Origin of the sequence: Pseudomonas sp. Fl5BN2 (assembly GCF_009908205.1) — a bacterium.
GTDB lineage: Bacteria > Pseudomonadota > Gammaproteobacteria > Pseudomonadales > Pseudomonadaceae > Aquipseudomonas.
Genome location: NZ_JAAARL010000009.1, coordinates 1 through 113,112, shown reverse-complemented (window position 1 = coordinate 113,112; position 113,112 = coordinate 1). Strand labels below are relative to the sequence as shown.

General features: G+C 59.7%; 108 protein-coding genes, 1 other RNA gene, 2 pseudogenes and 1 riboswitch (1 of these 112 only partly in view). Of the genes and pseudogenes, 62 read left to right on the top strand and 49 right to left on the bottom strand.

The window, feature by feature from the left end:
- The 3 genes from GV819_RS14540 to GV819_RS14530 all read left to right on the top strand — a co-directional run.
- Positions 1 to 62, top strand: the 3' portion of a protein-coding gene (locus tag GV819_RS14540; RefSeq protein ID WP_161756742.1) for a cytochrome c1. It extends 718 nt beyond the left edge of the window; only the last 62 of its 780 coding nucleotides appear in the window; its start codon lies off the left edge, out of view; its stop codon occupies positions 60 to 62.
- A 152-nt stretch (positions 63 to 214) separates the two neighbouring features.
- Entirely contained in the window at positions 215 to 832 is a 618-nt protein-coding gene (locus GV819_RS14535; protein WP_161756741.1) for a glutathione S-transferase N-terminal domain-containing protein, read from the top strand.
- A gap of 16 nt (positions 833 to 848) precedes the next feature.
- Positions 849 to 1,265, top strand: coding sequence for a ClpXP protease specificity-enhancing factor (locus tag GV819_RS14530; protein WP_161756740.1), 417 nt, complete (start codon positions 849 to 851; stop codon positions 1,263 to 1,265).
- A gap of 51 nt (positions 1,266 to 1,316) precedes the next feature.
- Here the strand turns inward: GV819_RS14530 and GV819_RS14525 are convergent, their stop codons facing one another.
- From GV819_RS14525 to GV819_RS14510, 4 genes are all read right to left on the bottom strand, one after another.
- Positions 1,317 to 1,895, bottom strand: coding sequence for a BON domain-containing protein (locus GV819_RS14525; protein WP_161756739.1), 579 nt, complete (start codon positions 1,893 to 1,895; stop codon positions 1,317 to 1,319).
- The gene (locus GV819_RS14520; RefSeq protein WP_024073509.1) at positions 1,892 to 2,485 is read right to left on the bottom strand and encodes a phosphoheptose isomerase; all 594 of its coding nucleotides are present in this window, start codon (positions 2,483 to 2,485) and stop codon (positions 1,892 to 1,894) included. Before GV819_RS14520 ends, GV819_RS14525 begins: the two co-directional genes overlap by 4 nt.
- A gap of 104 nt (positions 2,486 to 2,589) precedes the next feature.
- Positions 2,590 to 2,961 (bottom strand): YraN family protein, encoded by a 372-nt coding sequence (locus GV819_RS14515; protein WP_161756738.1) that lies wholly within the window; start codon positions 2,959 to 2,961, stop codon positions 2,590 to 2,592.
- Entirely contained in the window at positions 2,961 to 4,772 is a 1,812-nt protein-coding gene (locus GV819_RS14510) for a penicillin-binding protein activator (protein WP_161756737.1), read from the bottom strand. The genes GV819_RS14515 and GV819_RS14510 overlap by 1 nt, the downstream gene beginning before the upstream one ends.
- Before the next feature lie 219 nt (positions 4,773 to 4,991).
- Here GV819_RS14510 and rsmI point away from each other — a divergent pair, with 219 nt between their 5' ends.
- The 18 genes from rsmI to lpxC all read left to right on the top strand — a co-directional run bounded on the left by rsmI (position 4,992) and on the right by lpxC (position 24,417).
- Positions 4,992 to 5,864: a 16S rRNA (cytidine(1402)-2'-O)-methyltransferase gene (rsmI, locus tag GV819_RS14505; protein WP_161756903.1), complete on the top strand. Its 873-nt coding sequence runs from the start codon at positions 4,992 to 4,994 to the stop codon at positions 5,862 to 5,864.
- A 72-nt stretch (positions 5,865 to 5,936) separates the two neighbouring features.
- Positions 5,937 to 6,290: RNase P RNA component class A (rnpB, locus tag GV819_RS14500), an RNA gene on the top strand.
- A gap of 308 nt (positions 6,291 to 6,598) precedes the next feature.
- Positions 6,599 to 7,054, top strand: a complete 456-nt coding sequence (gene mraZ / locus GV819_RS14495) for a division/cell wall cluster transcriptional repressor MraZ (RefSeq protein ID WP_011063319.1) — start codon at positions 6,599 to 6,601, stop codon at positions 7,052 to 7,054.
- Complete coding sequence (gene rsmH, locus GV819_RS14490; RefSeq protein ID WP_372242107.1) at positions 7,051 to 7,998, top strand: 16S rRNA (cytosine(1402)-N(4))-methyltransferase RsmH; 948 nt, start codon at positions 7,051 to 7,053, stop codon at positions 7,996 to 7,998. Before mraZ ends, rsmH begins: the two co-directional genes overlap by 4 nt.
- The gene (ftsL, locus tag GV819_RS14485) at positions 7,995 to 8,288 is read left to right on the top strand and encodes a cell division protein FtsL (protein WP_161756736.1); all 294 of its coding nucleotides are present in this window, start codon (positions 7,995 to 7,997) and stop codon (positions 8,286 to 8,288) included. Before rsmH ends, ftsL begins: the two co-directional genes overlap by 4 nt.
- Positions 8,285 to 10,024 carry a peptidoglycan D,D-transpeptidase FtsI family protein gene (locus GV819_RS14480; protein ID WP_161756735.1) on the top strand — a complete coding sequence of 580 codons (1,740 nt, stop codon included), beginning with the start codon at positions 8,285 to 8,287 and terminating at the stop codon, positions 10,022 to 10,024. The genes ftsL and GV819_RS14480 overlap by 4 nt, the downstream gene beginning before the upstream one ends.
- Positions 10,024 to 11,487, top strand: a complete 1,464-nt coding sequence (locus GV819_RS14475) for a UDP-N-acetylmuramoyl-L-alanyl-D-glutamate--2,6-diaminopimelate ligase (RefSeq protein WP_161756734.1) — start codon at positions 10,024 to 10,026, stop codon at positions 11,485 to 11,487. Before GV819_RS14480 ends, GV819_RS14475 begins: the two co-directional genes overlap by 1 nt.
- Positions 11,480 to 12,862 (top strand): UDP-N-acetylmuramoyl-tripeptide--D-alanyl-D-alanine ligase, encoded by a 1,383-nt coding sequence (locus GV819_RS14470; RefSeq protein ID WP_161756733.1) that lies wholly within the window; start codon positions 11,480 to 11,482, stop codon positions 12,860 to 12,862. Before GV819_RS14475 ends, GV819_RS14470 begins: the two co-directional genes overlap by 8 nt.
- Entirely contained in the window at positions 12,862 to 13,944 is a 1,083-nt protein-coding gene (mraY, locus tag GV819_RS14465) for a phospho-N-acetylmuramoyl-pentapeptide-transferase (RefSeq protein WP_161756732.1), read from the top strand. The genes GV819_RS14470 and mraY overlap by 1 nt, the downstream gene beginning before the upstream one ends.
- Positions 13,945 to 13,949: 5 nt before the next feature.
- Positions 13,950 to 15,296: a UDP-N-acetylmuramoyl-L-alanine--D-glutamate ligase gene (gene murD / locus GV819_RS14460; protein WP_161756731.1), complete on the top strand. Its 1,347-nt coding sequence runs from the start codon at positions 13,950 to 13,952 to the stop codon at positions 15,294 to 15,296.
- On the top strand, positions 15,293 to 16,510 hold the full coding sequence (gene ftsW / locus GV819_RS14455; RefSeq protein WP_161756730.1) for a putative lipid II flippase FtsW: 1,218 nt from the start codon (positions 15,293 to 15,295) through the stop codon (positions 16,508 to 16,510). The genes murD and ftsW overlap by 4 nt, the downstream gene beginning before the upstream one ends.
- Entirely contained in the window at positions 16,500 to 17,570 is a 1,071-nt protein-coding gene (murG, locus tag GV819_RS14450) for an undecaprenyldiphospho-muramoylpentapeptide beta-N-acetylglucosaminyltransferase (protein ID WP_161756729.1), read from the top strand. The genes ftsW and murG overlap by 11 nt, the downstream gene beginning before the upstream one ends.
- The gene (gene murC, locus GV819_RS14445) at positions 17,563 to 19,017 is read left to right on the top strand and encodes a UDP-N-acetylmuramate--L-alanine ligase (protein WP_161756728.1); all 1,455 of its coding nucleotides are present in this window, start codon (positions 17,563 to 17,565) and stop codon (positions 19,015 to 19,017) included. Before murG ends, murC begins: the two co-directional genes overlap by 8 nt.
- Positions 19,014 to 19,970: a D-alanine--D-alanine ligase gene (locus GV819_RS14440; protein ID WP_161756727.1), complete on the top strand. Its 957-nt coding sequence runs from the start codon at positions 19,014 to 19,016 to the stop codon at positions 19,968 to 19,970. The genes murC and GV819_RS14440 overlap by 4 nt, the downstream gene beginning before the upstream one ends.
- A gap of 4 nt (positions 19,971 to 19,974) precedes the next feature.
- The gene (locus tag GV819_RS14435) at positions 19,975 to 20,844 is read left to right on the top strand and encodes a cell division protein FtsQ/DivIB (RefSeq protein ID WP_161756726.1); all 870 of its coding nucleotides are present in this window, start codon (positions 19,975 to 19,977) and stop codon (positions 20,842 to 20,844) included.
- Between the two features lie 14 nt (positions 20,845 to 20,858).
- Positions 20,859 to 22,118 (top strand): cell division protein FtsA, encoded by a 1,260-nt coding sequence (gene ftsA / locus GV819_RS14430; RefSeq protein WP_161756725.1) that lies wholly within the window; start codon positions 20,859 to 20,861, stop codon positions 22,116 to 22,118.
- 81 nt (positions 22,119 to 22,199) lie between these two features.
- Positions 22,200 to 23,393, top strand: coding sequence for a cell division protein FtsZ (gene ftsZ, locus GV819_RS14425; RefSeq protein WP_161756724.1), 1,194 nt, complete (start codon positions 22,200 to 22,202; stop codon positions 23,391 to 23,393).
- 112 nt (positions 23,394 to 23,505) lie between these two features.
- A complete protein-coding gene (gene lpxC, locus GV819_RS14420) occupies positions 23,506 to 24,417 on the top strand; it encodes a UDP-3-O-acyl-N-acetylglucosamine deacetylase (protein ID WP_011063304.1) in 912 nt (303 codons plus the stop codon).
- A 68-nt stretch (positions 24,418 to 24,485) separates the two neighbouring features.
- On the opposite strand, the gene GV819_RS14415 is transcribed toward lpxC, so the two are convergent.
- The 7 genes from GV819_RS14415 to GV819_RS14385 form a co-directional block, all read right to left on the bottom strand.
- On the bottom strand, positions 24,486 to 26,009 hold the full coding sequence (locus GV819_RS14415) for a sensor domain-containing diguanylate cyclase (RefSeq protein ID WP_161756723.1): 1,524 nt from the start codon (positions 26,007 to 26,009) through the stop codon (positions 24,486 to 24,488).
- Positions 26,010 to 26,148: 139 nt separating this feature from the next.
- Positions 26,149 to 27,501 carry an OprD family porin gene (locus tag GV819_RS14410; protein WP_161756722.1) on the bottom strand — a complete coding sequence of 451 codons (1,353 nt, stop codon included), beginning with the start codon at positions 27,499 to 27,501 and terminating at the stop codon, positions 26,149 to 26,151.
- A 163-nt stretch (positions 27,502 to 27,664) separates the two neighbouring features.
- Entirely contained in the window at positions 27,665 to 27,889 is a 225-nt protein-coding gene (locus GV819_RS14405; protein WP_161756721.1) for a hypothetical protein, read from the bottom strand.
- A gap of 282 nt (positions 27,890 to 28,171) precedes the next feature.
- Entirely contained in the window at positions 28,172 to 29,536 is a 1,365-nt protein-coding gene (locus GV819_RS14400) for a heavy metal sensor histidine kinase (protein WP_161756720.1), read from the bottom strand.
- Positions 29,526 to 30,203, bottom strand: coding sequence for a heavy metal response regulator transcription factor (locus tag GV819_RS14395; protein ID WP_161756719.1), 678 nt, complete (start codon positions 30,201 to 30,203; stop codon positions 29,526 to 29,528). Before GV819_RS14395 ends, GV819_RS14400 begins: the two co-directional genes overlap by 11 nt.
- An 8-nt stretch (positions 30,204 to 30,211) precedes the next feature.
- On the bottom strand, positions 30,212 to 33,307 hold the full coding sequence (locus GV819_RS14390) for a multidrug efflux RND transporter permease subunit (RefSeq protein WP_161756718.1): 3,096 nt from the start codon (positions 33,305 to 33,307) through the stop codon (positions 30,212 to 30,214).
- Positions 33,304 to 34,464, bottom strand: a complete 1,161-nt coding sequence (locus tag GV819_RS14385) for an efflux RND transporter periplasmic adaptor subunit (protein WP_161756717.1) — start codon at positions 34,462 to 34,464, stop codon at positions 33,304 to 33,306. Before GV819_RS14385 ends, GV819_RS14390 begins: the two co-directional genes overlap by 4 nt.
- A gap of 222 nt (positions 34,465 to 34,686) precedes the next feature.
- Here GV819_RS14385 and GV819_RS14380 point away from each other — a divergent pair, with 222 nt between their 5' ends.
- The 3 genes and pseudogenes from GV819_RS14380 to GV819_RS14375 all read left to right on the top strand — a co-directional run bounded on the left by GV819_RS14380 (position 34,687) and on the right by GV819_RS14375 (position 36,673).
- Positions 34,687 to 34,932 (top strand): hypothetical protein, encoded by a 246-nt coding sequence (locus GV819_RS14380; RefSeq protein ID WP_161756716.1) that lies wholly within the window; start codon positions 34,687 to 34,689, stop codon positions 34,930 to 34,932.
- 157 nt (positions 34,933 to 35,089) lie between these two features.
- Positions 35,090 to 35,371: pseudogene (locus tag GV819_RS33745) on the top strand (PAS domain-containing protein); the annotation flags it as partial.
- A gap of 246 nt (positions 35,372 to 35,617) precedes the next feature.
- Complete coding sequence (locus GV819_RS14375) at positions 35,618 to 36,673, top strand: methyl-accepting chemotaxis protein (RefSeq protein WP_372242108.1); 1,056 nt, start codon at positions 35,618 to 35,620, stop codon at positions 36,671 to 36,673.
- Positions 36,674 to 36,712: 39 nt separating this feature from the next.
- On the opposite strand, the gene GV819_RS14370 is transcribed toward GV819_RS14375, so the two are convergent.
- The 5 genes from GV819_RS14370 to norR all read right to left on the bottom strand — a co-directional run bounded on the left by GV819_RS14370 (position 36,713) and on the right by norR (position 41,211).
- Positions 36,713 to 37,462 (bottom strand): YkgJ family cysteine cluster protein, encoded by a 750-nt coding sequence (locus GV819_RS14370; RefSeq protein WP_161756714.1) that lies wholly within the window; start codon positions 37,460 to 37,462, stop codon positions 36,713 to 36,715.
- Between the two features lie 92 nt (positions 37,463 to 37,554).
- Positions 37,555 to 37,881 (bottom strand): hypothetical protein, encoded by a 327-nt coding sequence (locus tag GV819_RS14365; protein WP_161756713.1) that lies wholly within the window; start codon positions 37,879 to 37,881, stop codon positions 37,555 to 37,557.
- Between the two features lie 98 nt (positions 37,882 to 37,979).
- A complete protein-coding gene (locus GV819_RS14360; RefSeq protein WP_161756712.1) occupies positions 37,980 to 38,459 on the bottom strand; it encodes a GNAT family N-acetyltransferase in 480 nt (159 codons plus the stop codon).
- A gap of 3 nt (positions 38,460 to 38,462) precedes the next feature.
- Positions 38,463 to 39,365, bottom strand: coding sequence for a chemotaxis protein CheV (locus GV819_RS14355; protein ID WP_161756711.1), 903 nt, complete (start codon positions 39,363 to 39,365; stop codon positions 38,463 to 38,465).
- 289 nt (positions 39,366 to 39,654) lie between these two features.
- Positions 39,655 to 41,211 carry a nitric oxide reductase transcriptional regulator NorR gene (norR, locus tag GV819_RS14350; RefSeq protein WP_161756710.1) on the bottom strand — a complete coding sequence of 519 codons (1,557 nt, stop codon included), beginning with the start codon at positions 41,209 to 41,211 and terminating at the stop codon, positions 39,655 to 39,657.
- A gap of 156 nt (positions 41,212 to 41,367) precedes the next feature.
- On the opposite strand from norR, the gene hmpA reads away from it, so the two are divergent.
- The 9 genes from hmpA (at position 41,368) to queC (ending at position 50,573) form a co-directional block, all read left to right on the top strand.
- Positions 41,368 to 42,549 carry an NO-inducible flavohemoprotein gene (hmpA, locus tag GV819_RS14345; protein ID WP_161756709.1) on the top strand — a complete coding sequence of 394 codons (1,182 nt, stop codon included), beginning with the start codon at positions 41,368 to 41,370 and terminating at the stop codon, positions 42,547 to 42,549.
- A 378-nt stretch (positions 42,550 to 42,927) separates the two neighbouring features.
- A complete protein-coding gene (locus GV819_RS14340; RefSeq protein ID WP_161756708.1) occupies positions 42,928 to 43,437 on the top strand; it encodes a disulfide bond formation protein B in 510 nt (169 codons plus the stop codon).
- 794 nt (positions 43,438 to 44,231) lie between these two features.
- Complete coding sequence (cyoA, locus tag GV819_RS14335; RefSeq protein WP_161756901.1) at positions 44,232 to 45,176, top strand: ubiquinol oxidase subunit II; 945 nt, start codon at positions 44,232 to 44,234, stop codon at positions 45,174 to 45,176.
- Positions 45,177 to 45,179: 3 nt separating this feature from the next.
- On the top strand, positions 45,180 to 47,198 hold the full coding sequence (gene cyoB / locus GV819_RS14330; RefSeq protein ID WP_161756707.1) for a cytochrome o ubiquinol oxidase subunit I: 2,019 nt from the start codon (positions 45,180 to 45,182) through the stop codon (positions 47,196 to 47,198).
- Positions 47,199 to 47,201: 3 nt separating this feature from the next.
- The gene (locus GV819_RS14325; RefSeq protein WP_161756706.1) at positions 47,202 to 47,828 is read left to right on the top strand and encodes a cytochrome o ubiquinol oxidase subunit III; all 627 of its coding nucleotides are present in this window, start codon (positions 47,202 to 47,204) and stop codon (positions 47,826 to 47,828) included.
- Positions 47,829 to 48,158 (top strand): cytochrome o ubiquinol oxidase subunit IV, encoded by a 330-nt coding sequence (cyoD, locus tag GV819_RS14320; RefSeq protein ID WP_161756705.1) that lies wholly within the window; start codon positions 47,829 to 47,831, stop codon positions 48,156 to 48,158. It abuts the gene before it with no gap.
- A gap of 10 nt (positions 48,159 to 48,168) precedes the next feature.
- Positions 48,169 to 49,056: a heme o synthase gene (cyoE, locus tag GV819_RS14315; RefSeq protein ID WP_161756704.1), complete on the top strand. Its 888-nt coding sequence runs from the start codon at positions 48,169 to 48,171 to the stop codon at positions 49,054 to 49,056.
- A gap of 155 nt (positions 49,057 to 49,211) precedes the next feature.
- Positions 49,212 to 49,766, top strand: a complete 555-nt coding sequence (locus GV819_RS14310; RefSeq protein WP_161756703.1) for a cytochrome b — start codon at positions 49,212 to 49,214, stop codon at positions 49,764 to 49,766.
- 108 nt (positions 49,767 to 49,874) lie between these two features.
- Positions 49,875 to 50,573, top strand: a complete 699-nt coding sequence (gene queC / locus GV819_RS14305) for a 7-cyano-7-deazaguanine synthase QueC (protein WP_161756900.1) — start codon at positions 49,875 to 49,877, stop codon at positions 50,571 to 50,573.
- Between the two features lie 64 nt (positions 50,574 to 50,637).
- Here the strand turns inward: queC and GV819_RS14300 are convergent, their stop codons facing one another.
- Positions 50,638 to 51,534, bottom strand: a complete 897-nt coding sequence (locus tag GV819_RS14300) for a queuosine precursor transporter (protein ID WP_161756702.1) — start codon at positions 51,532 to 51,534, stop codon at positions 50,638 to 50,640.
- Positions 51,521 to 52,123: a helix-turn-helix transcriptional regulator gene (locus GV819_RS14295; protein ID WP_161756701.1), complete on the bottom strand. Its 603-nt coding sequence runs from the start codon at positions 52,121 to 52,123 to the stop codon at positions 51,521 to 51,523. The genes GV819_RS14300 and GV819_RS14295 overlap by 14 nt, the downstream gene beginning before the upstream one ends.
- Positions 52,124 to 52,662: 539 nt before the next feature.
- Here GV819_RS14295 and glyA point away from each other — a divergent pair.
- The gene (gene glyA, locus GV819_RS14290) at positions 52,663 to 54,018 is read left to right on the top strand and encodes a serine hydroxymethyltransferase (RefSeq protein WP_161756700.1); all 1,356 of its coding nucleotides are present in this window, start codon (positions 52,663 to 52,665) and stop codon (positions 54,016 to 54,018) included.
- Positions 54,019 to 54,123: 105 nt separating this feature from the next.
- Here the strand turns inward: glyA and GV819_RS14285 are convergent, their stop codons facing one another.
- From GV819_RS14285 to GV819_RS14245, 9 genes are all read right to left on the bottom strand, one after another.
- A complete protein-coding gene (locus GV819_RS14285; RefSeq protein ID WP_161756699.1) occupies positions 54,124 to 54,825 on the bottom strand; it encodes a hypothetical protein in 702 nt (233 codons plus the stop codon).
- A gap of 189 nt (positions 54,826 to 55,014) precedes the next feature.
- Positions 55,015 to 55,512, bottom strand: a complete 498-nt coding sequence (locus GV819_RS14280; RefSeq protein WP_161756698.1) for a hypothetical protein — start codon at positions 55,510 to 55,512, stop codon at positions 55,015 to 55,017.
- A gap of 107 nt (positions 55,513 to 55,619) precedes the next feature.
- On the bottom strand, positions 55,620 to 56,546 hold the full coding sequence (locus GV819_RS14275; protein ID WP_161756697.1) for a CobW family GTP-binding protein: 927 nt from the start codon (positions 56,544 to 56,546) through the stop codon (positions 55,620 to 55,622).
- Complete coding sequence (locus GV819_RS14270; RefSeq protein ID WP_161756696.1) at positions 56,543 to 58,291, bottom strand: amidohydrolase; 1,749 nt, start codon at positions 58,289 to 58,291, stop codon at positions 56,543 to 56,545. The genes GV819_RS14275 and GV819_RS14270 overlap by 4 nt, the downstream gene beginning before the upstream one ends.
- A 112-nt stretch (positions 58,292 to 58,403) precedes the next feature.
- On the bottom strand, positions 58,404 to 59,585 hold the full coding sequence (locus GV819_RS14265) for a pyridoxal phosphate-dependent aminotransferase (RefSeq protein WP_161756695.1): 1,182 nt from the start codon (positions 59,583 to 59,585) through the stop codon (positions 58,404 to 58,406).
- A gap of 43 nt (positions 59,586 to 59,628) precedes the next feature.
- On the bottom strand, positions 59,629 to 60,333 hold the full coding sequence (locus GV819_RS14260) for an ABC transporter permease (protein ID WP_161756694.1): 705 nt from the start codon (positions 60,331 to 60,333) through the stop codon (positions 59,629 to 59,631).
- Between the two features lie 9 nt (positions 60,334 to 60,342).
- Entirely contained in the window at positions 60,343 to 61,056 is a 714-nt protein-coding gene (locus GV819_RS14255; protein ID WP_161756693.1) for an ABC transporter permease, read from the bottom strand.
- Positions 61,057 to 61,107: 51 nt separating this feature from the next.
- On the bottom strand, positions 61,108 to 61,881 hold the full coding sequence (locus tag GV819_RS14250) for a transporter substrate-binding domain-containing protein (protein WP_161756692.1): 774 nt from the start codon (positions 61,879 to 61,881) through the stop codon (positions 61,108 to 61,110).
- 49 nt (positions 61,882 to 61,930) lie between these two features.
- Positions 61,931 to 62,725, bottom strand: coding sequence for an ABC transporter ATP-binding protein (locus GV819_RS14245; RefSeq protein WP_161756691.1), 795 nt, complete (start codon positions 62,723 to 62,725; stop codon positions 61,931 to 61,933).
- Positions 62,726 to 62,950: 225 nt separating this feature from the next.
- Here GV819_RS14245 and GV819_RS14240 point away from each other — a divergent pair, with 225 nt between their 5' ends.
- The 4 genes from GV819_RS14240 to GV819_RS14225 all read left to right on the top strand — a co-directional run bounded on the left by GV819_RS14240 (position 62,951) and on the right by GV819_RS14225 (position 66,975).
- Positions 62,951 to 63,871, top strand: coding sequence for a LysR substrate-binding domain-containing protein (locus GV819_RS14240; protein ID WP_178125018.1), 921 nt, complete (start codon positions 62,951 to 62,953; stop codon positions 63,869 to 63,871).
- A gap of 124 nt (positions 63,872 to 63,995) precedes the next feature.
- A complete protein-coding gene (locus GV819_RS14235) occupies positions 63,996 to 65,603 on the top strand; it encodes a 5-guanidino-2-oxopentanoate decarboxylase (RefSeq protein WP_161756689.1) in 1,608 nt (535 codons plus the stop codon).
- A 96-nt stretch (positions 65,604 to 65,699) separates the two neighbouring features.
- On the top strand, positions 65,700 to 66,176 hold the full coding sequence (locus GV819_RS14230) for an HIT family protein (RefSeq protein WP_161756688.1): 477 nt from the start codon (positions 65,700 to 65,702) through the stop codon (positions 66,174 to 66,176).
- 1 nt (position 66,177) lies between these two features.
- Positions 66,178 to 66,975, top strand: a complete 798-nt coding sequence (locus tag GV819_RS14225; RefSeq protein ID WP_161756687.1) for a GNAT family N-acetyltransferase — start codon at positions 66,178 to 66,180, stop codon at positions 66,973 to 66,975.
- A gap of 8 nt (positions 66,976 to 66,983) precedes the next feature.
- Here the strand turns inward: GV819_RS14225 and GV819_RS14220 are convergent, their stop codons facing one another.
- The 3 genes from GV819_RS14220 to GV819_RS14210 form a co-directional block, all read right to left on the bottom strand.
- A complete protein-coding gene (locus tag GV819_RS14220) occupies positions 66,984 to 67,841 on the bottom strand; it encodes a DUF4087 domain-containing protein (protein ID WP_161756686.1) in 858 nt (285 codons plus the stop codon).
- 100 nt (positions 67,842 to 67,941) lie between these two features.
- The gene (locus tag GV819_RS14215; protein WP_161756685.1) at positions 67,942 to 69,444 is read right to left on the bottom strand and encodes a HAMP domain-containing sensor histidine kinase; all 1,503 of its coding nucleotides are present in this window, start codon (positions 69,442 to 69,444) and stop codon (positions 67,942 to 67,944) included.
- Entirely contained in the window at positions 69,441 to 70,154 is a 714-nt protein-coding gene (locus tag GV819_RS14210) for a response regulator transcription factor (RefSeq protein WP_161756899.1), read from the bottom strand. Before GV819_RS14210 ends, GV819_RS14215 begins: the two co-directional genes overlap by 4 nt.
- 152 nt (positions 70,155 to 70,306) lie before the next feature.
- On the opposite strand from GV819_RS14210, the gene msrB reads away from it, so the two are divergent.
- The 4 genes from msrB (at position 70,307) to GV819_RS14190 (ending at position 74,323) form a co-directional block, all read left to right on the top strand.
- Positions 70,307 to 70,825 (top strand): peptide-methionine (R)-S-oxide reductase MsrB, encoded by a 519-nt coding sequence (gene msrB / locus GV819_RS14205; RefSeq protein WP_161756684.1) that lies wholly within the window; start codon positions 70,307 to 70,309, stop codon positions 70,823 to 70,825.
- A 43-nt stretch (positions 70,826 to 70,868) separates the two neighbouring features.
- The gene (locus tag GV819_RS14200; protein ID WP_161756683.1) at positions 70,869 to 72,674 is read left to right on the top strand and encodes a cytochrome c biogenesis protein DipZ; all 1,806 of its coding nucleotides are present in this window, start codon (positions 70,869 to 70,871) and stop codon (positions 72,672 to 72,674) included.
- A gap of 116 nt (positions 72,675 to 72,790) precedes the next feature.
- Positions 72,791 to 73,489 carry a peptide-methionine (S)-S-oxide reductase MsrA gene (gene msrA, locus GV819_RS14195; protein WP_161756682.1) on the top strand — a complete coding sequence of 233 codons (699 nt, stop codon included), beginning with the start codon at positions 72,791 to 72,793 and terminating at the stop codon, positions 73,487 to 73,489.
- A 126-nt stretch (positions 73,490 to 73,615) separates the two neighbouring features.
- Complete coding sequence (locus tag GV819_RS14190) at positions 73,616 to 74,323, top strand: hypothetical protein (protein WP_161756681.1); 708 nt, start codon at positions 73,616 to 73,618, stop codon at positions 74,321 to 74,323.
- A 10-nt stretch (positions 74,324 to 74,333) separates the two neighbouring features.
- Here GV819_RS14190 and GV819_RS14185 read toward each other — a convergent pair whose 3' ends face one another.
- Positions 74,334 to 74,960: an SMI1/KNR4 family protein gene (locus tag GV819_RS14185; protein ID WP_161756680.1), complete on the bottom strand. Its 627-nt coding sequence runs from the start codon at positions 74,958 to 74,960 to the stop codon at positions 74,334 to 74,336.
- A gap of 377 nt (positions 74,961 to 75,337) precedes the next feature.
- Here GV819_RS14185 and GV819_RS14180 point away from each other — a divergent pair, with 377 nt between their 5' ends.
- Both GV819_RS14180 and GV819_RS14175 read left to right on the top strand, forming a co-directional pair.
- Positions 75,338 to 75,781 carry a DUF3592 domain-containing protein gene (locus tag GV819_RS14180; protein ID WP_161756679.1) on the top strand — a complete coding sequence of 148 codons (444 nt, stop codon included), beginning with the start codon at positions 75,338 to 75,340 and terminating at the stop codon, positions 75,779 to 75,781.
- Positions 75,782 to 75,785: 4 nt separating this feature from the next.
- On the top strand, positions 75,786 to 76,373 hold the full coding sequence (locus GV819_RS14175; RefSeq protein WP_161756678.1) for a hypothetical protein: 588 nt from the start codon (positions 75,786 to 75,788) through the stop codon (positions 76,371 to 76,373).
- Positions 76,374 to 76,397: 24 nt separating this feature from the next.
- Here the strand turns inward: GV819_RS14175 and GV819_RS14170 are convergent, their stop codons facing one another.
- The 4 genes from GV819_RS14170 to GV819_RS14155 all read right to left on the bottom strand — a co-directional run bounded on the left by GV819_RS14170 (position 76,398) and on the right by GV819_RS14155 (position 79,746).
- On the bottom strand, positions 76,398 to 77,645 hold the full coding sequence (locus GV819_RS14170; RefSeq protein WP_161756677.1) for a 2-aminoadipate transaminase: 1,248 nt from the start codon (positions 77,643 to 77,645) through the stop codon (positions 76,398 to 76,400).
- Between the two features lie 119 nt (positions 77,646 to 77,764).
- The gene (locus GV819_RS14165) at positions 77,765 to 78,355 is read right to left on the bottom strand and encodes a DedA family protein (RefSeq protein WP_161756676.1); all 591 of its coding nucleotides are present in this window, start codon (positions 78,353 to 78,355) and stop codon (positions 77,765 to 77,767) included.
- 312 nt (positions 78,356 to 78,667) lie between these two features.
- Positions 78,668 to 79,186, bottom strand: a complete 519-nt coding sequence (locus GV819_RS14160) for a hypothetical protein (RefSeq protein WP_161756675.1) — start codon at positions 79,184 to 79,186, stop codon at positions 78,668 to 78,670.
- Positions 79,187 to 79,236: 50 nt separating this feature from the next.
- Positions 79,237 to 79,746, bottom strand: a complete 510-nt coding sequence (locus tag GV819_RS14155) for a DUF2938 domain-containing protein (protein ID WP_161756674.1) — start codon at positions 79,744 to 79,746, stop codon at positions 79,237 to 79,239.
- A 108-nt stretch (positions 79,747 to 79,854) separates the two neighbouring features.
- Here GV819_RS14155 and GV819_RS14150 point away from each other — a divergent pair, with 108 nt between their 5' ends.
- Together GV819_RS14150 and GV819_RS14145 are read left to right on the top strand one after the other, a co-directional pair.
- The gene (locus GV819_RS14150; protein ID WP_161756673.1) at positions 79,855 to 80,520 is read left to right on the top strand and encodes an ArsR/SmtB family transcription factor; all 666 of its coding nucleotides are present in this window, start codon (positions 79,855 to 79,857) and stop codon (positions 80,518 to 80,520) included.
- Positions 80,521 to 80,735: 215 nt separating this feature from the next.
- Positions 80,736 to 82,784, top strand: a complete 2,049-nt coding sequence (locus GV819_RS14145; protein WP_161756672.1) for a c-type cytochrome — start codon at positions 80,736 to 80,738, stop codon at positions 82,782 to 82,784.
- A 44-nt stretch (positions 82,785 to 82,828) separates the two neighbouring features.
- Here the strand turns inward: GV819_RS14145 and GV819_RS14140 are convergent, their stop codons facing one another.
- Entirely contained in the window at positions 82,829 to 83,233 is a 405-nt protein-coding gene (locus GV819_RS14140; RefSeq protein ID WP_161756671.1) for a hypothetical protein, read from the bottom strand.
- 122 nt (positions 83,234 to 83,355) lie between these two features.
- On the opposite strand from GV819_RS14140, the gene GV819_RS14135 reads away from it, so the two are divergent.
- Positions 83,356 to 83,904 (top strand): hypothetical protein, encoded by a 549-nt coding sequence (locus tag GV819_RS14135; protein WP_161756670.1) that lies wholly within the window; start codon positions 83,356 to 83,358, stop codon positions 83,902 to 83,904.
- Here the strand turns inward: GV819_RS14135 and GV819_RS33195 are convergent.
- Complete coding sequence (locus GV819_RS33195) at positions 83,892 to 84,014, bottom strand: hypothetical protein (protein ID WP_256667497.1); 123 nt, start codon at positions 84,012 to 84,014, stop codon at positions 83,892 to 83,894. The genes GV819_RS14135 and GV819_RS33195 overlap by 13 nt on opposite strands.
- A gap of 126 nt (positions 84,015 to 84,140) precedes the next feature.
- Between GV819_RS33195 and GV819_RS14130 the strand changes: the two genes are divergently transcribed.
- Positions 84,141 to 84,725, top strand: coding sequence for a hypothetical protein (locus GV819_RS14130; protein ID WP_161756669.1), 585 nt, complete (start codon positions 84,141 to 84,143; stop codon positions 84,723 to 84,725).
- A gap of 5 nt (positions 84,726 to 84,730) precedes the next feature.
- Here GV819_RS14130 and GV819_RS14125 read toward each other — a convergent pair whose 3' ends face one another.
- From GV819_RS14125 to GV819_RS14100, 6 genes are all read right to left on the bottom strand, one after another.
- The gene (locus GV819_RS14125) at positions 84,731 to 85,093 is read right to left on the bottom strand and encodes a DUF7079 family protein (protein ID WP_178125999.1); all 363 of its coding nucleotides are present in this window, start codon (positions 85,091 to 85,093) and stop codon (positions 84,731 to 84,733) included.
- A gap of 91 nt (positions 85,094 to 85,184) precedes the next feature.
- Positions 85,185 to 86,189 (bottom strand): sodium:calcium antiporter, encoded by a 1,005-nt coding sequence (locus GV819_RS14120; RefSeq protein ID WP_178125017.1) that lies wholly within the window; start codon positions 86,187 to 86,189, stop codon positions 85,185 to 85,187.
- Positions 86,175 to 86,367, bottom strand: a riboswitch (yybP-ykoY riboswitch). Its footprint overlaps the gene before it by 15 nt.
- Positions 86,368 to 86,582: 215 nt before the next feature.
- Positions 86,583 to 88,502: an alkaline phosphatase D family protein gene (locus GV819_RS14115; protein ID WP_161756667.1), complete on the bottom strand. Its 1,920-nt coding sequence runs from the start codon at positions 88,500 to 88,502 to the stop codon at positions 86,583 to 86,585.
- Between the two features lie 244 nt (positions 88,503 to 88,746).
- The gene (locus GV819_RS14110; RefSeq protein ID WP_161756666.1) at positions 88,747 to 89,043 is read right to left on the bottom strand and encodes a hypothetical protein; all 297 of its coding nucleotides are present in this window, start codon (positions 89,041 to 89,043) and stop codon (positions 88,747 to 88,749) included.
- Between the two features lie 174 nt (positions 89,044 to 89,217).
- Positions 89,218 to 90,879, bottom strand: a complete 1,662-nt coding sequence (locus GV819_RS14105) for an FMN-binding glutamate synthase family protein (RefSeq protein WP_161756665.1) — start codon at positions 90,877 to 90,879, stop codon at positions 89,218 to 89,220.
- 70 nt (positions 90,880 to 90,949) lie between these two features.
- Positions 90,950 to 91,435: an acyl-CoA thioesterase gene (locus tag GV819_RS14100; protein WP_161756664.1), complete on the bottom strand. Its 486-nt coding sequence runs from the start codon at positions 91,433 to 91,435 to the stop codon at positions 90,950 to 90,952.
- Between the two features lie 391 nt (positions 91,436 to 91,826).
- Between GV819_RS14100 and GV819_RS14095 the strand changes: the two genes are divergently transcribed.
- The gene (locus GV819_RS14095) at positions 91,827 to 92,522 is read left to right on the top strand and encodes a MarC family NAAT transporter (protein WP_161756663.1); all 696 of its coding nucleotides are present in this window, start codon (positions 91,827 to 91,829) and stop codon (positions 92,520 to 92,522) included.
- A gap of 162 nt (positions 92,523 to 92,684) precedes the next feature.
- Here the strand turns inward: GV819_RS14095 and GV819_RS14090 are convergent, their stop codons facing one another.
- Complete coding sequence (locus GV819_RS14090; protein ID WP_161756662.1) at positions 92,685 to 92,963, bottom strand: hypothetical protein; 279 nt, start codon at positions 92,961 to 92,963, stop codon at positions 92,685 to 92,687.
- Complete coding sequence (locus GV819_RS14085) at positions 92,950 to 93,738, bottom strand: MlaA family lipoprotein (RefSeq protein ID WP_161756661.1); 789 nt, start codon at positions 93,736 to 93,738, stop codon at positions 92,950 to 92,952. The genes GV819_RS14090 and GV819_RS14085 overlap by 14 nt, the downstream gene beginning before the upstream one ends.
- 166 nt (positions 93,739 to 93,904) lie before the next feature.
- On the opposite strand from GV819_RS14085, the gene GV819_RS14080 reads away from it, so the two are divergent.
- From GV819_RS14080 to GV819_RS14070, 3 genes are all read left to right on the top strand, one after another.
- A complete protein-coding gene (locus GV819_RS14080) occupies positions 93,905 to 94,615 on the top strand; it encodes a response regulator (protein WP_161756660.1) in 711 nt (236 codons plus the stop codon).
- Entirely contained in the window at positions 94,612 to 95,952 is a 1,341-nt protein-coding gene (locus GV819_RS14075) for an ATP-binding protein (protein WP_161756659.1), read from the top strand. Before GV819_RS14080 ends, GV819_RS14075 begins: the two co-directional genes overlap by 4 nt.
- A 106-nt stretch (positions 95,953 to 96,058) precedes the next feature.
- The gene (locus GV819_RS14070) at positions 96,059 to 96,658 is read left to right on the top strand and encodes a hypothetical protein (RefSeq protein ID WP_161756658.1); all 600 of its coding nucleotides are present in this window, start codon (positions 96,059 to 96,061) and stop codon (positions 96,656 to 96,658) included.
- Positions 96,659 to 96,702: 44 nt separating this feature from the next.
- On the opposite strand, the gene GV819_RS14065 is transcribed toward GV819_RS14070, so the two are convergent.
- Entirely contained in the window at positions 96,703 to 97,440 is a 738-nt protein-coding gene (locus GV819_RS14065) for a hypothetical protein (protein WP_161756657.1), read from the bottom strand.
- Between the two features lie 50 nt (positions 97,441 to 97,490).
- Positions 97,491 to 98,336, bottom strand: a complete 846-nt coding sequence (locus tag GV819_RS14060) for a helix-turn-helix domain-containing protein (protein WP_161756656.1) — start codon at positions 98,334 to 98,336, stop codon at positions 97,491 to 97,493.
- A gap of 84 nt (positions 98,337 to 98,420) precedes the next feature.
- Here GV819_RS14060 and GV819_RS14055 point away from each other — a divergent pair, with 84 nt between their 5' ends.
- The 4 genes from GV819_RS14055 (at position 98,421) to GV819_RS14040 (ending at position 102,801) form a co-directional block, all read left to right on the top strand.
- Entirely contained in the window at positions 98,421 to 99,044 is a 624-nt protein-coding gene (locus GV819_RS14055; protein ID WP_161756655.1) for a glutathione S-transferase family protein, read from the top strand.
- A 127-nt stretch (positions 99,045 to 99,171) separates the two neighbouring features.
- Positions 99,172 to 100,515: a SidA/IucD/PvdA family monooxygenase gene (locus tag GV819_RS14050; protein ID WP_161756654.1), complete on the top strand. Its 1,344-nt coding sequence runs from the start codon at positions 99,172 to 99,174 to the stop codon at positions 100,513 to 100,515.
- Positions 100,516 to 100,583: 68 nt separating this feature from the next.
- A complete protein-coding gene (ectB, locus tag GV819_RS14045) occupies positions 100,584 to 101,906 on the top strand; it encodes a diaminobutyrate--2-oxoglutarate transaminase (RefSeq protein ID WP_161756897.1) in 1,323 nt (440 codons plus the stop codon).
- Positions 101,896 to 102,801, top strand: a complete 906-nt coding sequence (locus GV819_RS14040) for a DMT family transporter (protein ID WP_161756653.1) — start codon at positions 101,896 to 101,898, stop codon at positions 102,799 to 102,801. The genes ectB and GV819_RS14040 overlap by 11 nt, the downstream gene beginning before the upstream one ends.
- Positions 102,802 to 103,159: 358 nt before the next feature.
- Here GV819_RS14040 and GV819_RS14035 read toward each other — a convergent pair.
- Positions 103,160 to 104,142 (bottom strand): annotated as a pseudogene (locus tag GV819_RS14035) (IS5 family transposase).
- A gap of 981 nt (positions 104,143 to 105,123) precedes the next feature.
- On the opposite strand from GV819_RS14035, the gene GV819_RS14030 reads away from it, so the two are divergent.
- The 6 genes from GV819_RS14030 (at position 105,124) to GV819_RS14005 (ending at position 111,780) form a co-directional block, all read left to right on the top strand.
- A complete protein-coding gene (locus GV819_RS14030; RefSeq protein WP_256667495.1) occupies positions 105,124 to 106,101 on the top strand; it encodes a glycosyltransferase family 2 protein in 978 nt (325 codons plus the stop codon).
- Positions 106,102 to 106,354: 253 nt separating this feature from the next.
- Positions 106,355 to 107,176, top strand: coding sequence for an ABC transporter permease (locus tag GV819_RS14025; RefSeq protein WP_161756652.1), 822 nt, complete (start codon positions 106,355 to 106,357; stop codon positions 107,174 to 107,176).
- A complete protein-coding gene (locus tag GV819_RS14020) occupies positions 107,166 to 108,587 on the top strand; it encodes an ABC transporter ATP-binding protein (protein WP_161756651.1) in 1,422 nt (473 codons plus the stop codon). The genes GV819_RS14025 and GV819_RS14020 overlap by 11 nt, the downstream gene beginning before the upstream one ends.
- A 141-nt stretch (positions 108,588 to 108,728) precedes the next feature.
- Entirely contained in the window at positions 108,729 to 109,514 is a 786-nt protein-coding gene (locus GV819_RS14015) for a TylF/MycF family methyltransferase (RefSeq protein ID WP_161756650.1), read from the top strand.
- A gap of 97 nt (positions 109,515 to 109,611) precedes the next feature.
- Complete coding sequence (locus GV819_RS14010; RefSeq protein ID WP_161756649.1) at positions 109,612 to 110,454, top strand: class I SAM-dependent methyltransferase; 843 nt, start codon at positions 109,612 to 109,614, stop codon at positions 110,452 to 110,454.
- Positions 110,455 to 110,511: 57 nt separating this feature from the next.
- Entirely contained in the window at positions 110,512 to 111,780 is a 1,269-nt protein-coding gene (locus GV819_RS14005; RefSeq protein ID WP_161756648.1) for a glycosyltransferase WbsX family protein, read from the top strand.
- A gap of 299 nt (positions 111,781 to 112,079) precedes the next feature.
- Here GV819_RS14005 and ppk2 read toward each other — a convergent pair whose 3' ends face one another.
- A complete protein-coding gene (gene ppk2 / locus GV819_RS14000; protein WP_161756895.1) occupies positions 112,080 to 112,976 on the bottom strand; it encodes a polyphosphate kinase 2 in 897 nt (298 codons plus the stop codon).
- Positions 112,977 to 113,112: the final 136 nt, after the last annotated feature.

The following is a 113,112-nucleotide window of genomic DNA, read 5'->3' as shown; positions in this document are numbered from 1 at the left end:
TGGCCTTCTTCTTCGTGTTCGCCTATCTGCTGAAGCGCGAATACTGGAAAGATGTGCATTAATAACGTTTTAAGCATCAGTTGTTGAACGTGCGCGCCCAAGGGCGTCTCTGAAACTGTAACAACCCTGTATCATCCGGGTGTTACCAGAGGCGCCTTCAGGGCGCGCTCGTTTTTTCTGCTTCCGATAATTTCAACAAGCGAGGAGGACCGCCATGGGCGTGACCAATCGGTTGGCCTGTTACTCCGACCCCGCCGACCACTATTCCCACCGGGTGCGCATTGTGCTTGCGGAGAAAGGTGTCAGCGCCGAGATCATCAGTGTGGAGGCGGGTCGTCAACCGCCAAAGCTGATCGAAGTGAATCCATACGGGAGCTTGCCTACGCTGGTCGATCGTGACCTGGCGTTGTGGGAGTCGACAGTGGTGATGGAGTACCTGGATGAGCGTTATCCGCACCCACCATTGCTGCCGGTTTATCCTGTGGCGCGGGCTAATAGCCGTTTGCTGATACACCGGATTCAGCGTGACTGGTGTGGGCAGGTGGACTTGATTCTTGATGCTCGAACCAAGGAAGCCGCTCGGGTGCTGGCGCGTAAGGAATTGCGTGAAAGTTTGACCGGAGTTTCTCCGCTATTCGCAGACAAGCCATTTTTCCTCAGTGAGGAACAAAGCCTGGTGGACTGCTGCCTGCTGCCCATACTCTGGAGATTGCCGATTCTGGGTATTGAACTGCCGCGGCAGGCCAAGCCGTTGCTCGAATATATGGAGCGTCAATTTGCGCGTGAGGCTTTCCAGGCGAGTCTGTCTGGTGTCGAACGTGATATGCGCTGAGGCTTAAGGAGCCGCTATGAACTCCAGTCGACCTTATCTGGTCCGTGCGCTCTATGAGTGGATTGTGGACAACGATTGCACCCCGCACATGCTGGTGAATTCCGAGTACCCGGCGGTGCAGGTGCCCCAGGGCTTTGCCAGTGACGGACAGATCGTCCTGAACATTTCGCCCAGTGCTGTGCGCCATCTGCACATGGACAACGATGCCGTGACCTTTGAGGGACGCTTTGGTGGTGTGCCTCACAGCTTGCACGTGCCTATCGCTGCGATTCTCGGGATTTACGCGCGAGAGAATGGCCAGGGTATGGTCTTCGATCTCGAGTCGTCTCTTGATGAAGATGAAGAGGGCGTCGAGTCGGATGATGATATGCCGCCACCTGACAGTGAGCCGCCGCGTCCAAGTGGCCGGCCGAGCTTGAAGGTGGTCAAGTAAAAAAAGGCGATCCGAATGGATCGCCTTTTTTGTATCTGTCAGAGCTGCGTGTCAGTCGATGTATTCAAACAACTTGACGATTCTCTGTACGCCGGAAACGCCCTGGACCAGGTTGGTGGCTTGAGCGGCTTCCTGTTGGGTCAGCAGGCCCAGCAGGTAAACGATGCCGTTCTCGGTCACGACCTTGATGCGCGAGGCGGGTACGCTAGCGTCGGCGAGCATCTGGGTCTTGATCTTGGTGGTCAGCCAGCCATCGTTCTGGCGCGCCAGAAATCCGGAAGGCGGTAGTACCTGCAGCTCGTTATGGACCTTCTTGACCCGCTGTACCTCGCTGGCGGCCTGCTCGGCCATGGCCTTGAGGTCGGCGCGCGGTGTCTGGCCCGCCAGCAGAACGATGCCGTTGAAGCTGCTGACGACGATATGCGAGTTGTTTTCCAGGTCCGGGTTGGCTTTGGCAACGTTGACGCTGACTTTGGTCTCGATCAGTGAGTCGTCGATCTTGCTGCCGAAGGTGCGAGTACCGCGATCATCATCAATGGGCTTGTCGCGGGTGGCGGTGATCACCGAGCTGCAACCAGTGATGCTTAGACACAAGGTCAGGGCCAGAAGGCCAAGGCGATTAGGGGTCATTCTTCACTCCCGAACAATTGGCTGTCGATCAAGTCGCAAAGGCAGTGGATCGCCAGCAGGTGGACTTCTTGAATACGTGCGGTGACGGTGGCCGGGACGCGAATCTCGACATCTTCGGGCAGTAGCAGCGAAGCCATGCCGCCGCCGTCGCGGCCGGTCAATGCTACGACAATCATTTCTCGATCATGTGCGGCCTGGATGGCTTGAATAATGTTCGCCGAGTTGCCACTGGTGGAAATCGCCAGCAACACATCGCCGGGCTGGCCCAGGGCGCGGATCTGTTTGGAGAAGATTTCGTTGTAGCTGTAGTCGTTGGCAATCGAGGTAATGGTCGAGCTGTCGGTGGTCAGGGCAATCGCCGGCAGGCTGGGGCGTTCACGTTCAAAGCGGTTGAGCAGCTCGGAGGAGAAGTGCTGGGCGTCGCCGGCGGAGCCACCGTTGCCACAGGAGAGCATTTTGCCTTCGTTGAGCAGGGCGTTGACCATGACCTGGCTGGCTTGCTCGATGTGCGGTGCAAGTACGTCCATCGCCTGTTGCTTGGTATCGATACTGGCCTGAAAAAGCTGGCGAATTCGGGATTGCATGTCCATCTGTGTGACCTTAAGTGGCGCGGCTTGGTGGCACGTGAATGTGCAGCCCGCAAAGCAAAGAGCAAAAAAGTTGAGTGAAAATGGGTGCGGCCTGAGGGCGTCTTTCAGCTGTCAAAGGCATTGCGTAGCCAGTTCAAGTGGGCTTCTGCACCCGGGCTGCCGTCAATGGCGACCACGTCGAAACGGCAGGGGTGGTTGGACCAGCGTGATTCGCGTTGCAGGAAGCTCTGCGCAGCGAGGATCAGCTTTTGGCGCTTGCGCCCATCGATACTGCCCAGCGCGCCACCCCATTGAGTGTGTTGTCTGTAGCGGACTTCGACGAATACTACTGTATCGCCGTCAAGCATGACCAGATCAAGCTCGCCGCGCTTACACAGCCAGTTCTGCGCCAATAGGCGCAGTCCTTGCTGCTGCAGATGCCTGAGTGCTTGGCACTCGGCATCTCTTCCGCTTTGCTGGCGTGATCCTTGAGGCATTAGCGCGGCGTGTCGGGCAGGCGAGTGACCTGGCCCCCGACGAACTTGGCCCATGGCAACTGACGTTCGATGCGCTGGCCTGCGGCCATGCCCAGGCTGCCGGATTCACCTTCTATCCGGCTGTCTGGCAAAGCCTTGAGTTGGCCTAGGCGTGGCGCCAGGCGATAGGCGTCGGCCCCCATGGCGTAAAGACGGCCGAGGCTGCCTCCGGCTTGTGGCCATTGTGCGGTGACCTGACGGCGCAGAGTGCCGTTGGCATCCAGCAGCCAAGGCGTTTCGCAGAACATCACGCCATTCATGTCGTTGTACTGGTTCTGGTCTCCGCTGGCGCTGAACACGTTGGAGGTGGCGTACACCGGAACGTCGCCAGCGTACTGGAAGTTCAGGGTCGGCTTGATCTGTTGGGCCTGTTGCGGAGTGGCAGCGAGGAAAATGAACTCGATGTCCTGGCGGCGCGATGGTTGTGCGGCGACTTGAGTGCCTACGGTGCTCTGCAGGCTCTTGGCGCGGCCTTCGCTTTGGCGCAATTGGAACAGGTCGGCAATCTGCTGGGCCAAGGCGACAGGTTGGTCAACGCGTTCGATACCGATCACGCTACCGCCGTTTGCTTCCCAATCCTGGCGGAAGGCCTTCAGCACGCGGTCGCCCCACTCGCCTTTGGGGACCAGCGCAGCAGCACGATGCAAGCCATCGGCGCGGGCGCGGCGAGAAACTTCGCGAGCTTCGTCTTCTGCCGCCAGGCCAAACTGGAACAACTGCGCCGGGCCTTGTTCGCCCTCGCTGTAGTTCAGGGCAAGGGTAGTGATCGGCAGTTGTGGGCGCGCGGCGAGTTGCTTGACCAGTGGTTTTTCCAGCGGGCCAACCACCAGTTGCACGCCGGCAGCCTGGGCCTTGCGGTAGAAGTCATCCAGGGAGCTCAGGCGCGAGCTGTCGTAGAACTCGATGCTAGGTGGTTTTTGTCCGGCTTGCTGAGCCTGATAGTGAGCGGCCATGAAGCCTTCACGCAGCGCTTTGGAGACTGAAGCCAGAGGGCCGTCCTGTGGCAGCAGCAAAGCGATTTTCGAAATCGGCTGGCTGGCCAGTTCCTTGAGCTTGATCAGCGGTTGCGGCAGTTGAAGGGCGGCAGGGTGCTTCGGATTCTGCGCGCGCCAGTTATCGATGGCTGCCTGTTGCTGCTCCAGGGTGCCCGCAGTCTTGACTGCCAGGGCCAGGCTCAGCCAGCCGGCCAGGTCGTCGTTGCCTGCAGGCTGCAACTGATCGGTGGGCAGGGCGGCAATCAGGGCCCAGATGGCCTCATGGTTTTTCGCTGCGGCGTCATCTTTCAGTAGCGGTGCGATCAGGATTCGCTGCTTTGCAGCGGCCAATGTCTGGCCATCGGCTTCCAGGGCACGAGCGTAAACGCTGCCGGTACGGATCTGCTGAGCTGCTGGCAACTCGCCCAAGTGTTGCAGGCTGGGGTGGCTCAGCGCGGTCAGCGCAGCTTTTGGCTGATTGCGCACCATCGCCAGTTCTGCAGCCAGGGTGCTGGCAAAGATCTGCTGGGCGGGTTTGAGCTGGTCCAGCGGTACTTGCTGGAGGATCTGTCCGGCGCGTCCGGCATTGCCTTGACGATAGGCCAGGTCAGCAGCGCTCAGGCGCAAGAGGGCGGCCTTGTCCGGGCTTTTGCTGGCGGCGGCCTGTTCGAGCAGCTGCTCGATGCTGGCATCCGGTGTCCGTGGAAGTTCGCCAAGGCTGGAGGAGGGCGAGCTGGCGCAAGCCACCAGAAGGGTAGCCAGGCAGAGGGCAAGAAACAGCCGCAGGCAAGCGATCATGTAAGTGTTCCTGATACTCGATCAAATTAGCGTGGAATTGTACCCAAGCGCTGGCCGGGGCGCGATGTTAGAGGTGATAAACCGTCTATTTAGCTGATGCAAATGTTGCTGTGGTGCATAAAAGGTCGCAATGGGCTGGAGCGTTGCGCGATTGTGAGGCGTATTGAGAAGACTTCAACGCGCTACAATGACGCTTTTGTCGATCAAGAGGTGTGCGCTTTGACTGCTCCAGGTCCTTTGAATTCCATTGCTGGCTCGCTTTATGTGGTGGCGACGCCCATTGGCAACCTGGATGACATCAGTGCTCGGGCTCTGAAGTTATTGCGCGAGGTGTCATTGATCGCGGCCGAGGATACTCGGCATTCCCAGCGCTTGATGCAGCACTTCGGGATTTCCACTCCTTTGGCAGCCTGTCATGAGCATAACGAGCGTGATGAGGGTAGTCGTTTCATTACCCGTTTATTGGCGGGCGATAACGTTGCCTTGATCTCCGATGCTGGTACCCCGCTGATTTCCGATCCGGGTTATCACTTGGTGCGCCAGGCTCGGGCCGCAGGTATCAACGTGGTGCCGGTGCCAGGGGCTTGTGCGCTGATCGCAGCGCTGTCGGCAGCGGGCCTGCCGTCGGATCGGTTTATCTTCGAGGGATTTCTGCCGGCCAAGGCCGTTGGGCGTCGGGCGCGACTGGAGTTGGTCAAGGAAGAGCCGCGGACGCTGATTTTCTATGAGGCGCCGCATCGCATTCTCGAGTGTCTGCAGGACATGGAGTCGGTGTTCGGTGGTGAGCGGCCGGCGTTGCTGGCTCGTGAGCTGACCAAAACCTTCGAAACCCTCAAGGGCTTGCCGCTTTCCGAGTTGCGCCAGTTCGTCGAGTCCGACAGCAATCAGCAGCGTGGAGAGTGCGTGGTGTTGGTCGCGGGATGGACGGTGCCGGAAAGTGACGAAGCGATCAGCAGTGAGTCGATGCGTATTCTTGATTTGCTGCTCAAGGAGATGCCGCTCAAGAGGGCGGCTGCGTTGGCTGCTGAAATTACCGGTGAGCGCAAGAATGTGCTGTATCAGGTGGCCCTGGATAAACAGAAGGGGCAATAAATTACGTAGCAGGGTGGCCAAAGGCTTTTAGCGCTTGTTCTTAGGCCGCTCTGCCGTTAATCTGCGCGGCGGAGAGTCGATTGGACAGTCGCTGCCCTCTATGAAAATTAGAGGGGGGAGGAAAGTCCGGGCTCCATAGGGCGGAGTGCCAGGTAATGCCTGGGAGGCGCGAGCCTACGGAAAGTGCCACAGAAAATAACCGCCTAAGCACTTCGGTGCCGGTAAGGGTGAAAAGGTGCGGTAAGAGCGCACCGCACGTCTGGTAACAGTTCGTGGCTAGGTAAACCCCACTCGGAGCAAGACCAAATAGGGTTCCAAGGCGTGGCCCGCGCTGGAACCGGGTAGGTTGCTAAAGATGTCCAGTGATGGCCATCGTAGAGGAATGACTGTCCTCGACAGAACCCGGCTTACAGATCGACTCTCCACCTTTTCCCTCCCTGCTTGAATCAATAGCAGAAGCGTTCTTGTAATACCGAAAAAATCTTACTCTTAACAAATCACTTTAACTTCGTGCTGTAGCTCAATGAGCTGTCTGAAGTTAATGCTCTGGAACGCCCCCCTAATTCTCGTTACCTCTCCTTTTTGCGTCCTAAATCTCCGTTCTATAAGGCTTTTCCGTCGCTGCGCGCCTTGACGGTGGTATGGGCGCATTCCTATAGTGTGCGCAAGTGGCGGAAAGTGGCATGAAGTGGGTTTTTTGAGCGTAAAACGCTAAAAATTGGAGAAACGCTGACGTGTTTCGCGGAGCTAACGCTATCAGTCTCGATGCAAAAGGCCGTCTCGCCATGCCGAGCCGGTATCGTGACGAGCTCGTTTCGCGAAGTTCCGGGCAGTTAATCGTCACGATTGACGCTGTTGATCCTTGTTTGTGTGTTTATCCCCTCGATGAGTGGGAGCTTATAGAAACCAAACTGCGCGCACTGCCTTCGCTGCGTGAAGAAAACCGTCGTTTACAGCGTTTGCTGATTGGTAATGCCGTCGATCTTGAACTCGATGGCAGTGGTCGTTTCCTGGTGCCGCCGCGCCTGCGTGAATATGCCAAGTTGGATAAGCGCGCAATGCTGGTGGGCCAACTGAACAAGTTCCAATTGTGGGACGAGGATGCCTGGAATGCTGTCTCTGCAGCGGACCTGGCGGCTATTCAACAACCGGGCGCGATGCCTGATGAACTGCGTGATTTGATCCTGTGACTATTGATAGCGGCTTTAACCACATCACCGTGCTGCTTGACGAAGCCGTCGAGGCTCTCGCCGTACGCCCTGATGGCTGCTATTTAGATGGCACCTTCGGCCGTGGCGGGCATAGCCGGCTGATTCTCAGCAAGCTCGGGCCGGACGGCCGGCTCCTTGGATTTGACAAGGACCCACAAGCGATTGCCACCGGGCAAGCGCTAGCGGCCGAAGACGGCCGCTTTGTCGTTGTACAGCGCAGCTTTGCCGAGCTTGGTTCCGAGGTCGCTGATCGCGGCCTGGCAGGCAAGGTCAGTGGTGTGTTGCTGGACCTGGGGGTGTCGTCGCCACAGCTGGACGACCCTGAGCGTGGCTTCAGCTTTCTCAATGATGGCCCGCTGGATATGCGTATGGATCCAACGCGTGGCGTCAGTGCTGCGCAGTTCATTGCTACGGCGCCCGTGGAAGAAATCGCCCGGGTATTCAAGGAGTACGGTGAAGAGCGCTTCTCTGGTCGTATGGCGCGCGCAGTGGTTGAGCGTCGTGAGATCCAGCCTTTCGAGCGTACTGCTGATCTGGCCGAAGTATTGAAAGTCGCCAACCCGGCTTGGGAGAAGGGCAAGAACCCGGCTACCCGTGCTTTTCAGGGTTTGCGCATTCACGTGAATAACGAACTGGGCGATCTCGAGGCCGGCCTTGAAGCTGCGCTGGAGTCCCTGGAAATCGGTGGTCGCCTGGTGGTGATCAGCTTCCACTCCCTGGAAGATCGCATCGTCAAGCTGTTCATGCGGCGCCTGGTAAAAGGTGAGTCCGACAATCTGCCGCGCAACCTGCCGGTACGTTTTGAAGCTTTTGTGCCGAAAATCAAGGTTCATGGCAAAGCGCAGTTCGCCTCCGAGGCTGAACTCAAAGCCAACCCCCGCTCCCGTAGTGCTGTCATGCGTATCGCGGAGAAGCTTCGGTGAGCAAGCTTTTCGCCAAGCCACTTCCAGGCGGAAGCTTTTTCATGCTCCTGCTATTTGTTGGGGTTTTGGTTTCCGCGATTGCGGTGTCCTACAGCGCCCACTGGAACCGTCAGCTACTCAATACGCTGTTTGGCGAGTTGAGTGTGCGTGACAAGGCCCAGGCCGAATGGGGTCGGCTGATTCTTGAGCAAAGCACCTGGACTGCCCACAGCCGGATCGAAGTGCTGGCCACCGAACAACTGAAAATGCACATCCCCGGTGCTGCTGAAGTTCGCATGGTGACGCCATGAAACTTGAAGGCGCTCTCTATCCTTGGCGTTTTCGTCTGGTGTTGGGCTTGCTGGCAATCATGGTGTCGGCAATTGCCTGGCGCATTATCGACTTGCAAGTGGTCGACCGTGATTTCCTCAAGGGGCAAGGCGATGCGCGTAGCGTTCGCCATATTCCTATTCCTGCACACCGTGGCTTGATCACTGACCGTAACGGCGAGCCGTTGGCGGTGAGTACGCCGGTGACGACCTTGTGGGCCAATGCCAAGGAGATGCAATTGGCCAAGGACCGTTGGCCAGCGCTGGCTATGGCCCTGGGGCAGGATCCGAAAGTCTTGAGCGAGCGTCTTGAGGCCCAGGCCAACAAAGAATTCATCTACCTGGTTCGGGGTCTGACTCCGGAACAGGGCCAGGCTGTGCTCGATCTGAAGGTTCCAGGTGTCTATGGCATTGAGGAGTTCCGGCGGTTCTATCCGGCCGGTGAAGTGACCGCACACATGGTGGGTTTTACCGACATCGATGACCGTGGTCGTGAAGGGGTCGAACTGGCCTATGACGAATGGCTTGCGGGGGTTGCTGGTAAGCGTCAGGTGATCAAGGACCGGCGTGGCAGGTTGATCAAGGATGTTCAGGTCACCAAGAACGCCAAGGCCGGCAAGCCTTTGGCGTTGTCGATCGACCTGCGCCTGCAGTATCTGGCCAACCGCGAACTGCGCAACGCCATTGTCGAGAACGGCGCCAAGGCCGGCAGCCTGGTGATCATGGATGTGAAGACTGGCGAGATCCTCGCCATGGTCAACCAGCCGACTTACAACCCCAACAACCGCCGCAACCTGCAGCCAGCGATGATGCGTAACCGCGCGATGATCGACGTGTTCGAGCCAGGCTCGACCATGAAGGCGATCTCCATGAGTGCTGCGCTGGAAACCGGTCGCTGGAAGCCCAGCGATACCGTGGAGGTCTACCCGGGCACTCTGCAGTTGGGCAAGTACACCATCCGCGACGTCTCCAAGACCGAAGGGCCGGTGCTCGACCTGACCGGGATCCTGATCAACTCCAGTAACGTGGGCATGAGTAAGGTCGCCTTCGATATTGGTGGTGAAACCATTTTCCGTCTGGCGCAGAAGATCGGTCTGGGCCAGGACACGGGCCTTGGCTTCCCTGGCGAGCGGGTCGGTAACCTGCCGAACTATCGCGAGTGGCGCAAAGCCGAAACCGCGACCCTGTCTTATGGCTACGGCCTGTCGGTGACGGCGATCCAGTTGGTTCACGCATTCTCTGCATTGGCCAACAACGGGCGCATCGCTCCACTCACGCTGATCAAGTCCGACAAGGCTCCGCAAACCACGCAGGTGATTCCGGAAAACATCGCCAAGACCATGCAGGGCATGCTGCAGCAAGTGATTGAAGCACCTCGTGGCGTGTTCCGTGCCCAGGTGCCGGCCTATCACGTGGCGGGCAAGAGTGGTACGGCGCGTAAGACTTCGGTAGGTACCAAAGGGTATGCCGAGAATTCCTATCGCTCACTGTTTGCCGGCTTTGGCCCCATGAGCGATCCACGCTACGCCATCGTGGTGGTGATCGATGAGCCAAGCAAAGCCGGTTACTTCGGTGGCCTGGTATCCGCGCCGGTATTTAGCAAAGTAATGTCCGGAACCCTGCGTTTGATGAACATCACCCCGGATAACCTGCCGACTACGCAACAGGCCAACGCGGCACCCGGTACACCTGTACGAGCCAATGGAGGGCGCGGCTAATGTCTCTTAGCCTGAATAAGATTTTCGCCCACGCCGGTCGTGACCTGTTGATCCGCGAGTTGACCCTGGACAGCCGAAATGTTCGCGCTGGCGATCTGTTCCTGGCGGTACCCGGTGCCAAGTTCGATGGTCGTGCGCACATCGCCGACGCATTGCAACGCGGTGCGGCTGCGGTGGCCTATGAGGTCGAAGGGGCAACGGTATTGCCGCTGACCGATGCGCCGCTGATTCCCGTCAAGGGCCTGGCGGCGCAGCTCTCGGATATTGCCGGGCGCTTCTACGGCGATCCAAGTCGTCAGTTGAACCTGATAGGCGTGACCGGTACCAACGGTAAGACCAGCGTCACCCAGTTGGTGGCCCAGGCGCTGGATCTGCTCGGCCAGCGCTGCGGGCTGGTGGGCACCCTGGGCACGGGGTTCCATGGCGCACTGGAAAGTGGTTTGCACACCACGCCGAACCCGATTGCCGTGCAGGCAACCCTGGCTGACCTGAAGAATGCCGGCGCCAAAGCCGTAGCCATGGAGGTTTCCTCTCACGGCCTGGATCAGGGGCGCGTGGCAGCCCTGGCGTTCGATGTGGCAGTGCTGACCAATTTGTCCCGTGATCATCTGGATTATCACGGGACCATGGAAGCCTATGGTGCGGCCAAGGCCAAGCTCTTCAATTGGACCGACCTGCGTTGCCGGGTGATCAATCTCGACGACGGCTTTGGGCGGCAATTGGCGGCGGACAAGCACGAGTCGCGATTGATCACCTACAGCCTCGAAGACTCTGCTGCCTACCTGTTCTGCCGCGAAGCGAATTTTGACGACGACGGCGTGCGCGCGACTCTGGTGACCCCGCAAGGCGAACATCATCTGCGCAGCAGCCTGCTCGGGCGCTTCAACCTGAGCAATGTGCTGGCTGCCGTGGGAGCGTTGCTGGGCCTGGAGTATGCGCTGGATGAAATCCTTGCAGTCCTGCCCAAACTGGAAGGTCCTGCTGGACGCATGCAGCGCCTGGGCGGCGGTACCCAGCCGTTGGTAGTGGTCGATTACGCCCATACCCCGGACGCCCTGGAAAAGGTCCTGCAGGCCCTGCGTCCCCACGCCAAGGGTCGTTTGCTGTGCCTGTTCGGCTGCGGTGGCGATCGTGATCGCGGCAAGCGTCCATTGATGGCGGAAGTGGTCGAGCGTCTGGCCGACGGCGTGCTGGTCACCGATGACAATCCGCGCAGCGAAGACCCAGCACAAATTTTCGACGACATTCGCGCCGGCTTCAACACGGTGGACAAGGTCGACTTTGTCGCCGGTCGTGGTCTGGCGATCGCCCGCTTGATTGCTTCTGCATCGGCCGATGATGTGGTGGTTCTGGCGGGCAAGGGCCATGAGGACTACCAGGAAATCAATGGCCAGCGCCATGCCTTCTCTGACCTGGCCGAGGCGGATAAAGCTTTGACTGCGTGGGAGGTGGCCCGTGCTTAAAGTCTTGAGGCTCAGTGACGTATCAGCTCCGTTGGACGCCCGCCTGATCGCGGGCGATGTTCGTTTCAGCGGTGTCAGTATTGATAGTCGGGCAATCCAGGCCGGGCAGCTGTTTGTTGCCCTGACCGGCCCGCGTTTTGATGGCCACGACTACTTGAATGACGTGGCGAGTAAAGGTGCGGTGGCGGCGTTGGTGGAACGTGAAGTTGCCGATAGCACGCTGCCGCAACTGCTGGTCAAGGATACCCGTCTGGCGCTGGGGCAATTGGGCGCGCTCAACCGCGGAGCCTTTACCCGTCCGGTTGCTGCGGTGACCGGTTCCAGTGGCAAGACCACGGTCAAGGAAATGCTCGCCAGCATCTTGCGCACCCGTGGTCCGGTGCTGGCCACTCGTGGCAACTTGAATAATGATCTGGGCGCGCCGCTGACGCTGTTGGAGCTGGCCCCGGAACACACCGCTGCGGTGATTGAGCTCGGCGCGTCGCGCATCGGCGAGATTGCCTACACCGTGGCCATGACTCGACCTCATGTAGCAATCATCAGTAACGCCGGTACCGCTCACGTCGGTGAGTTTGGCGGTCCGGAGAAAATCGTCGAGGCCAAGGGTGAAATCCTTGAAGGGCTCGATACTGCCGGGATTGCCGTGCTCAACCTGGACGATAAGGCGTTCCCGATCTGGAAGGCTCGCGCAGGTGCTCGTCAGGTGCTGAGCTTCGCCCTGAGCAACAGTGCCGCCGACTTTCATGCCTCTGAGATGGGCCGTGACGCCCGCGGCTGCCCGTCCTTCAAGTTGCACAGCCCCAAGGGTGTGGAACGGGTCCAGTTGAACCTGCTGGGCACGCATAACGTCGCCAATGCCCTGGCCGCTGCAGCCGCGGCCCACGCCATGGGCGTGTCGCTATTTGGCATCGTCACCGGCCTGAATGCGGTGCAACCGGTCAAGGGACGCACCGTCGTGCAGCTGGCGAAAAATGGCATGCGGGTGATCGATGACACTTACAACGCAAACCCCACCTCAATGTGCGCTGCCGTTGATATACTCACCGGCTTTTCCGGCCGCACCGTCCTGGTGCTCGGAGACATCGGCGAGTTGGGCGAGTGGGCGGAGCAGGGGCACCGCGAAGTAGGTGCGTATGCCGCTGACAAGGTTTCGGCCCTCTACGCCGTAGGCCCGATGATGGCTCATGCCGTCGCCGCCTTTGGCGAGCACGCGCGCCACTTTGCCAGTCAGGCTGATCTGATTGCCGCCCTGGGCGTCGAGCAAGACCCAAACACCACAATTTTGATCAAGGGATCGCGCAGCGCGGTGATGGAAAACATCGTCGCGGCTTTGTGTGGTCCCCATCTTCAAGAAAAAAACGGAGAGAAACATTAATGCTGCTGCTGCTAGCGGAGTACCTGCAACAGTTCTACAAAGGCTTTGCGGTCTTTCAGTACCTGACCCTGCGCGGGATTCTCGGAGTACTGACGGCTCTGTCTTTGTCGCTGTGCCTGGGTCCGTGGATGATCCGTACTCTGCAGAACCGGCAGATTGGCCAGTCCGTGCGTAACGATGGCCCGCAGTCGCACCTGTCCAAGTCGGGCACCCCGACCATGGGCGGGGCACTGATTCTTTCTGCCATCGGTATCAGCACCCTGCTTTGGGCCGACCTGCGCAACCATTATGTGTGGGTGGTGTTGCTGGTGACCCTGGCGTTCGGTGCCATCGGCTGGGTCGATGACTATCGCAAAGTGATCGAGAAAAACTCCCGTGGGCTGCCCAGCCGCTGGAAGTACTTCTGGCAATCGGTGTTCGGCCTGGCTGCCGCGATCTTCCTTTATGTGACTGCGCAGAGCCCGGTGGAAACCACTCTGCTGATCCCGATGCTCAAGGACGTGAGCATTCCCCTGGGTATCGGCTTTGTGGTCCTGACCTACTTCGTCATCGTCGGCTCCAGCAACGCGGTCAACCTGACCGATGGCCTCGATGGCCTGGCGATCATGCCGACGGTAATGGTCGGCGGTGCGCTGGGGATCTTCTGCTACCTGTCGGGTAACGTGAAGTTCGCCGAATACCTGCTGATTCCTTATGTACCGGGAGCGGGGGAGCTGATTGTCTTCTGTGGCGCGTTGATCGGTGCCGGCCTGGGTTTCCTGTGGTTCAACACCTACCCGGCGCAAGTGTTCATGGGCGATGTCGGTGCGCTGGCGCTGGGCGCGGCCTTGGGCACTATTGCGGTGATCGTGCGTCAGGAAATCGTCCTGTTCATCATGGGCGGTGTGTTCGTGATGGAAACCCTGTCCGTAGTGATCCAGGTCGCCTCCTTTAAATTGACCGGTCGGCGAGTGTTCCGCATGGCGCCGATTCACCACCACTTTGAACTCAAGGGCTGGCCCGAGCCACGCGTGATCGTCCGTTTCTGGATTATTACCGTGATCCTCGTGTTGATCGGCCTTGCCACCCTGAAGCTGAGGTAGAACGAGTGTCTCTGATCGCTTCTGACCACTTCCGCATCGTTGTCGGCCTCGGCAAGAGCGGCATGTCCCTGGTTCGCTTCCTGGCGAGCCGGGGCGTTGCTTTTGCAGTGGCCGATACGCGGGACAATCCACCTGAACTGGCCACGTTGCGTCGTGACTATCCGCAGGTGGAAGTGCGTTGTGGCGACTTGGATGTCGAGTTCCTGTGCCGCGCCGACGAGCTGTACGTGAGCCCCGGCCTGGCCCTGGCGACCCCGGCGCTACAGGCCGCGGCCGCCCGTGGAGTGAAATTGTCCGGTGATATCGAACTGTTCGCGCGTAACGCGAAGGCGCCGATCGTCGCCATCAGCGGCTCCAACGCCAAGAGCACCGTGACCACCCTGGTGGGCGAAATGGCCGCCGCGGCGGGTAAGCGTGTAGCGGTAGGCGGCAACCTCGGTACTCCGGCTCTGGACCTGCTCAGCGACGACATCGAGTTGTATGTCATGGAGCTGTCCAGTTTCCAGCTGGAAACCACCGACCAATTGGGCGCTGAAGTGGCCACCGTGCTCAACGTCAGCGAAGACCATATGGACCGCTACAGCGGTCTGCCGGCGTATCACCTGGCCAAGCACCGGATCTTCCGTGGCGCCCGGCAGGTGGTGGTCAATCGCCAGGATGCCTTGTCTCGCCCGCTGATGAGCGAGGGCCTGCCGTGCTGGACCTTCGGCCTGAGCACGCCCGACTTCAAGGCCTTTGGCCTGCGCGAAGAGAATGGCGAAAAGTACCTGGCTTTCGAATTCCACAACCTGATGCCGGTGCGCGAGCTGAAGATCCGCGGTGCCCATAACCAGTCCAACGCCCTGGCAGCATTGGCCCTGGGGCATGCGGTTGGCTTGCCGTTCGAGGCCATGCTCTCGGCGCTGCGCACCTTCGCCGGCCTCGAGCACCGCTGTCAGTGGGTCCGCGACCTGGATGGTGTGGGCTATTACAACGACTCCAAAGCCACCAACGTCGGTGCTGCACTGGCTGCCATCGAAGGGCTGGGTGCTGACATCGACGGCAAGGTCGTGCTGATCGCCGGTGGCGATGGCAAGGGTGCCGAGTTCAAGGATCTACGTGATCCGGTGGCGGCCAACTGCCGCGCCGTGATCTTGATGGGCCGCGACTCCGACAAGATCGGTGAGGCCATCGGCGATGCCGTGCCGTTGATTCGCGTTGGCTCGCTGCTCGACGCCGTAGCGCAATGTCGTGCCACCGCCCAAGCCGGTGATGTGGTGCTGCTATCGCCTGCCTGCGCCAGTTTCGACATGTTCAAGAATTATGAAGACCGTGGTCACCAGTTCGTCCGCGTCGTGGAGGATCTGGCATGAACCTGAGAAACATCATCAAGCCCTACCCATCGCCGATCATCACCGGGCGCGGTATCGACCTCGATTTCCCGATGCTCGTCGGTTGCCTGACGCTGCTGGGTCTTGGGCTGGTCATGATTGCATCGGCTTCGACCGAAGTGGCGGCGGCCCAGTCGGGCAGCGCGCTGTATTACATGACGCGTCACCTGATCTATATCTTGCTGGGCCTGGTGGCCTGCGTCGTCACCATGATGATTCCCATCGCTACCTGGCAACGCCTGGGCTGGCTGATGCTGATTGGTGCGTTCGGTCTGCTGGTGATGGTGATCATCCCGGGGATCGGTCGTGAAGTGAACGGCTCGATGCGCTGGATCGGCTTCAGCTTCTTCAACGTGCAGCCTTCCGAGATCGCCAAAGTGTTCGTGGTGATCTACCTCGCCGGCTACTTGGTGCGACGTCAGAAAGAGGTGCGTGAAAGTTGGATGGGCTTCTTCAAGCCGTTCATTGTTCTGCTGCCGATGGCGGGCCTGCTGCTGATGGAACCGGACTTTGGTGCCACGGTGGTGATGATGGCGGCGGCGGCGGCGATGTTGTTCCTCGGCGGCGTCGGGTTGTTCCGTTTTTCCTTGATGGTGGTCCTGGCGGTCGCGGCGGTGGTTTTGCTGATTCAGATGCAGCCTTACCGAATGGCGCGCTTGACCAACTTTGCCGACCCCTGGGCTGACCAGTTCGGTGCGGGTTATCAGCTGTCCCAGGCGTTGATCGCCTTCGGTCGTGGTGAGTGGCTGGGCGTTGGCCTGGGCAACAGCGTGCAGAAACAGTTCTACCTGCCGGAAGCCCACACCGACTTCGTGTTCTCGGTATTGGCCGAAGAACTGGGTGCGGTAGGTTCGCTGTGCACCCTGGCGCTGTTCGTCTTTGTCTGTATTCGTGGGATGTACATCGGCTTGTGGGCCGAGAAAGCCAAGCAGTTCTTTGCTGCCTATGTCGCTTATGGCCTGTCGTTCCTGTGGATCGGCCAGTTCCTGATCAATATCGGGGTGAACGTCGGCCTGCTGCCGACCAAGGGCTTGACCTTGCCATTCCTCAGTTATGGCGGCAGTTCGTTGGTGATCTGCTGTGCCTGTCTCGGGTTGTTTCTGCGCATCGAGTGGGAGAGTCGGACCCACCTGGGCAGTGAAGAGATGGAGTTCAGTGAAAGTGACTTTGCCGAGGAGCCGACCCATGGGCGCTAACGTGCTGATCATGGCCGGCGGCACCGGCGGCCACGTGTTCCCGGCGCTGGCTTGCGCTCGCGAGTTCCAGGCCCGCGGCTACAGCGTGCACTGGCTGGGTACCCCGCGAGGGATCGAGAACGACCTGGTCCCGGCAGCAGGGCTGCCGTTGCACCTGATCAACGTCACCGGGCTGCGGGGCAAGGGCAAGTTGTCCCTGCTCAAGGCGCCGTTCGTGTTGATCAAGGCGGTGCTCCAGGCCCGGCGGATCATTCGTCAACTGAAACCGGTCTGTGTGCTGGGTTTTGGTGGTTACGTGACCGGCCCTGGCGGTGTTGCCGCCAAGCTGTCCGGAGTGCCGGTAATCGTTCATGAGCAGAACGCTGTGGCCGGTACCGCCAATCGGCTGCTGGTGCCGTTGGCCGCCCGAGTCTGCGAAGCTTTCCCGGACACCTTCGGGGCGTCCGGCAGTCGCCGCACCACGGGCAATCCGGTACGTACCGAACTGTTCCTCGAAACACCGCGCGAGGCCCTGGCCGGACGCAAGGCGCGTTTGCTGATCCTGGGCGGAAGCCTGGGGGCAGAGCCGTTGAACAAGCTACTGCCGGAAGCCCTGGCACAGGTCGCCCCCGAGCTGCGCCCGGAGGTGTTCCATCAGGCCGGTAAAAATCACGATGAAGTCACTGCAGAGCGCTATCGCGCCGCCGGCGTCGAGGCGCAGGTGCAGCCCTTCATCAAAGACATGGCCCAAGCCTATGGCTGGGCCGATCTGGTGGTCTGTCGCGCAGGTGCGTTGACCGTCAGTGAACTGGCTGCCGCCGGTCTGCCCTCGATGCTGGTGCCTCTGCCCCATGCGATCGACGATCACCAGACCCGCAATGCCGAATATTTGGCACATGAAGGCGCTGCCTTCCTGATGCCGCAAAGAACGACTGGTGCAGCGGACCTTGCCGCTCGCCTGACAGAGGTTTTGATGCAACCAGAACGACTCGACAACATGGCCCAAGCCGCGCGCCGCCTGGCCAAACCCGATGCCACCCAGAATGTGGTGAATATCTGTCTGGAGGTGGCCCATGGTTGAGAATCAAAAAGCCATGCCACAACCGGAAATGCGCCGTATCCGTCGTATCCACTTCGTCGGCATCGGCGGCGTGGGTATGTGCGGGATCGCCGAAGTACTGCTGAACCTTGGGTATGAAGTGTCCGGCTCCGATCTCAAGGCGTCGCCGGTCACCGAGCGTCTGGAGTCCTTTGGCGCGCATATCTATATCGGTCACCGTGCCGAGAACGCCGCCAATGCCGATGTATTGGTCGTGTCCAGCGCGGTGAACACCTCGAACCCGGAAGTCGCTACTGCTCTGGAACGACGTATTCCGGTGGTGCCTCGGGCGGAAATGCTCGCCGAGCTGATGCGCTACCGTCACGGCGTTGCCGTGGCCGGCACCCACGGCAAGACCACCACCACCAGCCTGTTGGCCTCGGTGTTTGCCGCTGGCGGCCTGGATCCGACCTTCGTCATCGGCGGCCGGCTCAATGCTGCCGGTACCAATGCACAGTTGGGCACCAGCCGCTACCTGATCGCCGAAGCTGACGAAAGCGATGCCAGTTTCCTGCACCTGCAGCCGCTGGTGGCTGTAGTCACCAACATCGACGCCGACCATATGGCGACCTACGACGGTGACTTCAACAAACTGAAGAAAACCTTCGTCGATTTCCTGCACAACCTGCCGTTCTACGGGTTGGCGGTGATGTGCCTGGACGACCCGGTGGTGCGCGATATCCTGCCGCAGGTGAAGCGTCCGACCGTGACTTACGGCTTCAGTGAAGAAGCTGACGTGCGCGCCATCAATGTTCGTCAGCAAGGCATGCAGACTTTCTTCACCGTGCTGCGTCGCGACCGCGAGCCGCTGGACGTGTCGGTGAATATGCCTGGCAACCACAACGTGCTGAACTCCCTGGCGACTATCTGTATCGCCACTGACGAAGGCATCAGCGATGAAGCCATTGTTCAGGGGCTGTCGGGCTTCCAGGGCGTCGGCCGACGCTTCCAGGTCTATGGCGAATTGCCTGTGGAAGGCGGCAACGTGATGCTGGTGGACGACTACGGGCACCACCCGACCGAGGTTGCGGCCGTGATCAAGGCCGTGCGTGGTGGCTGGCCTGAGCGCCGCCTGGTGATGGTCTACCAGCCGCACCGTTTCAGCCGTACCCGCGACTTGTACGACGACTTCGTGCAGGTGCTGGCCGATGCCAACGTATTGCTGTTGATGGAGGTCTACCCGGCCGGCGAAGAGCCGATCCCCGGTGCTGACAGCCGCCAGCTGTGCCACAGCATCCGTCAACGTGGCCAGTTGGACCCGATCTACATCGAACGTGGCGTCGATCTGGCGCCGCTGGTCAAGCCGTTGCTGCGCGCCGGCGACATCCTGCTGTGTCAGGGCGCCGGTGATATCGGCGGCCTGGCGCCAAAACTGCTCAACAGCCCGCTGTTTGCCGGTGCTGTGGCCGCTGGCAAGGGGGCGAAATGACTGCTGCCTACGCCAACCTGTTCTCCACCGTAAAGCCGAGTGATTTCGGTCGCGTTGCCGTGCTGTATGGCGGCAAGAGCGCCGAGCGCGAAGTCTCGCTGAAGTCCGGCCAGGCCGTGCTTGAGGCCCTGCAGAGCGGCGGTGTGAACGCCTTCGGCATCGACGTCGGCGACGACCTGCTGCAGCGCCTGCTGAGCGAGAAGATCGATCGTGCCTTCGTTATTCTTCACGGCCGTGGCGGTGAAGACGGCAGCATGCAAGGCCTGCTGGAGTGCCTGGGCATTCCTTACACCGGCAGCGGCATCCTCGCTTCGGCCCTGGCCATGGACAAGTTGCGCACCAAGCAGGTGTGGCACAGCCTGGGCATTCCGACGCCGCGCCACGCGGTATTGAGCTCCGAGGCCGACTGTATTTCCGCGGTGGCGGAACTGGGCCTGCCTTTGATCGTCAAACCGGCTCATGAAGGCTCCAGTATCGGTATGGCCAAGGTGACTTCCGCGTCTGAGTTGATCGATGCATGGAAGGCGGCCAGTACCTACGATTCGCAAGTGTTGGTCGAGCAATGGATCCAAGGTCCGGAGTTCACCATCGCGACCCTGCGTGACCAGGTCTTGCCACCTATCGCCCTGGGCACTCCCCACACTTTTTACGACTACGACGCCAAGTACCTGGCTTCCGATACCCAGTACCGGATCCCGTGCGGGCTTGAACACTCCAAGGAACAGGAACTCATGGACCTCACGGCGAAAGCCTGTGAGGCACTCGGTATCGCCGGTTGGGCACGTGCCGATGTGATGCAGGACGCTCAGGGGCAGTTCTGGTTCCTGGAAGTGAACACTGCTCCAGGCATGACCGATCACAGTCTGGTGCCAATGGCCGCACGTGCGGCCGGGTTGGATTTCCAGCAGTTGGTATTGGCCATCCTGGCAGCCAGTCTTGAGGCGAGAGGTTAAGTCCATGCAAGGCGCGTCGCTTCGTCATCAGCAGCAACCCGCACCCGGCCGCAAGCCGGTGCCGCGGGGTGCCAGCCGAATGGTGGCCAAAGAGCCGATGTCGGTGCGCCTGCCGAAAGCCAACTTCGGCTTTCTGAAAAGCCTGTTCTGGCCGGTGTTGCTGGTGGCATTGGGGTTTGGCACCTATGAAGGCGCCCAGCGTTTGCTGCCCTATGCCGACCGGCCGATTACCAAGATCGCCGTGCAGGGGGACTTGAGCTACATCAGCCAGCAGGCGGTGCAGCAGCGGATCGCGCCTTACGTCGCGGCGAGCTTCTTCACCATCGACCTGGCGAGCATGCGCACCGAACTGGAACAGATGCCCTGGATCGCTCACGCCGAAGTTCGTCGGGTGTGGCCGGACCAAGTGGTGATTCGCCTGGAAGAACAACTGCCGGTGGCCCGCTGGGGCGACGAGGCACTGTTGAACAACCAGGGCCAGGCCTTCACTCCGCGTGAACTGGCGAACTATGAACATTTGCCGCAGTTGTTCGGGCCGCAGCGGGCCCAGCAGCAAGTGATGCAGCAGTATCAGGTGTTGAGCCAGATGCTGCGGCCGCTGGGCTTTTCGATCGCCCGTCTGGAGCTGCGCGAGCGCGGCAGCTGGTTCCTGACCACCGGCGCCGGCAGTGCCGGCCCGGGTATCGAGTTGCTGCTGGGTCGCGATCATCTGGTGGAGAAGATGCGCCGCTTCATTGCCATTTATGAAAAAACGTTGAAAGAACAGATTACGAACATCGCGCGCATCGATCTGCGCTACGCCAACGGCCTCGCCGTCGGCTGGCGCGATCCAGCGGCACCCACGACGGCGCAACCTGCTGTCGCGAAGAATTAAGAAGAGGCAGGACCATGGCAAATGTGCAAAGCGGCAAAATGATCGTCGGCCTGGATATCGGCACCTCCAAGGTGGTGGCGCTGGTGGGCGAAGTCGCGGCCGATGGCTCGCTGGAAATCGTCGGCATCGGCACCCATCCTTCCCGCGGCCTGAAGAAGGGCGTGGTGGTGAACATCGAGTCCACCGTGCAGTCGATCCAGCGTGCGGTGGAAGAAGCGCAACTGATGGCGGGCTGCCGTATTCACTCGGCGTTCGTCGGTGTGGCGGGCAATCACATTCGCAGCCTCAACTCCCACGGCATCGTGGCGATCCGCGACCGTGAAGTCAGCTCGGCGGATCTGGAGCGGGTACTGGACGCGGCACAGGCCGTGGCGATCCCGGCTGACCAGCGGGTCCTGCACACCCTGCCGCAGGATTACGTGATCGATAACCAGGAAGGCGTTCGCGAGCCCCTGGGCATGTCCGGCGTACGCCTGGAAGCCAAGGTGCACGTGGTGACCTGTGCGGTGAACGCGGCGCAGAACATCGAGAAGTGCGTGCGTCGCTGTGGCCTGGAAATCGACGACATCATCCTCGAGCAACTGGCCTCGGCCTACTCGGTACTCACCGACGACGAGAAAGAACTGGGCGTATGCCTGGTGGACATCGGCGGCGGCACCACCGACATGGCGATCTTCACCGAAGGCGCGATCCGCCACACCGCGGTGATCCCGATTGCCGGCGACCAGGTGACCAACGACATCGCCATGGCCCTGCGTACCCCGACCCAGTACGCCGAGGAAATCAAGATCCGTTACGCCTGCGCCCTGGCCAAGCTGGCCGGCGCCGGTGAAACCATCAAGGTGCCAAGCGTTGGCGATCGTCCACCGCGCGAACTGTCGCGCCAGGCCCTGGCCGAGGTGGTCGAGCCGCGTTACGACGAACTCTTCACCCTGATCCAGGCCGAGCTGCGCCGCAGTGGCTACGAAGACCTGATTCCGGCGGGCATCGTGCTCACCGGTGGTACTTCGAAGATGGAAGGCGCAGTTGAATTGGCCGAGGAAATTTTCCACATGCCGGTTCGCCTGGGCGTGCCCCACAGTGTCAAGGGCCTGTCCGACGTGGTGCGCAACCCGATCTATTCCACTGGCGTTGGCTTGCTGCTGTACGGACTGCAGAAACAGTCCGACGGTATCTCGTTCTCCGGCATCGGCAGTCGCGACAGCTACAGCAACGACGAACCCAAGGCCGCCTTGCTCGATCGCATCAAGAGCTGGGTACAAGGCAATTTTTGACAAACAGTTTCAAGCAGTAAGTTTCAAGCAACAGGCAGTAGGCAGTAGGCGAAAAACTAGAGAAATGAAAGGAGAGGGAAAATGTTCGAACTCGTAGACAACATCCCGCAAAGTCCGGTAATCAAGGTTATCGGTGTTGGCGGTGGCGGCGGCAACGCAGTCAATCACATGGTCAAGAGCAACATCGAAGGCGTCGAGTTCATCTGCGCCAACACGGATGCTCAAGCACTGAAAAGCATTGGTGCGAAAACCATCCTGCAACTGGGCACCGGTGTGACCAAGGGCCTGGGTGCGGGTGCCAATCCTGAAGTCGGCCGTCAGGCCGCGCTGGAAGACCGCGAGCGTATTGCCGAGGTTCTGGCGGGCACCAACATGGTGTTCATCACCACTGGCATGGGTGGCGGTACCGGTACCGGTGCGGCGCCAATCATTGCTGAAGTGGCCAAGGAAATGGGGATCCTCACCGTTGCGGTGGTGACTCGTCCGTTCCCGTTCGAAGGCCGCAAGCGCATGCAGATTGCCGATGAAGGCATTCGCGCGCTGAGCGAAAGCGTCGACTCGTTGATCACCATTCCCAACGAGAAGCTGCTGACCATCCTCGGCAAGGACGCCAGCCTGCTGTCGGCTTTCGCCAAGGCAGACGACGTGTTGGCCGGTGCCGTTCGCGGTATTTCCGACATCATCAAGCGTCCGGGCATGATCAACGTCGACTTTGCCGACGTGCGTACCGTGATGAGCGAAATGGGTATGGCGATGATGGGCACTGGCTGCGCCAGCGGTCCGAACCGTGCGCGTGAAGCCACTGAAGCGGCGATCCGCAACCCGTTGCTGGAAGACGTGAACCTGGAAGGTGCACGCGGCATCCTGGTGAACATCACCGCCGGTCCTGACCTGTCCTTGGGTGAGTACTCCGACGTGGGTAGCATCATCGAAGCCTTCGCTTCCGAGCACGCCATGGTCAAGGTCGGTACCGTTATCGATCCGGATATGCGTGACGAGTTGCATGTAACCGTAGTGGCCACCGGCCTGGGCGCGAAAATCGAGAAGCCTGTAAAGGTCATCGACAACACCGTTCAGACCTCCATGTCCGCGCAGTCGCAAGCGCCAGTTACTGCTCGTCAGGAACTGCCGTCGGTGAACTACCGTGACCTGGATCGTCCGACCGTGATGCGCAATCAAGCACAGTCGAACGCGGCGACCGCGGCGAAGCTGAATCCGCAAGATGATCTGGACTACCTGGACATCCCGGCATTCCTGCGTCGCCAGGCCGATTGATGGAATGTATCAGGGGTATTAGGGTGATTGGTGTTCAGCAAAGGCATGGTCTGCTATTATCGCCAGCCTTTGTTGATACCAGTTCGCAATTTGCGCTGAAGCGGCCCAAGCCATGATTAAACAACGCACCCTGAAGAATATTATCCGTGCCACAGGTGTAGGCCTGCATTCCGGGGAGAAGGTTTACCTGACCCTCAAGCCTGCGCCTGTCGACACCGGCATTGTGTTTTGTCGTGCCGACCTGGACCCTGTGGTGCAGATTCCTGCTCGCGCGGAAAATGTTGGCGAAACCACGATGTCGACCACGTTGGTCAACGGTGACGTCAAAGTAGACACGGTGGAGCACTTGCTCTCGGCCATGGCTGGCCTGGGCATCGATAACGCCTACGTCGAGCTCTCCGCGTCTGAAGTCCCGATCATGGATGGTAGCGCCGGACCCTTCGTATTCCTGATTCAATCTGCTGGCCTCGAAGAACAGGACGCAGCTAAAAAGTTCATCCGCATCCTTCGTGAAGTGACCGTGGAAGACGGCGACAAGCGCGCCACTTTCGTGCCTTTCGATGGTTTTAAAGTGAGCTTCGAGATCGATTTCGATCACCCGGTTTTCCGTGACCGCACCCAAAGCGCAAGCGTGGACTTCTCCAGTACTTCGTTTGTAAAAGAAGTCAGTCGCGCCCGTACCTTTGGTTTCATGAGTGATATCGAGTACCTGCGCAAGCACAACCTCGCACTTGGTGGCAGCGTGGAAAACGCCATTGTGGTCGATTCGGATGGCGTACTGAATGAAGACGGTCTTCGCTACGAAGACGAATTCGTCAAGCACAAGATCCTGGATGCAATTGGTGACCTCTACCTGCTGGGCAACAGCCTGATAGGTGAGTTCAAAGGCTTCAAGTCGGGCCACGCACTGAACAACCAGCTCCTGCGCAAGTTGATTGAGCAGAAAGATGCCTGGGAAGTCGTGACCTTCGAAGACGCCAGCACTGCACCGATCTCTTACATGCGTCCCGTTGCGGCCGTGTAAGTTACTCTCTCTTTCCTTTTGTTTTTGAAGGCCATCCCCCCGGATGGCCTTTTTTTATGCCGCAAGAATCAGGCGCTGCGCTTGGCGGCGCTCTGGGACATATTGGAAACCACCCGGTTACGACCGCTGTACTTGGCCTGATACAGCGCCTTGTCGGCGTTGCTGATCCATTCGTCGAGACTGATGTCGGGATTGCCCGACCAAGTGTTGATGCCGATGCTCACTGTCAAGGGTGAGGCCTGTTCGCTGACCGCCGGCAAGTCTTCGATGCGGGCACGGATCTTCTCGGCGAGCACTGAAGCGCCGGCGGTATCGGTGCCGGGAAGAATCACTGCAAACTCTTCGCCACCGTAGCGGGCCGCAAGGTCCGTTGGACGTCCCGTGCAAGCGCCAATGTTCTGCGCTACCACACGCAATGCCTGGTCCCCCAGCGGGTGGCCAAAGCGGTCGTTGAAGGCCTTGAAGTGATCGATATCGATCATCAGCAGCGACAGCGGCTGGAATGAGCGCCGAGCCCGGGCCCATTCACTGTTTAGGGTCTGGTCCAGGGTACGGCGATTGGCCAGGCCGGTGAGGGCATCGATGGCGGCCAGGCGCGCCAATTTCTGCTCGGCACTCTGCCGGCGCCGCAGTTCGCGGCACAATAGCCAGGTCAGCCAGAGCAGGGCGATGCACAGCACCCCGGTGGCACCGCTGATCAGCAGTGCGGTGCGCTGCCATGCACTGAAGACCTCATCGGTGGACAGCGCGACAATCACGATCAGCGGTAGGTCGCCGACCTGGGAAAAAGTGTACAGCCGCTGAGTCTGGTCAACGCTGGAGATGCTACTGAAGCTGCCATTGCCTTCACGCAGAATGCGCATGAAGTTGGGACGCTGGCTGAAGTCCTTGCCAATCAGGTCGTCTGCCAGGGGCGGCTGCTGAGCCAACAGAATGCCGTCGCGGCTGATCAGATTGATCGTGCCTTTGCGGCCGATGTCGAGACTCTTGAACAGTTGGTTGAAATAGCTCAAGCGCATGGCCGCCTCGGCCACGCCGATGAACTCGCCGTTTTCGCCGCTGAGTCGGCGGCTGAAGCTGATGCGCCAGTCCTGTTCGGCAGTACGGGCGCGAAACGGAGGGCTGATCATCATTCCAGGGTCGGGATTGTCGACATGGGATTGAAAGTACTGGCGATCAGCGAAATTGCCGGTGCGCGGCACCACCGATGCCGAGTCGGCGAGCACATCACCGTGTTTATCCAGCAGCAGGATGTCGCCTTTGTAGGGCGCAGCGGTAGCGCGGTCGAAGAGCGTCAGATGGCGAATGGGGGCGGAGATGCCCCTCAGGTCGCTGCGCTGTGCTGCGCTGATCAGGCCTTTGAGCGACAGATCGTAGAGTTCTACGTTGCGCAATACGTCGGCATCGATCAGTTGCACGATGTTGCTCGCGGCACGGGTCGCCGCCTGCTCGGCGGCGGCGTGTTCACGGATCAATAGGTAGGTGACGATGCTGAGAATGGCCGCGACGATCAGCGTGCTGGCCAGGATCAATAATCGTATCGAATTTGACGCGGTTTTCCCTGTGCGGGGTGTCGCACTGCTCACGCTCATGGTTCTGATTTCTGCTACGTCGACGTTTTCAAGGCTAGTGTGGACGTGGGCTACAGAAATTGGTCACGCCTTCGCGCCTGTATAAATCCCAGATAACAAAAAGGCCAGCAAAACCTGCTGGCCTTTCACTCATCGCGGTTTAGAACACATTGATCGGGTAGTCGATGATCACCCGATATTCATCGGTGTCGTTGTCCACGACGCCGTAACCGTTGCCGCCACGGTTGGTGGCCCACTGCAGGCGTACTGCCAGATCCTTGGCCGTGCCGCCTTGCACCACGTACTTGAGATCCAGGTCGCGTTCCCAGTGTTTGGCGTTCTTGCCGTCGGCGCTGTACCAGTTGGCATAGCCGCGGCTGGCCGGATCGACCTTGGTCAGGTCCAACTCGCCCCGGGAGTAAGAGAGTGCCGAGGTCAGGCCCGGCAGGCCGACGCCGGCAAAGTCGTAGGCGTACTTGAGCTTCCAGGAGCGCTCGTTGGGGCCGTTGAAGTCCGAGTACTGCTGGGAGTTATCCAGGTAGATGCTGTCGCCCTGGGCGATGTAGTCGAACGGCGTGTTGCCGTTGACCCGCTGGTAGGCCGCAGTGACGCTGTGGCTGCCCACGCCCACGGTGAAGTGCAGGCTGTAGGTGTTGTTGTCGATGTTGCCCAGCAGCGCCTGGCCAGTGTCCTGGGTGTGATAGAAGTGCAGGCCCGGATTGAGGCTGACCAGATCGTTGAGCGCGTAGGTGTAGTCCAGGTCGTAGTAGTACTGGTTCCAGATGTCCTTGAGCTCGGAGGCATAAAGGCTGCTGGTCAGGCCCGGAACACCGCTCCAGGCCACCCCGGTCCAATTCAGGTGCAGGCTTTCGTCACCTTTTTGCAGGTTGCCGTAGGAGGTGCCGATGCGCTTGTGACCGCTCTGGTTGTAGGGCTTGGTGAAGCTGGCCTGGCCGCCTTCGATCAACCAGCCGTCGAAGCTGTGGTTGGTCAGGCTGACGCCACGGAAGGTCTGCGGCAGCATGCGGCTCATGCCCCCGGCGATCACCGGGTTGTTGAGAAACAGATCGCCGGCTTTGAGTTCGGTATCGAAGGCTCGCATCTTCAAGGTGGCGCCGGCGGTGGAAAACGAGCCGGGCGCCTTGTGCTGGCCATCCTCGCTGAGGGGCAGGATGCTCGATTTGGTGGTGCCGCCTCCGCCGTCCAGCTTGAGGCCGAGCATGGCGTTGGCATCCAGGCCGAATCCCACGGTGCCCTGGGTGTAGCCGGATTCGAAGACCCCGAGGAAACCCTGGCCCCACTCGATGTTGTCATCGGCTTGCTGGTGCCGGTTGCGATTCATGTAGTAGTTGCGGGCATTGAGCTTGAGGCTCGAACCGGCGACGAAACCCTCGGCATTGGCCTCCTCGGCGGCTTGGCCCAATGAAGGGATCGTTGCAGCGATTGCAATGAACAGTGGACTGATTTTCAGTGAGGTCCTGAACAACGTGTAGCTCCTTTGGTGAATGAACATGATTTTTTATTGTGAATTCGGTTGTTGCTTGTTCTATGCATGACGAATTTGCCGAGGGTTTCTCCACGGCAAAAAAAAGCCGCTGAAGTCAGCGGCTTTAAGACAACTTGCTCCAGGGTTGAAAGCAGAGAAGTTGTCGAGGGAAACGAGTCGGTATCGCGGATCAACTGTCTTTCTGAGCATCCGTCTTGCTGTGCTCGGCAGTGATCTTCTGGGCTTGCTGACTGTTTTGCTGCTGGGTGGCCTGGGCGATCTGTGCTTGTTCGAAGGCGGCGGCGCGTGCGGCATTTCTCGCCACGAATCCCTGGGATTCTTCGGCCATGGCCATTGGCGCCACGAACAGGGAGGACAAAACAAAGGCGCTGGCAATACCCATACTGTTGGACATTTCTGAAGACCTTCTTGCAGAGCAAGTTCAATTCGGTGCGACAAAAATATAACCACGAGGCTGCTGGAAAAAGAGCCGAACAGGATAAGGACTGTTACAGAAAAAACAACAGTTGGCGCTGTCTTGTAGGAGCTGGCTTGCCAGCGAACGCGCCATATCGTCTTGCATCGGATGTGTTGACGCCTTCGCCGGCAAGCCGGCTCCTACAGAATCCGAGAATCCGAGAATCCGAGAATCCGAGAATCCGAGAATCCGAGAATCCGAGAATCCGAGAATCCCGAGTCAGAGAGGCAGGTACAGGCCGAAGGTGTTGATGCCCTGCTCGCTGCGCACGAAGACATCGCCACCGTGCATCAAGGCGATGGCCTTGACGATGGCCAGCCCCAGGCCGTGGTTGGCGCCACTGTTACTGCGCGAGGCGTCGACCCGGTAGAAGCGCTCGAACAATCGGGGCAGGTGTTCACTGGCGATGCTCTGGCCCGGATTGCTCACGGCTATTGCCACTTGCTCCTGGTGAACCTCGATGCGGACCTGGATCACCTCTCCTGCCGCCGTGTGCTGCACGGCGTTGCTCAGCAGATTGATCAGCGCCCGACGCAGATGGGCAATCTCGATCCGCACCTGGGCATCACCCTGGACCTCGACCCTGACTTGGGCGTCTTCAAGGATGAAGTCCAGATAGTCCAGTGTCGTCGCGACTTCCAGTGCCAGGGAGGTGCTGGTGAGCTTGGTGGCCTTGCTGCCTTGGTCGGCGCTGGCGAGGAACAGCATGTCATTGATGATCGAGCGCAACCGCTCGAGCTCTTCGAGGTTGGATTGCAGCACTTCGAAGTAATGCTCCGCCGAGCGTCCCCGGGTCAGTGCCACCTGGGTCTGGCCGATCAGGTTGGTCAGTGGCGAGCGCAGTTCATGGGCGACGTCGGCGTTGAAGGATTCCAGGCGTGAGTAAGCCTGCTCGACCCGCTCCAGGGTGGAGTTGAAGGAGTTGACGAACTGGCTCAATTCCGGTGGCAGGGGCGACAGTTGCAGGCGCCCCGAGAGTCGTGGCGGTGCCAGGCGCTGGGCTTCCTGGGACAGCTTGATCAGTGGCTTGAGACCGATCCGCGCCACCCAGTAACCCAGGGCTGAGGCCAGCAATACGCCGACGATGGCCAGGCCGATCAGGGCCATCAGCAGCTGATGCTGGGTCTGATGGAAGGCATCGGTGTCGATGGCAATCAGGAAGCGCAGGGCAGGCCGCTGCTCCTTGGCCGATAGCTGGCTGACCAGGACCTTCAACGGGTAGGGGTGATCGCTCAGGGTCAGGTCGCGCATGCCCAGTGGGCCTTGGGCAAGTTGGCGGATCTGCGGGTCGGGGTTGCCGTACTCATAATTCGCATCACCACTCACCGCCCAGAAGCGGATGCGTTTGTCTTCTTCGCTCAGCAACTTGAGCTTGCTGGTGATCTTGGCCCAGTGCTCGGGGTTGCCGTAGCGGGTCAGGGCCGACTCCAGCACGCTGTAGCGCGCATCCAGTTCGGCTTCCGGCAGCAGCCCCAGGCCCTTGTCCACTTGCTGATACAGCGCCCCGCCAATCAGCAGGAAGATCAACAGCGCCACCAGGGTGAACAGCCCGCTCAGGCGCAGGGCGATGGAGTTACTCGGCACTGCGACTCTCCAGCACATAGCCCATGCCACGGATGGTGTGCAGCAGCTTCTGCTCGAAAGGCCCGTCGAGCTTGGCCCGCAGGCGCTTGATCGCCACTTCGACGACATTTGCGTCGCTGTCGAAATTGATGTCCCAGACCATCTCGGCAATCGCGGTCTTGGACAGGATCTCGCCCTGGCGCCGAGCCAGTACGCTGAGCAGGGAAAACTCCTTGGCGGTCAGGTCGAGGCGGCTGCCGGCGCGGCTGGCCTTGCGGCTGATCAGGTCGATCCACAGGTCGGCGATGCTGATCTGCACAGGTTCGTGGCCGCCGCTGCGGCGCGTCAGGGCTTGCAGCCGGGCGACCAGTTCGAGGAAGGAAAAGGGCTTGCCCAGGTAATCGTCGGCGCCATCGCGCAGGCCCTTGATCCGGTCTTCGACCCGCTCGCGTGCGGTGAGCATGATGACCGGGGTCTGCTTGCGCGCGCGCAACGCCCGCAGCACGCCAAAGCCGTCCAGGCCCGGTAGCATTACGTCGAGCACAATCACCGCGTAGTCGCTTTCCAGGGCCAGGTGCAGGCCTTCGACGCCGTCCCGGGCCAGATCCACGGTGTAGCCTTGTTCGGTCAGTCCGCGATGCAGGTAGTCCGCGGTTTTTTCTTCGTCTTCGATTATCAGAACGCGCATGACCCGCCTCAGGTATGGGTGGCCGGCGAAAGGGCCGGCTGGGGCCGGTGGAACAGCCGCTCAAGCCACAAGTATATGACCGGCGTGGTGAACAGCGTCAGTGCCTGGCTGACCAGCAAGCCGCCGACCACGGCGATGCCCAGGGGTTGGCGCAGCTCGGCGCCGGTGCCGTAGCCGAGCATCAGCGGCAGCGCGCCCAGCAAGGCGGCGAGGGTGGTCATGATGATCGGCCGGAACCGGGTGATGCAGGCCTGGTAGATCGCCTCTTCCGGGGGCAGGCCACGGTTGCGCTGGGCCTCCAGGGCGAAGTCGATCATCAGAATGCCGTTCTTCTTGACGATGCCGATCAGCAGCACCAGGCCAATCAGCGCCATGATGGAAAAATCCTGGCCGCAGAGCCAGAGCATGAGCAAGGCGCCGAGCCCCGCCGAGGGCAGGGTGGAAATGATCGTCAGCGGATGCACGAAGCTTTCGTACAGCACCCCGAGAATGATGTAGACCGCCACCAGCGCGGCAAGGATCAGGTACGGCTGGCTGGCCAGGGAACTCTGGAAGGCCTGGGCCGCGCCCTGGAAGTTGCCACTGATGGCCGCCGGCATGCCGATCTCGCTCTTGGCCTGGTTGAGCATGATCACCGCATCGCCCAGGGCTACGCCCGGAGCCAGGTTGAACGACAGGTTGGCTGCCGGGAACATACCGTCGTGGGCGATCGACAGCGGGCCGATGGTGGGGGCATCGAAACGCGCCAGGGCCGACAACGGGACCATTTCCCCGGTCAGCGGCGAGCGCAGGTAGAAGTAGTTGAGGCTTTCGGCCTTGCCCCGTTGCTGGGTGTCGAGTTCGAGGATCACGTTGTACTGGTTGATCTCGGTCTGGAACTCGTTGATCTGACGTTGACCGAAGGCGTCGTACAGCGCTTCGTCGACATTGCTGGCGGTCAGGCCGAAACGGGCAGCGGCGACTCGGTCGATGTTGATGTGAGTGATGCTGCCCCCCAGTTGCAGGTCGTTGGAAATATCGCGGAAGGCCGGGTTGCTGCGTAGCTTTTCGGTCAGGCGCTGGGTCCAGGTGCTCAGGGTCGGGCCGTCGTTGCTTTTCAGCACGTACTGGTACTGGGCACGGCTGGGGCCAGAGCTGAGGTTGATGTCCTGGCCGGCCCGCAGGTAGAGAACGATGCCGGGCACCTTCATCAGTTGCGGGCGGATGCGGTCGATAAAGGCGCTGGCCGAGACGTCCCGGTCGCCACGATTTTTCAGCGAGATCCAGAAGCGGCCGTTGGCGATGGTCTGGTTGCTGCCGGAAACCCCCACTGAATGAGAGAAGGCCTGCACCGCTGGATCGGCGGCGACGATCTCGGCCAGCGCCTGGTGCTTCTTCACCATGTCCGGGTAGGAGATGTCCGCCGCCGCTTCGGTGGTGCCGAGCACGAAGCCGGTGTCCTGAATCGGGAAGAAGCCCTTGGGAATCAGGATATAGCCCGCTACGGCCATGCTCAGGGTCAGGGCGAATATTCCCAGCATCAGTTTCTGATGGGCCAGGGCTTTGCGCAGGCCGCGCTCGTAGAGGGCCAGCAGGCGCTCGCCGAAGCCCGGTTTGGCGTGTTCTGGATGGACTGGCACCCGCATGAACAGTGCTGCCAGGGTCGGTGCCAGGGTCAGTGAGACCACCACCGAAATCATGATGGTCGAGGTTGCGGTCAGGGCGAACTCCTTGAACAGCCGGCCCACCACGCCCCCCATGAACAGCAGGGGAATGAACGCCGCCACCAGCGAGAAACTGATCGACACCACGGTGAAGCCGATCTCCCCGGCACCCTTGATCGCGGCCTCACGCATGCCGTCGCCAGCCTCCAGGTGGCGGTGGATGTTCTCCACCACGACGATGGCATCGTCCACCACAAACCCCACGGCGATGACGATGGCCACCAGGGTCAGGTTGTTCAGGCTGAAGCCCATCACATACATCAGGGCGAAGCTGGCGGTCAGGGACACCCCCAGCACCGCGGAGACAATCATGGTTGCCGACCACTGGCGCAGAAACAGCGCCATTACCGCCACCACCAGCAGCACAGCGATCAGCAGGGTTATTTCCACTTCGTGCAGCGAGGCACGGATGGTCTGGGTGCGGTCCACCAGCACCTGGACCTGTACCGAGGCCGGGAGCATTGCCTCCAGGCCCGGCAGGGCGGCCTGGATCCGGTCCACCGTATCGACGATGTTGGCCCCCGGCTGGCGCGAGATCACCAGGTTGACCCCAGGCTGGTTACCGGACCAGGCCTGGACGTAGGCATCTTCGGATCCGTTGACCACTCGTGCCACGTCCTGCAAGTGCACCGGCGCGCCGTCCTTGTAGGAGACGATCAACTGGCCGTATTCCTCGGGGTGGAACAACTGGTCGTTGGTGGACAGGGTCGAGATGCTCGACTCGCCGTACAGCGCGCCCTTGGCCAGATTGAGGCTGGTCTGCTGGATCGCCAGGCGAATATCGGCCAGGGTCAGGCCGATGGCCGCCAGCTTGTCCGCCGAGGCCTGGACCCGGATCGCCGGTCGCTGCTGGCCGGTAATGTTGATCTGGCCGACGCCGTCGATCTGGCTGATCTGTCGGGCCAGCAGGGTTTCCGCGTAGTCGCTCAGCTCGGTGCCGGGCATCTGCGTCGAACTGATGCTGAGGATCAGCACCGGGCTGTCCGCCGGGTTGACCTTCTTCCAGGTTGGCAGCGTGGGCATGTCCTTGGGCAGCTTGCCGGCAGCGGTGTTGATCGCCGCCTGGACTTCCTGGGCAGCGGTGTCGATGCTCTTGTTCAGGGTGAACTGCAGGGTCAGCAGAGATGAGCCCAGGGCGCTGCTGGAGGTCATCTGGGTCATGCCGGGAATGGCACTGAACTGCACTTCCAGGGGCGTGGCCACCGAAGAGGCCATGGTGTCCGGGCTGGCCCCGGGCAGGGAGGCCGAGACCTGGATGGTCGGGAACTCGGCTTCTGGCAAGGGCGCCACCGGCAGACGCGGAAAGGCGATGGCGCCCAGCAGCACCAGGGCGAAGGTCAGCAGGACGGTGGCGACCGGATGGTCGATGCACCAAGCGGATAGGGAACCCCGGCCCTTCATGGCGTTGGCTCCTCGGCCTGCACCACTTGTGGCGGGTCACTCAGCACCTGGACCTGGGAGCCGGGCTTGAGCCGCGACTGGCCATCACTGACCAGCACATCGCCGGCCTGGACCCCGGAAATGATGTTCAGGCCACTGTCCTGATAGACCACCTGCACCGGCACGGTTTCCACCTGCTGGTCTTTGACCCGGAACACGAAGTGCTGATCCAGGCCACGTTGGACCACCGTGGGTGGCACGGTCAGGGCGCCCTGATCCAGCGCGGTCTGGATCTTTACCGTGACCAATTGCCCGGGCCAGAGCTTCTGTTGGGCATTGTCGAATTCCGCCTTGGCGCGGATGGTGCCGGTGCCGGCGTTGATCTGGTTGTCGATCAGGGTCAGGTGGCCGTTGCCCAGCAAGGCTCCGGCATTGTTGCTGTCGGCGCCGAGGTAGACCTTGACCGTTGCCGGGTCCTGGGCGCGGATCAGTTGCTGCAGGGTCGGCAGCATTTGCTGGGGCAGGGAAAACTCCACGGCAATGGGGTCAATCTGGGTCACCGAGAACAGGCCCTGGGTATCGGTCATGCGCAGGAAATTGCCTTCGTCCACGCTACGAATCCCCACCCGGCCCGTGACGGGGGAGCGGATCTGGGTGTAGGAGAGTTGCACCTGGGCGGCGTCGATGGCGGCCTGGTTACCCTGGGCCGTGGCGTTGAGCTGATTGACCAGTGCCACTTGCTGGTCGTAGGTCTGCTTCGAGATGCCGTCATCCACCGACAGCAGCTTGTAGCGCTTGAGGTTGATCTGCGCCACCTGCAACTGGGCCTGGTTTTGTGCCAGTTGGGCCCGAGCCTGATCCAGGTTGGCCCGGATCGAGCGGTCATCGATGGTCGCCAGCAGATCGCCGGTCTTGACCAGTTGTCCTTCCTTGACCAGTAACCTGGTGAGAATGCCATCCACTTGGGGGCGAATGATCACGCTGTGCAGCGACAACACCGAGCCGATACCGCTGGTGTAGCGCGGTACGTCCTGCTGGATCACTTGTACCACCCGCACCGGAATCGCTGTGGGAGCGGCCAGCTTGGTCGCGGCCGGCTTGTTCAGCAGCCACACCGCACCGGCGATGAGGCCCAGAAGCAGGGTTGCGGTCACGACGGTTTTCTTGGCAATGGGCATGGGAGGAGAGCGCCGGGGCAAGGGTGTCGGAAGGATGGCCATGATCTGTGGACAGTTATAGCCCGGCAACCCGGTCAGCAGCGTGACTGCCAGCTGTCGGCGCTGTCAGAAAACTACCGATGAGCCGCTGTAACCCAGGTTAAAGATCCGTGGCACACAGGTATACTGCCGGCCACTGTGGCTCGTACCCCGGCCCGGATTTCCTTTCCCCCTGGAGTTTCCATGAATTCCCCTGAACACCCTTCAGCCGATGACGCCCTGAGCGCTGATCCTGTGGCTGAATCGACTGTCACTGAAATCGAAGGCAAGGCCGAGATCCCGGCGTTCAAGTTTCCTTTCAAGCCGTCGGAATTCGCCTCCGCGAAAAACGCCCAGTTGCCCTGGTACAAGAACGGCGCCAGCAACGGCCACACCAAGACCCCCGGCGCAGCGCCTCCTGGCACCCGTCGCTCCATGGGTAAACGCTGATATCGCCGACAATCGAAGACGAAGTCCTGATTTGCGCTTTTTAATCGCAATGATGGCTAATTGCTTTAAACCTGAGCTGGATCAGTATTTGTAGCATCAGTGCGCTTAGAGTCAGCAGCCCTGCCGACTCCTCCCAACAAATACGAGCGCGCTTCCCATGAAGACCAACCTTCCGGTTACTGGGCGAAACGTGGACTTTGCCCCTGATGCGAACATCCTTTCGACCACCGATCTGACCAGCGCGATCACTTACGCCAATCCCGATTTCATCAATATCAGCGGCTACACCCGGGAGGAGCTGCTGGGCTCGCCGCATAACTTGATGCGCCACCCGGACATGCCGGCCGCGGCTTTTTCCCATATGTGGCGCACCCTCAAGCGCGGCCGCTCGTGGATGGGCCTGGTGAAAAACCGTTGCAAGAACGGCGATCACTATTGGGTCAGCGCCTACGTCACCCCGGTGACCCGCGACGGTCAGGCGGTGGAGTACCAGTCGGTGCGCACCAAGCCCACCCAGCAGCAGATCGAGGCGGCGCAACGGGCCTACGGCCAACTGAACACTCCCGGGACCTCCTGGTGGAACCTGTTGCCGGTCATGGGCCTGCGCCTGCGCCTGTGGACATCGATCAGTGCCAGCTTTATTGGCACCTACGGCGTCTCCGTGTGGTTGTTGCCGGAGTCCTGGATGCTCCAGGGCGCGGTGGTGGCCATGGGGTGGTGCCTGAGTGTGACGGGCGTCAGTCTGCAACTGCGCCCACTGAACCGGCTTAGCGAACGCGCCCGGCAGATCGGTGACAACCCCTTGAGCCAGGGTATCTACACGGGGCGCGCGGATGAGTTCGGGCGTATCGAATTTGCCTTGCAGATGCTCGAAGCCCAGGTGGGCGCAGTGGTGGGCCGGATCGGCGATGCCTCCCAGCGTCTGGCCGGGCATGCGGCGGAGTTGGTCGAGCATCTGCACAGCAGCCACAACAGCACCCTCGAGCAGCAGGCCGAAACCGATCAGGTGGCGGCCGCGATTCACCAGATGGCGGCCAGCGTGGCTGAGGTCGCGACCCATGCCCAGCAAGCTTCGGTGGCGGCCGATCAGGCGGAGAACGAAACCCGTGAAGGCCATCAACTGGTGGGTGAAAGCCGCAGTGCAGTGCTGCGACTGGCCAGCGAGCTGGCGCGTGCCACCGAAGTCATTCATCAGCTAGAGAGCCACAGCACGGATATTTCTGGGGTGTTGGAGGTGATCCGCAGCATCGCCGAGCAAACCAACCTGCTGGCCCTTAACGCGGCGATCGAGGCGGCGCGGGCCGGGGAACAGGGGCGCGGATTTGCCGTGGTGGCGGATGAGGTGCGCGGGCTGGCCCAGCGGACCCAGGACTCCACCAACGAGATCCAGCGCATGATCAGCACCCTGCAAAACGGTGCGCGCAACGCGGTAGAAGCCATGCAGCACAGCAGCCAGCACGTCGAGAGCAGCGTCGATCAGGCTCAGCGTGCCGCGCTGGCCCTGGATGGCATCAGCCAGCGGGTCAACCAGATCACCGAGATGAGCCTGCAGATTGCCGCGGCGGTGGAAGAGCAGAGCGCCGTCAGCGAAGACATCAACCGCAACATCATCGGCATTCGCAATGCCTGTGAGGCTACGGTTACCGCCGGCCAACTGAGTCACGCCAACTCGGGCGACGTGGCCGGGCTGGCGGGGGATTTGCGGCAGTTGGCCCTGGAGTTCTGGCACAAGCGCGGCTAGGGCTGTTCGTCGGTACGCCGGCTTCTGCAAGGCGGCGTGTCAGGCGGCTCGCAATGAGATGAATACGTAGTCCAGGGGTGTTTCGCTGACTACCTGGGCGCCGGCGGCCTGGACTTGGCCGGCGATTTCGTCCCCGGACAGATGAAAGCGCCAGGGTGGATTCGATGCCGCTGGCGGTGCCGCCTGGACCTGATCGATGGCAGTGGCCAGGGCCGCTATGTTGGGCAGGTAGGCGGTGAAACCATCCCCCTTGAGCGCCGTGGTGCGAATGCCCAGCAAGGCGCAGATGGCTTCCTTGGTGTGGATATCATCGCGGTCGGCCTGGCGCGAGCGCTGGATCAGTTCGGCCAGTTGCTTATCCACCAGTTCGCCACCCACGATCAGTTGCGGGCCCTGCTCCCAGGATTCCGGCGGGCAGTCCTTGGCCAGAGGGTTGAGGGGAACATGCGGGTTGATCTCCATGGGATAGATGCGGCACACCAGCGGCCGCCGTTCATAGATGCTGCACAGCTGATCTTCGTCAAGATTCCGGCAGGGGCCGACGTTGTAGGCGGCAAAGGTAATCGCCACATAGGCTTCGGCACTGCCACTGAGCACCCGGCAGGAGCGGCGTTCGGCATGCTCGCGCTGGTGCGCCGGCAGGCCCAGGCCGTTGTCGAGAAAGGCCTCCACCAGCACGATCACCTGACCGCCGTCGGCGGCCCAAGCCCGGGCTTCTGCGAGGGTCAGGGGCACATGGTGATCGTTGCAGCACTTGCCGCAACCTACGCAGGAAAACTGAGTGTTCATGGAGCGAAAGACCCTTGTGGACAAACGGAGGTTGCGTCGCCAATGCCGTCATCGACGTTGCTGGGGCAGTCTCAAAGCAAGTTATGCGCCATTCACCGGGTCTTGGTTACTGGACGGATAGAGTCCCATTCGCTGATTGCGGCTTTACCGGTTTGCTTGTTGTACAGGCACAGCTCGATGCCTGATCGGCCCTGCAGATGTTTCTGCGGGTATTGGCCTTGCAGCAGGAGTGCGGTGTAGCCGACCTGGTCGGGAAATTGCGCGGTGTTGCCAACAGGCTTGGGGTTCTTCAAGCCGCTGGCTTGGGTACAACTGTTCAGTACTGCTTTATCCAGGGCCTCCCAGGCTTCACTGCTGGAGGGCTGGGCCTGGCAGGTGAGGACGCTGAGGCAGATGAAACCGAGGACTTGGGCATTCATGAAGATCGCGCCTCGTGGTGTGCAAGGGGGAAGTCGTGCTTGCTGCGCGGCATCTGGCCCCGGGATCAGGCCAGGAGTCTTGGGTCGCTGCCCAGTGCCTAGGGCAGCAGTTCGCGACGCACTACATGCAGGCCGACGCTTTCATACAGGCGGCGGGCAGGCAGGTTGTCTTCCAATACCCGAAGATCGACAAAGCCTTCCCGGCGTTCGGCGAACATCACCAGGACTTGTTGCAACAAGGCGCGCCCCAGCCCCTGGCCACGGGCACGAGGGTGCACCACCAGATCCTTGATATAGGCGTTGGTCCAGCACTGGGCGACGCCAATTAATCCTGCGGCGTCTCGCACCAGCAGGCACAGTTCGGGGTCGTATTCGGCATCGGTTTCAAAGGCCTTGAGCCAACGGTCCAACGTCGGCACCTGGCCGCCGCCGTCGAGATAGGCCAGTTGCAGCAACTGATGCACGGCTTGCGCCTGCTCTGGGGTGTAGTGCTGCACAGTGATTCCGGCCGGCCATTGAGGGGCGACCTGCGGCGCGATCAGCTCGCGGCGCATCAGCAGGCAGTGGGTCCCGGTCACGCGTCAGGCGCCTTGGGTGGCGATGGCTTTGGCCGCATCGATCAGGCAGCGGGTCAGTTCTGGCGAGGAGAACTTGGTGAGCACCGCGTTGGCGCCGGCCAGGCGTGCTTTCTCGCTGTTCATGGCGCTGTCCAGCGAGGTGTGCAGCAACACGTACAGGTGGGCGAAGTCCGGGGTTTCCCGCAGGGTCCGGGTCAGGGCGTAGCCGTCCATTTCCGACATCTCGATGTCCGAGACAATCAGGTTGATCTCGCTGGCCGTGCCTTGCAGTTCCAGTAGGCAGTCGATGGCCTCTTTGGCGCTGCGGGCGGTGTGGCATTGCAGCCCGAGGTTGCGCAGGGTGTGTACCGATTGCTGCAGCGCCACCTGGCTGTCGTCCACCACCAGGATGCGGGCATTGCCCAGGGCCTCGGCATCTTCCATGCTCAGCTCGGTGGGCGCGGTCTCGATCTGTGCCGGGGCGATGCCGTGGATGACCTTCTCGATGTCCAGCACTTGCACCAAGGTTCCGTCCACCTGGGTCACCCCGGTGATGTAGGACTTGATACCACCGGAACCGAAGGGTGGAGGACGGATATCGGTGGTCAGGCAATGCACGATCTTGCTCACCGCTTGCACGTGCAGGCCCTGCTTGGAGCGGCTGACGTCGGTGACAATCAGGCAGCCACTGTCCGGGTCCGCCAGGGGGCGTTCGCCGATGGCTCGGCTGAGGTCGATCACCGACAGGGAGTTGCCCCGCAAGGTGGCGATGCCTTTTACGTGGGGGTGGGATTCCGGCAGTTTGGTCAGGGGCGGGCAGGGAATGATTTCACTGACCTTGAGCAGGTTGATTGCCATCAGCTTGCCGCTACGCAAGGTAAACAGCAGAAGCGAAAGCGAGTCTGCGCGGGCTTTGGTGGAGGACATAAAAACCTTCTATGGAAAAATTGGCTCGTGGCTCGACCCACGGACAACCATTGATAACGGGTTATCGACGTGTTCAGGCCTGGCTTTAGCGGCAACCCTGCTTTCCGTCGGCCTGTCGCACGCGGCTCTTGCGCGACGGCGTGGTCGTCAGCGAGTCAGCGCTGTTCTCTGCGCTGGCAAGCCGACTCTCATGGGCTCTAGGTTGCGCTGTCGGCGCTGACTTGCCAGCGAAACCCAGGGTCAGGGCGTCCTCGAGTCCATGGTGCATTCTTCGCTGGTAAGCCGGCTCCTACCTGAGGCCCAGGCGCTTGGCCAGGCGATTGAGGTTGGCCCTGTCCAAGCCTAGCTCACGGGCGGCACTGGCCCAGTTGTGCTGGTGCCGTTCAAGGCAGGCGTTGATCAATTGGCGCTGGTAGTGCTCAGTGGCTTGGCGCAAGTCACCGTTGATGGACGCTACGGGGGCGCTTTCAAGGCTGGGTTCGGCTGTCACGTGCTCCTTTTCACTGACACGGGGCAGGTCCAGGTCTGCCACATCCAGGCTGAGAATCTTCGGCCGCTCGCGGCAGCTGCCCAGGGCCTTGAGGGCACTGCGACCAATCAGGTGCTCCAGTTCGCGGACGTTGCCCGGCCAGCTGTAGGCCAGTAGCGCCTGTTGTGCATCGGCACTCAGGCGCAGGCTGCCCAGGCCCATGCGCGAGCGGTTCTGCTCAAGGAAGTAACCGCTGAGCAGCAGCACATCGCGGCCACGATCACGCAGGGCTGGCACCCGCAGCGGATAAACGCTGAGGCGATGGTAGAAGTCGGCGCGATAGCGACCGTTACGCACCTCTTCCGCCAGGTCACGGTTGGTGGCAGCGATCAGGCGCACGTCCACCTGGTGTTCCTTGTCTGAACCCAGGCGCTGCAACTGGCCGCTTTGCAGCACCCGCAGCAGCTTGGCCTGCACCGTGAGTGACAACTCGCCCACCTCATCGAGAAACAGGGTGCCGCCATTGGCCAGCTCGAATTTGCCTCGGCGATCCTGGGTGGCGCCGGTGAAGGCGCCACGCACATGGCCGAACAACTCGCTCTCCACCAGCGTGTCAGGCAGGGCTGCGCAGTTGAGGCTGATGATCGGTTGTTCGGCTCGGGGCGAGGCGGCGTGAATGGCCTGGGCCACCAGCTCTTTGCCGACTCCGGTCTCACCGGTGATCAGTACCGTCAGGTCGCTGCCACCCACCAGCTTGATTTCTTCCAGCAGGCGTTTATGGACCTTGCTCTGGCCGATCATCTCGCGGTTTTGCCCACTAGCCTGGCGGTAGACCTCGGCCCGCTGATGCTCGTTCTCGGCGCGCTGGGCCAGGCGCTCGATGCGCTCGGCGGCGCTGACGGTGGCGGCAGCGAGGCTGGCGAAGGCTTGCAGGGCATCCAGTTCGATGGGCTCGAAACGTTGCGGGTCCAGGGCATCGAGCGTCAGCAAGCCCCAGGGGCGCTCATCAATGAACAGCGGGCAGCCCATGCAGTCATGCACTTCCAAGTGCTCATCCAAGCCTTCTACCAAACCGTCGTAAGGGTCCGGCAATTCACTGTCGCTGGCAAAACGGGTCGGCCCGGGGCTGCTGAGCAGGGCGACAAAACGTGGATGCTCACTGACCTTGAAGCGCCGGCCCAAGGTGTCGGTGCTCAGGCCGTTGACCGCCAGTGGTACCAGCCATTCGCCATCCAGGCGCAACAGCGCCGCGGCATCGCAGGGCAGCAGGGCGCGCAGGGCTTCCAGCAGGCGGCGGTAGCGCTCGCCCTCGGGCAGCTCCCGTGACAGGTCGGTCACCAGGGGCAGCAGGGTCGTTAGTAGGGATTTTGCAGTCATAATGACTCCGTATAGTCTTAATGACTATAAATGCATGTGTGTCTTTTTGACTATTAATTTATTAGGTTATTGATTTATATAGATAATATTTATGGCACGAAAACTGATAAGACAAGGGCAACCTGCAAGCAGTCAAAAAGTCCAGGAGTTGTCCTTATGCTAAGCGTTCAAGATCGCGCCATTATCAAAGCCACTGTGCCCCTGCTGGAAAGCGGTGGCGAAGCCCTGATCACTCACTTCTACCGGATGATGCTGTCCGAGTACCCGGAGGTGCGGCCACTGTTCAACCAGGCGCACCAGGCCAGTGGCGATCAGCCCCGGGCCCTGGCCAATGGCGTACTGATGTATGCCCGGCACATCGACCAGTTGGATCAACTGGGGGACTTGGTGGCCAAGATCATCAACAAGCACGTGGCCCTGCAGATCCTGCCGGAGCATTACCCCATTGTCGGTACCTGCCTACTGCGGGCGATCTCCGAAGTGCTGGGCAGCGAGATCGCCACTCCTGAGGTGATCAACGCCTGGGGTGCGGCCTATAACCAACTGGCGGATATCCTGATCGGTGCCGAGGCCGCGATCTATGACCAGAAGGCCCAGGCACCGGGCGGCTGGCGTGGTGCGCGGGAGTTCAAGCTGGTGCGTAAAGTCGAAGAGAGTGCGGAAATCACCTCCTTCTATTTCGAGCCGGCGGACCAGGGGCCGATCCTTGCCGCCGAGCCAGGCCAGTACATCGGTTTGCAGCTGTTGGTCGACGGTGCGGAAATACGCCGCAATTACTCGCTGTCGGCGCTTGCCAGCCAGGGGCAGTACCGTATCAGCGTCAAGCGCGAAACCGGTGGCGTGGCCTCCAACTACCTGCATGATCAATGTCCGGTGGGCGCGAGCATCATGCTGTTTCCACCCGCCGGTGAGTTCACCCTGGTGGACAGCGACAAGCCACTGGTGCTGATCAGCGGCGGGGTGGGCATTACCCCGACCCTGGCAATGCTGGAAGCCGCCTTGGCCACCGAGCGTCCAGTGCATTTCATCCACTGCGCGCGCAACGGCCAGGTGCATGCCTTTCGCCATTGGGTTGACGGTCTGGCCCAGCGTCATCCACAGCTCAAGCGTTTCTACTGCTACGCCGAGGACGACGGCATCAGCCCGGCGGCCGACAAGCTGGGCCTGTTGACCCGGGAGCAGTTGGCGCAATGGTTGCCTGAGCAGCGGGACCTGGATGCCTACTTCCTCGGACCCAAGGGGTTCATGGCGGCGATCAAGCGTCATCTGAAGGCCCTGGGCATTCCCGAGCAGCAGAGTCGCTATGAGTTCTTTGGCCCGGCAGCGGCCCTGGAGTGATACCCCGGCCGGTTCTGTTCCAGGACCGGCCTTTTCCCTTCCCCAAGCGTGATCCAGACTTCCGGTCTGGACGGCTTCCTTTATGCAATCCCGCCATTTCAGTACATTTCGTACAACGGTTAATCCACTCTTAACCTGTTTATCGCTATTGTCCGCAACTGAGTAGAACTGCGGCTGCGAGGCAGCTCTGTGGCCCTGCATTGGCACCAAGCCCCTGCATTCAAAGGTCATGTTCAACGTGTAGACTTCCCGGCAGCCGGGTACGCCACTGCGAGCACGGACCGGGTCACGGTCCACGGGTTCATTTTTAAGACAGCCTCCGCCTGGCGCCGCGAGTGCCGGCAGGCAGGCTGAATACACAACATAAAGGGAATAGGGATGAATGACGACAGACTGCGTTTAGGGCGTGAACGGCGCTTCTTAGTACTACTGGGGATAATCTGCCTGGCGCTGATCGGTGGTGCCTTGTACATGCAGGTGGTGCTGGGTGAGGCGCCTTGCCCACTGTGCATCCTGCAACGTTATGCCTTGCTGCTGATCGCGCTCTTTGCCTTCATCGGCGCGGCCATGAGTTCGAGACGCGGCATCACCATCATGGAAACCCTGGTAGTCATCAGCGCCATCTTTGGTGTCGCCGTGGCCGGGCACCATGTGTACACCCAGTTCTACCCGGCAGTGAGCTGTGGCATCGACGTGCTGCAGCCGATTGTCGACAGCCTGCCGCTGGCAGCAATCTTTCCCCTGGGGTTTCAGGTCGACGGTTTCTGTTCAACGCCTTATCCGCCGATCCTTGGGCTGTCTCTGGCCCAATGGGCCCTGCTGGCGTTCGTGCTGACGGTGATCCTGGTTCCTCTGGGGATCATCCGCAATCGCAAGAAAACCTACTGATTTACCCGGAAAAGCCCCGGTCCCTCTGCAGGGACCGGGGCTTTTTCATGTGGTTCATTCGGCACCTGAAAAGTCCGTGATTTACGGCAAGTGCGGGTGCGGCAGAAGTGCGACATGTTGTCACACTGTCGCGACCATAGAGGGGCGGTGGAAGTGTTTCAACAGACTGCATTCAGGCTGACTGGTTCAATTGAAGCCTGTCAGTTTGTGTATGTCGGGCAGCCAGGCAAAAATCATAGCCTGCTATCTATACAAATCTTCACAGACCCCGTTTTACAAGGGGTGAAGCCCTATGAAAGGCCGCCTTCAACGGCTTCTCAAGCTCATGGATGGAGCATTTCCCAGGTCTTTTTTGTGGTTTTTGTTGCGAATGAAAATCGATATGATTGAAGTCCTTCGCAACAATCATGCGCGATTGTTGCGCCCAGTGATAAAAATTATTTCGGGATAAGACATGGTTTATAAAACGCGACATATCTACAATCGCCCGCACTGAATTTCCGACGCTGCTCAACCCTGAGCACACGTGGACGGTCGAGGGGCGGATTGAGCGCTCTATGCGACTGCGGGTGTCGGCACCTTCCAAACTTCCGCACCAAATGGAATTGGTCTGTAACAAGGCCTTTGACCACGAGATCGAATAAGAACCACTGCTAGCCCGGGATGTGTCGTTGAGCGTTTAACGCAACGGGCAGGCCCTTATTCAATTGAAGAAAAATGCCAACCCTTGGCAGGGTGAAGTGTTGGCGATCAAAACCCAACTGCATTGCGCAAGCTGCTTTAGAGGTCGTGAGATGAGTAAAAACAGGTACCCCCGATTACTAGGCTTATTGCCGCTGCTCGGCATGTTGATGCTGGGAGGCTGCAAGTGGACCTTGCTCGATCCCAAGGGTCAGGTCGGTCTGGATGAACGAAACCTGATCATCACGGCGACCATCCTGATGCTGCTGGTGGTTGTGCCGGTCATCATCATGACCTTCGCCTTCGCCTGGAAATATCGCGCCTCCAACAAGGAAGCGACCTACGCGCCGAAGTGGTCCCACTCCACCAAGATCGAGATCGCGGTGTGGCTGGTTCCAGTGCTCATCATCATTGCCCTGGGTTACATCACCTACAAGTCGACCCACGCCCTGGACCCTTACCGTCCGCTGGATTCCGACGTCAAGCCGATCACCATCGAAGTGGTCGCCATGGACTGGAAGTGGCTGTTCATCTATCCCGACCAAGGGATCGCCACCGTCAACAAGATCGTGTTCCCGGCCCATACCCCGGTCAATTTCCGGGTGACTTCCGACACCGTGATGAACTCGTTCTTCATCCCGGGCCTGGGCGGCCAGATCTACGCGATGGCGGGCATGACCACCAAGCTGCACCTGATTGCCAACCAGAACACCGAACTTGAAGGTATCTCCGCCAACTACAGCGGCGCGGGTTTTACCGGCATGAAATTCAAAGCGGTCGCAACCACTCAAGAAGATTTCGACGCCTGGGTAAATGAAGTCAAGAAGGCACCTAAACAGCTGGACACCGCTGAATACGAAGCCCTTTCCAAGCCAAGCCAAAACAACCCTGTAGAACTCTACTCCGCGTACGCACCGAACCTGTTCCAGACCATCGTCGACAAGTACGAAGGCATGAAACCGGGCTCGCCGCTCAAGCACGAGAAGAAAGAAAAGGAAGTTGCCGCAACGCAAGGAATGGACGTGAGTTCGCATTCAGCTGCCGGGGCAGAGGAGTAAACGATGTTTGGTAAATTAAGTCTGGACGCGATTCCGTTCCACGAGCCGATTGTCATGGTGACCATTGCCATGATCGCGCTCGGTGGTCTGGCGCTTTTCGCGGGAATCACCTACTTCAAGAAGTGGACCTACCTGTGGACCGAGTGGCTGACGTCGGTCGACCACAAGAAAATCGGCGTGATGTACATCATCGTCGCCATGGTCATGCTGCTGCGCGGTTTTGCCGACGCCATCATGATGCGTACCCAGTTGGCCATGGCCACCGAGGGTTCGCCTGGCTACCTGCCACCTGAACACTATGACCAGATCTTCACCGCCCACGGTGTGATCATGATCATCTTCATGGCGATGCCATTCTTCACTGGCCTGATGAACCTTGTCGTGCCGCTGCAGATCGGCGCGCGTGACGTGGCCTATCCGTTCCTCAACTCCCTGAGCTTCTGGCTGCTGGTGTCGGGCGTGGTGCTGATCAACCTGTCCCTGGGCGTTGGCGAATTCGCCAAGACCGGCTGGGTTGCCTATCCGCCGCTGTCGGGCCTGCAATACAGTCCGGGCGTGGGTGTGGACTACTACATCTGGGCGCTCCAGCTATCCGGGCTAGGTACGACATTAACCGGGGTCAACTTCCTGGCCACCGTGCTGAAAATGCGTACCCCAGGCATGAAGATGATGGACATGCCGATCTTCACCTGGACCTGCACCTGGGCCAACGTGCTGATCGTCGCTTCGTTCCCGATCCTCACCGCTACCCTGGCACTGCTGACGCTTGACCGTTACATGGATTTCCACATTTTCACCAATGAACTTGGTGGCAATCCAATGATGTACGTGAACCTGTTCTGGGCCTGGGGTCACCCCGAGGTGTACATCCTGATCCTGCCAGCGTTCGGTATCTTCTCCGAAGTCATCTCGACCTTCTCGGGCAAGCGCCTGTTCGGCCACCACTCGATGATCTACGCATCCGGCGCGATCTCGATCCTGGGCTTCATGGTTTGGCTGCACCACTTCTTCACCATGGGTTCGGGGGCCAGCGTCAACGCCTTCTTCGGCCTGGCGACGATGCTGATTTCGATCCCGACGGGGGTGAAGCTATTCAACTGGCTGTTCACCATCTATCACGGCCGCTTGCGCATCACCAGCCAGGTTCTGTGGACCCTGGGCTTCATGGTGACCTTCGCCATCGGCGGCATGACCGGCGTACTGCTGGCCATCCCGGGTGCCGACTTCGTCCTGCACAACAGCCTGTTCGTGATCGCTCACTTCCACAACGTGATCATCGGCGGCGCAGTATTCGGCTACATCGCCGGCTTCAGCTTCTACTTCCCGAAAGCCTTCGGCTTCAAGCTGCATGAAGGTTGGGGCAAGGCTGCGTTCTGGTTCTGGATCTCGGGCTTCTTCGTCGCGTTCATGCCGCTCTATGCACTGGGCTTCATGGGCATGACCCGTCGTCTGAACGCCACTACCAACCCTGAGTGGGTGCCGTACCTGTACGTCGCCATGGTGGGTGCAGTGATGATCGCGGTAGGTATCGCCTGCCAGTTGATCCAGCTGTACGTCAGCGTGCGTGATCGCAAGCAGAACATGTGCGTCTCCGGCGACCCATGGAATGCTCACACTCTGGAATGGTCGACCTCGTCGCCACCACCGTTCTACAACTTCGCGGTACTGCCGAAAGCCGAAGGCATCGACCCGTTCACCGAAGCCAAGGAAGACGGCACTGCCTACGCGCAGCCAGGTCGCTACCAGCCGATCCACATGCCCAACAACACCGCTACCGGTGTGGTCATGGGGGCTCTGCTGACCGTGTTCGGTTTCGCCATGATCTGGCACATCTGGTGGCTGGCCATCGCAAGCCTGGCCGGCACCGTGATCTATTTCGCGATCCACGCTGCCCGTGATGATCAAGGCTACATGGTGCCGGTCGAGACGATCGAGCGCATCGAAGCCGAACAGCACAAGCGTCTGGTATCGGAGAACAAGATCCCGGCTACCCGTGTTGAAACCTCGTTGGAACAGGCTTAATCCATGTCGAACTTAGTGACCAATGCTGGACACGCCCATGTCGATGACCATGGGCACGATGACCATCACCACGACTCGGGCGAGATGACCGTATTCGGTTTCTGGCTCTACCTGATGACCGACTGCATTCTGTTTGCGTCGATCTTCGCGGTATACGCGGTACTGGTTAACAACGTAGCGGGTGGCCCATCGGGCCACGACATCTTCGAACTGCCATACGTACTGGGCGAAACCGCTCTGCTGCTGTTCAGTTCGATCACCTACGGCTTCGCCATGCTGGCGTTCTTCCGGGGCAACAAGAAGCAGGTACTGGGCTGGTTGGCCATGACCTTCCTGTTCGGCCTGGGCTTCATCGGCATGGAGATCAACGAGTTCCACCTGCTGATCTCCGAAGGCTACGGCCCTAGCCGCTCCGGCTTCCTGTCCGGGTTCTTCACCCTGGTCGGTACCCACGGTCTGCACGTGACCAGTGGTCTGATCTGGATGGCGATCATGATGTATCAGGTGCAGAAAAAAGGCCTGACGGCGACCAACAAGACCCGTCTGAGCTGCCTGAGCCTGTTCTGGCACTTCCTGGACGTGGTGTGGATCTGCGTATTCACCGTTGTTTATCTGATGGGGACTATGTAAATGGCTAACACACACTCCCACGACGAAGCCGGCCACGGCAGCGTCAAATCCTACGCCATCGGCTTCATCCTGTCGGTCATCCTGACAGTGATTCCATTCGGCCTGGTGATGTACCCATCGCTGCCCAAAGACGTGACCCTGTGGATCGTCCTGGCGTTCGCGGTGATCCAGGTGCTGGTGCACCTGGTGTACTTCCTCCATCTGGACCGCTCCGAAGCGCAGCGCAACAACGTCGTCGCGTTCATCTTCGCCGCGTTGGTCATTGTTCTGCTGGTTGGTCTGTCGTTGTGGATCATGTTCAGCATCCACACCGTCATGATGGCGAAGTGAGGTAAGCCCGATGTCGCTCAAGCACTTTATCCAAATCACCAAACCGGGGATCATTTTCGGTAACGTGCTTTCTGTGGCAGGCGGGTTTTTCCTGGCCTCGAAAGGGCATGTCGATCTGGCCATTTTCCTGGCCGCGATGATCGGCACCTCGCTGGTGGTAGCGTCCGGTTGCGTGTTCAACAACTGCATCGACCGTGACATCGACCTGAAGATGGAGCGCACCAAGAACCGCGTGCTGGTCCAGGGCCTGATCTCCCTGGAAGCGGCCCTGGTCTACGCCTCCATCCTCGGCATTGCCGGCGTCGCCTTGCTGTACTACGTGGCCAATCCGTTGGCCGCGTTGTTCGCGGTAATCGGCTTTGTCATCTACGTCGGGTTCTACAGCCTGTACCTCAAGCGCAAGTCGGTTCACGGCACGCTGGTGGGCAGTCTGTCGGGGGCCATGCCGCCGGTGATCGGTTACGTGGCCGTGAGCAACAGCTTCGACATGGCCGCGTTGACCCTGCTGGTGATGTTCAGCCTGTGGCAGATGCCGCATTCCTATGCCATCGCGATCTTCCGCTTCAACGATTACCTGGCTGCATCGATTCCGGTGTTGCCAGTGAAGCGTGGGATCCGCGTGGCCAAGAAGCACATCCTGCTCTACATCCTGGCATTCCTGGTAGCGACCCTGATGCTGACCTTCAGCGGTTACGCCGGCATGAGCTACCTGGCGGTAGCGGCGGCGATGGGCATGTACTGGTTGTACATGGCCTGGACCGGCTACAAGGCGGTGGATGACACCGTGTGGGCGCGCAAGCTGTTCGTGTTCTCGATCTTCACCATCACCGCGCTGAGCGTGATGATGTCGGTGGATTTCAAGGCCCCTACCGAGCTGTTGCTGACCTACGCGCACTAAGCTGTCCAGGCCACAGAAAAGCCTCGCCTTCGAGAGAAGCGCGGGGCTTTTTTATAGCGCTTCGGGGGCCGTCACATCATTTAAAGCTTTTCGGCCCGATGAGGTTGCATGGCCGGGTAAAATGCCTCGCTCGTGGATGAACCTGAGTGGATGTAATGGAAAGCCGTATCGAACTATACGATTCGCAGGCGCGTTATGGCGTCGTCAGTCGCGGACTGCACTGGGCCATGGCATTGGCCTTTGTCTGGATCTACAGCACCACCGGTGCACATTACCTGTTGGCCGATTCGGCCCTGGACGAATTCCTTTGGCCGACCCACAAGCAAGTGGGCCTGCTGCTGATGGGCCTGCTGCTGGTGCGGGTGGTCTGGGCGCTGTTGAATCGTCATCGCCGGCCACCGAGCCTCAACCTCGCCGCGACGCTGGGTCATGGGCTGCTGTATGCCGGGATGTTCGCCATCCCGTTTCTCGGGCTGTTGCGCCAGTTCGGCTCGGGCCGGGCCTTTACCGCCTTCGGCCTGCCGATCATGAACGGCTTCGAAGGGCCGAAGATCCAGTGGATGACCGACCTGGGCAACAGCTTCCACAGCCTGCTGGGCTGGACCCTGCTGGTGCTGATCGTCGGCCACATCGGCGCGGTGATCCTGCACTGTGGCAAAGGCCAGTGGGAGGTCCTGCGGCGCATGGCCGGGCGTGCGGCCAGGGCTTGAGGCCAAAAAAGCCCCGCCTTCGAGAGAAGTGCGGGGCTTTTTATTGAGTGCACGTCAGTGGGCCGTTTAAAATACTGAAATGACTCTACTCATGCAGGAAGCGGAATGATGAAGAAAAAAGCCGTTATTGTTTTTAGTGGCGGACAGGATTCGACAACTTGTCTGATCCAGGCATTGCCGCTCTATGATGAAGTGCACTGCATTACCTTTGATTATGGTCAGCGGCACTGTGCGGAAATAGAAGTGGCGCAGCGGCTTGCAAAACAACTGGGGGCGACGGTCCACAAAGTAATGGATGTTTCGTTGCTGAACGAGTTGGCGATCAGCAGCCTTACCCGGGACAATATCCCGGTTCCGACGGTGAACAGCTCTGGCGAAAGCTTGCCAAGCACTTTCGTGCCTGGAAGAAATATTCTGTTTTTAACCCTGGCATCTATTTATGCCTATCAAGTGAAAGCTGAAACCGTCATTACCGGTGTGTGTGAGACGGATTTCTCTGGTTATCCTGATTGTCGGGATGAGTTTGTGAAGGCCTTGAACAAGGCTCTTGAATTGGGCATGGAATACAAACTGCGTCTTGAGACGCCATTGATGTGGCTGAACAAGGCGGAGACTTGGGCTCTGGCGGATTACTACAATCAACTGGACTTGATTCGCGATCATACGTTGACTTGCTACAACGGCATTCTGGGCAGTGGTTGCACTAGTTGCGATGCGTGTAACCTTCGCGCAAAAGGCTTGAATGAGTACCTGAAGAATAAAACAGGCTTCATGAGTAGCTTGAAGAACAAGCTGGATCTGAACTAACCGTAGGTTGATGAAGTTTAACACTGCGCCTAGCTACCAGATGAGTGTTAAAAAATGTCTTGAGTTACTGGACGCTGCATTGTTTTTCCTGACAGCCTGCTAAGTACCGTTTGAATAGGGACCTTGCTCCATAGGCAGGCAAGATGTTGAAGAATGCGAGAAATACTTTGATCGCGATCTGAACATAAATCATGTTCAGGATACTGCTATTCGGCATCAGCCCATAAAACGCAATGTAGCAGAAAATGAAGCTGTCAATGATTACCGCGAAAAAGGTGCTCAAGAATACCCGCAGGAACAGGAACCTGGAGTTTGTCAGTTCTTTGATTTTGCATAGTAAGTATGAGTTTATATTTTCAGAAATAAGAAAAGATACAGAAGATGCTATTAGTACCGAAGATACGTGAGTGATCACGTCGTTATAGGGGGTGTCGAACTTCCAGCCTGGTAGCCCCGGGAGAAGGGTTGAGGCATAAAGCAGGATGGTGATCATGGCGGTGCTTGCAAATGCAAAAAAAATCGCCTTTCTTGCAAGCCTGAGTCCGAAGTTTTCGTTCAGCAAGTCGACGATTAAGAATGTCAGAGAGTAAAGAAAGGTGCCAGGAGTGATAACGATATCGAATCGTTCCAGATAAATCGGTTTGGTCGCAGCAATGCTGGTGAAGATGTAAAACGTAACAAGTAGCAGGCTCAGTACAATGTATGTCATCCATGATTTTTCGTGACGATCATTCAGGTCGTAAACGGTGAGTGCCTCTCCTTGGGAGTAAAGTTTTCTATACAGGTTTTTAATTTCTGTTTTGTTTAAGTTGTCTATTATTTCGCTGTTCAGTACTTCTTTTAACTTGACTCTGATAACTTTTCCTGTGGCGATAACCATAATCACGGCAAGGTTCTTGTTGTTTTCAAAACCCAGCAATTTGTATTTGCTATTTTCGATTTCAGCTTCAGGCGATATCATTGAAGCGTTCCTCAATGATATCGCCCACGACACACATGTGGTCTGAACTGGAGATAGTGTCATTTACGATAGACAGCTTTTTTGTCAGCCTGTCGTACACCAGTTTTTCTTTGTCGTCAGTCGTAGAACCTCTTTGTATGATCAAAAGATCGCCGGGCTCATTCCTACCATGGATTTCGTGCTCCAGTAGCACTGCTATCAAGTTGTAGGCAGTGCCGAAGTAATAGGTCAGTGGGTACAGCGTGGCCAGCGCACCAATCCGTTTGTCCATGTTGGCTATCAGCAAGCTTTCCTTGAAGATCGGAACAGCCGCTGGGTTCATATTGCCTTGAGGGGAAATACTGCTGTCGATGATCTCCTTCTCTTCAAAGTCGACGGTTTCTATTTCTTCGTAGGAAACGCCGAAAAAATCAGAAATCTTTCTAATAGTGGATTGCTGTACATTAGTAACCTTGCCTTCCAGAATATTATAAATGGTCGTTCTGGTCAGGCCGCTGGCGTTGCACAAAGATAGTTGCGTCTCGCCACGACTCTTTATCAGGTATTTAATATTGCTCTTTAAATGCTCTGTTCTTTCTCTTTTGTGCATCAAGTGCTCACCATTTCCCTATAGTCGTCACGCGTTAAACTTTTCATGGCTGTCGTGCGCGATATTATATTTAGTTGCTCAATCAGCAAGGCTGAGATCGGTTAGATCTCAGCGGTAAATTCTTGTCGAATTCTTCCGTAGTCTGTACCAACTCGCTAATGCTCCTTTAGCCAGCCTATATCCATCCTGGGATATGTCGCTGTCGGTATTCTGGGCGATCAAATCGTTGAGAAGGATCGGTTCGGGGGTCGCCAAGGGGGGAGTGTTGCATGCACCAGCCATGACAATAAAGCCTGGGTAGCTCGTTGTCGTAATCCTTGTCGGCGAACGTCCAGCAGTTACGCCAGGGTGGTGTTTCGGTTTTCTGCCAAAAAAGCATCATTTAAATTTGAAAGTGTTTAATTTTTTGATTAATTGATTTACACCTCGTACAGTCTGCGCCAAGGCTAGGTTCAGCCCGATGTGCATACACGAACGTGAAATCAAGGAAGCGTGCTGTCGTTCGTGGCACGCAACACTCAAGGAAGGGACACAGAATAATGGCAGCTGATACTGAACAACTCAGGAGCCAGGCCGATCTGCTGCGGCGTGGCTTGGCGGACCTGCGAGCAGAAGACGCCGAGCTGGCAAGGATCCTCGACGCCGAAGTCACGCGTCAACACCGCACGCTGTCCCTGGTTTCATCTTCCTGCGCGGCCAATCCTCGAACCCTGGCGGCGTCAGCTTCGGCGCTGGTCAACGTCACGGTGGAGGGTACTCCTGGCAGACGCGATCACACCGGGTGCGAGAACGTCGACCTGGTCGAGTCCCTGGCGATCCGACGGGCGCAAGAGCTGTTTGCTGCCCAATACGCCGGTGTGCAGTCACACTCGGCCTCCAACGCCAATTACCAAGTGCTTTGTGCCCTGCTCGAGCCCGGGGATACGGTTCTCGGAATGGCCCTCGATCACGGCGGGCACCTTACCCATGGCAGCCCTGTGGCGTTCACGGGGGCCAACTACAAGGCGATCCGCTACGGCACCACCTCCCAGGGCGTCATCGATTACGAAGAGGTGCGCCAACTGGCGCTGGCCCATCGTCCGCGGATCATCATCTGTGGGGCGACTGCTTATTCTCGGGTCATGGATTTCCAGCGGTTCCGCGCGATTGCCGATGAGGCCGGGGCTATCCTGCTGGCAGACATTTCATATATCGCCGGGCTGGTTGCCACGGGGCGCCACCCGAGCCCGATCGACCTGGCGCACGTCACTACGGTCTGTACGCACAAGCAACTTGCAGGGCCTCGCGGTGGCCTGATTCTTTCGGGCCGAGACGCCCACACCAAGGTTCCCGGTCTGCGGTCAACCTTCAGCCGAATCCTCGACCAAGCCGTATACCCCGGGATGCAGGGCGCACCTGCGGTCAATATGATTGCGGCAAAGGCTGCCGCACTGGGCTACGCCATGTCCCCGGAGTTCGACGCCTATATGGCGCGGATTCGCAGCACTGCGGATGAAATGGCCAGCGCGTTTATGGCGCAGGACTACGAAGTCGTGGGCGGGGGGACGGAAAACCATATGATTCTGCTGCGTTTGCGGGGCGGCATCAGCGGTTCCATTGCAGAGTCGGCACTGGAGCAGTGCGGCATCATCGTGAACAAAAAACGTGCACCGGGTGAAACCCGATCGTCATTTGTCGCCAATGGGCTATGTATCGGTACTGGCTCCATCGCCCAACGCTACATCGATCCCCAGGGGTGCCGAGAGGTAGTCGAGCTGGTTTGTCAGATACTGGACAAGGTGATGCCCCTTGGCGAGAAAAAGTACCACCTGGAGCCTGCGTTGCAGGAACAGTTCCGACTACAGACCGAGGCGTTGTGCGCGATGTACCCCATCCTCGACTACGGGGATCGCTGAGCTAAGAAAAAGCCCCGGCTTCGCGCTGAAGTACGGGGCTTTTTCATGTCTGCTGCAGGCGCTGCCGAGGTTTTCGCGAGCAAGCTCGCGCCTACCGGAGCCGGGTTACAGCTGTTGTTGCACGCTGTAGCCGTCGAACGCGGTCTGCTGCTGGATCGCGGTAACGATGTTCTTGCGGGTGGCCTGCTGCTCGTTGCCATCCTTGTCGAAGAACATCTCGCTTTCCAGCTCCGCCTCGTCGCCTTCGCCAACAAAGGCGAAGCCGAGGAATTCGAAGGCTTCACGGTCGACGTTGGCCTTGGAGCGCGGGCGCATCGGCAGGGTGACGCTGATGCCGTCCTTGCTGATGGCGAACACTTCCATTTCCTTCTTCGGCCGTGCCTTGCTCTTGCCGCCGCTGGGGTTGCTGATGGCCTGGTGGGTCTGGTTCAGCACTTTCAGGGCCAGGCCGTAGACCAGTTCCTGGAAGTCCGGGTCGTCCTTGTAGCTGGAGAGGATCCGGCTGATGGGGAATTTCTTGCTCAGGTCTTCCAGGGCAGCGAGGTCTGCGGTCTCGGCATCCTTCAACTGCTTGAGCTGGCCCATGAGTTCATAGGCGGTATCGTCGTCAAAGCGGTCGTGGGCCTGGCGAATAGCGGCACGCAGTTCGCGAATCTGGTCACTTTCTTTCGAGGTGTGAAAGGCGTCGAGCACCATCTCGCTGATGGTCTTGGCCTGGGACACGTGCTGTGAAAGATGCATGGCGTTTTCGTATTCGCTCTTGTTGGACAAGGCGACGACGGATTCTTTGGGGTTGGAATCAGGCATTGAACATCCACTACTTGGTTTAACGGGTTTGAGGCGCGAAAGGCCCAGGGGGATTTTCGGGGGGCGCCTAATCTATTGGACCCGAAGACTATTGTCACGGACCAAGCGCCTGCCCGATCGAGGTGTCCCTACAGACCGACATTCCCGGCGAAGATTCCCCGTCGCCCAAAGTGCACTGTCCTGGCGTCTTCAGGCCTTGAGTCGAAGGATCAGCAGGTGGCGATACAACTTGAGCGCGCGACCGCAGAACAGACCAACGGTAAAGCCTGCGGCGGCGCCGCTGATGCTCAACATCTGCATGCCGGCAGCCTGCTCGGGGTGCACGGCGGTCTGATAGCCGATCCAGTATTTCACCGCAAAGAACAGCAGCGAGATACCGAGGATCTTCAAGGTTCCGGGAACCAGAATGGCCTCGCCACCCGACTCCAGCACCACCCCGATGCTGGAAAACAGCAGCATGGCCAGCAGGCTGCCAAGCGCCGCGCCACTGGTCCAGGCCGCCAGCGACAGCAGTGGATGGGCGCCAAGGTTCAGCGACCACAGTGACCAGGCCAGCAGTATCAGCGGTGCAATCAGCAACGAGCGCCGGCTCTCGCGCAGGGTCGAGCGGGCACGCAGGCCGTAGCCGCAGATCAGGGCGAAGACCGCGTACACCCAAAGAGGCGTGCCTTGGAGGATCTCGAGCATCTGCAGCATCCTTGCTTCGGTGGCAAAAGTGCGAGCCATAATGCGCTTTACCCAGGCTGCGGTGAAGCCTCCCAAGGTCTTCGGGGTGGCACTTGAAGCAGGCCCCCTTACGTCACCTGTGTATCGCTGACCCCGGCTTCCAGTTCCTGGCGCAGATCACTGCCACGGCGAGCAATGAACACCAGTTGCGCGGCATGTTCGGTGGGTTGTTCGGCGGCCAGGGTGAACTGGCTGCGGTTGCCTACATGCTGCAACCAGTAAGGCTGCTCGTTGCCCTCCAGGCGCACCAGGCCCTTGAGGCGCAGCAGATCGGCCGGCAGCTTGCTCAGCCAGTCTCGCAGGGCCTTGGGTTGCAAGGGCCGCGAACTCTTCCAGACCCAGCTCTCGAACAGCTGGTCGTGGGCCTGGGGCAGGGCCCTGAACAGCACCTCGGTGGAACGCACCGGTGGCGCCAGCAGCAGCTCGGCCGGCAGTTCGGCCTGTACCGTATCGAACACTGGGGCGCGACCACCGAGGCTGGCGCGGATGCTCTGCAGTTGCTCGGCATCCACCAGGTCGGCCTTGTTCAGCAGCACCCAATCGGCGCAGGCCACCTGGGCCCGGGACAGGCGGGCCATTTCCCCCTCAAGGGCCTGGTAGCCACTGGCGTCTACCAAAGTGATCACCGCATCCAGGTGCAGGCGGTTGCGCAACTGCGGGTAGCCGATGGTCTGCACGATGCGCTGCGGGTCGGAGACGCCGCTGCACTCGATGACGATTCGTTCCAGGGTCGGGCGCAGTTTGGACAGGCTCACCAACTGCGCCAGCAGGTCCTCCTGCACGGTGCAGCAGATGCAGCCGTTCTGCAGGCTGTACACCGCGTCGGTGACCTCGGCGATGATCGCCGCATCGATGTTCAGCTCGCCGAAGTCATTGACGATCACCGCCAGCCGACTGCTGTCGGCACGTTGCACCATACGGTTGAGCAGGGTGGTCTTGCCGGCACCGAGGAAACCGGCAACCACCGTGACGGGAATGCTCGGTATCTGGTTCATGCGTCTTTGCCCTCGATCACCGGTGGCAGGCCTTCCCAGACTGCTTGCAGCGGGGTGTCGCTGAAGGTGCCCTGGCGGTCGTACACCAGTTGCCCTTCGACGAAGGTCAGTTGCACTTGGGTGTGGTGGATGTAGTTGCGCGCGCCTTGGGCGAACAGGTCGCGGTCGAGGACGATCAGGTCCGCCGACTTGCCGCTTTCCAGGCTGCCGGTCAGGTGTTCCAGGCCCATGGCGTGTGCACCGTTGAGGGTCGCCACCTGCAGCGCCTGTTCCAGAGTGATGGGCTCGCCGAAGCAGTCGGGTTCCTGGTTCCACGGGTTCTGCCGGGTGACCATGGTTTCCAGGGCCAGCCAGGGGTCGATGGACGCCACCGGCCAATCGGTGCCGAATACCGCAATGCCGCCGGCCGCCAGCACTCCCTTGAAGTCGTAGATGCGCTTGAGGCGTTCCTTGCCGTAGCCGGAACGGGCGCCGCTGGCGAAAGGGGTCGGGTACCAGGCCGCCGGAGAAAACTCGGCGATCACATCCAGGCTCTGGAAGCGCTTGAGGTTGCCCGGGTGCAGCAGGGTGCTGTGGGCGCACTGGTGGCGGATGCCGCTGTTGCCGTTGCGACGGCGGGCTTCGGCTACCGCGTCGAGGAACACATCGGAGGCACCGTCGCCGGTGCAGTGGGCAATCACCCGCAGCCCGCGCTTGTCCATGTCCACCACCATGTCGGTGATGTGTTCCGGGGTCAGGTTGAGCTTGCCGCGCCAGCTCGACTCTTGCGGCCAGGGGGTCAGCAGATAGGAGGACTTCGGTTCCACGGTGCCGTCGAAATGGAACTTCACCGCATTGGCATTCAAGCGTGCGCTGCGATAGAAATGCCGTTCGCCGCTGAGCAGCTCCCAACGGCGGCGCACGGGGAAGATATCGTCCTGCCAACTGATGGCGGCTTCCACGCGCAAGGTCAGTTCACCGGCATCGTCCAGTTCCTTCAGTGCCTGCAAGCGGTTCTCGCAAACGTGCACGTACTTGGTGGCGGTGACCCCGCGGGAGGTCTGGAAGTGCACGCCATCGCGATAGGCCCGGCGCAGCACCGACACCGGCGTCGGCGGCATGGCGGCGTGGATCAGTGCGTAGGCACCGTCGATCAGCAGGCCATTGGGTTCGCCGCTCAGTTCGTCGCGCTCCAGGTAGCCGTTGCGCGGGTCGCTGGTGTGGCGGTCGATGCCGGCCAGCTCCAGGGCCTTGGAGTTGACCATCATGGTCCCCCACATGCGGTCCAGCAGGGCCACCGGGCGATCCGGCATGACGCTGTCGAGCCACTCGCGACCTGGGGTCAGGTCGGCCTCGCGGAAGGTGTAGCGCACCCAGTACTGGCCGTAGATCCAGCCATCGCCAGGATGGCTATCGGCGTAGGCGTGGATCGCTGCCGCCAGCTGTGCCGGGGTCGGGTCCTCGATACCTACGTCCAGGTCATCGGCGTAGCGCGGGGCCAGGGCCAGGTCCGGGTGGGTGTGCATGTCGTGCAGGCCGGGCATGCAGAAGGCCCCGTCCAGATCGTGTTGACGGGTATGCGGCCCGATCAGCGAGACCAGGGAGGCGAGGCTGCCGACGGCGATCAGTTTGCCCTGGCGGATGGCCACGGCGTCGGCCCAGGGCTGGGCCGGATCGAGGGTGTACATCCGGCCGTTGTGCAGCACCAGTTCGGCGTATTGATCGACGGCGCTATGGGTGGAGTTGAATTGGTCGGAAGCGGTCACGGGGGTCAACCTCTCAAGCAGGGGGCCCTTCAAAGGTGGGCAAAAAAGGTAAGGCGCAACGGTGTTCTTGTCTGGGGTGCAAGGGCCGTTCTGGCCGGCCCTGGTCCTGCGTTCAGCGACTGGCGTTGAGGCTTTCGACAAAGCCGGCAATGCGTTGGCAAGCGTCTTTGAGCACCTCATCGGCGACGGTAAAGGAGATCCGAATGAAACCCTCGGCGCTGGCGCCAAAGGCCTGGGCATCGAGCACCGAAACCCCGGTGGCACGGAACAGCTGCCAGGCAAAGTCCATGCTCGACAGCCCGGTACGGCGCACGTCCACCAGCATGAACATCCCGGCCTCGGGCTCGCGGCAGTCCAGCAGTTGCACTTGCTTGAGGCCGGCCACCACCAGGTCACGCCGACGGCGATAGACCTCGCGGGCGCTGCCCACCACTTCCTCGTCCAGCTCCAGAGCCTTGAGCGCGGCTTCCTGGATAAACCCGGGGAGGCCATAGAGCATGCACAGCAGCAGGTTATCCAGGTGGCTGACCAACGCCGGGGGAGCGATCACCCAGCCTACGCGCCAGCCGGTCATTGCATGGGTTTTCGACAGGCTGTTGAGGATCACCGTACGCTCGGCCATGCCCGGCAGCGAAGCGATGCTCAGGTGTTCGCGGTCGTAGGTCAGTTGCCCGTAGACCTCGTCGGAGATCACCCACAGGTCATGTTTGCGGGCCACCGCGGCCACGGCTTCCAGCTCTTCACGGCTGTAGACGTTGCCCGTGGGGTTGCACGGCGTGGCCAGGGCGATGCCTCGGGTCTTGTCGGTCAACGCCGCTTCCAGGGCCGCGGCGGTCAGGCGAAAGCCGTTGGCGGCCGGTTGCTCGACGCAGGCGATATTCGCTCCCGAGGCATGCATGCAGGCCTCGTAGGTCAGGTACATCGGTTCCGGCACCAGCACTTCGTCGCCACTGCTGAACAGGCACAGGGCGGTGGCGAACAGACCGTTCTGCGCCCCGGCCACCAGGGCCACGTTGTCGGCGCTGACATCGATGTCCAGCAGGCGTCGTTGTTTGGCGGCGATGGCTTCGCGCAACGCCGGGCGGCCGAGGACGTGGGTGTAGTGGGTATCGCCTTGTTCCAGGGCGGCGCTGGCCGCGTCGCTGATGCGTGCATCGGTGGCGAAGTCCGGGTCACCGACGCTGAGGACAATCACGTCTTCACCACGGCCACGGGCTTCGATGGCCGCGTAGTGGATGTCCCAGGCGCTGACGGATTCGCCGCTGATGCGCTGAACGAAAGGTGAGTAACGCATGCTGTTCTCCTCGCGGGCTTTGCCGCCCGCGCAATAAAAGGGTTCAGGCCTGACGCTGGGGAGCTCGGCTTTGTGAGGGTTGGCCCAGACGTGCACACAGGTGTTCGATGACAAAGGCCAGGATGATGTAGATGACCGCTACCGCCAGCAGCGGCTCGTAGACTTTCAGGGTCTGGGCCCGTACCAGGTTGGCAGCTCCCAGCAGGTCAGTGACTGCGACGGTTGAGGCCAACGCAGTGGCCTTGAGCAGCAGCACGCATTCGCCGACCAGGGTCGGACGCACCAGCTCCAGGGCCCGGGGCAACCAGACCCGGCGCAGGGTCAGCCAATAGCCCATGCCATAGGCGCGGGCGGCTTCCAGTTCGCCCTTGGGCACGGCGCGCAAACCGCCGCGCAACACTTCACCGACATAGGCACCCACGCTCAGGGTCAGGGCCAATGCCACATACCAGAAGCCTTCGCGCAGGTAGGGCCAGAGAAAGCTGCCGCGAATCGGCGGGTAGGCGGCGAACAGGCTGCCGACCCCGTAATAGAGGATGTAGATCTGCACCAGCAGCGGCGTGCCGCGAAAGACGCTGATGTAGAACTGCATGGGCGCACGGATCAGCGGATTACGCGACACCCGTCCCAAGCCCACCACCACCGCCAGGGCAAACCCGCAGGCACCGCTCAGGGCCAGCAACTTCAGGGTGATGCCCAGGCCGCGAAGCAGTTCGTTGGAGAAACTGTTGATCCAGGAAAAATCCATCCGAGCCTCCTAGTGCTGGGGCAGCCAGCGATTGGTGCGTCGCTCGAGCACGCGGAACACGCTGCCGGACACCAGGGTGATGACGAAGTAGAAGGCTGCGACCGCCAGGTAGAACACCAGGTAATGCTTGGTGGAACCGGCAGCTTGCTTGCCCACCGAGAGCAGTTCGCTGTAGCCGACGATGCTGATCAATGCGCTGTCCTTGACCAGCACCAGCCACAGGTTCGACAACCCGGCCATGGCATAGGGCAGCATGCTCGGCAGCAGGATGCGCCGCACCAGCAGCCAGCGTTCGATGCCATAGGCCCGGGCCGCTTCGATCTGGCCATGAGGAATGGCCTGGATCGCACCGCGGATGATCTCCGCCGAATAGGCGCCCTGGACAATGCCCAGCACCAGCACGGCAGCGATGAAACCGTTGACCGTGACGCTTGGTCGATCCATGGCCGCCATGGCCATGTTCAGCAGGTCGGTGCCGGCGTAGTACAGCAGCAGGATCAGCAGCAGCTCAGGCATGGCCCGGTACAGGGTGGTGTAGATGTTGGCCAGCTTCACCAGCCAGCGCGGCCCCTTGAGCTTGATCATTGCCACCAGCAAGCCGATGCCCAGGCCGAGGACGAAGGCCCCGGCAGAAATCTGCAGGGACACCAGCGCACCCTGGGCCAGGGCACCGAGCCAGCCGTCGGCGACGAACAGTTGGGAAAGGTCGGACAGAGAAATCATGACGTATCCAGTCAACGCCGGTGGCCCGTCGAAACGGGCCCGCCGGACGGCTTAGTTGGCAGAGATGTCGACGCTGAAGTAGCGGCTGCGGATCTTGTCGTAGCTGCCATCGGCCTTGAGCGATGCCAGGGCGGTGTTGATCCGCTGTTGCAGGGCAGTGTCGCCCTTGCGCAGGCCAACGCCGATGCCGGAACCGAACAACGGATCCTTGGGCGCCAGGCCCTTGTCCGCGAGGCCGGCACCGGCTGCGGTCTTGAGGATCGGCTCGATGGTCAGGGCGTCGGCCAGCATCACATCGATGCGCCCACTCTGCAGGTCGGCGATCATGTCGTCCTGGGTGGTGTAGTAGCGCAGGGTCGAGGTCTTGCCGTAGTAGGCCTTGGCGAAGGTGGCGTTGGAGGTCGAGCCCTGCACGCCGATCAGTTTGCCCTTGAGGCCTTCGGGGCTGGTCACCAACTCCAGGCTCTGGTCGGCGACCCACATGGCTGGGGTCTGGTAGTAGGGCGCGGAGAAATCGATGACCTTCTGCCGCTCATCGGTGATGCTCAGCGAGTTGAGGATGGCGTCGATCTGGCTCGATTGCAGGGCCGGAATTAGCCCGTCCCAGGCCACTTCCTTGAGTGGGCACTGGGCCTGCATCCGCTCGCACAGGGCTTTGATCAGTTCCGGCTCGAAGCCGCTCCAGTCGCCGTTGCCGCTTTTCATCGAGAACGGTGGGTAGGGTTCCAGGGCGATGCCGAAGACGATCTTGTCGGCGGCCACGGCGTGGCTGGCCAGGGCACTGAACAGGCAACCGGTGGCGAGCACCTTGAGCAGGTTTTTCATGGCTTTACCCTTTATCGAAGTTGTTGTTTTCAAGGATTGAAGCGGGACGTCAGGCGCGGTTTTCCTGGGCCATGACGAATTGCCGGCAGCGCTCGCTGACCGGGTTGAGGAACACTTGCTGGGGTGGCCCTTCTTCTTCCACCAGCCCCTGGTGAAGGAACATCACCTTGCTCGACACGTCGCGGGCGAAGGCCATTTCGTGGGTCACCAGGATCATGGTACGACCTTCTTCGGCAATCCCCTGGATGACCTTGAGCACTTCACCTACCAGTTCCGGGTCCAGGGCCGAAGTCGGCTCGTCCATCAACAGCACCCGAGGGCGCATGGCCAAGGCCCGGGCGATGGCCACTCGCTGCTGCTGGCCGCCAGAGAGAAAGGACGGGAAGGTGTCGCGCTTGTTGGCCAGGCCAACCTTTTCCAGCAAGTGCTCGGCATGCGCGATGGCGTCCTTGCGGTCTTCACCAAGGACATACACCGGCGCTTCGATGACGTTTTCCAGCACGGTGCGATGGGGCCACAGGTTGAAGCTCTGGAACACCATGCTCAGTTGGGTGCGCAGGCGTGCTACCTGGGCCGGGTCGGCGACCTGCGGGTTGCCGGCGCGATCGGTCTTGATGCGGACTTCTTCGCCATTGATGCGCAAGCTGCCGCTGCAGGGAATTTCCAGCAGGTTGATGCAGCGCAGCAAGGTGCTTTTGCCCGAGCCACTGGAGCCGATCAGCGACACCACTTCACCTTCATTGGCGCGCAGGGCAATGCCCTTGAGCACGTGGTGATCGGCGTAGCTCTTGTGCAGATCATCGATCGCCACCACGGGATTGACGGAGTTGGGCTGCGATTGCAAGGGTCGACCCTCTTGTTATTGTGCGATGGCCGGGCAAGACCCGGCACAGGGTAGGGCTTGAGAATTAGCCATTGCCGGCATGGGGTCAATCGAGCATTTTTAGCTGGACCCGGTAATTTTTTTCAGTAGTCGGTTATTTTTCCTGCGACGAACAAGGCTATTGCCGGACGGCGATTGCGGCTATCGTGCTGGCACTCGTTTTTCTGTAGTCGAGGCATGATCGGTATGCGTTATCCCTCCATGACCGCGCTGCGTGCGCTGGACGCGGTGGCTCGCCTGGGCAGTGTCGCCGAAGCCGCCAATGAGCTGAACCTGACTCCCAGCGCCATCAGCCACCAGATCAAGAGCCTGGAGCAAACCCTGGGCTTTGCCCTCACCGAGCGCATGGGCCGCAGCATTCGCATCACCTACCAGGGCGAACGCTACGCGCGGGACATTCACCTGCTGCTGGCCAATATCCTCGAGGCCGGCCAGCGCTCCGATGGCCAGCAGGTCAGCGGCCGGTTGTGCATCAGCAGCCCGCCGGGGTTCGCCACCTATTGGCTGTGCACCCATATCGCCGAATTCCAGGCGTTGTATCCCCAGGTCGAATTGCAGCTGGTGTCACCGCGCACCCCGGGGGACACCAGCGACAGCAGCGTCGATCTGTTCGTCGCCTACGGCATGGGCGACTGGCCCAACCAGCATGTGCAGAAGATCGTTTCCCTGCGTTATTTCCCGGTGTGCAGCCCGAGCCTGGTGAACGCCATGGGCGGCCTGAAGACCCTCGACGGGCTGGACCATGCCTTGCTCCTGCACATGATCGACTACTCCGACTGGCGGGTCTGGCTGGCGGCTGCCGGGGCACCGAATGTCGATGTGCGCCGGGGCATCATTTTCGCCGATGCACACTTCGTGCAGTCAGCCTGCATTGCCGGCCAGGGCATTGCCATGGGCGACAACCTGATCAGCGGCGAGGCCCTGGCCCGTGGGCTGCTGGTGCAGCCCTTCGGCACCGAGATCGAGTCCAATCGCGGCTATTACCTGGTGGCGGATCTGCTCAAGGCCGAGCGTCCGGTGGTGCTGGCCTTCAGCGAATGGGTGAAGTCCCAGCTGCAAGGCATCACCCGGCTGCACCCGGAGCCGCGGCGTAACGGCAAAGCGTGAATTTTATTGAGCAATCGCAGCTATTTTTTTCGATTGTTGCCCCTTGGGTGCAGCGACTAATGTCCCTCGACATCAGCCGGGCGCAGGGTGTCGCCGGCACGTATAAGAACAAGAGGAGTAGTCGATGACCACCTGTGCGCAGTCGCTGGTTCGTTTGCTGGAAGGTTATGGCGTGGACACGGTGTTCGGGATTCCCGGCGTGCATACCGTCGAGCTGTATCGCGGCCTGCATGGCAGCCGTTTGCGCCACGTCAGCCCACGGCATGAGCAGGGCGCCGGGTTCATGGCCGACGGTTATGCCCGGGCCAGCGGCAAGCCCGGGGTGTGCTTCATCATCACCGGTCCCGGCATGACCAACATCCTTACCGCGATGGGCCAGGCCTATGCCGATTCGGTGCCGATGCTGGTGATCTCCACGGTCAACCGCCGCGAGCACCTGCGCCTGGGCCACGGCCACCTGCACGAACTGCCGGACCAGCGGGCGATGGTGGCCGGGGTCTGTGCCTTCAGTCATACCTTGCAGGCCCCCGCCGAACTGCCGGAACTCCTGGCCCGGGCCTTTGCCGTGTTCAAGTGTGCGCGGCCACGGCCGGTGCACATCGAGATTCCCCTGGACGTGCTGGAAATGCCCGCCGACAACCTCAACCTGATGCCTCGCAGCCTGCCTGGCGCGCCGGCGCCGGCGCCGGCTTCGATCGATGCCGCGGTGACTTTGCTCAACAGTGCCCACCGCCCACTGATTCTCGCCGGTGGCGGTGCTCGGGGTTGCGCCGAGGTACTGCGGCAACTGGCCGAGCGCCTGCAGGCGCCGGTGGCCCTGACCACCAACGCCCGGGGTCTGTTGCCTTGCGGCCACCCGCTGCTGCTGGACGGCGTGCAGTCCTCGGCCCACGGCCGGGCGCTGATCGACGAGGCGGACGTGGTGCTTGCAGTGGGCACCGAGCTGGGGGAGACCGACTACGACTTCTTCGGCCTGGGGCCGTTGCGCTTCAAGGGCTCGTTGATCCGCCTGGACATCGACCCGATGCAGGTCATGGGCATCCAGCGAGCGCATGTCGGCCTGGTGGGGGATGCCCAGGAAGGCTTGCAGGCGCTGCTGGGCAAGGTGGTGCCAGCGAGTTCGCGCGGGCGTTGGGCGGTGGACAGCGTGCAGCGGGTGAACCAGGCCGAGCGCAGGGGCTGGAGCGCCAAGCAGCAAGGGTTGCAGGGCTTGCTCGACCTGCTGCGGGACACCCTCGACACGCCGATTCTGGTGGGCGACTCGACCCAGCCGGTGTACCAGGGCGCTTGTGGCTACCAGGCTCCGGCCCCAGCCAGCTGGTTCAATGCCGGCAGCGGCTACGGCACCCTCGGTTACGGTTTGCCGGCTGCCATGGGCGCCAAGCTGGCGCAGCCCGAGCGTCCGGTGGTGGCGTTGGTGGGCGACGGTGGCCTGCAGTTCACCAGCGGTGAGTTGATCGCTGCCCGTGAAGCGCAGATCGCGGTGATCCTGCTGGTGTGGAACAACCAATGCTACGGCGAGATCCGCGACTACATGCTGGCCCGTGACATCGAACCGCTGGGGGTGGACATCCTCACGCCGAACTTCCAGGCCCTGGCCCAGAGCTGCCATGTCGCGCATCACCGTGCCGACTCCCCGGCGCAGTTGCGCGAGCTGCTGCTGAGCTTGGCGGACAGCCGCCTGCCAGTGATGATCGAGGCCGATGCGGGCGCCTATCTGGCCCTGGACTGATCCGCAGGCTTGCTCAAGGAGCGCGCTTTCAAGAGATAAGGTGAGTTACATTGACGTCGCCCGTAGGGACGCACCTTGTCACTTGAGGATTCATGGATGAACTGCATTTTCTGCCAGATTGCCGCTGGGACCCTGCCAGCGGCCGTGGTTTACCGCGACGAACACTGCATGGCCTTCATGGACGTGCACCCGCTGGGTGAAGGTCATGTGCTGCTGATTCCGCAGCAGCATGTCGAGAAGCTCGAGCAATTGCCCGGCTTTGTCCGCCAGCACCTGTATCAGGTCTTCGATGGCCTGCTGGCGGCGCAACGACGTGCCGGCTACGGCGTCGAAGGCACCCATCTGCTGGTCAATGACGGCCGCGCCACCAACCAGCACATTCCCCATGCACACCTGCACCTGATTCCCCGTCGGCGTGGCGATGCCCTGGGGTTCGCCGGGCGCCTGCTGCTGCATTTCACCGGCCTGTTCGGCCGCCGGGCGAAACCCGAAGCTTTGCAACTGCAGGCCGCTCGCATTGCCGAGCAGGTGCGGGTGCCCTGGGTCAGTGAAATTCCGGTGGGTAATCGCTGAGATGGACCCTAGCCGCGCGCTGGCGCTTGAGTACGCCGAAAGCCAATACCTGCGGGCCCGGGTCCAGGGCCTGGCGAGCCTGCCGGGCAACCCCTATCGGGCCAGCCTGCAGGGCGAGCCGGGTTGTGGTGCCTTCGTCGTCGGTGGCAATCCCAGCCCGATGATGAACCGGGTACACGGCGACGGGTCGCAGGATGCTCGGCGCCTGGTCGATCTGTTGCAGCGCTGCGCGGAGTACGCCCCGGCGATCGCCTTGACCGCTGAGTCAGCCAGGGTCGCTCCTAATCTGGAGCTGGAAGGGCTACCGTTGCAGCGCCTCAAGGGCTGGACCCATGGGCAGTTGTTCGCCCCTGTGGACGAGGTTGTGGCGCCACCTTCAGTGCTGGATATCGAGCCGGTGACCGCCTCGACGCTGGAAGCGTTCTGCACGCTGCACCGCGAAGGCTTCAATACCCCTGCGGCCGCCCGGCCAGTCAACCAGGCGGCCTTTGGCGGCTTGCTCAACGATGGACGTGGGCATCTGTACCTGCTGCGGGAGCAGGGCGTTGCGCTGGCCGGTGCGGCGCTGTTCATCGCCGACAACGGCGTGGCCTACCTGGGCACCGCCTTTACCACCAGGGCCGCGCGGGGCCAGGGCTATCACCGGGCCCTGATCGCCCATCGGTTGCAGCAGGCCATTGCCCTCGGTGCCCGGAGTGTGGCGGCCACCGCCTTGGTGAACTCGCAAAGCCGGCGCAACCTGGAGCACGGCGGCTTGCGCTTGTCCCACCTGCAAACCCTGTATCGGGCCGTGCCCTAGCGCGGGCTCTATTGCGCCGCTGGCGCCGGGTCGAAGCGGATCGATTGCAGGATTGCCCCCAGGGTGGCGAAGTCCTGGAAGAACCCCACGCTGTCGGCCACCACCTGACGCTGGCCGCTGTCGATCAGCGCCATCAGGCAGGTGCCGCCGGCGGCGTGGAAGCCGGTTTCCTCATCGCTGATGCCGCAGGTCTGATAGGCCAGCAGGCCTTTCCAGCCGGGGCCACTCGTTTCAAGCACCGGGCTGGGCTTGTCCCTTCCGGCGCTGCGCATCCAGACACCGTTTTCCTGATAGAAAAACAGCCCTTCGGCGGCCTGCTCCAGGCTGCCCTGCTGCTGGCACAGGTACAGGGTGTACTCTTCGTTCGGGCGTTTTTTCGGGTGGTCCAGGGTGATGCAGTTCTGCGTCTGGCTGAGCTTCCAACCCTTGGGGTATTGCAGGCTGAACCCCTGGCCCTGAAAGCGTGGCGAACCCTTGGGCAAGACGGGCATCCCGGCCTCTTTCCTCAAGGGTTCGTACAGGCTGGGATCGTTGCGACAGGCGGCCAGCGGGCGGGCCTTGGCCTTGTGCAGTTGGTCGAGGCGATGAGTCTGTGGATCAGCGCTGGCGCTGACACAGGCACAGCCGTAGCCGTAATGATTGTTGGTGCGCACCCATTGCTGGTCGCTGAAGGTGGGCCAGTCGCCCTCGGCCTGATAGCCGCCCTGGCTGGCGATTTCCCAGACGCCGTCGCGGTCGGTGAGGGTAGCGTTGGCCGGGGTCGGGTTCTCGAACCAGCCGCAACGACGTTCCACTGTGGCCGACGCGGCGATCGCGGGCAGGGCGATAAAGATCAGGAGGGTGCAGAGCAGGGCGCGCTGAAGCATGGAGCATCCTTGTTCGAGGGCGGACGGAGGGGAGTAATTCTACGCCGGTAGCCGCGTCAGTTGAGGCCCGGCCCCCGGTTTGGCGTATCGGGCCTCGTCGCTACTCGGTTGTCCGCGATTGTCGGGCCCACTCCTCGGCGGTCCTGGCCTCCACCGGCAGGGCGAAGCGGAAGGTCGCGCCGCGTCCGGGTTCATCCACCAGGCGGATGTTCACCCCATGCAATTGCAGGATGCGATGCACGATGCGCAACCCCAGGCCGCCATCGCGGCGCGCACCGCCGATATTGAACGGGCGCAGGAACAGCCCTTCGCGCAGCTCTGCGGCAATGCCCGGGCCGCTGTCGCTGACCCTGACCTGCACCTGCGGGCCGTCGGCCTGCAGGCTGATTTCGATCTCGCCGCTAACGGGGGTATGGCGCAGGGCGTTGTCGAACAGATTGGTCAGCACCCGTTCGATCAGCCCCAGGTCAGCGCAGACCACCCAGGTGCCGGGGGCGAAGCGCGCCTTGAGCTGCACCTGTCGCGCTTCGGCGGCCAGTTCGAATTTCTCGAAGATGTCCTGCAACAGGTCGGTCAGGGAGAAGCGTTCGAGGATCGGCTGGACGAAGCCATGTTCCAGGCGCACCAGTTCCAGCAGGGCCTGGGCCAGGCCGCCGACCTTGCGGCTCTGGTCCAGGGCGATGCCCAGGTAGCGCCGGCGCTCTTCGACACTCAGGCTGGCGTCCTTGAGCGACAGGGTTTCCAGGTAACCGTGCAAGGACGACAGCGGTGTGCGCAGATCGTGGGAGATATTCGCCACCAGTTCCCGGCGTTCCTGGTCCTGGCGGGTCAGGGAGCGCCACTGTTCGCTGAGCCGGGCCTGCATCTGGCGGAAGGTGGCGTCGAGCACGGCGATTTCATCGCCACTGCGGGAAGCGACGGCAGTGTCTGGCAAATCCTGGGAAGGGGCGCCGTCGATATCGAAATGGCTGACCCGCTCGGTGAGGGTGCGCAGCGGCCGGGTGATCAGGGCAAAGGCGGCCAGGCCTGCAATCAGGCACAGCAGCGCCACCAGGGCGATGGACCACAGGGCGATGTTCAAGGCCGCGCTGGTGGCGCCGCGCTCGGCGAAGCGGTCATGTTCTTCGCTGAGCAGCACCACGTACAGGTAGCCGGCCTGCTTGCCGCCCACCATCAGCGGCGCGGCGCTGAACACCTTGCGCCCGTCGAGGCTGCGCGGGTCGTCACCGAGAATCGGCAGCGACTCGTCATCGAGCAGGCGGCGGATCGGTGCCAGGTCCACCTGTTCGCGGCGCAGGCGACCGGCCGGCGCGGCGTTGCCGACGATGCGTCCCTGGGCATCGAGCAGGTACACCTCGACGCTGGGGTTGACCAGCATCAGTTGGCTGAACAACTCCCGCAGGGCATTGGGCAGCAGGCCGTTGGCGTCCATCAACTGGGTGTCCTGGGCGATGTGCCCGGCGAGGTCCCGGGACAGGCCCTGCACCACTTCCAGCTCATGCATGCGGCTGGCACGCACCTGCAGCCAGGCCGAGGTCGAGCAGCACACCAGCAACAGCAGGGCGAACACCAGGGACAGGCGCTGGGTCAGGGTCAGCCTCATGTCGGCTCCTGGGTGGCGAATTTATAGCCGCGGCCCCACACGGTAAGAATCCGCACTGGTTGCGCCGGGTCGCTTTCGATCTTGGCCCGCAGGCGGTTGATGTGGGTGTTGACCGTGTGCTCGTAACCCTCGTGGTTGTAGCCCCACACCGCGTTGAGCAGGTCCATGCGCGAGAACACCTTGCCCGGCTGGCGGACGAAGAAATACAGCAGGTCGAACTCCCGGGGCGTGAGGTCCAGGCGTCGGCCATCGAGGACCACCTCGCGGTTCAGTGGATCAATCGACAGGCCGTCGGCGCTGAGGCTGCCGCTGTCCATCTTCAGGTTGCGCGCCAGGGCGTCGACCCGACGCAGCAGGGCCTTGACCCGGGCCACCAGCTCGAGCATGGAAAACGGCTTGGCCAGGTAGTCGTCGGCCCCCAGTTCCAGGCCGAGGATGCGGTGCATTTCGCTGGAGCGGGCACTGGTGATGATGATCGGTGTGTAGCGGGTCATGGCCCGGGCCCGACGGCAGATCTCCAGGCCATCGACGCCAGGCAGCATCAGGTCGAGGATCAACGCGTCCCAGCCGCCCTGCTCCAGCAGGCGCAGGCCCTCGTTGCCGTCGGCGCTGTGCACCACGTCCAGTTGTTCGTCCCGCAGGTGCAGGGCGATCAGGTCGGCGATGTGCTGGTCGTCTTCGACCACCAGCACGCGTTTGGCTTGTTCCATCGACACTCGGGCCTCGTGGGGCAATGGACGCATTGTGGCGTTTTTCCCGCAGGCGAGTTATCACGAATTGTTTAACTGTGCGTGAGGATTTGGCGATAACCCCAAGCTTAGGCTGTGCTCATTACCCACCCGGATGATTTTCGGAGACAGCCATGATTTCACGCCGACAGTTGTTACTGGCAGGCGGCAGCCTGGGGGCGGCGGCCCTGGCCCTCGGGGTTTTGCCACGGTTGGGCGGAAATGGCGCCTTGATCGAACCTGCCGTTGCCGACGAGGCCTTTGAGGTCAGCCACAGCGACAGTGAATGGCGCACCTTGCTCAGCGCCGAGCAGTACCAGGTCTTGCGCAAGGAAGGCACTGAGCGTGCCTATACCAGCCCTCTCAACGATGAACACCATGCCGGCACCTTTGCTTGTGCCGGCTGCGCCCTGGCGTTGTTTTCCTCGGCCACCAAGTTCGACAGCCACACCGGCTGGCCAAGTTTCTGGGCGCCTCTGGAACACGCGGTGGCCCAGCGCTCCGACCGGACCTTCGGCATGCAGCGCAACGAGGTGCATTGCCGGCGCTGCGGCGGTCACCTGGGGCATGTGTTTGACGACGGGCCGGCGCCCACCGGTCTGCGCTACTGCATGAATGGCCTGGCCCTGAGCTTCATTCCACAAGCGGCCTGAAACCTGGCTCCGGGAATCTCTTCTTCGCTATAAGGACGACGTCATGTGGCTACTGCTACTCGCTTATCTCGGTGGTGTGCTGACCATTCTCAGCCCGTGCATTCTGCCGGTATTGCCCTTTGTCTTCGCTCGCACCGGGCAGCCGTTTTTGCGCAGTGGCTTGCCGCTGCTGCTGGGGATGGCCCTGACCTTTGCCGTGGTCGCTACCCTGGCGGCAGTGGGCGGCGGCTGGGTGGTGCAAGTCAATCAGTACGGTCGCTGGCTCGCGTTGCTGTTCGTTGCGCTATTCGCGCTGACGCTGCTGCTGCCGCGGCTGGCCGAAAGGCTGACTCGGCCGCTGGTGGCCATGGGCGGCCGGTTGTCAGAGGCTGCCGGCCACGATCCACGGCCGCGGCCCGGCGCTTCGTTGCTGATCGGTGTCGCCACGGGCCTGCTGTGGGCGCCCTGTGCCGGGCCGATTCTCGGCTTGCTGCTGACCGGCGCGGCGCTGCAAGGGGCCAATATCGGCACCAGCCTGTTGTTGCTGGCCTATGCCGCCGGGGCTGCTACCTCCCTGGCCGTGGCGCTGTTGCTGGGAGGCCGGGTGTTTGCCGCCATGAAGCGCTCCCTGGGCGCCGGTGAATGGCTGCGCAAAGGCCTGGGGGCGGCAATGCTGGCGGGGGTGGTGGCGATTGCCATGGGCTGGGACACCGGGATTCTGGCACGGGTCTCCACGGCTTCCACCGGTGGCCTGGAGCAGGTCTTGGTCGGCCGTCTGCTGGGCGGTCCGCAGGACAGGGGCGGGGCGATGATGGCGCAGAATGTGCTTCCCGCCGATCAACCGGAAGCCGGGATGATGGCCGCCGGTGGAGCCATGAAAATGGCCGCTGGTGCATCGGCGCTGCCGGTGGAAGGTCAACTGCCGCCCCTGGACGGCGCGGTGCAATGGCTGAATTCGCCGCCCCTGAGTGCCGAGGCGTTGCAGGGCAAGGTGGTGCTGGTGGATTTCTGGACCTACTCCTGCATCAACTGCCTGCGTAGCCTGCCGTATGTCAAAGCCTGGGCCGAGAAGTACCGCGACCAGGGGCTGGTGGTGATCGGCGTGCATGCGCCGGAGTTCGCCTTTGAGCGAGATGTGGGCAACGTCACCAAGGCCATGAAGGACCTGGGCATCACTTACCCGGTGGCGATCGACAATGACTACACGATCTGGCGCGCCTTCAACAACCAGTACTGGCCGGCCCATTACTTCGCCGATGCCCAGGGGCGGATTCGCTATCACCACTTCGGCGAGGGTGAGTACGCCGAATCGGAGCGAGTAATCCAGCAACTGCTGCGCGAAGCCGGGAACACCAAGGTCGCTGGTGGGCTGATCCAGGCCGATGCCCGAGGCGTGCAACAGGCGGCGGACATGAGCGCCGTGCAGTCGCCGGAAACCTACGTCGGCTATCAGCGCTCGGAGAACTTCGTACCCCAGGCCAGCCTGGCGCCGGACAGCGTGGCGGCGTACAGCGTGCCCACCGAGCTGGCGTTGAACGACTGGGGGCTGCGTGGGCAGTGGCAGGTCGGGGCCGAGAGCGCGGTGGCCACGGCGCCGGGAGCGGCGGTGGTGTATCGCTTCCACGCCCGCGACCTGCACCTGGTGCTGGGCCCGGGGCCCGACGGCCAGCCGGTGCGCTTCAAGGTGCTGATCGATGGGCAGGCGCCGGGTGCCGCCCATGGGGTGGATGTAGCGCCTGATGGCAGTGGTCAGGTCACCGAGCAGCGCCTGTATCAGCTGGTGCGGCAGGAGGGGGAAATCGGCGACCACACCTTCAGCATCGAGTTTCAGCAATCCGGGGTGCAAGCCTATGCCTTTACCTTTGGTTGAGGCGTAGGGCGCGCACGCGCGGCTTGCTGGGTTCTGGTTTATTTCTGCAGGCCCTGAGCAGGGCCTTGTCGTCCGGCCGCGGCCCGAGCCGGCAGCGGCTACAGGAGGGTGCAAGCATGAAGAGTATTTTGCCGGTGCTAGTGGCGTTGGTGGCATTGGGAATCGCGGGGCAAAGCTCGGCGTTCTCCTTTGGCGGTTCCGAGGATGCAGTGCTGATCGCGCCGCCGACGCTGGATGAAAATAATTCGGCCCGCAGCGAAACAGCAGTGTTTGCCGGCGGTTGCTTCTGGGGCGTCCAAGGCGTGTTCGCGCATGTGAAGGGCGTGCAGCGGGCGGTATCCGGGTATGCCGGAGGTGCGGCGAACACGGCGCAGTACGAGCGAGTCAGTGATGGCGACACCGGCCATGCCGAGTCTGTGCAGGTGACCTTCGACCCGGCTCAGGTCAGCTATGGCAGCCTGTTGCAGATCTATTTTTCGGTGGCTCACAACCCCACCGAACTCAACCGCCAGGGCCCGGACAGCGGCACTCAGTATCGTTCGGCGCTGTTCTTGCAGAGTGCCGAGCAGCAGCGGGTGGCCCAGGCCTATATCGCTCAGCTCGATGCCGCTCGGGTGTTCGATAAACCCATTGTCACGCGCCTGGAAAGTGGCAAGGCGTTTTACCCGGCGGAGGATTATCACCAGGATTTTCTCACCGAGCATCCTTCTTATCCCTACATTGTGATCAACGATCTGCCCAAGGTCGCGCACCTCAAACAGCTGTTTCCAGAGCGTTATCAGCAACAACCGATCCTGGTCAAAACGGGGCATTAAGGGTTTGGAAAAAACGCTCGAAACAGCGGTTTGAATATGGCGTAATCTCGCGCCTGGCTGTTGAGTCGTCCACCGTCCCTGGGGCATGAAATGCAAAGGATGCTGTGCAGTGTTTTGAGTCTGGTAATGGTTTCCTCGTTGCTGGGCGGTTGTACCGCGACGCCGGCCAAGGTCAGGCCGGTGGTCACGGGCCCCCAGGTATATGGCTACCCCCTCAATCAGCAACTGAGCGACGAACAGATCCGTCGCCTGACCGACTCCGGGAAGGGCTTTGTCGGCTCCCTCAAGCTGTATCAGCAGGTCTTGCCTGACGGCAGTCAGTTCGGGTTCTACGTGGACTCCGACTATTGGCTGGAGGCGTTGACCAGGACCAGCCGAGGGTTCGACACCGAGAGCGAATGCGTGGCTGCCCAGCAGGCGGACGAAACGCAGCTCAAGACCCTGATCGATGACTTCAATGTTCAGCAGGCGCGTCCTGCGGGGGCGCCGCGTGAAGTGGGGGATGTCTACGTCAGTCGGGCACTGGACGCTTGCCAGCGTATCGGTGGGCAAGGGCCGGAGGCCGAGGCCTTGCGCTATACCCTCTGGGCGACGATGCAGACCGCAACCCTGGAGCCCGGGCCAGGTTCGCCACGCAAGGTCGAGACTCCCCATTCTTTGGCCGGGGACGTGGTGGTGATCGTGGTGGCTGGTGCCGTGCTGGCGGTTGTGGTGGTAGCGGCTGTGGCCATGGGGGGATGGGCAGGTCCCTGCGTTAATTTGACGTCGCACAAGGAAGGCGAAGGTCAATGCGAGAAGGACCGCGAGAAGGAGCGCCTGCAAAGAGGCTACTGATGGCGGCTGTTCAATAGCGCCATTTGCGCACCAGGTCCTCGCCATAGCGCTGGCTGATCAGCGCTTCGACGCTGTCATCGTCGTCGTAGACCTCGCCCAGCGTCAGCAGTATCAGCGCATCCAGGTACTCCTCGGCGGACTCGAAGAAGCGCGTCAGCGCTGCACCGGTGTCGTGGTCGAAGTAGTAGACCACGCCGGTTTCCCGTTCAAAGCAGAACATATTGCCGTTGCCCAGGTAATCGCCGAAAGCGATCAACCGTTGAGCCAACCCCAAGTCCAGATCGATCTCGGGGATATCGACGATGCCGGGGTAGGCCTCCAGCAGTGGCTGGATCGCGATGTGCCCAGGCTCGACGCTGCAGAGGATTTCCGCCAGGGACAGCACCCCGAGTTGCCGGTGGTAGTCGCGCAGTGACGGCGGCAATCGGCAGCCCAGGCGTTGCTCCAGTGCTTGCAGGGTTTCCTCGTCGGCGGGCGTCAATTGCGGCTCATTGATGTGACCTTCCCACAGGGCGCCATAGGCACCGATCACCGCCAGGTACCAGCTCAGCCGTGCGGCCTGATCGGGCAGGATCGGCCAGGCCAGGGGCGGGCAGCCAGCGGGTGGCCATTGCTCGGAAGTGGTTTGATCGGTCATGGAGCGTCCTTGCGGCGATGGTTGAACGGGGAGGGGCTTTATCCGTCGCCAGAGCGCGGGGGTCAACAGCGCCAGCAGAGAATTTTCTGCGCTGTTTCAGGCTGTTTGCCAGTGACTTGCCCCAGCGTTTGTTGAAAAAAAGCCTGGCGCCGGTCCTGGTACTGGAACTTCCGCCGGTTATTGCGGACAAAATTCACCAAGGTACTGCCCGTCGAGTGATTGCTTTGCAAGCGTCTTAACAGGCACCAGCAGCCGGCTTTCGGGAGCCTGGACGCCGCTGCCGGCGGGTATCCACACCTCGGTAATGGTTTTTTCAGCGGGAGGTTTCTTGCTATCGTGACCTCCCCCTCTTTCACGGACGAATATCGAGACAGCCCATGGCGAACTCCACCCCGTCACGCCTCGGCAAGATCCTCCAGGGTCTGCTGTTCACCCTGATCGGCATCGGCCTGCTGGTCATTGCGGTCAATCTCACCCTCGACCGTCGCGAGTTCCTCGCCAGCGCCCAGACTGCCGACGGTATCGTCAGCGATTTGAACGCTGGCGGTTCGCACCCCGAGATCGCCTTCACCAGCAACAGCGGTGAAAAGATTTCCTACCCTCAGGGCGGTTTTATCTTCGGTTACCAGAAGGACCAGTCGGTGCGGGTGTATTACCTGCCCCAGCAGCCGGCCAATAGCGCCATCATCGACGACCCTGCCGCGCTCTGGGCCACCCCGGGAGTCTTGGGTTTCCTCGGCCTGATTTTCGCTATTGCCGGTCTGCTGGGAATCCTCAGCCAGCGCGGCGGGCGCACCATGCAACGATCAAAAGGACTTTGACCCCATGAGCCTGAGCATCCCGATTCCGGTCAATGAAAGTAAATGGCTGTACCAGACCGCCAGCGGCGGCGGCCTGACCGTGGCCCTGGTGGCCGGCAGCGGTGGTTCGATCATCCTGCGCTCGCCCCAGGGCAAGGACGTCAGCTATCGCTATGGCGGTCTCGGCCTGGCCGTGGGGTTTGGTGCCCGCCTGCCGCGTTTTGGCAAGGTCAATATCCAGGTCAAGGGCAAGGGTGTGGCCGGCACCGGTGCTGCGGAAGCCTTCCCGAGCACCGGCAAAGTGTTTGTCAGCGACGCCCTGGCCAGCGGTGACCTGACCGATGACGATATCACCGGGCCGTGCATGTACACCGAGGTCGGTGCCGGACTGGTGGTCGGCGGCTCGGCCACGGCGTTGCTGTTCGGCCTCGATCCCAAGTTGCTGGCGTTGTCGATGGCCATGAACTCCAATCCGGCGACCTCGCTCATTGCCGCGTCCACGGTCAACCAGAAGTTGCTGCGCTCAGCCAAGGGCGCGGTGGTCATGGCCGGCATGAATGCCGGTGTACAGGCCGGTGGTGGCGCGGGGATCTACATGGGCTATCTGTTCTAGTGACGCCCGCTGGTGGGCCTGCACTCACAGGCCCGCCAGGCACTCTTGAAGCAGATCCAATCCCTCCTCGAATACTGCAGGTTCCGTGGTCAAGGGTGCCAGCAGGCGGATGATGTGCCGTGACTTGCCGCTGGGCATCAGCAGCAACCCGGCCTCCCGTGCACTGCTCAGCAGTGTGCTCAAATGCTCCGGTGCCGGTTCGCCCCGGTCATTCACCAACTCGATGCCGCGCATGGCGCCGACTCCGGTTAAACGTCCCAGGTACGGGCTGAGCCCACTGGCTTTCCAGTGCTCATAGCGCCCGACAATCGCCTGTTCCTGACGCTCGCCCCAGAGTTGCAGGTGTTCGTCGGTCATTTCCTCCAGGGTGGCGAGGGCTGCAGAGCAGGCGATCGGGTTGCCTGAATAGGTGCCGCCCAAGCCTCCCTTGGGCAGCACGTCGAGGAGTGCCTTGCGCCCCACCACCGCGCCTAGCGGCAGCCCGCCGCCAATGCTCTTGCCCAGCAGAATCAGGTCCGGCTCGATGCCCAGCCGGGAGAAGGCAAAACGTTGCCCGGTGCGGCCAAAGCCGGACTGGATCTCGTCGGCGATCAGCAAGATCCCATGGCTGTCGCAGAACGACCGCAAGGCTCTGGCGAACTGGGCATCCAGGGCCAGGAAACCGCCTTCGCCCTGCACCGGTTCGAGGATGAAACAGGCCACTTCCTCGACATCGATCTCCACGCTGAACAAGCGTTGCATGGCCTTCAGCGCTTCCTCAGCGCTGACCCCATTGTCCGCACTGGGGTAGGGCAGGTGGTACACCGGACCCGGCAGCACACCCACCTTCTGCTTGTAGGGGGCGACCTTGCCGTTGAGGTTGAGGGTGGCCAGGGTGCGGCCGTGAAAGCCGCCGTCGAAGGCGATGACTGCCGTGCGCCCGGTGGCCCCGCGGACGATTTTCAGCGCGTTCTCGGCCGCTTCGGCGCCGCTGTTGGTGAGCATGCCGCTGACCGGATAAGTCACCGGGATAAAGTCCGCCAGGCGCTGCATGAACTCGATGTAGGGGCCGTGGGGTGCAGCGTTGAAGGCGTAGTGGGTGAGTTGGGTGGCCTGCTGCTGGATGGCCGCGACAATGCGTGGATGGCAGTGTCCGAGGTTGAGCACGCCGATGCCGCCGACAAAGTCGATGTAGCGCTTGCCCTCGCTGTCCCAGACCTCGGCGTTGCGGCCGTGGCTGAGGCAGATCGGGTGGACGGTGGAAATCGAACGGCTAATGCTGTCGTGGCTCATGGGGGCGGGCTCTGTCTGCCGGAAACGAGCCCTATCTAAGCCAGCCTCGGGCGCCCGGGACAAACGAAATAAAGTCGCCGGGTCAGTATGAAAATTCCCGATGTGCCATCAGCGCCGACTTAGTGGTCTTGCACCTGTTGCGCTTTGCGTCGGTTGCGCCAATGACGGACCAGGGCCGCGATGGCTACCAGGGTCACCACCGCCAGGAAGATCGGCAGGCGATAGGGTTTCAGGTCGCCCAGGAAGTGCTGCAGCGCTTCACCGGCCCAGTAGCCGGCGCTGACGAACAGGGTGGCCCAGACCGCCGCGCCCAGCACGTTGAGCAAGGCGAAGCGCCACGGTGCCAGGCCACTGGCGCCGATCACCATCGGGCCGACCAGGCGCATGCCGTAGAGAAAGCGTACGGCGAACACCGAGGTCGAGGGATAGCGTTCGATCAGCCCCTTGACCCGGTCGATGGCCGCCTGGTGTCGCTTGAGTTTGGGCAGCAGGCGGGCACCGGAGTAGCGTCCGGTCCAGAACAGCAGTTGATCGCCGAGGATCCCGCCGAGGGTGGCCCAGCCCACCACCTGCAGCCATTGCAGGGTGCCCTGGTGCGCGGCCATGCCGCCGAGGATCAACACCGTTTCGCCCTCCAGCAGGCAACCGATGAAGATCACCCAATAGCCGTAGGCGGCGATCAGGGCGTTGAGGTCGAGGTGTTCAAGCATGGGCAGGGCCTTCTGGACTGGGCGCGAAAGCAAGCAGCGCGACAATGATGCGACAAAGAACTCTGATTCCATCCGCAGGCACAAGTGCCCAGGATATTCGTCGGGGGCTAGAACCATGGAGCGAGGTCATGTCATCAGGACCCAGCGTAGACAATGGGTCAGTTTGCCCGCTTCGGCAGCATTGCAGGAGGGGGTGACGGAAGTCGAGGTGCTCGTTATCGGTCGGCCCCGGGTCATGGTCGCGGCAGGGGAGCGCTGGGACAGTTGGTTTGATGAGGAGCCCGCAAGCGAGGAGTTCATCGGTGAGCGGGATCAGCTTTCGACGGCATCGGCCTTTACGCGATTGGCAGACTTCGACGAGGGATAACGTATCTCGACCTTGGCACCGATATGCATCAGTGCGTCTTGCCAGACCTTGAACTGTTGCGGCCAGGCTTCGATCACTTTGAATGGGCCGCCGGTCACTAATTCCTTGGCGACTGACGGGCTGATGGCCATGGCTTGGCGGATCAAGGCAAAAACCTTGGCAGGGGCAGGGCCGACCTCGGTGATCCAAAGTGCCGGATCACTGTTGGCGAGGGGCTCGTAACCCGCGAAGCGGCCATATTGCCTGGTCAGCAACGTCATGGCGTCGGCGTAGCTCAGTGCGGCCAGCGCTTGGGCGCTGGCCAAGTGTTCATTGCAGAACCATGGATAACCATGAGGATGCCCTGCGCTGCCTTGAGCCAGGGGGCGATAGTCAGCGAATTGCACCAGGTCTCCACCACCTCCGGTATGGAAGTGCTCGGAGCAAAAATCGTTGTGGCAGAGGTCGCAAATCGGTGGCTTCATCGGTTGATCACTTCCTGCGTATTTGAACGCTTGGTCTCATTGCGCCGAAGTCACACAGTCTGCCCCAGCACCCACGCCCAGAACATCCCCGCGCCATACAACCCCAGCCCGAACACCGAATGTGCGATCAGGCTGCGCAGCCGGGCCAGGTTCGGCTTGGGCATCTTGCTTGCCGCGACCCCAGCGCCCATGCAGGGTTGCATGATGAGAAACGGTGCGCACACCGTGAGTACTCCGACCACCAGCGCCGGTGCCAGCGTTGGCTGCGACGCCCACTCCAGGCCGTAGACCCGTAGCAGCGCGGCGGCGAAGGCAATGCCGATCAGGTAATGAGCCAGCCAGCCCAGGGCGCGTTCACCCGGTACCGCAGCGGCCAGGGCGATGTTCTGATGCACGAACTGCCCTCGAGGAAAGTGGCCGATCCAGCGTCCGACCATGGCCCAGTTGGCTGCGGGAATTTTCAGTACTCGCTGTTGAAACACGGCCCAGAGATCGAGGATGACTGTCGCGCCGACACCGATCGGCAGCGCCTGTAAAATCAACGCCATGAGTTCATGCATAAAGACTCCTTGAAGCACGATGCACAGTGGTTCAGCCCAGGGCTCTCGTGTGTTAAGATTTCATTCAATTTAATGATTGAATGATCAGTAAAGCAGCAGGAGCTGTCAATGAGCGATTCGAATTTTCTTCAACAGCCCCTGGCCGATATGGCCGAGTTGGCGCGGATTCTCGGGCACCACCACCGCTTGATCCTGCTGCAGCACATCGCTGGCGGCGAGCAGCCGGTGGAACGCCTGGTGGAAGCCTCGGGCCTTTCGGTGGCCAACACTTCCCAGCACCTGCAACAGCTGCGTCGGGGTGGTTTGGTGCAGACCCGGCGTGATGGCAAGCGCGTGCTCTACAGCCTGAGTCAGGGGCCGGTTACCGCGTTGCTTGGCGCCCTGCGCCAATACGTCGACTACAACCACGGGCAGATCCGTGAACTGCTGGCCGACAGCGTTCAGCAGCCGGCGCGGTTGGAAGGCATTTCCCGGCAAGAGCTGCGCCAACGCCTGCAGGAAGGCGGCATGACCCTGCTGGACGTGCGCCCACCGGAAGAGTTCGCTCAAGGGCATTTGCCGGGGGCGATCAACATCCCGCTGGAAGAGCTGGAACAGCGTCTTGCCGAACTGCCGGTGGACCAGGAGTTGGTAGCCTACTGCCGTGGCCCGTATTGCGTGTTGTCACAGAATGCCGCGGCGTTGCTGCGTGCCAAGGGCTTCAAGGTGCGCCGCCTGGACGATGGTTTTATCGACTGGCAGGCTGCGGGGCTGGGCGTGGAAAGCACCGAGTAAAAGCGTCGCAGAGCAGGCCATACAGGACATTGCCTACAGGGCCATGATCCATATCAACGGGCTTTTCAGAAAAATCCGCTACAAGGGAAACAGGCTCGAACTCACAAGGTATCGAGCCCCGGGCCGGCACCGTGACGGCCTGAGACAACCAATAAAAACCTTTGTGGATATCGGCCGAGGGGACCACCCCAGGCGGATTTTAAAGGAATAACCTGATGGCTTTATCTCTGTCACGCCTGTGCCTGCTGGGCGCCGCGCTGCTCTGCGTATACCCTGCCCAAGGCAGCGAGCCGACCCCGGCAGCCGCTGTTTCCACCCCTGATTCCGACCTGATCCAGCGTGGCCAGTACGTGGCCCAACTCGGCGACTGCATCGCCTGCCACACCGCCAAGGGCGGGGCGACCATGGCCGGCGGCCTGGAGTTGAAGACGCCCATGGGCACTATCTATTCCAGCAACATTACCCCGGACCGTGACACCGGTATTGGCAGCTACAGCTTCGAACAATTCGACCGCGCCATGCGCGAAGGCGTGACCCCGGATGGCAGCCATCTGTATCCGGCTATGCCGTATCCGTCCTACGCCAAGATGAGCGAAGAGGACATGCGGGCGCTCTATGCCTACCTGTTGCACGGCGTGGAAGCGGTGGCCCAGGGCAACCTGGAGGCCGACATGGGCTTCCCTTTCAACCAGCGCTGGGGCCTGTGGTTCTGGAACCTGGTATTCGTCGATAACCAGCCGTTCAAGGCCGATCCAGGCAAGGACGAGCAGCTCAACCGCGGCGCCTATCTGGTCCAGGGCCTGGGCCACTGTGGTTCCTGCCATACCCCGCGGGGCATTGCCTTCCAGGAGAAGGCCATGAGCGACACCGGGTCCGGCGGCCAGCACTACCTGGCCGGCGAGACGGTGGAAGAGTGGCGGGCCCTGAGCCTGCGCAACCTGTGGACCGTGGAAGACACGGTGCAGTTGCTCAAGACCGGGCAGAACCGCTTTGCCACGGTGTCCGGCAACATGGCTGATGTGATCCATCACAGTACCCAGCATTTCACCGATGCAGACCTGACGGCCATTGCCGCTTACTTGAAGTCGCTGCCGGCGGGCAAGGACGACCTGCCAATGCCTGCGGTGGTACTGACCCCGGCGGCTGCGCCAAGCAACCTGTTCACTTCCCGCGGCGGCCTGGGCTACGCGCAGTTCTGCTCCGACTGCCATCGCCAGGACGGCGCCGGCGTACCGCAGATGTTCCCATCCCTGGCGGGTAACCCCAGCATCGCCTCGGCCAATCCGACGTCCTTGCTGCACATCACCCTGACTGGTTGGCAGACCGCCCAGACCGCTGCTCACCCACGGGTTTACACCATGCCCGGGTTCGCCCAACTGGCGGATAGCGAGATCGCCGAGATCCTCAGTTTCGTGCGCAGCAGCTGGGGCAACAACGGCTCGGCCATCAGCGCTGACCAGGTGAAAAAGATGCGCGCACAGCTGAGCCCGCAAGTGGAAAACACCCTGTTCGAAACTCCGCGCCTGGCCAACCTGCTGGCGGCGCCGAACGCCGAGCAAGTGGTGCGCGGCATGCGCTTGCACCTGGAAACCAAGGCCCTGCTGCCGGACAACGTTGGCAACTCGCTGAACTGCACCAGTTGCCACCTCAACGCCGGCACCGTGGCCGACGGTTCACCCTTTGTCGGCGTCTCGGCATTCTTCCCCGGCTACGCGCCGCGGGCGGGCAAGACCATCACCCTGGAGGAGCGCATCAACGGCTGCTTCCGTCGCTCCATGCACGGCAAGCCGCTGCCGGTGAACGGTGCCGACATGCAAGCGATGGTCGCCTACTTCGAGTGGATGAAAATGAACACCCGCCCCGAAGACAAGGTGGCCGGCCGCGGCGTGGGCAAGATCGACCCGTCGCTCAAGCCCGATGCCGAGAACGGTAAACAGGTGTACGCCAAGCAATGCGCGGTGTGCCACGGGGCTGACGGCGAGGGCCTGAAACGTGCCGACGGTAGCCTGATCTTCCCGCCACTGTGGGGCGATCAATCGTTCAACATCGGCGCCGGCATGGCCCGCACCAACACCGCTGCGGCCTTCGTCAAACGCAACATGCCGATTGGTTTCCACGAGAAATTCCCCCTGGGCCAGGGCGGTCTTTCGGACCAGGAAGCATTGGACGTGGCTGAGTACTTCTCTCATCAGCCGCGCCCGGACTTCCCGGACAAGATCAAGGACTGGCCTAACGGCGGCCGCCCGGCGGACGCACGCTACTGATCACTGCAACAGCGGCTACCCAGTAGTCGCTGTTGCAAGGTCGCTCAAGCCTCGGCTTTCTTCGCCTGCTCTAGTGCTGTCTTGAGATGCGGTACGGCGTACTGGGAATACCAGTGCCGCATGCCGCTGATGGCCTGCTTGGCAGGCGCTGTTTCCCTGGCGCCGATCAGCTCGGCGCAGGCCTGGGCCATGGCCACCAGCGCCCGCGCGGATTCGGGTACATAAGGCAGGGACGTACCCTGGTCGTGACGCTCCTGGATGATCCGGTAGCGCAGGTTTTCCGGCAGGGTCCAGGCACTGATCAGAAACTCATGCACCGAATAGTCCCGCCCGTCGATCGGCACTTTGGCCGAACGATATTCCTCGCAGTAGCCGGCGGCTTCGATCTGTTCGCAGCTGTCGATTACCGTGTTCATCATGTCGCGGATTTGCTGCCAGTCAGTGCTCATCATTCTTCCTTGTGGGCTGGGTGATAACACGGATAAAAAACCTGCAGGCGTTCTGTTGCACCGATGTAAGATTGCCATCATTTCCCGCCGGGCATTCGCTGTCAGTCCATCAAGGATGAATCATGAGGCTTCCTTCGATTCTTTTGCTGAGCCTGTCCCTGGGCCTCAGTGGTTGCAGTTACCGGGTGCCGGACGATGCTGGCGAAACCGCGCTGATCCGCATCGTCGCCAAAGGCTCGGTGCATGGCGTGCCCTACAGTGACTGCGTCGACTCGAGCAAGCCGGGCTCGGGGCTGATGGTCCGGCCCCATCGCGGCATTGCCCACCCCAACTTCCGCAACCTGGGCATTCCGATGACGGCCGAGACCGACCGCGTGCGCCGCCAGGAAGGCTTTGGCGCCAACGAACTGAAGATCCCGGCCAACCGCCCGTTCGCCTTCTTGTACTCCAACAGGGAAGAGGGAATGAGTCGGGACTACCTCGCCGTGTGCAAGCAGAAAGTGACCTTCGTCCCCGAGGCCGGTGCGACCTATCAGATGGAGTTTTTCCAGGATCAGATGTGCACCGCATTGCTGCGCAAGATCGATGAACATGGAGCAAAGCTGCCGGAGCCGGTAGCGCTGCACTCTACCGATTTCTGCAACGCCAATGCGCGACATTACGGGCAGTAGTGCTGGCAGGTTTGCTCCCAGAGATAAGCGCCGCGAAAGCGAATCCAGTAGCCGGCGGCTTCGATCAGCGTGTTCATCATGTTGCGGATCTGTTGCCACCCGATAGGCATCATTGCTCCTTGCGCGCGGGCTAAAAGGGCTGGAGAAAAATCTCCGGACGTCCAGTTTGCCTGCTGTAAGATTGCCATCCTTTGCCCCGTCCCCCCCCTTTGCAGTCGATCCATCAAGGATGAATCATGAGGTTTCACTCGCTTTTGTTGCTAGGCCTGTCCCTGGGGCTTGGTGGCTGTACCTATGTCTCGACACTCAAGGCCACTGCCGTGAGCTACCGCGGGCCGGCCGCGGCCGCAGATACCGCGCTTATTCGTATCGTTGCACAGGGGTTGGTGCGTGGTGTGCCCGATAGCGATTGCGTCGACTGGCGCAAACCGGGCTCGGGCCTGATGGTCAAGCCCCATCGTGGCCGCCCCAACCCGAACTTTCGCAACCTGGGCATTCCGATGACGGCCGAGACCGATCGCATGCGTCGCCAGGAGGGTTTTGGCGCCAACGAACTGAGGCTTCCGGCCAATCGCCCGTTCGCTTTCCAGTTCTACAATACCGAGCCGGGTATGAGCCGGGACTTCCGCGCCGTGTGTGAGCAAAGCGTGACCTTCGTCCCCGAGGCCGGCGCAACCTATCAGATGGTCTTTCTCCAGGACGGCATGTGCACCGCGATGTTGCGCAAGATCGATGCCCAGGGCCGGATGCTGCCGGAGCCGGTGGGCCTCAAACCCAGCGACTACTGTTCTGCCGATGCCCGATTGAACGACTCCAGGTAAGGCGCTCAGTGGCGGTAGTGCTGGCAGATCTCTTTCCAGATATAGGCGCCACGAAAGCGGATCCAGCGGATAAACAGGTCGTCGCGAAATGCCTGTACGCGGCTGTTGCGGCGCCGCTCCAGGCTGTTTTCGATGGCCTCCAGCAACCACTCGCGCTGAAAGCCCTGCCAGATCTCCGGGATCACCGACATCAGGTTGACGTAGCATACCGGCGCTACCTCGTAGTACAGGATGCGTTCCACCTCGGCGCGATCGTAAGCCTCGGTTTCCCGGGCGATGTAGGGGTAATCCACCTCGTTATCTATAAAAGCGTCTGACAGCACGTAGCGAATGTCGGCCCGTTGTTCCGGGGTGATTTGAGCTGACATGACACTTTCCTTCCTGCTCTCAATGTCCATTGAAATAGATGGCTCCCTGTCCTGGTTTCGTGCTCGCCGGGCCGGTGAGTTTCGCGGCTGCCTATAGATCAAGCGCAACCAGCAGAACCGCAAACAGCACATACAGCAGGGCCATCGAAGCCAGCAGCGTGCGCGAGATTATGCCTTTGCGGAAAGCGAAGAACAGGGTGCTCACACCCAGCAAGGTAATGACTGCCGCCAACACCAGGGATTTATCCAGCAACCACGGGGTGAAGAACAGGCAAAACGCGGTGGGCACAGTGGCCTGGATCATCATGGCGCCGCTGATGTTGGCCAGTGCCAGGCGATATTTGCCCTGGCGCACCCAGATAATGGCATTCAGAGTCTCAGGCAGTTCGGTGGCAATCGGGCTGAGCAGCAGCGCCAGCAATTGCGGATGGATACCCAGCATCGGGCCCAGGGCATCGAGTTGCCCGACGAAGACGTGCGAGGCGGCAAAGATGACCAGCAAGGCGGTCAGTGTTTGCAACACCGCCGCTGAGGTCGACGGTGTCGCTTGGCGAGGCGATAGCTTCAGGGGTTCGATGTCCTGCTCTTCGTCGTCGTGCTCGGCACGCATTTCCTTGCAGAAATACGCCACATAGGCTGCCAGAAAGACGATCCCCAGCCAGGGCTTGTAGGCAAACACCACCAGGCCCAGGGCAATCTTCACCACGAAAATGGTAATGAACCAGCCTTGGTCGCGGCTGAGTCGCTTGAAGTCCTGGCGGATGGCGTCGGTATCCGCCAAGCGCTTGCGCGACAGCAGCAGCGTCACGCCCACTACCGCATAGGCGATGGTCACCAGGACCAGCGGGCCCCCCAGCGCCGCACCGATACCTAGCGACTTCTGAGCCTCGGTGCCACCGAACACCACGGCAATAAAGGTGATGACGCTTTCAGGCAGGGCAGTTCCGAAGGCCGCGAGGATGGAACCCGTGGCCTGCTGGCCAACGGCAAGCTTGCGCCCGACCCATTCCACACCGTTGACGAAGTATTCGCAGGCCAGATAGATAACGACGGCGGAGCCCAGAAGCAACGCAAGGGTGATGGGCATTGAATGCATGAGGAAACCTGGGGACGGACACAAGAGCCAATGGTTCGGACACCCGTGTCCGACCCAGGACAGGTGTCTTCACCAATGGTCTTGCCAAGTCGCACGACCGGTCACGCCATGGCTTGCCAGCCAAGTATGTTGACGTGACCCCCTTCAGCAAACGAAGGCGGCTACTCCCCAAGGGAGGCGCGATCCTAGTGGCGCAGAACCGGTGCGTCAACCGCTATGGTTGTGCAACTGATGAGATGCCCAGGTGAAGGATTTTCATTCGTACTGCCCTGCTGTTTATTGCGCGGCCATGCCGCTTTGAAACGGTGCCGTGTGGGCGAAAAAAGCTGAAAAATGGAGGTTTTTTCGCTTTTTTCCGGTCCTTCAGGGGAGCGTTTCTGGAGTAGTAGAGGATTAATCTGGCGCAATCATCCGCGTCGGCGCGGTGCCATCGGCATTGTGCTGATAGATCGCTGTGGGCTGCCCCTGCTCATTGAAAAACACTTGGCCAATCCCCGATGAGTTCCACAGCCGCTCCCCGGCCTCTGCATGTTCGGGTACATGGGGAATCACCTTCATCAGCCGGCGCTTGGTGAACCAGTTCAAGGGCGAACGCGGTGAATAGAGCCAGCGATTGAGGCGGTCGAACCACTCCAGCAGGGCGGCGGGGAATTGGTTCTTGATGCCGCTGCTGGTGATCTGCCAGATCCGCGGGCCGCCTTTGCGATGACGGATCAGGACTTCGTAGACGAAGGAGTAGTGCACATCGCCGGAGAGAATCACGTAGCTGCCCGGGGTCCGCGAGTGGCGGAAAATATTCAGGATCACCTGGGCCGAGCCACGGTGGGCCATCCAGTTTTCCGCGTCCACCAGCAGCGGGTAGCCGCACCAACTGAAGACTTTCTGCACCGTCTCGATCAGCTTGACGCCGAAGATCGGCGCCGGGGACACGATGATTGCCGAGGGGTGGTCCAGCAGTTCATGTTGCAATTCGCTCAGGGCTTCCCAGTCCAGCAGGCCCGAGGGTTGGGCCAGGTTGAACTCACTGCGCCAGCGTCGGGTGCGGGTGTCCAGTACGACCAGTGCGGGGCTGCTGGGCAGCACGTACTGCCAGTGCTGGAAGCGCAGCAACTGGTCGATCAATTCATCCTGGTCGGCGCAGTTCAGCTCTTGCCCGTTGTGTGCCGTGGCGCTCAAGGCGCGGGTTTGCTCCAGTAGCGGGCCGAAGGCATCCGGGTTGTTGCCCCAGCCCTGGCACAGCAGGTAGGCCAGCAAGGCGTTGCCGATGATGCGCTTGGAGAAGGAATGGCCGTAGGCGGTTTCTTCCCACTGGGCGCTGAGGTTCCAGTCATCGGTGATGTCGTGGTCGTCGAAGATCATCAGCGTCGAGAGATGGGCGAAGACTCGCGCCACGCCGTCCAGGTCGCTGACGAAAGCGTCGATGGGCTGTTGTTCCTTGGCGTAGCGCGCCTGCTGCTCCGGCGTCAGTTGTGGTGGCTGCGGTGCGATCAAGGTCCATGGCACGGGCGACCAGACCAGCAGGTACATGGCCAGCACTTCGGCGAAGGTCACCAAGTGGTTGTCGGCGTTGCTGCTGGTGAAGATCGGCTTTTTCACTCCGCCGAAAAATCGCTCGCGCAGGGTTTCGTTGCTCTTCAATGCCGGGAGCAATTCGGCGCGCTGGTAGTAGCTGGCACGATGGCGATAGAGCGCGGCGCTGTCGCCCACCACCGCGCCTTCCAGATGCTCGTCGAACAGACCCAGACGCTCGATCAAGGCATGAATCGCCCGCAGCATGGGGCCGGCCACATCGTCGGCATACACCTGGTCGCCGCTCATCATCAGTAATGCCGGCCGCTGCTGGGGCTCTGGCGTTTGCGCCAGCAGGCGGTCGACACAGAGCAAGCCGTCGCTGGAGGGGTGATGGGGCTTGCGGCAGGAGCCGTGGAGCAGGTTGTCGATGCGGCTGTGGAGCACGAACTCCGGGCGTTGCTTGCCGCTGTAGAGCAGATGTGGCGCCCAGTCGGCGATGGCGCAAGCACCGTCCTCGGCCTCACTGATCAGCAGGTCATAGGCAATCGCCACGTCCTGGGGCAAGGGGGCGTCCAGGGGCACATCGATCAAGTGGATAAACGCCTGGCGCCCCACCGGGATGACCTGGCATTGCCGGCTGTCGAGTGCGATGTCCTGTGTCGGGCTGCCGCTGGCTTGCAGGAGCAAGGTCAGCGACAACGGCCGCGAACCCACCAGCCACAGCACCAGCCGCGTCGGCTCCAGGCGCCGTAGCAACGGGCCGGCGAGAACAGAGGGCAGATTGGGCGTGGTCAGGGGCATGTGCAGCGGTGTCTCTCTGGGTCTACAGGGGGCGGAATAGTAGCGCAACCGATGTTGAAGAAACGTCGACCACGAGCGTTGATCCAGCGCTTTTGTATCGGATTGTTTACTGGAAACCTGCGCTATCCGCGAGATACCGAGCCCTGGTTATCCACCGCGTCCTGCGGGAGCTGCACGAACCTCCGCTCGATAGACACCTGGGTTTTGCTCGCACAATTGCTGGCGACTGATAGAAGCTTGAGGGTTACAGGCTTTCTGAAGACCTGATCGGCTCGGAAGGGTGCCTGTCTGGATGCGGTATTTTTGGCAGTGCAGGTTCAGGGGCCGTCATGGTCGCTGCGCTATCGGTTGAGGTGTCGTGGGAGCTGGAAACAGGAAGCGTAGGCAGAAGCAAAACGGTGAAGAAAAATGCGACGAACCCTGCGATGGCCCCCAGCAAGTTAGCGACGACCAGGTTCAGGGCGCCGCGTTTTTTGACCACGATCATCCAGATGGCGGCCCAGATAGAGAAGCTGAAGATGAAGAAAAAAAGGGCGAGCATGGAGGGTGTCTTTTCCGAAGGACATTGGGGCTTGGCACCTTAGCAAAATCGGTAGGTACTCCCAAGGTTATGGGGAGTGCAAAGAGCCCTGCATGAATAAAAAGCCCCGATCCAATTGGATCGAGGCTCCTGTTTCTAAAACGCAATGCTGCTTGAAGCTGCTACAGCATCAACTCATGCCACTTCAGTCTTTGCTGGCTCACTGAGCAACTGTCGTTGTTGCTCCGGCCGCGCAGCTTCAAACGTCTCGGCCTGGGCGCTGGTCCACATGCGTTGGTAGAACTCGCTGGTGCAGCGGCCGTTGAGCAGTTCACCGGATTTGAGGAAAACGTGGGTTTGTGAATACAAGCGTACTTCGGTGTCGCTCACGCGGCGTACCAGGTGTTCGGCATTCAGTTGCCAAGGGTGTTGCAGGCCGGCGGCGGCGATCATTTCGGAGAGGGCGATCAGGGTGTTGCGGTGGAAGCTGTAGACCCGTGCGGCCTTGTCCGGCACCACCAGCGCCTGTTGGCGCAGCGGGTCCTGGGTGGCGACGCCGGTGGGGCATTTGTTGGTATGGCAGGACTGTGACTGGATACAGCCGACGGCGAACATGAAGCCCCGCGCCGAGTTGGCCCAGTCGGCGCCCAGCGCCAATACGGCGGCAATGTCGAAGGCGCTGATGATCTTGCCGCTGGCCCCGAGGCGAATCTTGTCCCGCAGGTTCAGGCCCACCAGGGTGTTGTGGATAAACAGCAAGCCTTCGCGCAGCGGCATGCCGATGTTGTCGCTGAACTCGCGGGGCGCGGCGCCGGTGCCGCCTTCGCTGCCGTCGATCACGATGAAGTCGGGGAGAATCCCGGTTTTCAGCATGGCCTTGGCGATGGCCATGAATTCCCAGGGCTGGCCCAGGCACAGTTTGAACCCTACGGGCTTGCCGTCGGACAACTCCCGCAACCGGGCGATAAAGCGCAGCAGCTCCAAGGGTGTGGAGAACTCGCTGTGGCGGGCAGGGGACACGCAATCCTGGTCCATGGATACGCCACGGGTGCTGGCGATTTCAGCGGTGACTTTATGCTTGGGCAGAATCCCGCCATGGCCGGGCTTGGCACCCTGGCTGAGCTTGATTTCGATCATTCGCACCTGCGGGCTCTTGGCCTGGGTAGCGAAACGCTGGGGATCAAAACGTCCCAGTTGGTCACGGCAGCCGAAGTAGCCGCTGCCCAGTTCCCAGATCAGGTCGCCGGCGTGCTCGCGGTGGTAGGGGCTGATGCTGCCTTCGCCAGTGTCGTGGGCGAAACCGCCGAGCTTGGCGCCTTTGTTCAGGGCGCGGATGGCATTGGCGCTGAGGGCGCCGAAGCTCATCGCCGAGATGTTGAAGATCGAGGCGCTGTAGGGTTGGGTGCACTGCGGGCCGCCGACGGTGATGCGGAATTCGACCGGGTCGCGCGGTTCGGCGGGGGTCATCGAGTGGCCGATAAATTCGGAACCGACCTGATACACGTCACGTAGGGTACCAAAGGCTTGCTCCGCGCTTTGGTTCTTGGCGCGGGCGTATACCAGGGAACGCTGGTTACGGGAGAAGGGCAGTTGGTCATCATCGGCTTCCAGCAGGTATTGGCGCAGCTCCGGGCGCACCCGTTCCACCAGGTAGCGGATATTGCCGATCACCGGATAGTTGCGCCGTACTGAATGTCGGGTCTGGCGCAGGTCATACAGGCCCAGCAGGCTTAGCGCGGCGGCCACCAGGGTCACTGGCCACCAGCCGGGAAAACTCGAGGCGAGCAGCAGGCCGCCGAGGGTCAAGACAATGCACAGCGTGAAGCACGAGTATCGGCTCAATAACGACAGTTTCATGCAGGGTTTCCTTATCGCGGGGTGGCCTTCGCGGGGGCGGCGCAGGGCTGTTGCCGCGCGCACGTAGGCGTCAGGCCGGAAGTGCTTTCAGGGCGTCGTAGCGGGCTTGCAGCTCCTGACGCTGCAGGCGTCGTTGCTGGGCCTTGGCATGCCGGCGCTTTTCCAGCGGGGTTTCCGGAGTCAACGGGCGCACAGGCACCGGCAGGCCGTCTTCATCTACCGCGACCATGGTGAAGTAGCAGCTGTTGGTGTGGCGCACGCTGCGTTCGTGGATGTTCTCGGTCATCACTTTGAGCCCGACTTCCATGGAGCTGCGCCCGGTGTAGTTGACCGAGGCGAGGAAGGTCACCAGCTCGCCGATGCGGATCGGCTCGCGAAACATCACCTGGTCCACCGAGAGGGTCACCACGTAGCGCCCGGCATAGCGTTTGGCGCAAGCAAAGGCCACCTCGTCGAGCATCTTCAGCAGGGCTCCGCCATGTACGTTGCCGGAGAAGTTGGCCTTGTCCGGGGTCATGAGCACGCTCATGGTCAATTGATAGCTGCCTGGTTCCATGGTGTTCCTCGTGCTATCAGTCGAGCGTTGTTGACGGCCTGTCGGCCTCTTGGGCGAGCAGGATGGGAGAGGTTGCGATGCTTCTAGCGATCCCTCACGATGCCGCAGGAAAGGCTCTAGCCTGAGACTTTGCGTCAGTGTCCAGGACCGTGGCGGTGAGTCTAACAATCGGCTTTTTCGTTAGCTAGCTAACGATTTGTGAGAGTGTTTCTCCGCTTTGGTAACAATGCGACAGAATGTCTCAGCTAGGATTCGGCAATGCTGCAACGCCGCGACTGGCGAGCAGCGCCTATGAGATTTCCCGCCGGGTCAGGTTTTGACCGGTGCGTATAAATGCTCGAGTACCGGCTACGGTAGTTGCCGAGTCGTCATGAGTCTTGGGGTGTGGTTGATGAATGAGTACCTGCATAACGTGGCAATCGGCCTGGTGGCAGTCCTGCCAGTGGCCAATCCGCTGACCAGTATTTCGTTGTTGCTGGGGCTGGGTTCCAGCCTTTCGGTCGCCGAGCGCAACCGACAGATTTTCAAGGCCAGTGTGTATGTCGCGCTGATCATGCTGGTGAGCTTCTACGGCGGCAGCCTGGTGATGAAGGTGTTCGGCATCTCCATTCCCGGGTTGCGTATCGCCGGCGGGCTGATCGTCACCTATCTGGGTTTCACCATGTTGTTCCCGAAAAACAACGTCGATGAAACCGCCTTGCAGCATGATTTGCTGTCGGATCAGGACAAGGTCCTGCCGAACTACCGCGACCTGTCCTTCGTGCCCTTGGCCCTGCCGGGGACCGCAGGGCCGGGCACCATCGCGCTGATTGTCAGCTCGGCCTCGACCCTGCAATCGACCTATGGCGAAATTCCCTGGGTGATCCATGGCGCGGTGGTCACGGTTACTCTACTGACGGCGTTGATCTTCTGGGTGGCCCTGCGCTGCTCGGGGCAGATCATGAAGGTGCTCGGTGAGTCGGGTATCGACGCGATCTCCCGGGTCGTGGGCTTTCTGCTGGTGGGGATGGGCGTGCAGTTCGTCATCAATGGCGGCATGGAACTGGTGACCGGGCACGTGGCTGTGCAGGCACTGGGGGCCGGCTGAACGACCGGGCAGACAACCGAGTGCCCGCCCTGATCATTTTCTGAATCAGGGGGCTAATCGCTGAAGTGGGAGCAGCCACACGACCGAAGTGAGGTGTGTTCGGCGAGCAAGGTGCAGCGAGGAGCCAGGCATGACCTGGACTGCACCTTTGACGAACGCCTGTCAGCTGGCTTTTGGCAATGGTTCTTCGTGGCTCTGCACCAGCGCCTGTGGCTCTCCCTGCTCGATCACCCAGCGCATCAGGTCCGTCACGCTCACTCGATGCTTGCGCTCTACCCAGTGCCGGCCTTCGGGGCTGTAGCGTTCGGTGTAGCGGCTGAGGATCAGGTGTTGTTGATCAATGGACAATTGCAGGCTGACTTCGCGGCAGTGCAGTGCGTTATCGCCGTGCTTGGCGACGCGTTGCAGCAGGATCAGCGCAGGATGTTCAGAAGTCATCACGGGTGGAGCCCTCGCAGTGGTCTTTGACAGGTTCGGTGGCGCCCAGCCGGCCTTCACGGACGAAGGCGGCGCGGTGTTCAGCAATGACGCTGCGCATCGCGCCGTAGTAGTCGGGCAGTTGTTGCAAGCTATCGGTGAGTGGCAGCAGGGCCGCGCGGCCGTCGATGGTGCCGCCGACCAGGGCCACGGTGCTCAAGGTGCGCACGGTGTCGCTGTTGCTGCCGAACGGGTCGACGACCAGATTCAGGACCTTGCCCACCGAGTCGCGGCTGTTGCCGTTGCCCAGCAGTGGCAGTTCGACAATGGGGCCGGCGCCGATGCCCCAGACACCAAAGGTCTGGCCGAAGTCGGCGCTGTGGCGCGGGATGCCGACCGGGTCGGAAACGTTGATCAGCCCCAGCACACCGACCGTGGTGTTGAGGGCGAAGCGTCCGAGGGTGTTGACCGAGCGCTGCGGGTTGCCTTGCAGCAGATCGTTGATGAAGACCTTGGGCTCGCCGAAGTTGCTCGCAAAGTTGTGCACGCCGTGCTGCATCAAGTCTGGCAGGTGGCGATAGCCGCGAGCCACCGGCGCCAGGGCGTAGTCGTCCACGGCGCGGTTGAAGGCGAATATGCTGCGGTTGAAGGATTGCGCCGGGTCGTACACCGTCTCGCTGACCGGAGTGCAGAGGCTGGCTCCGCTGGGTGCAGGGCTGCTGCAGCCGGCCAGGTAGGCAGCGCTTAGCAGTAGGGCAGTGTGGCGGACAAGGGCGGCGCGACGGTTAAGGGTGGGCATGAATGGCGGAGCTCCAAGGGGGAGAACCGATGCTGGCATGCGAACCTTGCGCAAAAATTTCCTCTTTATTGCGCGGCTGAAGGTTTGTTGCGGTGTTGAAATATATGACGAGACGCGCCGAATGGTTTTGAATGAGCTTTCTTTACCCGCTTAAGTGATGCCTCCGGTGAGCAGTCTTTTGATCGTGGACGACGACGTTGAAGTCCTCGCGCTGCTGAAGAAATTTTTTGTCCAGCAGGGCTATCAGGTGGCTGTGGCCACCGATGGCGTTTCGCTGTGGGCGGCACTGGAGCGTGAAGCGCCGGACCTGATCATTCTCGACCTGATGCTTCCTGGCGAAAACGGCCTGACCCTGTGCCAGCGCCTGCGTCAGCAATACGCTACGCCGGTGATCATGCTCACCGCCATGGGTGAGCTGAGCGACCGGGTGGTGGGCCTGGAGATGGGCGCCGACGATTACCTGAGCAAGCCTTTCGACGCTCGCGAGTTGCTGGCGCGAGTACGGGCGGTGTTGCGTCGAGCCGGGGAAAGTCGGCCGCTGACGGGTGAATTGCCACGGCCATTGATCAGGTTCGCGGACTGGCAGCTGGACCTGACGCGCCGCGAACTGCGCTCGCCGGACCAGGTGATGATTCCGCTGTCGGCGGGGGAATTCGACCTGCTGCTGGTGTTTGTCGAGCATCCGCAGCGCATCCTCACCCGCGAGCAGTTGCTGGACCTGGCCCGAGGGCAGGCCCATGACGCCTTTGATCGCAGCATCGACGTGCAGGTCAGTCGCTTGCGGCGCAAGCTGGAGTTCGACACCAAGCGCCCGGCGATGATTCGCACCGTACGCAACGGCGGCTACCTGTTCACCCCAAGCGTGACCCGCCAGTGAAGCTGATCAAGCCGTTGTGGCGCTACCGCCTGCGAGACACCGTGGCGCGCTGGATCGCCCTGACCATCATCATGGCCATGCTCACTGCCTTGGCGTTCAATGCGCTGTTTGTACAATTGGCCGGGGTCTGGGCTTATCCACCGCTGGCCGAAACCGGGTTGCTGGAAAAGTCGGCGTCCATCGTCCACATGATCGAGGCTTCGGAGCCGAGCCAGCGTTCGCGGTTGGCTGCGGCGGTCAGCGATGAGCATCTCAGCCTCACCTGGCGCCCGACGCGACAAGGTTTTGATCTACCCGTCCTGGAGGACGCTGAATACCGTAGAGGCTCGGAGAAGTTTCGCGCCTTGCTGCATCCGCCGGAGCGGCATATCGAGGGTTATCAGCCCAGCGATTGGCCGGGTACAGAGGGGCGTTATGCCTTGCTGGTGCAGTTGAGCGATCAGTCCTGGCTGATGTTTTCCTCGGCGTCCCGCAGTTGGGGGTTGGAGGAGGGCACACGCAACCTGATCGTGATTGTCCTGGTGTTGATCTCCACCGGGCTGGTGGCGCTGATCGCCACCCGGCGCCTGGCCAAGCCGTTGCAGCAGTTCGCTCAGGGCGCTCGGCGCTTTGCCGTGGACTTTCGGGCGCCGCCCATCGAGCCGGTGGGCCCCCATGAGATCCGTCAGGCGATCCTCGCCTTCAATGCCATGCAGGCGCAGTTGCAGCATTTCATCAAGGACCGCACGCAGATGTTGGCGGCCATTTCCCATGACTTGCGCACGCCCCTGACCCGTATGCGTTTGCGTGGCGAGTTCATCGAGGACGCCGATCAGCAGCAGCGGCTGTTCCGCGATGTCGACGAGATGCAGGCAATGATCAACTCGGCGCTGGAGTTCTTTCGCGACGATGCGCGGCTGGAGCAGGCGACCCAGTTCGATCTGGCGGAGTTGCTGCAGACTTTGGTGGATGATTATCGTGATCAGTCCCAGGAAATTGCCTTCAGCGGCCCGTCGCGGCTGGTGTATTGCGGCCGGCCCCTGGGGCTCAAGCGGGTGATGACCAACCTGCTGGATAACGCGATCAAGTACGGCAGCGAGCCGGTGCTTCTCTTGGCGCAGGGCGAGGATCGGCTATGGGTGCGGGTGCTGGATCGTGGGCCGGGAATTCCACCAGAGGCGCTGGAGCAGGTGTTCATGCCGTTTTTCCGTCTGGAGACCTCGCGCAACAAGAGCACCGGCGGTGTGGGCCTGGGGTTGTCGTCGGCCAGGGCGATCGTGCGTGAGCATGGCGGCGAGTTGTGCCTGTTCAACCGTGAGGGTGGTGGGTTGGAGGCGCGGGTGGAGTTGCCGGTTTAGCGGTGCCGGTGACAGGCCGCCAATCTGAGCAGTATCCGAGTTTGTTCGTGGGTGTCATCCGGGCGATGCTTGGAAGGGTGTTTTCAGGTTGAACAAGGATCGTGTCATGTACAAGGCCGTGAGCATAACAACGGGAATTTTGTTAGTCAGTGGCTGTGCAGTTGTTGGGGTAATGGAGAGTTCCGATCCCCGGCAGAAGCAGGCCAATGCCGAGGCGATGCTGGAGCAGAACCGACCTCGGGCGGCCGAGTTGCTGATTGAACAATCGTTGCAGCTGTGCCGTCGCTCAGGTCAGGCGTTGTGCTTCGCTGATGGATACCGGGCTTATGGCCGGTTCTTGATGTCCTCCACCTTGGATGGGCAGTGGAAAACCGACTTTGAGCAGAATGGCTTTCGTGAGCCGCAGGTGAGTTACGCCAATCGTTATGACAAGGCTCTGGAGTACTTCCAGCGCTCAAGGGCGCTGTATGTTCAGGAGGGCCGTTTCGATGGCGCCAGCAACGTCAGCCTGCAACGCGGATTTATCTACGAGATGCAGGCCGACACGAGTTCGGCCTGTAATGCCTATGACCAGAGTCAGCAGGATCAAGCACAGAACCAGAGCCTCAAGCCACAGGCCAAGGTTACTTTGCCTGAACGCTATGAATCATTTGCCCAGTACATCGATCAGCAGAAACGCCGTGCAGGATGTGCGCCCGAAGGGTAGCCAGGCCTGCTGCCAAAGCCCTGCCCAGCAGGGCTTTCACTTGCCTAGGACCAGTCGAAGCAGAACAGCACCAGCCCTTCCACCGGTTCGTAGAACATCACGATCAGGTCGGCGCCAGTGATGCCATAGTGGCAGGCGGGTACGCTGAGGGCGTGCTGGAAGCGTCGGCCCGCTGGGCTCAGGGGCCAGACGTCGATGTCGCGGCTGTCGTCATTGGCCTCGACAACGTCCATGGGGAACTCCACGGTTTCCACCCAGTTGCCGTAGCCCTCGGCCACGCCGCCCTGCTCATCGATGAAGCTCAGGCGCCGCTCTGCATCTTCCGGCCAGCTCAGGTAGCCGCGCTCCTGATAGAGCTGGCGCGCGGCCTGGTAAGCGGCGTGCTCCTTGGCGTAATGGCGTTGCAGGGTGGCGCGCAGATCGCGTTGTGGCTCGGGCAGTTGGGCATTGTCCGGGTGCAGGAAGAAATAACGCGGGTCGCCGCACAGGCGGTAGCGACCGTCCTCAAGCTTCAGGCCGATCCAGTTGGTCTTCAGCAGCTCGGTGTCGAAGCCGTAGTTTTCCGTCAGTTCGCCCACCAGCCCTTCACAAGGCTCGATGGGGCTCAACAGGTGCAGGCGGCCGGACCATTCTGGGTTGATCAGGCTGGCGTCGATGGACAACAGCGGCAGCAGGTGTTCGGCCAGTTCCTGTTGGTCTGCGACGAACAGGTCCTTGGCATCGGGGAAGGCGACGGCACCGGCAGGCAGTTGAGTGAATTCCGGGGTAGCGATGGTAGGCATGCAGCGGGTCCTTGGACGATGGAGAAAAGATCAGCAGCGGGACGCGGGTTTCAGGCGCGGCTGTTACGGAAGCTGCCGGGGGTGATGCCCACTACTTTCTTGAAGGCGCGGGTCATGTGGCTTTGATCGAAAAAGCCGCAGTTGAAGGAGGCTTCGGCCAGGTTGGCGCCGGTGCGCAACAGGTTCTGCACCTGAGCCACGCGTTTCTGGATCTGGTAGCTGTGGGGTGACACGCCCACGGTCTTCTTGAACACCCGGATCAGGTACAGCGGGTCCATGTCCACCAGTTGCGCCAGCTCTTCCAGGGGGATGTTACGGGCGTATTCGTCTTCGAGTTTTTTCTTGATGAACTTGATCGCGCTGCGTTCGGCACTGGCGACGGCGGCAATGGGCGCGCCGCTGCGTTCGAAGAGTTGGGTCACCAGGTCCAGAAGAATGGATTCGCGCTCCAGGCTGGGCGGGGAGTGTTCAATGATCTGGTGGTGTTGCAGGAAGGTCAGGGCAAAGCTGGGGTCGAGGTTCAGTGCGCTCTGGAACAGATGGATATGCTCGTCGCCAAAGCGCCCTTGAAAGATCACCCGATTGACCCAGCCCGGGTCCAGGTAAAGCATCCGGTACATCCAGCCCTGGTCGTGTCCGGGGAGACCGTCGTGAATCTCCTCCGGGGTGATGGTGACGACGCTGCCGGCACTGCCCAAGTAGTAACTGCCCCGATAAAAGAGTTTTTCAACGCCGCTGCTTATAACCCCTACTGCATATCGATCATGTGAATGCCGGCCGAAAGACTGGACGCTGTAACGCGCAGATAACAACTCACAGTCGCCTTCGGGTATTCGCCAGAATTGAACAAAGTCCTTGTCCTGAGAAAGGACTTTGCGCTGCCGGTGCTCATCCATGAGTTTGTCCAGTTTTGTGCAATACGGTGGAAAAAAGGGCCGCTAAATTTAGCACCCATTTCATAACGCAAGCTAGGGGAAGTGATGCCTACAAAACTAGTTATTGGGGATTACAAAAAGTCTTCATGGTCATTCCGGGCATGGCTGGTTCTGGTAACGGCGGACGTTTCCTTCGAGACCGTTCAAGTCAAGCTGGAGCAGGACGACACCCGTCAGCAGATCCTGCGCCATTCGCCATCGGGCAAGGTCCCGGCGCTGCTGCTGGACAAGGTGGTGATCAACGACAGCCTGGCCATTTGCGAATACGTTGCCGGTGCCTATCCGGCGGCCAACCTGTGGCCCCAGGACCCACTGATCAAGGCCCAGGCCCGTGCCGCAGCGGCGGAAATGCACTCGGGGTTCGTCAACCTGCGCACCCAGATGTCCTTTGGCCTGAACACCGGCGATACCCCTGAGCCGCTGACCGCCGACACCGAGGAAGAGATCCAGCGGATCTTCGCCATTTGGAACAATCTGCGTGAGGCCAGCGGCTCCAAGCAGTTCCTGTGCGGCGGCTTTGGCATCGTCGATGCGATGTTCGTACCGGTGGTGTTCCGCTTCCGTCGTTATGGCGTGGCGGTGCCGGCGCAACTGCAAGGTTATATCGAGCAAGTTCTGGCTTATCCGCCGGTGCAGAAGTGGCTGAAGTTGGCCGCAGCGGAAGTTTAAAAAGTCCAACTTCATATAACGAATAATGCTAACTAAAAATTAATGATTATTTGACTGAAGGCAGAAAAGACCCGGGTGTTTTTTCTGCTTTTTTCGAGTCTGACTTTTGTTACAGGGAGGGGAGTTTATGAGTGTTCATAAAGTGACTGCCAAGGATGTTGGCCGTGATGGGCAAGTTTACGACGTGATCGGCATTGGCTTTGGCCCGGCGAACATCGCCCTGGCCATCGCCATGGAAGAAATGGAGTTTGCCGGTAGCCGGCTGTTTCTCGAGCGTCACTCGAGCACTCAATGGCAACCGGAGATGATGCTCTCCGGCAGCGATATCCAGAACCATCCGAGCCGCGACCTGGTGACCCCGCGCAACCCACGCAGCCGTTATACCTTCACCAATTTCCTGTTCGAGAACGACCGCCTGTTCGAACACCTCAACCTGGGCCTGGAGTTCCCGCTGCGCAGTGAGTTCGCCGAGTATGTGCGCTGGGTGGCCGGGTTCTTTGCCCGGGATGTGGCCTACAACCAGAGCGTGGCGCAGATCCAGGTCGATGCCGCCAGCAGCCTGTACACCATCACCACCCTGGCAGGGGTGCAGTATCAGGCGCGTGCCGTGGTCCTGGCTCCGGGCCGGACCCCGGTGATCCCGCAGGTGTTCGCCAACGCTGCAACGGACCGGGTGTTCCACCTGACCCAGTATCTGGGCCGCGTGGCCCAACTGGTGCAAAAGGGCGAGCTCAAGCGTGTGGCGGTGGTGGGCGGCAGCCAGAGTGCGATCGAGATCATTCTGCACCTGCGCCATACCTACCCAACCCTGGAAATCGTCAACGTGCAGCGCGGCTACGGTTTCCGCCTCAAGGACACCAGCCAGTTCAGCGAGCACGTGTACTTCCCGTCCTTTGTCGACCAGTACTACAACAGCTCTGCCGAGGCGAAGAAGAGCATCAACCGCCACCTGCACTACACCAACTATTCCGCTGCAGATGCCGACGTGATCAAGGAACTCTACGTGGGCATGTATGAGGACAAGCTGCAGGGCAAGGAGCGGGTGGTGATCAAGGGCCTCAGTGATATCCAGGGCTGCACGCCGGACGGCGAGGGCTACCGCCTGTCGCTGCTCAACACCACAACCCAGGTCGCCGAAGAGCTGGACGGGCTGGACGCAATTGTCCTGGCCACCGGTTTTCGCAACCTCGGCACCGGCCCTCAGGAAGAACGCTACCCGGCAATTCTCAAGGACTTGGCCGAGCACCTGGACTGTGATGCCCAGGGTGTGATCCGCATTGGTCGTGACTACAGCCTGGCCGCCGCCAAGGGCAGCCACTTGCCAGCGCTTTACCTCAATGGCCTGTGCGAATCGTCCCATGGTTATGGCGATGCCGGCTCTTTCAGCCTGCTGTCGCTGCGCTCGCGAGAGATTTTCAACTCGCTGAACCAGCAGTTGGGCTTGGCCCAGGCCGCGGAGAAGATCGCCTGAACAGCGCTCGTTTTAAATCCTGAATCTCGACCCCTTTATGTGAGCAGGCAGTAATGGATATTTCAGAAATGGATGAGTTGGGCGTATTTGCGGATGTGGAGTCTTCGGCGCGCAGCTATTGCCGCAGTTTCCCGGTGGTCTTCGACCAGGCCCAGGGCAGCTACCTCTATGACCTGAAAGGCCAGGCCTATATCGACTTCCTCAGCTGCGCCGGCTCGGTGAACTACGGGCACAACCCCAAGGCGGTCAAGGCGGCGGTGATCGACTATCTGCAACGGGACGGCATCCAGGCGGCCCTGGACATGCACAGTCGGGCCAAGCAGGAGTTCCTCTATAACTTCCGCAAGATCATCCTGGCGCCTCGGGCCCTGCCCTACAAAATGCAGTTCACTTCGCCCACCGGCACCAGCGTGGTGGAGTCGGCGGTCAAACTGGCGCGCAAGGTCACCGGGCGTCGGCACATCGTGGCCTTCACCAACGGCTTTCACGGGATGTCCAATACCGCCCTGGGGCTGACCGGCAACCGTGACAATCGTCAGCCTGGGGTCGATCCCTATGTGTTCCGCATGCCCTTCGATGGCTACCTCGCCGGGCTGGACTCCATCGAGTACTTCGAGCGCTTGCTCAAGGACAACAGCTCGGGCATGGACATGCCGGCGGCGGTGATCCTGGAAACCATCCAGGGCGAAGGCGGGATCAACGTGGCGTCTGCGGAGTTCCTGCAGCGCTTGCGGCAGCTGACGGTCGAGCACGGCATCCTGCTGATCGTCGACGACATCCAGGCCGGCTGCGGTCGTACCGGCACTTTCTTCAGTTTCGAGCCCTCGGGCATCACCCCCGACATGGTCTGCCTGTCCAAGTCCCTCAGTGGCTATGGCTTGCCGTTCGCCCTGTTGCTCCTTCGTCCGGAGCTGGACCAGTGGGCGCCCGGCGAGGACAACGGCACCTTCCGCGGCAATACCCTGGCGTTTGTCGCCGCCACCAAGACGGTGCAGGAGTTCTGGAGTGACGAGCGCCTGGTCAAGCACATCCAGGCTAGCGAGGCATTGCTCAAGGAGTGGTTGGCGGAGGTCACCGAGCGTTTCGCCGGGCACATCAAGGACGTGCGCGGGCGGGGGCTGTTCTATGGCATCGAGTTCCACGATCCGGCCATGGCCGCCGGTGTGATGCGTGCCTGCTTTGCCCGGCGCTTGATCATCGAGCGCTGCGGTCCGGTGGATCAGGTGCTCAAGTTGATGCCGGCACTGACCATCGGCAGCGACACGCTGCAGGCCGGTCTGACGAGTATTTTCGAGGCCATGCAACAGGTATTGGAGCAAGGCAAGTTAAGTGACCCGGACCAGGACATCGATCCTTTGGTCTTCATCAATGGAGTCGCGCATGTCGACTAATACCAACCGCGCCATCATCGAACTGACCATCGGTGGGCTGATGCTCAGCCTGTCGGCACTGGCCGTGGCTTTTGCCCACATCGGTGCTGGCGGCGCCGGCTTCTACCGGATGCTGTTCGCTTCGATCCTGTTCTTCCTGCTGCTCAAGGTGCGACGCATTCCGGTGCTGCTCAAGAGCACCAAGGCGCAGTTGTACACGGCCTTGGCCGGGGTGTTCCTGGCCATCGACCTGGTGCTCTGGCACCAGAGCATTTACATCGTCGGCCCGGGCATCGGTTCAATCCTGACCAACTGCCAAGTGTTTTTCATGACCTTGCTGGGTCTGTACCTGCTCAAGGAAAAGCCGTCGATCTACTTCCTGATCTCCATCACCCTGGCGTTTGTTGGCCTGTACCTGTTGCTGTTGCCGGAAATGAGCAGTGCGGTGGGCATCAAGGGCGTGGTGTATGGCGTGCTGTCGGGCCTGGCCTATGCCATCTGCGTGTACTTTCTCAAGGTCAACACCCAGCTGCCTGACGGCGGTGGCGACAAGATCGCACAGATGCTCAACCTGAGCCTGTGGGCTGCGCTGGTGCTGCTGGTGTACGCATTGGCCATGGGTGAAAGCCTGGCGATCGTCGACGGCCAGACCTTGGTGATGCTGATCATCTACGGGGTGATGGTGCAATTTGTCGGCTGGCTGCTGGTCAACCGCTCCATCGGCGCCATCAGCCTCGGCCTGGCCGGGTTGATCCTGCTGCTGGAGCCGGTGATCACCTACTTCGTCGACGTGGCGTTTCTTGGCAAGGCCAGCTCGGCGATGCAGATCGCCGGTGCACTGTTGACCATCTTTGCGGTGTATATCGGCTCGATCAAGCCGCCGGAGAAGGTGACGCCGGTGACCGAGGCCGCCTGAAGCCCCAGCCGCCGCTCCAGAACACCTTTTGGGCTGGTTAAGGTCGGCAGCAGCCCGCGGGTGGTTCGGGTATACGCTGTTTGTGCTCATTTTCTCACCGCACCCTGCTCGCTGTGCGCCAGCAGTGGGCGGGGGGCACAGGAGTGAAGGAAACACAGGCGGTATCTACCCCCTGTGTTCCGGTGCCTGAGCGCATCCGGACTGACAGTCGCCTCCAGTGATCGAATGGGAAGTCGAACGATGGTACCTAGGGAGGCTCCGATCAACTTACCGCATAGCGGTGGCAACTCGAAAAAATCTCTGGCCTGTATCGTTGTTTGCGCAACTGCGCTACGTGCATAGCCGATTGAGCGGCTTTTCAGCCCGACTCTGCGCGCAACTCGCCCATACTCATCAGCTGCTTTCGAGCCATCCACAGGTTTGACAGGGCGAACAACGTGGTCAGTTGGGCCGTGTTTCTCATCAGTGCGCGAAAGCGTACTGTCACGTAACCGAACTGCCGCTTGATCACCCGAAATGGATACTCAGCCTTAGCTCGCCTCTACGCTTTGCAGTATTCGATCCTGTGCTTGGCCTTTTAGAGCAGGCTGCGTTTATTCAGCTTGGAATAGGTATTGCGCCGTGCGGTGATCTGCCAGATCACCTCACGATTTTCAAGCTCATCGCGTTTCTCGACACCCGTATATTCGGCGTCTGCATGCACCACGTTTCTTCGCTATGCAGCAGCTCTGCAACCTGGGTGACGCCGGCTACATTGGATGCGCCGCCATGGACGTGGTGAACCAGGCCCAACTTAGCATCAGCGCCGATATAGGCCTTCATTCCGAAGAATTATTGATTACCTTTCTTGATTTGATGCATCTCGGGAGCGCACTTTCCGTCTTCGTTTTGGGTCGAGCGGGGCATGAATAATAGTGGCATCGACGTTGCTGCCTTGGCGCAGCGAGAGACCCTTTTCCTGCAAATAACCGGATGACCGCAAGGAGCGCTGGCGCCAGCTAGTGTTTTTCCAGCTGGTGCCTGAAGTTCATGATCGTGGTGTTTTCGGAGGGCGGCGCGCTCAGCGTCGGGCGTACGAACTGGCGCATGGGGTGATTTCGTAGAGCGCTTCTTCCATGGGCGGATCGCTCAGGGAGAATCAGTTTTGCAACAAATGGATGCACTGCATGGTTTTCGGCGGGTAGGGTTTTCGACCGCCGCCGGTCTTGCGGTAGAACTGTTCAATTGGCCCTAGTAAGCCAGTCTAGGGTACGACCTGATTCATCTCGGCGAGGACGCGTTCGGGGTGTGTCTGCTTGCGCTTGCTGACGTATTCGAGGTCGGAAAGCTCATCTGACTCATGGGCGGTTCGGATCAGGTTGTCAGGCGTATTTCAGCATATCTGAAGACTTGCTCAGAGAGTCCTTGGATCACTTCATTCAGCCCACACGTTTTGAGCCTGCGCGTTAGGCGCTGAGCCAGGAAATACCTATGCGGCCGATGATCCCGAGGGTATTGGCAGGGAAATAGGGGGCAATTTTCAAAAAAGCCTTGGTTATTTGAACCAGTAATCGGCGTATAGGAAAAAACGCATCTAAATTCATCCCTGTCCTATTTGTACCAGCTCTACGGCGAGGAGATGCTTGCACGGCTTTTTTACTTTGGTCCATCCAGAGCGATGACATACAACTGAAACATCAGTTTTCTTGGGGCATGCAAATTAACTTAAATAGCTAGTTTTCGGCCATGAAACTGATGGCAATTACGCCATTATTTAGCCTGAAGGTACAATTTTGAGTGATAAATTCAGCTGTATAAATACACCGTAATTCTGCTCTGGTAATCCGGGACTTACTGAGTCTGAGATCAATGTTGGGTGTACTAGATTTGAGTAGATTTATGCATGACACGCAGCAGGGTCATGAGTGGGTAGTGGCTATTGGCCGCAATTAAGGTGGAGTGACGATCATCCAGACTAATTGAATACTCAGGAATTATTTTTCGCGGCTGAACCTCAGGTAATCAATATGAATGCTAATAGGCAAGTGATGGGTTTTTTAACTCGCGAGGTAGATAGTTTGTCAATGTGCTACTACGCTTTTAAGCAAAATGCTTTGGCTTTCTGTACAGCTACTCTGCAATAGTATTTATCTATGAGCTATCCATAAGTAATAGCCGTTTTTCGAAAAAATTAATCTGAAGTCTTATTTTGTATCGTATTGATACACTGAGTGTAGAACGGATTGAGTTTTTTCTCCAAATGGACTTGGTGTTTGTATTATCGACTCTATGTCTTTCAATAATACTTGGGCTTTGGTTGGCTCTACTGGGTTTTGATGAAAGATGAATACTGAATGTTTTTTTTCTAAAGAATGCGGTGTTCTTGTTTCAGACAAGAATAGAAGTCGTGTGACGGTGTTGATGTGTACTTATAATGGTGAGTCGTACCTCGCAGAACAACTGGAGTCTTTCGAACGTCAAACTCACAAAGACTGGGTGGTTTGGGCATCGGACGATGGATCAAAAGACAATACCCTAGCAGTTTTGAATCATTATAAAGAGCGTTGGGGCAATCAGTACATGAAGGTCGTTAAAGGACCTGAGTCAGGATTTGTTGCAAATTTCTTATCATTGACCTGTAGAGCTGATTTGGAGTCGAATTTCTTTGCTTGGTCAGATCAGGATGATGTTTGGGAGGATAGTAAGCTTGAATCTGCACTAGAGTGGCTTCAGGGAGTTCCTCACGATGTTCCGGCGCTTTATTGTGGCCGAACTGAGTTGATCGATGAGGCCGGAGTATCTGTTGGCTTTTCTCCGAAGTTTAATCTTCCTCCATGCTTTTCTAATTCACTGGTACAGAATATTGGCGGGGGAAACACCATGGTTTTTAATCAGGCCGCACGTGCTCTCCTGCAGGAGGCGGGACCTGATGTGGATGTACCATCTCATGACTGGTGGGCCTATCAGTTGGTTTCTGGGGCTGGCGGCATAGTTCGCTATGATCCGCTGCCTAAAGTTAAGTATCGTCAACACAGTGAGAACCTAATCGGAAGCAACTCCAGTTGGCGTGCACGACTACGTCGTATAGGAATGGTTTTTCAAGGACGTTTTTGTGAGTGGAATACTAGAAATATTCATGCGTTGGAAAATATAAGTAACAAGCTTTTGGAAGAGCACCAGATTACTCTTGGGAAATTTAAGGAAGCACGGAACAAGCAGCTTCCAAGCAGAGCCTTGGGTGTCTTTCGAGCCGGTGTACATCGACAGACATTGTTCGGCAACCTGGCTTTGGTTCTTGCGGTCTTGCTGAGGAAGATTTAACTATTTGTTATTTATCAATAAATTGGTCCGCAAAAAACGAATGTGCTGCTTCTGCGGTTATTTTTTCTAGTTGGACGTGAAGAGCTTCTTGCTTCGTGCAAGTAAAAAATGTGATAGCGTTTTCAGCGCTAGCAGGTTGTATGAGCTCAAAGGTGAAAAACTCGATGGCGAATTGTGAATTAATCCATTTTTTTTCTAGGTACGTGCTGCGGTTGGATGGAAACTTTTTATTCATCCGTGGGATGGCCATCTGATGCAGAAATTTTCATTCTCCCTGTCAGAAATCATTAATGGGTTTTGGCGGAATCGTGGGCTCATAAAAGTGTTGGTAAAAAGGGAAGTAGTAGGGCGATATCGAGGTTCTATAATAGGGTTGGCATGGTCATTCTTGAATCCGTTATTGATGCTTGCCGTTTATACCCTGATTTTTTCTGGCGTGTTTAACTCCAGATGGAGTAATGCCGTTCATGAGAGTAAGTTTGACTTTGCCGCTATTTTGTTTGTTGGGTTGATGGTCCACGGCGTTTTTTCAGAATGTATCAATCGTGCTCCAGGACTGATTGTGTCTAACGTCAGCTACGTAAAGAAAGTGGTGTTTCCTTTGGAGATCCTTCCCTGGGTAGTGTTTGGTGCAGCGCTATTCCATATGCTGGTTAGTTTTGTCGTTCTGCTAATGGTTCAAGCAGTTTTTAATCAAAAAATTCCTCTGACCGCTTTTCTTTTTCCTGTTGTGTTGCTTCCACTCATACTTGGAACTATGGGGGTTTCCTGGTTTCTGGCTGCCATTGGTGTGTATTTGAGGGATGTTGGTCAAGTTGCTAGTATGTTTTCAACTGTAATGTTGTTTGTGTCTGCGGTGTTTTTTCCCATATCGGCACTGCCCGAGAAATACCAGGTTCTACTGCAGCTTAATCCTCTTGCTGTTGTTATTGAGGAGTCAAGGAAGGTATTGATAAGTGGAGTTGTTCCGGATTTTGTAATATTAGGAAAGATGTTATTGGTAGGTGCTATTTTGGCTTGGGCGGGATTCGCATGGTTTCAAATGACACGAAAGGGGTTCGCCGATGTCTTATGAGACCGTTATAAAAGTCCAGAATCTTAGCAAATGTTATGAGATTTATTCTAAGCCTCAAGATCGTCTAAAGCAGATGGTCTACCCGAGAATTCAGTATCTCTTAGGACGCTCGCGAGCCAAATACTATCAAGAATTCTGGGCTCTGCGGGATATCTCCTTTGACGTCAAAAAGGGCGAGACTATTGGGATTGTTGGTGTTAATGGTTCTGGAAAATCGACGCTTCTCAAACTGATCTGTGGGACTTTGTTTGCGACATCTGGCCAAGTGGAAGCGTACGGACGAGTTGCCGCTCTACTGGAGTTGGGGACGGGATTCAATCCTGAGTTTACGGGTAAAGAAAATGTTTATTTGAATGGCGCAATCCTTGGTTTGAGCGAGGAGGAAATCAATGAGAAGTATGACGCTATTCTGGAATTTGCGGATATTGGCGATTTTATTGATCAGCCCGTAAAACGTTACTCGTCAGGAATGTATGTGCGTCTCGCGTTTGCTGTAATAGCAAATGTAGATGCGGATATATTAATCATTGATGAGGCATTGGCTGTCGGGGACGCTATTTTTTCACAAAAGTGCATGAGATTTTTACGTGAATTTAAGCGCAATGGAACTGTTTTTTTTGTTAGCCATAATTCCGGAGCGGTAGTTAATTTATGCGATCGCGCGATTTGGCTGGATGGTGGTGTAGCTCTTGCTATTGGGCCAGCAAAAGATGTGTGTGAACAATATCTAGCAAGTCGTTATCAATCAACTATTGTCGATGCTCGCGACTCTTGTGTCAGTGAAATGATTGCGGATTCAGATAGTCTGGATGGCCGTAATGAGAGTGGTTCTGAGATGAAGGACATGAGAATGTCATTCATTAACCAATCGAACTTGAGGAATGATATTCAGGTATTTGGGTTTTCATCGGAAACCAAGAAATTTGGCAGCGGTGGAGCTCTTATTAGCTATGCAGGGCTGGAAGATGTTGAAGGAGGCAAGCTCTCTTGGGTTGTCGGTGGTGAAAATGTGAGGCTCGTGATCAAGGCCAAGTTGCTGATTGATTGTAACAATATTATTGTTGGTTTTAATCTGAAGGATAAATTAGGGCAGGTCATATTCGGCCAGAATACTTATTTGGAGAATTATGCTGTTCCAGTTGCTGCTAGAGGCGGCGATACAGTCGAAGGAGTTTTTGCATTTCGCTTTCCGGTACTTCCAATCGGTACCTATGCGCTAGATATAGCTATAGCCGAGGGTGTTCCCCCTGACGTGGTACAGCTCCAGTGGTTATACGACGCATTCTTTGTGGAGTCGCAATCCTCAAGTGTTATTGGAGGGTTGGTGGGGCTTCCGTTTGATGATATATCGCTTCGTAGGGTCGATATAAGGGAGTGCGGGGAAGAGCAGAGGTGCGAAGCAAAGGGCTAAGCCTATACGCGATTAGTTTAAAGTTTAACATTGTTGATGATGAGCTTTTGTATTGAAGAGTCGCGGGGCGCATTAGAAAGGTTGAGTTTTTAATGGATAATAATTTTTATTTTTTTTAGTACACAGGGATTCGAGGGGCGCATGCTAAGAAAAAAGCAAGTTGTGTGGCATCAAGTTGAACGTGCACGAATCATTGATAGGTATCTGACACTCCTGCAAAACTGTTTAAGTGGTTCTATTTATGAGGATCCTCCTTTAAAGGTTTTGGGGAGTGAAAAATTTGATCCTCAATTAAGGGAGTATGGTTGGGACTGGCCATCTGTTGCCCACACAATGATCGGGGGGAAACGGCTGGGAAATGTACGAACTTTGGTCGAAAGTGTTCTTGGCAATCACATCGAGGGTGACCTTGTTGAAACGGGAGTCTGGAGAGGAGGGGCGTGCATATTGATGCGCGCTGTTCTTGACGCTTACTGTGTGACAGATAGGTGCGTGTGGTTGGCGGACTCATTTGAAGGCTTGCCTCCACCGAACGAAGAGCTGTATCCGGCAGATCAAGGGGATCAGTTTCATACCTATAAAGAACTTGCTGTTTCTCTAGAAGAAGTGAAGTTGAATTTTTCTAAGTATGGGCTTCTTGATGATCAAGTTAAATTTTTGAAAGGTTGGTTTAAAGATACCTTGCCTAAAGCGCCTATAAAAAAAATAGCGCTGCTTCGACTTGATGGCGATATGTATGAGTCGACGATGGATGCACTAACTGCTTTGTATGACAAAGTTTCTCCTGGTGGCTATGTAATAATTGATGATTATCATGTTGTTGAGGGATGTCGGTTGGCCGTACATGATTTTCTCCAAGAACGCGATCTGGTTCCAGAAATGGTGGAAATAGATGGAGTTGGTATCTATTGGAGGACCTCGGCTTGAACTGGGAAAGGTGCTGAGTCAAGGCTGGGACTTTTTAAATGGTCAAGTGTGAGTTGGACTTTTTAGATCTCAATAAGCGTATTACTGGAGTAGCCCCATGGAAGCTAAACGGCATAACTATGAGTATGATATCGATACAGCATCTGACAGTGCTCCTGCTAACGTCGTACGGATGGTTGGAAAAGGTAAGCGAGTGCTGGAGATTGGCTGCGGGCCTGGCTCCATAACGAAAGTTCTTGCGACGTCTGGACGTTGTAGTGTTACAGGCTTAGAGCTAGATAATGAGGCTATTAAAAAAGTTGAACCATTCTGCGAGGCAATTTTTAAAGCTGACTTGAATTCGGAAGAATGGCCGTCTTTGCTTGATGATCTTGAACGCTTTGATGTTGTGGTCGCAGCTGATGTACTTGAACACCTGTATGATCCGTGGAACACATTGAAACGAATGGTGCCCTTTATAAAGGAGGATGGATACATTGTGATCTCTCTTCCTCATGCAGGGCATGCTGCGATAATTTCCTGCTTAATAGACGGGGATTTTCAGTACGGAGATTGGGGGCTGCTTGACCGCACGCATATTCGTTTTTTTTGTTTGAGAAATATTGAGGAGTTGTTTTTTAAGGCAGGCTTGAAAATTGTTGATATCAGTTATGTAACCAAAATGCCACAGGATACCGAGTTTTCAAGTCAATGGTCGCGTTTGTCATCTGAAGCCAAAAAAGTGCTTGCCCAGAGTCCGCATTCCAATATTTATCAGGTCGTCATAAAAGCTGTTCCTGAAGAGCGGGTTGGTGTAGCGCTCTCTCTGGCGCCGAACAGAGTGCTGAAACCAAAGTCGGATTTCTTATCTTTGCTTAGAAGATATTTAAGTGCTCGTCTTGGGTCGGATTCTAAAATTATGATTCGCAGGGTTCTACGTGGGGTTGGCATAAAGCTGTGACTTGTATGTTAGTTGTCTAACTTGTCGTTAAGATTTGATGGTTAAAAGATGGTTAATATGACTTCTAGTAATGATCCTAAGCTGATTGCATTCTACCTGACTCAGTTTCACCCGACACAGGAAAATGATATCTGGTGGGGTAAAGGCTTTACTGAGTGGACTAACGTTACCAAAGCCAAGCCTCAGTTTGAGGGACATTGGCAACCCCATCTACCAAGCGACTTCGGCTTTTATGATCTTCGTGTACGTGAAACAAGGCGTGACCAGATCAAGACTGCCAAACAGTATGGTATTGATGGGTTTTGTTATCACTATTATTGGTTTTCGGGTCAAAGGATATTAAATCTTCCATTAGATGATATGCTTTCTGATCCAGAAAGTGATATGCCATTTTGTTTGAGCTGGGCGAATGAAAACTGGACGCGTCGCTGGGATGCGGCAGAGCATGAAGTATTGATCGCGCAAAAGTACTTGCCCGATGATGATGTGAACTTTATTAAGTCTGTCATTCCTTTCTTTCAAGATAAAAGATATATACTGGTAGATGGTAAGCCTTATTTGAATGTGTACCGGCCTCAGCATTTGCCTGATGCTAAAAAGACGTTAAATGTATGGCGGGAGTATTGCCGTTCCATAGGTGTTGGTGAGATTCATATTTGCGCAGCATTGACCCATGGTAATGAGGACTACGAGAGCTACGGTTTTGATAGCGGTGTAGAGTTTCCGCCGCATAATCTGAAGGGCTCCAATATCAATGATAAAATTGCTTTTAATGGTGACTTTGTTGGTAACGTTTTTCAGTATGCCTGCGTAGCAGGTTCTTATATTGAACGGTCGTATAAAGGGTCGCGTGTCTTCAAGACTGTTTTTCCATCATGGGACAACACTGCCCGTACTAAAGAGCGTGCATTGGTTGTTCTGAATGGTATGCCTGATAACTATGAGTTTTGGCTGTCCTCAACTATAGATTTGGCCAAAAAATCGACTAATGGCGAACAGTTGGTTTTTATCAATGCGTGGAATGAGTGGGCAGAAGGATGTCACCTTGAGCCAGATCGCTGGTTTGGTCATGGATTTCTTGAGGCAACCTTGAATGCAAAGAAGGGGCTGCGTAGATTTACTACATTCTCAGAAGTTGGCTTGCCACATGTGAGTGAAGGTAATCATCGTACTTTCTTTAAAGATCTACGCGAGATGTTAAGTTATCACGGATATCTGGTTTTTTCAGATTTGAAACGATCAGTTAGGAAGTATCCATGGTTATATGATGTTCTATATCCTTTTGTGAGAGGGGTAAGGTTTTTACGACGTTTCATACAGCGTTAATCGCAAAGTTGATTTTTCCGTTTTAGTTATTCTTCCTCGACAGGAGAGTTTCGATCGGCTAATAGCTTTCTAGCTATAGTGTAGGCCGATGTCGAATTTTCAAAGAATCTATGATTGATGATTGATCCGTGGCGGTGCTATTTCAGAACTTTTTAGAGTCTATTCAGCGTTCTCTGGCGCCAATGAGGATGAAATACTGGCCCAGCCAAGCTTAATGAAGAAGCTCAGGATTAGATGTTTTTGCAGCAATTGAAAGAACTCCGTGACGGTCTATTTAAGCGTCACGGAGAGTGAGGTACTCAGGCCGACAGTGCCAACCGCGTGGTCCCGGCATTTGCTGCGGCCTGGGCTTGGGTCAGTTCATCTTCTTCCAATACTCGCGAAGCACGGCCCACCAGCAAGGGATCGGGGGCGTGGGCGACTTTCAGGTCTTTGTTCGGATAGTCCAGTTCGTGCAGGAAGTGGCGGATACAGTTGATCCGCGCGCGCTTCTTGTCATCGGACTTGATCACTGTCCACGGCGCATCGGCGGTGTCGGTGTGGAAGAACATCGCTTGCTTGGCGGCGGTGTATTCATCCCACTTGTCCAGGGACTTGATGTCGATGGGAGAGAGCTTCCAGTGCTTGAGCGGATCGTCCCGGCGCGAGATAAAGCGCCGCAGTTGTTCTTCACGGTTCACCGAGAACCAGAACTTGAACATGAGGATGCCGCTGTTGCACAGCATGCGCTCCAGCTCCGGAGTCTGGCGCATGAACTCCAGGTATTGCAGGGGCGAGCAGAACTCCATGACCCGCTCGACCCCAGCGCGGTTGTACCAGGAGCGGTCGAAGAAGACCATTTCACCGGCAGTGGGCAGGTGCTGGATGTAGCGCTGGAAGTACCACTGGCCTTGTTCCTGCTCCGAGGGTTTTTCCAGGGCCACGATCCGCGCGCCACGGGGGTTGAGGTGCTCCATGAAGCGCTTGATGGTGCCGCCTTTGCCGGCAGCGTCACGGCCTTCGAACAGCACCACCACGCGCTGCCCGGTTTCCTTGACCCAGCTTTGCACCTTGAGCAGTTCGATCTGTAGCTCGTTCTTGGCCTTTTCGTACTCGGCGCGGCGCATGCGGCTGCGGTACGGGTAGTTGCCCGGCAGCACGGCCGACACGCTGTCTTCGTTGGAACCGCGGGGGGCGCTGGCGACTTGCAGGGCCATGGGCTTCTGGCTGATGGTGCTGATCTCAGCTTCGGCGGTTTTCACCGGCACGGCTTTGGCGGCGGTGCGTGGGCGGCGTGGGCGTGGAGCGGCAGCTTTGCGCGGCGCAGCAGGCGTAGTGGGGCTGGTGCTGGCC

Coding starts and splice junctions, on each gene's coding strand:
- GV819_RS14200 (WP_161756683.1), top strand. CDS start 70,869: ATGTGGCTACTGCTACTCGCTTATCTCGGTGGTGTGCTGACCATTCTC.
- queC (WP_161756900.1), top strand. CDS start 49,875: ATGAAGAAAAAAGCCGTTATTGTTTTTAGTGGCGGACAGGATTCGACA.
- GV819_RS14015 (WP_161756650.1), top strand. CDS start 108,729: ATGCTAAGAAAAAAGCAAGTTGTGTGGCATCAAGTTGAACGTGCACGA.
- cyoE (WP_161756704.1), top strand. CDS start 48,169: ATGTCGCTCAAGCACTTTATCCAAATCACCAAACCGGGGATCATTTTC.
- hmpA (WP_161756709.1), top strand. CDS start 41,368: ATGCTAAGCGTTCAAGATCGCGCCATTATCAAAGCCACTGTGCCCCTG.
- GV819_RS14390 (WP_161756718.1), bottom strand. CDS start 33,307: ATGAAGGGCCGGGGTTCCCTATCCGCTTGGTGCATCGACCATCCGGTC.
- GV819_RS14440 (WP_161756727.1), top strand. CDS start 19,014: ATGACTGCTGCCTACGCCAACCTGTTCTCCACCGTAAAGCCGAGTGAT.
- GV819_RS14160 (WP_161756675.1), bottom strand. CDS start 79,186: ATGAAGCCACCGATTTGCGACCTCTGCCACAACGATTTTTGCTCCGAG.
- cyoB (WP_161756707.1), top strand. CDS start 45,180: ATGTTTGGTAAATTAAGTCTGGACGCGATTCCGTTCCACGAGCCGATT.
- GV819_RS14410 (WP_161756722.1), bottom strand. CDS start 27,501: ATGTTCATTCACCAAAGGAGCTACACGTTGTTCAGGACCTCACTGAAA.
- GV819_RS14280 (WP_161756698.1), bottom strand. CDS start 55,512: ATGCTCGAGATCCTCCAAGGCACGCCTCTTTGGGTGTACGCGGTCTTC.
- GV819_RS14240 (WP_178125018.1), top strand. CDS start 62,951: ATGCGTTATCCCTCCATGACCGCGCTGCGTGCGCTGGACGCGGTGGCT.
- GV819_RS14435 (WP_161756726.1), top strand. CDS start 19,975: ATGCAAGGCGCGTCGCTTCGTCATCAGCAGCAACCCGCACCCGGCCGC.
- GV819_RS14385 (WP_161756717.1), bottom strand. CDS start 34,464: ATGCCCATTGCCAAGAAAACCGTCGTGACCGCAACCCTGCTTCTGGGC.
- cyoD (WP_161756705.1), top strand. CDS start 47,829: ATGGCTAACACACACTCCCACGACGAAGCCGGCCACGGCAGCGTCAAA.
- GV819_RS14265 (WP_161756695.1), bottom strand. CDS start 59,585: ATGCGTTACTCACCTTTCGTTCAGCGCATCAGCGGCGAATCCGTCAGC.
- GV819_RS14025 (WP_161756652.1), top strand. CDS start 106,355: ATGCAGAAATTTTCATTCTCCCTGTCAGAAATCATTAATGGGTTTTGG.
- GV819_RS14415 (WP_161756723.1), bottom strand. CDS start 26,009: ATGAGCGTGAGCAGTGCGACACCCCGCACAGGGAAAACCGCGTCAAAT.
- glyA (WP_161756700.1), top strand. CDS start 52,663: ATGGCAGCTGATACTGAACAACTCAGGAGCCAGGCCGATCTGCTGCGG.
- GV819_RS14510 (WP_161756737.1), bottom strand. CDS start 4,772: ATGATCGCTTGCCTGCGGCTGTTTCTTGCCCTCTGCCTGGCTACCCTT.
- GV819_RS14275 (WP_161756697.1), bottom strand. CDS start 56,546: ATGAACCAGATACCGAGCATTCCCGTCACGGTGGTTGCCGGTTTCCTC.
- GV819_RS14310 (WP_161756703.1), top strand. CDS start 49,212: ATGGAAAGCCGTATCGAACTATACGATTCGCAGGCGCGTTATGGCGTC.
- GV819_RS14040 (WP_161756653.1), top strand. CDS start 101,896: ATGTCGACTAATACCAACCGCGCCATCATCGAACTGACCATCGGTGGG.
- GV819_RS14155 (WP_161756674.1), bottom strand. CDS start 79,746: ATGCATGAACTCATGGCGTTGATTTTACAGGCGCTGCCGATCGGTGTC.
- GV819_RS14165 (WP_161756676.1), bottom strand. CDS start 78,355: ATGCTTGAACACCTCGACCTCAACGCCCTGATCGCCGCCTACGGCTAT.
- GV819_RS14375 (WP_372242108.1), top strand. CDS start 35,618: ATGCTCCAGGGCGCGGTGGTGGCCATGGGGTGGTGCCTGAGTGTGACG.
- GV819_RS14150 (WP_161756673.1), top strand. CDS start 79,855: ATGAGCGATTCGAATTTTCTTCAACAGCCCCTGGCCGATATGGCCGAG.
- msrA (WP_161756682.1), top strand. CDS start 72,791: ATGAAGAGTATTTTGCCGGTGCTAGTGGCGTTGGTGGCATTGGGAATC.
- ftsZ (WP_161756724.1), top strand. CDS start 22,200: ATGTTCGAACTCGTAGACAACATCCCGCAAAGTCCGGTAATCAAGGTT.
- msrB (WP_161756684.1), top strand. CDS start 70,307: ATGATTTCACGCCGACAGTTGTTACTGGCAGGCGGCAGCCTGGGGGCG.
- GV819_RS14300 (WP_161756702.1), bottom strand. CDS start 51,534: ATGATATCGCCTGAAGCTGAAATCGAAAATAGCAAATACAAATTGCTG.
- GV819_RS14475 (WP_161756734.1), top strand. CDS start 10,024: ATGTCTCTTAGCCTGAATAAGATTTTCGCCCACGCCGGTCGTGACCTG.
- GV819_RS14395 (WP_161756719.1), bottom strand. CDS start 30,203: ATGCGCGTTCTGATAATCGAAGACGAAGAAAAAACCGCGGACTACCTG.
- GV819_RS14145 (WP_161756672.1), top strand. CDS start 80,736: ATGGCTTTATCTCTGTCACGCCTGTGCCTGCTGGGCGCCGCGCTGCTC.
- GV819_RS14250 (WP_161756692.1), bottom strand. CDS start 61,881: ATGAAAAACCTGCTCAAGGTGCTCGCCACCGGTTGCCTGTTCAGTGCC.
- GV819_RS14230 (WP_161756688.1), top strand. CDS start 65,700: ATGAACTGCATTTTCTGCCAGATTGCCGCTGGGACCCTGCCAGCGGCC.
- GV819_RS14060 (WP_161756656.1), bottom strand. CDS start 98,336: ATGGATGAGCACCGGCAGCGCAAAGTCCTTTCTCAGGACAAGGACTTT.
- GV819_RS14130 (WP_161756669.1), top strand. CDS start 84,141: ATGAGGTTTCACTCGCTTTTGTTGCTAGGCCTGTCCCTGGGGCTTGGT.
- GV819_RS14210 (WP_161756899.1), bottom strand. CDS start 70,154: ATGGAACAAGCCAAACGCGTGCTGGTGGTCGAAGACGACCAGCACATC.
- norR (WP_161756710.1), bottom strand. CDS start 41,211: ATGACTGCAAAATCCCTACTAACGACCCTGCTGCCCCTGGTGACCGAC.
- GV819_RS14325 (WP_161756706.1), top strand. CDS start 47,202: ATGTCGAACTTAGTGACCAATGCTGGACACGCCCATGTCGATGACCAT.
- GV819_RS14085 (WP_161756661.1), bottom strand. CDS start 93,738: ATGCCCACCCTTAACCGTCGCGCCGCCCTTGTCCGCCACACTGCCCTA.
- GV819_RS14020 (WP_161756651.1), top strand. CDS start 107,166: ATGTCTTATGAGACCGTTATAAAAGTCCAGAATCTTAGCAAATGTTAT.
- GV819_RS14370 (WP_161756714.1), bottom strand. CDS start 37,462: ATGAACACTCAGTTTTCCTGCGTAGGTTGCGGCAAGTGCTGCAACGAT.
- GV819_RS14010 (WP_161756649.1), top strand. CDS start 109,612: ATGGAAGCTAAACGGCATAACTATGAGTATGATATCGATACAGCATCT.
- ppk2 (WP_161756895.1), bottom strand. CDS start 112,976: ATGGCCCTGCAAGTCGCCAGCGCCCCCCGCGGTTCCAACGAAGACAGC.
- GV819_RS14515 (WP_161756738.1), bottom strand. CDS start 2,961: ATGCCTCAAGGATCACGCCAGCAAAGCGGAAGAGATGCCGAGTGCCAA.
- GV819_RS14405 (WP_161756721.1), bottom strand. CDS start 27,889: ATGTCCAACAGTATGGGTATTGCCAGCGCCTTTGTTTTGTCCTCCCTG.
- GV819_RS14170 (WP_161756677.1), bottom strand. CDS start 77,645: ATGAGCCACGACAGCATTAGCCGTTCGATTTCCACCGTCCACCCGATC.
- GV819_RS14125 (WP_178125999.1), bottom strand. CDS start 85,093: ATGTCAGCTCAAATCACCCCGGAACAACGGGCCGACATTCGCTACGTG.
- GV819_RS14190 (WP_161756681.1), top strand. CDS start 73,616: ATGGTTTCCTCGTTGCTGGGCGGTTGTACCGCGACGCCGGCCAAGGTC.
- ftsA (WP_161756725.1), top strand. CDS start 20,859: ATGGCAAATGTGCAAAGCGGCAAAATGATCGTCGGCCTGGATATCGGC.
- GV819_RS14365 (WP_161756713.1), bottom strand. CDS start 37,881: ATGAATGCCCAAGTCCTCGGTTTCATCTGCCTCAGCGTCCTCACCTGC.
- GV819_RS14285 (WP_161756699.1), bottom strand. CDS start 54,825: ATGCCTGATTCCAACCCCAAAGAATCCGTCGTCGCCTTGTCCAACAAG.
- GV819_RS14215 (WP_161756685.1), bottom strand. CDS start 69,444: ATGAGGCTGACCCTGACCCAGCGCCTGTCCCTGGTGTTCGCCCTGCTG.
- GV819_RS14480 (WP_161756735.1), top strand. CDS start 8,285: ATGAAACTTGAAGGCGCTCTCTATCCTTGGCGTTTTCGTCTGGTGTTG.
- GV819_RS14140 (WP_161756671.1), bottom strand. CDS start 83,233: ATGAGCACTGACTGGCAGCAAATCCGCGACATGATGAACACGGTAATC.
- GV819_RS14110 (WP_161756666.1), bottom strand. CDS start 89,043: ATGCTCGCCCTTTTTTTCTTCATCTTCAGCTTCTCTATCTGGGCCGCC.
- GV819_RS14235 (WP_161756689.1), top strand. CDS start 63,996: ATGACCACCTGTGCGCAGTCGCTGGTTCGTTTGCTGGAAGGTTATGGC.
- GV819_RS14525 (WP_161756739.1), bottom strand. CDS start 1,895: ATGACCCCTAATCGCCTTGGCCTTCTGGCCCTGACCTTGTGTCTAAGC.
- GV819_RS14380 (WP_161756716.1), top strand. CDS start 34,687: ATGAATTCCCCTGAACACCCTTCAGCCGATGACGCCCTGAGCGCTGAT.
- GV819_RS14095 (WP_161756663.1), top strand. CDS start 91,827: ATGAATGAGTACCTGCATAACGTGGCAATCGGCCTGGTGGCAGTCCTG.
- GV819_RS14065 (WP_161756657.1), bottom strand. CDS start 97,440: ATGCCTACCATCGCTACCCCGGAATTCACTCAACTGCCTGCCGGTGCC.
- murC (WP_161756728.1), top strand. CDS start 17,563: ATGGTTGAGAATCAAAAAGCCATGCCACAACCGGAAATGCGCCGTATC.
- GV819_RS14120 (WP_178125017.1), bottom strand. CDS start 86,189: ATGCATTCAATGCCCATCACCCTTGCGTTGCTTCTGGGCTCCGCCGTC.
- GV819_RS14185 (WP_161756680.1), bottom strand. CDS start 74,960: ATGACCGATCAAACCACTTCCGAGCAATGGCCACCCGCTGGCTGCCCG.
- GV819_RS14355 (WP_161756711.1), bottom strand. CDS start 39,365: ATGTCCTCCACCAAAGCCCGCGCAGACTCGCTTTCGCTTCTGCTGTTT.
- GV819_RS14105 (WP_161756665.1), bottom strand. CDS start 90,879: ATGAAACTGTCGTTATTGAGCCGATACTCGTGCTTCACGCTGTGCATT.
- GV819_RS14115 (WP_161756667.1), bottom strand. CDS start 88,502: ATGCCCCTGACCACGCCCAATCTGCCCTCTGTTCTCGCCGGCCCGTTG.
- mraY (WP_161756732.1), top strand. CDS start 12,862: ATGCTGCTGCTGCTAGCGGAGTACCTGCAACAGTTCTACAAAGGCTTT.
- ftsW (WP_161756730.1), top strand. CDS start 15,293: ATGAACCTGAGAAACATCATCAAGCCCTACCCATCGCCGATCATCACC.
- GV819_RS14055 (WP_161756655.1), top strand. CDS start 98,421: ATGCCTACAAAACTAGTTATTGGGGATTACAAAAAGTCTTCATGGTCA.
- GV819_RS33195 (WP_256667497.1), bottom strand. CDS start 84,014: ATGCCTATCGGGTGGCAACAGATCCGCAACATGATGAACACGCTGATC.
- GV819_RS14030 (WP_256667495.1), top strand. CDS start 105,124: ATGAATACTGAATGTTTTTTTTCTAAAGAATGCGGTGTTCTTGTTTCA.
- GV819_RS14530 (WP_161756740.1), top strand. CDS start 849: ATGAACTCCAGTCGACCTTATCTGGTCCGTGCGCTCTATGAGTGGATT.
- GV819_RS14070 (WP_161756658.1), top strand. CDS start 96,059: ATGTACAAGGCCGTGAGCATAACAACGGGAATTTTGTTAGTCAGTGGC.
- GV819_RS14225 (WP_161756687.1), top strand. CDS start 66,178: ATGGACCCTAGCCGCGCGCTGGCGCTTGAGTACGCCGAAAGCCAATAC.
- GV819_RS14295 (WP_161756701.1), bottom strand. CDS start 52,123: ATGCACAAAAGAGAAAGAACAGAGCATTTAAAGAGCAATATTAAATAC.
- GV819_RS14175 (WP_161756678.1), top strand. CDS start 75,786: ATGAGCCTGAGCATCCCGATTCCGGTCAATGAAAGTAAATGGCTGTAC.
- cyoA (WP_161756901.1), top strand. CDS start 44,232: ATGAGTAAAAACAGGTACCCCCGATTACTAGGCTTATTGCCGCTGCTC.
- GV819_RS14340 (WP_161756708.1), top strand. CDS start 42,928: ATGAATGACGACAGACTGCGTTTAGGGCGTGAACGGCGCTTCTTAGTA.
- GV819_RS14220 (WP_161756686.1), bottom strand. CDS start 67,841: ATGCTTCAGCGCGCCCTGCTCTGCACCCTCCTGATCTTTATCGCCCTG.
- GV819_RS14535 (WP_161756741.1), top strand. CDS start 215: ATGGGCGTGACCAATCGGTTGGCCTGTTACTCCGACCCCGCCGACCAC.
- murG (WP_161756729.1), top strand. CDS start 16,500: ATGGGCGCTAACGTGCTGATCATGGCCGGCGGCACCGGCGGCCACGTG.
- lpxC (WP_011063304.1), top strand. CDS start 23,506: ATGATTAAACAACGCACCCTGAAGAATATTATCCGTGCCACAGGTGTA.
- GV819_RS14100 (WP_161756664.1), bottom strand. CDS start 91,435: ATGGAACCAGGCAGCTATCAATTGACCATGAGCGTGCTCATGACCCCG.
- GV819_RS14050 (WP_161756654.1), top strand. CDS start 99,172: ATGAGTGTTCATAAAGTGACTGCCAAGGATGTTGGCCGTGATGGGCAA.
- GV819_RS14005 (WP_161756648.1), top strand. CDS start 110,512: ATGACTTCTAGTAATGATCCTAAGCTGATTGCATTCTACCTGACTCAG.
- GV819_RS14180 (WP_161756679.1), top strand. CDS start 75,338: ATGGCGAACTCCACCCCGTCACGCCTCGGCAAGATCCTCCAGGGTCTG.
- ectB (WP_161756897.1), top strand. CDS start 100,584: ATGGATGAGTTGGGCGTATTTGCGGATGTGGAGTCTTCGGCGCGCAGC.
- GV819_RS14260 (WP_161756694.1), bottom strand. CDS start 60,333: ATGGATTTTTCCTGGATCAACAGTTTCTCCAACGAACTGCTTCGCGGC.
- GV819_RS14255 (WP_161756693.1), bottom strand. CDS start 61,056: ATGATTTCTCTGTCCGACCTTTCCCAACTGTTCGTCGCCGACGGCTGG.
- GV819_RS14135 (WP_161756670.1), top strand. CDS start 83,356: ATGAGGCTTCCTTCGATTCTTTTGCTGAGCCTGTCCCTGGGCCTCAGT.
- GV819_RS14520 (WP_024073509.1), bottom strand. CDS start 2,485: ATGGACATGCAATCCCGAATTCGCCAGCTTTTTCAGGCCAGTATCGAT.